Genomic DNA, 109,176 nt, shown 5'->3' with positions numbered 1-109,176 from the left:
ATCGGCGCCGACAGTTTCGTGGCGCTCACCGGGTCGGTGCTCAAGGCCTGGGCGCAGACGGCCGAGGGCGACCTCGAGGCCGCCTTCGCCACCCTCGATGGGGTGGCGCAGGGCGGGCTCGGCGATTTCCTCGTCTTCCACCGGGCGCTGATGGCCGATTATGCCGGGCAGAAGGATGAGGCCATCCGCCTTGCCGCCGAAGCCTATGAGCTCAATCCCGGCGTGCCGCGCATCGTCGAAGCCTATGCCCGCATGCTGGGCAATGACGGGCAGTTCGATGCGGCGCGCGAAGCCATCGACAAATATGTCGAGGGCGGCGGCAGCCACCCGCTGGTCGCGCTCGTGCTCGCCGATATCGAGGCCGGCCGTGCGCCGGGCCCCTTCGCCGCCACCGTCCCGGCCGGCGCCTCCGAGATGTTCCATGGCCTTGGTGCCGCGCTTGCAGGCGATCGCGCCAACCAGACGGCGGTGATCTTCCTGCGGCTCGGCCAGTTCCTCAATCCGCGCTCCGATACCATTCCGCTGCTGCTTGGGCAGATCTACGATCTGGCCGGCAATCACGAGGAAGCCAACCGCATCTATGATGCGGTTCCGGCCGCTTCGCCGATGAAGTCGGCGGCCGTGATCCGCATGGCCGACAATTACAGCGCCATGGACGATCTCGACGAGGCCTTGAGGCGCCTGCGCAACATCGTGGTGGCCGAGCCCGGCAACACCGATGCGCTGGCCGTTCTGGGCGATCTGGAGCGCACCAACGAGCTCTGGGCCGAGGCCGCCGCGACCTATTCCAAGCTCATCGATGCCATTCCGGGCGACCGGCAGGGCGACTGGCGCTATTACTATGTCCGCGGCATGGCCTATGAGCGCAACAAGGAATGGCCCAAGGCCGAGGCCGATTTCAAGCGCGCCCTCGAGCTCAATCCCGATCAGCCCCAGGTGCTCAACTACCTGGGCTATAGCTGGGTCGATCAGGGCATGAATCTCGAACCCGCCCTCGAAATGATCGAGCGTGCCGTCGCCGCCGCGCCCAATGACGGCTACATTATCGACAGCCTCGGCTGGGCCTTCTACCGGCTCGGTCGCTACGAGGATGCAGTGGTGGAGCTCGAGAAGGCCGTCCGCCTGCTGCCCAACGATCCCGAGATCAACGACCATCTCGGCGATGCCTACTGGAAGGCCGGACGCAAGCTGGAAGCGCGCTTCCAGTGGAGCATCGCCATCGATGTCGATGACAAGGGCACCGTGCGCGAACGGGCCATTCCCAAGCTGACCGATCCCGAGGGTCATGTGGGCGATGGCAGCGAGGAAGCCGAAGAGGCCGATGCGCCCGAGGCTGAAGTCGTTCCGGAAATCCGTGCCGATGCCGACACGGCTGCGCCCTCCGAGACCCCGAAGGCAAACTGAGTGCTCGATCCGGCCCCGATCGTCGAGGCGGCTCCGGCCAAGATCAACCTCGCCTTGCACGTCACCGGGCGCCGGCCCGATGGCTATCATGAGCTCGAAAGCCTCGTCGTTTTCGCCGAGGTGGGCGACGAGCTTGTGGCCGTGCCCTCGGAGCGGGATGGGCTCACCATCGAGGGCCCCTTCGCCGGAGCGCTGAGCGGCGGGGGCGACAACCTCGTCACGCGCGCGCTGTCGGCCTTCCGGGCCCGCTGGCCCGAAGCGGTGCCCGAGGCCTACCACTTCACCTTGCGCAAGAATCTGCCCGTGGCGGCGGGCCTGGGCGGCGGTTCGGCCGATGCGGCGGCCCTTTTGCGCTTCATGCAGTCGCGCTCGGCCACCCCCGTGCCGCTCCCCGAGCTGTCCGCGATCGCTGCCGCGCTGGGCGCCGATATTCCTGTCTGCCTGCTCTCGCGGCCCTCGGAGGTGCGCGGAGTGGGGGAGATCATCCATCCGCTTAAGGCGTTTCCGCCGCTCTTTGTGGTGCTGGTCAATCCCTTGATCGCCGTGCCAACCGCCGATGTCTTCCGCCGGCTCGAAAAGCGCGACAACCCGCCCATGCCGGCATTGCCCGATCCGCTGACCCGGCCGGCGCAACTGGCCATCTGGCTTGCCGGCACGCGCAACGACCTCGAGCCACCCGCTTTCGCTCTCGTACCCCGCGTGGCCGAGATGGTCGCGCGCATCGGCCGCACCGAGGGCTGTCTTCTTGCCCGCATGTCGGGATCAGGCGGCACGAGCTTCGGGCTTTACGGATCTGAAGCCCTCGCCCACCAGGCCGCCCACGACCTGCGCTCCGACTGGCCCCAATCCTGGGTCGCCGCCGCCCCCCTGGTCCAGCCCTGAGGGCCTGAGCCCTCGGCGATCCTCATCCAGAGCCGATGAGGGCCTCTCAATCACTCGACACATGGCAATGAGACCCTCATCCTGAGGTGCTTTGCGCAAGCAAAGCCTCGAAGGACGAGGGGCGGGCCCTGCGGCCAGATACCCTTAATACGCCCGCGCCACCGTGAAATCGGCAATGTCGGTGAGGAGCGCCTTCATCTCGCTTTCGCGCAGCCCGGAGATCGCCGCCTTGGCGGCATCGGCATGGTCCTGGGCCTGGGCCAGAGTGCGCGTCAGCGTGCCGTGCCGGTTGAAGATCGCCACGACCTGCGCCAGAACGCCATCGGGCGTTTCGGGATTGCCGAGCGCTGAAGCGACGATCTCGCGTTCGGCCGGGTTGCCCTCGGCCAAAGCGAGGATCACCGGCAGGGTCATCTTGCCCTCGCGCAGGTCATCGCCGATGTTCTTGCCCAAGGTGCCGCTCTCGCCGCGATAGTCGAGCACGTCGTCCACCAGCTGGAAGGCGCAGCCCAGTTCGCGGCCATAAAGCCGCAGCGCCTCGCGCCCCTCGGCATCGGCGCCGCCGGCCATGGCACCGACTTCGCAGGCCGCCTCAAAGAGCGTAGCGGTCTTGGCGCGGATCACCTGGGCATAATCATCGGGCGTGGCGCTGAGATCGCGCGCCTTGGCGAGCTGGAACACTTCGCCCTCGGCAATGATCGCGGCAGCCTTGGCCAGTACGCCCAGGGCCTCGATATCGCCGGTCTCGACCATCATCATGAAGGCCTGGCCCAAAAGAAAGTCGCCCACCAGCACGCTGGCCTGGTTGCCCCAGATCACGCGCGCTGCCGGCCGGCCGCGCCGCATGTCGCTTTCATCCACCACATCGTCATGCAAAAGCGTGGCGTTGTGCATGAATTCGACCGCCGCCGCGAAGCGGATCTGTGCGCCGTTCGGCGTCTCGAACAGCGCGGCAGCAGCCACCGTCAGCATCGGGCGCAGCCGCTTGCCGCCGGCCTCGATCAGGTAGCGGGCGAGCTCGGGAACCATCTCCACATGCGAATCGGCACGCTCGAGGATAAGCGCATTGACCTTGGCCATGTCGGCCGCCGTCTCCGAAAGCAGACGATCCAGCGCGCCGGTTGCGGCCGACTGGGTGGAAAGGGGTACTGCCGATGCCGCCATTGGATCCTCGTTTGCCGTCCGGCAAATCCGGTTGAGCGCCGCGTCCGCGGCCATATAGTGCCCGTCTCAGGCAAACCGGTCCACGCTGCGATGTCCCTAGACCACCCCGGCGCCGATGTAAAACCTCATTCGATAACGCGTGACGCGTTTTTGGGTGGGAGGTTGAATCTGTCGCAGCCCAGACACGGTTTCAGGGCGGGCCTCGACTCCGTGCTTTTGGGCACGAGTTTGAGCGAGAATCGACAGGATTTCATCGATATCGGCGCGGGCGTGGGCACGGCTGCGCTTGTTGCGCTCGCCCATGGTGCGCGCCACGCCACGCTCGTCGAGATTGATCCGGCAACAGCCGAGCTTGCGCGCGCCAATGTCGCCGCCAATGGCTTTGCCGAGCGGGCCGAGGTGGTTACGCTCGATATTCTCGCGGCAGGGGCCGCCCGCATCGCCGCCGGACTGGCCCCAGACCGGTATGACGCCGTCATCGCCAACCCGCCCTTCTTCGCCGAAGCCGAAGGCACCCTGGCACCGGCCAATTCCCGCCGCATCGCCCGCCACATGCCCGCCGAAGCGCTCGATCTCTGGGTCAAGGCAGCCGCCGGGCTGGCGGGGCCGGGGGCCGAAATCCTCTTCATCCTGCCCGCCGAACGCCTTGGCCCGCTTCTGGCGGGGTTCGAAAAGCGGTTTGGTGCCATAACCATACTACCCCTGTCCCCGCGGCTGGGGGAGAAGGCGAGCCGCATCCTCCTGCGCGGCATCAAGGGCTCCCGGGCCCCCCTGACGCTTCTGCCCAGCCGCGCCCTCCACGGACCGGATGGCGGTTTTGCGCCCGAATTCGAAGCGATCTTCCGCGGTCAGGACCGGCTCCACTGGTAAAGCCGGCCGCGCCGCCCTAGATAGAAAAGACGGGGATTTGACCGGCAAGGGCTTGAAATGGCTGAGCGCAGCGGCGGAATCATGGGCTGGATCAGGCGCCGGCTCGGCAAGGACGGTCCGGTCATTCCGGTGGTCCGCCTGCATGGCGTCATCGCCGCCGAAGCCCGGCCCGGCCGGCTCAACATCAACGGCGTCGCCCCGCTGCTCGACCGTGCCTTCGGCATGAAGGCGGCGCCGGCAGTCGTCATCGTCGTCAATTCCCCCGGCGGTTCACCCGTCCAGTCCCGGCTCATCGCCAAGCGCATCCGCGATCTCGCACGGGAAAAAGCCAAGCGCGTCATAGTGTTGGTGGAGGATGCCGCGGCGTCCGGTGGCTATTTCATCGCCGTGGCCGGGGATGAAATCATCGCTGATCCCTCCTCCATCGTGGGGTCGATCGGGGTGATTTTCGCCGGCTTCGGCTTTGTAGAGGCCATCGAAAAGCTTGGGATCACCCGTCGGGTCCATACGGCCGGCACGAACAAATCGACGCTCGATCCCTTCCTGCCGGAAAAGCCGGAGGATGTGGCCCGCATCAAGCAGGTCGAAACCGAAATCCATCAGGTCTTCATAGACTTCGTGAAGGAGCGCCGGGGCGGTAAGCTCACCGCGCCCGATGCCGAACTCTTCACCGGCGAATGGTGGACCGGGGTTTCAGGCCTGCGACTGGGCCTCGTCGATGCCTTGGGCGACCTCCACTCCGAAGTGCGTCGGCGCTTTGGCGAAGACGCCCGCATCAAGATCATCGAGCCCAAGCGCCCGCTCTTCGGGCTGCCGCGCATCGGGATCGGCGCCACGCTCGCGCAGGACATTGGAACCACGCTTGAAGACAAGGCCCTGTGGGCCCGGTTCGGCCTCTGATGAACGGCTCGATGTTCCGCGTCATCGTCATTATCCTCATACTGGGCCTCATCTATTTTGGGCTGAGGCGGATCTGGCGCGACTGGTCGGGTCGCTTCCGCGAACTCGACAAGGCCCAGCGCGATCAGGATCTGGCGAAGCGCCAACGTGACCTCGCCGAACGGCAGCGGCCCGACGTGATCGATCTCAAGCGCGACAAGGACGGCAAGTTCCGGCCCGGCGGACGGGACGACGCCGACCGCTCGTGATGGACTTTGCCGCCAGCCCTTGCTAGGCAGTCGCGGCCCTCGTTCTCACCGGTTCCGTCATGCCCGATCTTCTGCTCGAGTTGTTCTCCGAAGAGATTCCGGCCCGCTTCCAGCGCCGCGCCGCCGAAGATCTCAAGAAGGCCGTGACGAACGCGCTGGTCGATGCCGGTCTTCTCTATGAAGGCGCCCGTGCCTTTGCCACGCCGCGTCGGCTGGCGCTGACGGTTGCCGGCATCCCGGCCCGATCGCCCGACAGCAGCGAGGAGCGCAAGGGGCCGCGCGTCGGCGCCCCCGCCCAGGCGATCGAAGGCTTCCTGAAGGCCGCGGGGCTGTCCTCGATCGAGGACGCTGAGATCGTCTCTGATCCCAAGAAGGGCGAGTTCTATGTCGCGCGCATCGCAAAGACGGGTGCGCCGGCCGAGGTGATCTTGGCCGAGGCGTTGCCCCGCATCATCAACGAATTTCCCTGGCCGAAATCCATGCGCTGGGGCGCCGGCCGGATGAACTGGGTCCGGCCCCTGCGCGCCATCACCGCGACCTTCGGGCCCGAGACCGAGGAACCGGTCGTGGTGCGGTTTTCCGTCGATGGTCTTGCATCCGGCCAGACCACGTTCGGCCATCGCTTCCTATCGCCCGATGCCATCCGCGTCCGGCGCTTCGATGACTATTCGACCGCGCTCGAACGCGCCCATGTCGTGCTCGATGCCGATCGGCGCAAGGACATCATCCGATCGGAGGCCGACCATCTCGCCTTTGCGCGCGGGCTCAGCGTCATTCATGACGAGGGGCTGCTCGACGAGGTCGCCGGGCTCGTCGAATGGCCTGTCGTGATGATGGGGTCGTTCGACCCCGCCTTCCTCTCGGTGCCCGAAGAGGTGATCATCGCAACGATCCGCGCCAACCAGAAATGCTTCTGCCTGCGCGGCCCCGATGGCAAGCTGGCGCCCAATTTCATCATCATCGCCAATACTGTAGCCGAGGATGGCGGCGACGCGATCATCGCCGGCAATGCCCGCGTCATCCGCGCGCGGCTCTCGGATGCAAAGTTCTTCTACGAGCATGATCTGGCGACCCCCCTCGAGGCGGGCCTACCCAAGCTCGCGGATTCGGTGTTCCACGCCAGGCTCGGCAGCCAGATGGAGCGCGTCGACCGGATCGAGAAACTGGCGGTGGCGCTCGCCCCGCAGGTGGGTGCCGATCCCGAACGCGTTGCGCGTGCGGCGCGGCTCGCCAAGGCCGATCTGATGACCGGCATGGTGGGTGAATTCCCAGAATTGCAGGGGCTGATGGGCCGTTATTACGCCACGGCCCAGGGCGAGCATTCCTCCGTGGCCACGGCCGTCGAAGATCACTACAAGCCGCTGGGCCCCACCGATCGCGTGCCCACCGACAAGGTAGCCATCGCCGTGGCGCTGGCCGACAAGCTCGACCTCCTGACGGGCTTCTGGTCGATCAACGAAAAGCCGACCGGATCGCGCGATCCCTTCGCGCTGCGCCGCGCGGCGCTGGGCGTTATCCGCATCGTTTCCGAGAATGCCTTGCGGCTGCCGCTCGCCGTCGAGCCGGACCTGCTGGCCTTCTTCCACGATCGGCTCAAGGTCACGCTGCGCGATGCCGGGGCCCGGCACGACCTCGTCGATGCGGTGATCACCGCAGACAGCAACGACATCCTCGAAATCACCCGCCGCGTCGAAGCGCTGTCGGGCATGCTGGCCTCCGATGACGGCGCCAACCTCTTGGCCGGTTATCGCCGCGCCGCCAACATTCTCGCCGCCGAGGAAAAGAAGGATGGCAGGAGCTATCCGGGTCTGATCGAGCCGGCATTGCTACGCATGCCCGAGGAATCGGCGCTCGCCGACGCGGTGCATGCCGGCGCCGAGACGGTGTCGGATCGGGTTGCGGCCGATGATTATGCCGCCGCCGTTTCGGCACTCGCGACGCTGAGGCGCCCCGTCGATGCGTTCTTCGAGGCCGTGCTCGTCAACGATGCCGACCCGGCCGTGCGCGAGAACCGGCTCAACCTTCTGGCGCGGCTGCGCGATACCATGCGGATGGTCGCAGATTTTTCCAAGGTTGCCGGATAGATCGGGCAGCTGACGCGTTGCTGGGGTTCGCGCCGCCAATCCGGCGGAGCGCACCCCTTGATCATCTGGAGGCCTTACGGCCATGAGCGTTGGACTGCTCGCACTGCTCGACGACGTGGCCGGCCTCGCAAAGGTCGCGGCAGCATCCATAGACGATGTGGCGGGGCAGGCGGCCAAGGCCGGCATGAAGGCTGCCGGGGCCGTGATCGACGACGCCGCGGTCACCCCGCGCTATGTCGATGGCTTCGCCTCCGACCGGGAATTGCCCATCGTCTGGCGCATTGCGCGGGGCTCGCTGTTCAACAAGCTGGTGCTGCTGCTTCCCGCCGCGCTGCTGCTGAGCGTTTTCCTGCCCGGCATCATCACGCCGCTGCTGATGCTGGGTGGGCTTTATCTCTGTTACGAGGGTGCCGAAAAGGTCTTCCACGCCTTGAGGCCGCATGATGCCGAAGGGCACGAGGCCAAGCTCGAGCCCGTCGCGCTCGATCCCAAGACGGTGGAAGACACGCGTGTTGCTGGCGCCATCAAGACCGATTTCATCCTGTCAGCCGAGATCATGACGATCGCCCTTGCGGAAATTCCCGAGGGCGATCTCGTGATGCGCGCTGCCGTGCTGGCGATGGTGGCCGTGGCCATCACCTTTGCCGTCTATGGTGCCGTTGCGCTGATCCTCAAGGCCGATGATTTCGGGGTGTTGCTCGCCCGCAAGGGCCGCACCGGCTTCGGGCGCGGTTTCGGCAAATGGCTCGTCCGCGCCATGCCTGGCTTCATGACCGGCCTCGGCGTCGTCGGCACGGCCGCGATGATCTGGGTGGGCGGCGGCATCGTGCTGCACGGGCTCGCAGCGTTCGGCCTCTCCGGCCCCGAGCATCTCTTCGAGGACATCGCCCACGCCGTGTCGGCATCCGTGCCGGCCATCGAGGGGCTTTTGCACTGGCTGACGATGGCGGTGCTGTCTGGCGTCGTCGGTATCGCGCTCGGCGCGCTGCTGATCCCCATCGCCGAGCACGTCATCGCCCCGCTGCTGCGGGCAGCAAAGCATCTGCTCCCCAAGCGGAAGAAGACCACGTAAGCGAGGTCAGCTGCGCTTCTGCTTGAACGGCGCCATGCCTTCATTGGCCAGCTGATCGGCGCGCTCGTTCATCTCGTCACCATTGTGGCCCTTGACCCAGTGCCAGACGATCTCGTGGCGCGACACGGCCTCGTCAAGGGCCTGCCAGAGCTCGGCATTCTTGACCGGCTTCTTGTCGGCGGTGCGCCAGCCATTGCGCTTCCAGCCCTTGATCCAGGTGGTGAGCCCGTTCTTTACATACTGGCTGTCGGTGTGGAGGGCGACCTTGCAGGGGCGCTTGAGCGCGTTGAGCGCCTCGATGGCAGCGGTCAGCTCCATCCGGTTATTGGTGGTGTGAGCCTCGCCGCCCTTCAGTTCCTTGATGGTTTCGCCATGGGCGAGCACGGCGCCCCAGCCGCCCGGACCGGGATTGCCAGAGCAGGCGCCATCGGTATGGATGACGACCGTCATATCCGCGCATCCACGCGGGGCAGCCGGCCCGTATCGAGCAAACCCCTCATCGACCGGCTGAAACTTCCATGTCGCGCAAGACGCGGGGGATGTTGAAGGCGATCGTCTCGCGCGCTGTCACCTTGGTGCCCACGGTGATCTCATAGCGCTGGGCAAAGGCTTCGATCACCTCGTCCACGAGCTTTTCGGGCGCCGAAGCACCGGCGGTGACCCCGAGGCGCCGGATACCAGTGAACTGGCTCCAGTCGATCTGGTCGGCCCGGTCGACGAGAAAGGCGCGCGAGCAGCCGGCGCGGCGGGCCACTTCCACGAGCCGAACAGAGTTCGAGGAGGTCGGGGAACCCACAACCACCATCGCATCCACTTCAGGCGCCACGGCCTTCACCGCTTCCTGCCGGTTGGTGGTGGCGTAGCAGATGTCTTCCTTGTGCGGGCTCGTGATCGAGGGAAAGCGCCGCTGCAGGATGCCCACGATCTCGGCGGTATCATCCACCGAGAGGGTGGTCTGGGTCACGAAGGCGAGGTTTGCCGGGTCGCGCGGCATGAACGCCTCTGCGTCGGCCGCGTCCTCGATGAGGCTGATGGCGCCATCGGGCAGTTGCCCCATGGTGCCAATGACTTCGGGATGGCCGGCATGGCCGATGAGCACGATCTCGTGCCCCGCCTCGAAATGGCGCTGGGCTTCCACATGCACCTTCGAGACCAGCGGGCAGGTGGCATCGAGAAAGAACATCTCGCGCTGCCGCGCATCGGCGGGCACGCTCTTGGGCACGCCGTGCGCGGAAAACACCACCGGCTTGCCGGTATCGGGGATCTCGTCGAGTTCCTCGACGAACACGGCGCCCTTGGCCTTGAGGCCATCGACGACATATTTGTTGTGCACGATGGCGTGGCGCACATAGACCGGCGCGCCGTATTTCTCGAGCGCCAGCTCCACGATCTGGATGGCGCGATCCACCCCGGCGCAGAAGCCGCGCGGGGCACACAGCGTGATGTCAAGTTGCGGCCGTTTTTCCATACGAGATCAGATGCTTTCTCGGCCCTGCCGAGTCAAGTGCTGTTGCGGCGGCACGCCCCCGAAGGCAATATGGGCCCATCGCGCCCCGCGAGGACACGTCTTTGAGCCTGGCCCAGGAAATCTTCGCCGTCGCACCGGCTTATGGGCAGGCCGTGCTTTCGGCCCGACAGCGCGAACTGCTGGCCGGCAAGGCTCTGTGGCTGCGCATGGCGCTCGAGGCCGGTCTGCCTGTCGCCCCCACGATCTGTATTTCGCGCGCCGCATGGGAAGAACTCAAGGGCACCGGCAAGCTCGCCGAATCGCGGCTCCGGACCCATTGGGTTGCAACGCTCTTTCGCCTCGTGGGGCAGGATGGGCGTACGCCCGATCTCGTGGTGCGCACGTCGGCGCGTCGCCATGCCCCGGGCTTGATGCCGGCTGAAATCGGGCTGGCTGCACCGGCAAGGCCCCGCGCCGCCGTCGATCCGTCGCTGCCCTTCGGGCGCGCCATCGAGGAGGCCTTCGCCTCCTATGCGTCGCTCGCGCTGATGGGCGGGCCCGATGCCGAGGCTGAGCGGCAGATCGTCATCGTGCAGGCCTTCATCCCGGAAATGATCGGGCGGTTCCTCACGCGTCATGCGCAGACGGGGCGGATGGGTCCCGCGCCCGATGGTCGCAATCCGCTGCCCTCCCTGCCGGCGGACAGCGCTGTTCTGGCGCAGCGGCTCGATCGCGCCTTCGGCCGTCATATGGGGTGCCTCGTGGCCAGCGACGGCAGATCGGTCACCATCGTGTCGCTGCGACCGGTCGAGCCGGCCCCGGCTGCCGAACTCGAGGCGGCCGTCGATCGGGTGACGCGGGGCGACTGGACCGAGCGCCAGGCGGTCGAGGCCATCGATCCGGCGCGCCTCGCCCAATTGCTGCATCCCCGCATCGCCTCCGAGCAGGGGGGACTGGTCATTGCCTCCGGGCTCGGCGTCTCGCCGGGCGCAGCCAGCGGGGTCATCGTCTTCACCTCCGAGGATGCGGCGCGTCTGAGGGCCCGGGGGCGCCACTGCATCCTCGTCGTCACCGAAACCGGCCCCACCGACATTGACGGCATGAAGGCGGCTACCGGCATTCTGACCGCGCGCGGCGGCATGACCAGCCATGCTGCGGTGGTCGCACGCATCACCGGCAAGCCCTGCGTTGCCGGCGTGCGGACGCTGAGCGTCAATCTGGGCGAGATGTTGTGCCGGATCGGGGATCGCGAGTTCCGCCAGGGTGACATGCTCACCATCGATGGCAGCGACGGCCAGGTCTATCTGGGCAGCCTGCCGCTGAGCCAGCCCCATATCGGGGGCGCCATCGGCCGGCTCCTGGGCTGGTCCGATGCCGACCGGCGCATCGCAGTGCGCACGAATGTCGAGACGGTGGAATCGGCCCGCACCGCGCTCTCCTTCGGGGCCGAGGGCATCGGGCTAGCGCGGTCCGAGCACATGTTCTTTTCGCGCGATCGCATGGTGGCGCTGCGCCGCATGATCCTCTCGGAGGATGAATCGGACCGGGCCGAGGCGCTGACCGGTCTCGTCGATTTCCAGACCGGCGATTATGCGGCCATTTTTTCCACGATGGCCGGGCGGCCCGTCACCGTCCGCCTCTTCGATCCGCCGCTGCATGAATTCCTGCCCCGCACCGACGAGGATATCGAGGAGACGGCGCAGTCGCTCGGGCTTGGCGTGCGGGCCCTGCGCCTGCGGCTCGACCGCATCGCCGAGATCAACCCCATGCTGGGGCATCGCGGCGTGCGGCTGGCCATCACCTATCCCGAAATCCTCGAAATGCAGGTGCAGGCGCTGATGGCCGGCCTGCGCCAGGCGTCGGCCCGCCAGAGCGAACCGATTACGCTCGAGGTCATGGTGCCCTTCGTGTCGACGGCGCGTGAGGTGGTCTGGATCCGCGATCGCGTGATGGCCATCGTGGATGCTGCCAACCTGCCGCCAGAAGCGCGCCAGCGCTTCTCGTTCGGCACGATGATCGAATTGCCCCGCGCCGCGCTGCGTGCCGAGGCCATTGCCCCGTCGGTGGATTTCTTCTCGTTTGGCACCAACGACCTGACCCAGACCACCTTCGGCATCTCGAGGGACGATGCGCCGGCCTTTCTTGCCGCCTATCAGCGCAAGGGGCTTTACGACCGCGACCCGTTCGTCACCCTCGACCAGGCCGGGGTAGGGGAACTCATCGCCATGGCGATCGCACGCGGACGGGCGGGAAACCCGAACCTCAAGATCGGCATCTGCGGCGAGCATGCCGGCGATCCGGAATCGCTGCGCTTTTTCGCCGGGCTTGGCGTCGATTATGTCAGTTGCTCGCCCTACCGGATCCCGGTGGCCCGTTTGGCGCTGGCCCAGGCCGCTAAAGGCTGAGCCGGCTGTCGCGGCGCCCGGGGAGCGGGCAACGGCCTACCGCCTCGAAATCACGCCCTCTCTGCCCGCAATTAACCACAGCTGCACCCTTCGCCCGCCCGATTGCCGGTCTTTACCCAGTGCTAACCCTAATGTCCGATGATCCCGGTGTGCGGCATTTGAGTGACTGCCGCGCTGGTTGCGTTCGAGTGAGTTGTAAAGCGTAGATGGCTTTTGTGCAGAAGACCGCGCGGACCCGCCGCAAGGCCGTTGAGCAGATGATGCTCAATGGCGCTGCCGGCGCCGCTACCGCAGTGCTCGGCCTTCTGGCCCTCACATTCCCCGCCCAGGGGCCGGCCCATGGGGAAGCCGCCATTCCCGCGCTGGCGCAGAATTCGGCCCTCGCCAGCATCGACTTTTTGGGCTCCGCGCCCGTCATCACTGGTTCGGTCAACCATCTATTCGACACAGGCGGCTTTCGCGGCCCCAATCGCCTCGCCAAGACCGACCGGGCGCGCTACGTGCCCGATGTCATGGAAATGGCGAGCAGCTTTTCCGACATCCGCGAGCGCATCCTCGTCGCGAGGGCTGCGGCGATCGAGACCACCCGCGTCGCGGCGCTTCCTGGATCGGCGGCCAGGCCCGAGCCGATCACGCCCGCAGCCACGGCAGAGCGCGTCGCCATAGCCGCCGTTTCCCCGCGCGCCGTATCGCAAGCGCTCGATGCCATCGATGGCATCACCGGTTCCACGGCTCCGCTTCCGGTGGCTCCGCCCCAGCAGATCGCCTATGCGCGCGCCGAGGCCCCGGCCACGGAATTCGGCCTCAAGGACAAGGCCGGCACCGAAGTCTCGGACAAGGAACTCTGGTGCCTCGCCACCGCCATCTATTTCGAGGCCCGCGGCGAGGCTTATCGCGGCCAGATCGGGGTTGCACAGGTGGTGCTCAACCGCGTCAAGCACAGCCTCTACCCCTCCACCATCTGCTCGGTGGTCTTCCAGAACCAGCACATGCGCAATGCCTGCCAGTTCTCCTTTGCCTGCGACGGTATCCCGGAAAAGGTCACCGACCAGAAATCCTGGAAGCAGGCGGAAGAAATCGCCCGCGGCACGGTGAAGGGCGACCTCTATCTCGCCGAGGTCGGCGCAGCGACCCATTACCACGCCACCTATGTGAAGCCGCGCTGGGCCCCGCGCATGCAGAAGCTGACCCAGATCGGGCTGCACGTCTTTTATCAGTTCAAGCGCGGCTGGCGCTTCGGCTGACCAGCCTCAAAGATGCTCGGAGGCGGGCGGAAAGCCGATGCCCGCGTCGCGCCCCGTCTGCCCGCGATGGCGCAGGAAATGGTCGGCCAGCACCACGGCCATCATCGCTTCACCGATGGGCACGGCGCGGATGCCGACGCACGGGTCGTGCCGGCCCTTGGTGACGATTTCGGTATCGTGATTGTCGCGCGTCACCGTGTTGCGCGGGGTCAGGATCGATGAAGTCGGCTTGACGGCAAAGCGCACCACGACCGGGTCGCCATTCGATATGCCGCCAAGGATGCCGCCGGCCTTGTTCGAGGTGAAATAGGGCCCGGAATTGCCGGCCCGCATCTCGTCGGCATTCTCGATGCCCGTAAGGCTGGCCGCGTCGAGCCCGGCACCGATCTCGACCGCCTTGACGGCATTGATCGACATCATCGCCGAGGCAAGGTCCGAGGAGAGCTTGCCATAGATCGGCGCGCCCCAGCCCGGCGGCACGCCTTCAGCGACCACTTCGACGATCGCGCCCACCGAATTGCCCGACTTGCGGATCTCGTCGAGATAGTCGGCCCAGAGCGCGGCGGCCTTGGGATCGGCGCAAAAGAACGGATTGTTGTCGACTTCGGCCCAGTCGAAATTGGCATAGTCGATCTTGTGCGGCCCCATCTGCACGAGGCTGGCGCGGATGGTCACGCCCGGAATGACGAGCCGGGCGACAGCACCGGCCGCCACGCGCGCCGCGGTTTCGCGCGCCGAGGAGCGACCGCCGCCGCGATAGTCGCGGATGCCGTATTTCTGGTCATAGGTGTAGTCGGCGTGGCCCGGACGATATTTGTCGCGGATTTCGGAATAATCCTTGGAGCGCTGGTCGGTGTTTTCGATCAGCATGGAGATGGGCGTTCCCGTCGTGCGCAGCCCGTTGGTGCGCTCGTCCTCGAAGACGCCCGAAAGGATATGCACGAGGTCGTCCTCGCGCCGCTGCGTCGTATACCGCGACTGGCCGGGCTTGCGCCTGTCGAGGTCGCGCTGGATGATTTCGCTGCTGATCGCAAGGCCGGGCGGACAGCCATCGACGACGACGCCTATGCCGGGGCCATGGCTTTCGCCCCAGCTGGTGAAGCGGAAGAGGTGTCCGAAGCTGTTGAACGACATGGCGATCCCCGGGTCTTGCACCGGGTGTTTAGAGCATCCCGCTCAAGGCTGGAAAGCGCTTTTCGTCACGCAGGCTCAATCAAGCCAGTTCTCGACCCTGAGGCCGGGGATGCGCGCGAATTCGCGGACATTGTCGGAAATGAGCGTGAGATCGAGCGCAAGCGCGTGCGCGGCGATCAGCAGGTCGTTGCTGCCGATGGGGGTGCCACTCCGTGTAAGGAGTGCGCGGATTTCGCCGTAGTGTTCCCCTGCCGGCTCGGTAAACGGCATGGAATGGATAACGGTCAGTATGTCCGTGATCTCGTCATGGAGCCTTTTTGAGGCCTTCAGCTCTGCGCCATAGCGCAGTTCGGCGGCGCTGATGATGCTCATGCAAAGATTGGCTATGCCGTACCGCTCCGCGCGCTGCCATAATCGGCCTGGTCCCTGCCGCATAAGCTCTGACACGATATTGGTGTCGAGCATTGCGGTGGGGTTCACAGCTTGGGCTCGTCGAGAGGCAGGAGATCGCTGTCGTCGATATCCGGGAAATCGACGGGACCGTAGTGCTCGAGGATTTCCAGCAGCGTCCGCTTTGTCTCCGGCTTGGCCCGGATGATGAGGGTATCGCCGTCTTTTTCGATTTCCACTTCCTTGCCGGGCAATTCGAACTCGACGGGGATACGGACGGCCTGATTGCGGCCGTTGCGGAAGAGGCTGGCTGTGCGCGTGTCGCGCCGGACCGGTTTGATGGCATTCACGATCATGCCCTCCTCTGGCCTATGCCGGAAACATAGGCCTTTGGGCATGGGGCATCAAGCGGCGCGGATGAACTCCATCCGACCGGGCGTAAAATGCATCACCACATCCTGGGGCGGTCCCCAGTTGATGACATCGAGAATCGGCGCCTTCTCGATCAAGACCCGCAGCGTGCGGGCAATGCCGCCATGGGCGACGACCACGGATGGCCCGTTGAGCGTTGCGGCGAAGGCGTTGAGCCGCTCTTCCACATCCCGATAATTCTCGCCCTTCTCCGGGCGGAAATCCCAATAGCTCTCGTCGCGCATGCCGGGCGCGGTGGCCATGGTGGCGGGCAATTCGTCGTGGAGCAGGCCCTCGAGCACGCCAAAGGAAATTTCCACCAGCCGCACGTCGTACTTCACCGGGGGCAGGGGCGTGTCGAACGCCTCGCGGATGCGCTCCATCGTCTCTCGCGTGCGAGAGAGAGGCGAAGCATGCCAATCCATCGCGGACGGATCGAGCCCGCGCGCCGCCAGCGCTTCTTTCAGGATGACGCCATTGGCAACGGCCTGCCCGCGACCCTTGTCGTTGAGCGGGATGTCCCGCCGACCCTGATAGCGCCGTTCGGCATTCCACGGCGTTTCGCCATGGCGGATGAAGTAGATTTCCGGCCAGGTGGGGAGGGTCATCGGTCCGTCTCAGAACTTATTCGGCAGCAGGCTTGTCGTCCATCAGCTTCATGCCGACGACGTTGAAGCCGGCATCGACATAATGGATTTCGCCGGTGACGCCGCTCGACAGGTCCGACAGCAGATAGAGCGAGGCCTTGCCGACATCGTCGATCGAGACATTCTTGCGCAGGGCCGAATTGGCCTCCTGCCAGTGCAGCATGTCGCGCAGGCCCGAAATGCCAGAGGCGGCGAGCGTCTTGATGGCGCCGGCGGAAATGGCGTTAACGCGGATGCCCTTGGCGCCCATGTCCACCGCAAGATAGCGCACGGAGGCTTCGAGCGCCGCCTTGGCCACGCCCATCACATTGTAATTGGGCACATATTTGGCCGCGCCATAATAGGTGAGGGTGAGCAGCGAGCCGCCCTCGCTCATCATCGCTTCGGCGCGCTTGGCGACCGCCGTGAAGGAATAGACCGAGACGTTCATGGTCAGCGCGAAATTTTCGGCGCTCGTATTGATGTAGCGGCCCTCCAGCTCTTCCTTGTTGGAAAAGCCGATGGCGTGCACGAGGAAATCGAGCGTACCCCACTTTTCGGCGAGCGTGCGGAAAGTCTCGTCGATGGCAGCGTCGTTGGAGACGTCGCACTCCACCAGCGTCGTGACGCCCAGCTCGGCGGCCAGCGGCTCGACGCGCTTCTTGAGCGCTTCGCCCTGGTAGGAGAAAGCGATTTCGGCGCCTTGGGCGGCGAGCGCCTTGGCGATGCCCCAGGCGATCGAACGGTTGTTGGCGACACCCATGATCAGGCCCCGCTTGCCGGCCATAAGACCTTGTGACATCCACCGCTCCATCTATTGTCTTGCATGTCTTGCGTTGCGCCGCTTGTCGCACAGCCGGCTTTGAGCGGCAAGCAGGGCATGGACGGCCCCTGGGGAGATTTCATGACGACGCCCACCACTTCGCTTCACGCCGAGATCGCCACCCTGTTGGGTGAAGGGGCGGTCGTGCCGCCCGGCGCGGCCATGGCCCGCTTCATCGACGAGCCGCGTCGGCGCTTCCACACTGCCGCGCAGGCGGTGGCTTTGCCGAGTTCGGTCGAACAGGTGCAGGCGTTGGTGCGATGGGCCGCTGCCAAACGCATTCCGCTCATTCCCCAGGGCGGCAATACCGGGCTCGTGGGCGGGCAGGTGCCGCTTTCGGGCCAGGAGGTGATCGTCAGCCTCGAACGGCTCAACCGCATCCGCAGCATCGATGCGGCCACCGGCCACATGACGGCCGAAGCCGGGGTGATCCTCGAAAAGGCCCATGAGGCGGCCGAGGCGGAAGGCGCGATCTTCCCGCTCTGGATCGCCTCGCAGGGCTCTGCCCGGATCGGAGGCGTGCTCGCCTCCAATGCCGGGGGCGTGCAGGTGCTGGCCTATGGCAATGCCCGCGAATTGTGCCTCGGGGTCGAGGCCGTCACGGCCGATGGCCGGCTCTATGCGGGCCTCAACACCCTGCGCAAGGACAATACGGGCTATGATCTCAAGGATCTGCTGATCGGTTCGGAAGGCACCCTCGCCATCCTGACGGCGGCGACCCTCAAGCTCTTTCCCAGGCCGGCCGCCTATGAGACGGCGGTGGTGAACGTGGCCGGGCCTGAGCAGGCGCTGGCGCTCTTTTATCGCATGAAGGCCGCGGCGGGCGCGCGGCTCACCGCCTTCGAGCTCATGCCGCGCTTTGGCATCGACATGCTGCTGCGCCACGGCATGATGAGCTCCGATGCGACCGCCTCGATGTCGCCCTGGTATGTGCTGTTGGAATTCTCCTATGGCGAGGCCGACCGGCAGGGCGTTCTGGCCGAGGCGCTCGAGCCGGCCTTCGAGGCGGGCCTCACCGACGATGCCGTGCTCGCCGGTTCGCTCGCCCAGCGCCAGCAGCTCTGGGCCATGCGCGAGCAGATGTCGGAGGTACAATCGCGCGAGGGCGCCTCGATCAAGCACGATGTCTGCGTCGATATCGCCGATGTGCCGCAACTGATCGCCGAGGGCATGGAGGCGGCCGAGCGCGCCGTTCCCGGCATCCGGCCATGCCCCTTCGGCCATCTGGGCGATGGTAATATCCACTTCAACTTCAGCCAGCCGATCGGCGCCGATCCCAAGGCCTTCATGGCCGGCGCCGATGCGGTGCATGATGCGGTCTATGAGGTCGTGCTGCGCCTGGGCGGTTCGGTTTCGGCCGAACACGGCATCGGCCAGCTCAAGACGAAGGTGCTCGAAGAGGTGAAGGACCCCGTCGCGCTCGACATGATGCGGGCGATCAAGCAGGCGCTCGATCCGCATCGCATCCTCAATCCGGGCAAGGTGCTGGCCTGAGCCGGGTCGGTTACCTCCGCGTGCGTTCTTGATCGGCAGGGGCGGGGGGCCTATCTCCCGTCCATGCTTGATGACATCACATTTCTCGACGACGCCACCCGTCCCGCCCCGCCAGTGCTTGAAGGACTGACGCCATCGCAGCGCCAGCCCGGCCAGCATCTCAGGATGATCCACGATCATCTGCGCGATAACATGCACGTGCTCGGCCAGCTGATCGGCCGGGCCGCCGCCGGCAAGGCGACGCCCGCCGATGTTACGGCGGAAACCGCCGACCTGGTGATGGTCTCGAACTATCGCCGCTTCGGCACGCTCTGCGGACAATATTGCCAGTTCGTGCACGGCCATCACTCGATCGAGGACCGCATGCTGTTCCCGGCGCTCGCCGACAGGAGCCCGGTGATGAAGGCCATCGCCGAGCGGCTGGAGGCAGAGCATGTGGTGGTGCATCAGCTTCTTGAACGGCTGATCGATGCGCTGATCGCCCTCGCCGACGCTCCAGGACGCGAGCGGTTCGATGCTGCGGTCGAAGTCTTCCGCGCGCTCGAAAAGGTGCTGCTCTCCCATTTGGGCTATGAGGAGGAGGCAATAGGAGACGCGCTGGGCTATTACGATATCGGCGTCTGAACCCGCCTTCAGAACAGGTCCATCTGCCCACCCGATGCCGCCTTTTTGCGCGGCTTGGGCGCCGGTGCTTCCGGCTTTTCCGGGGTGACTTCAGCGATCAGCCCCGGATCGTCGTCGCGCGCCGAATTGACCCGGCGGGATACCGGGATGGCGCGCAGGATCCCCTGCCCAAGCGGCAGCGCCAGTTGTGCGGCTTCGGCGGCGCGCACAGTTCGCACGTCAAGCCAGGCCGCGATGTCGGAATCATCCATGAGAATGGCCGGCATCCGGTCGTGAATGACCGAAAGGTCGGCATTGGCCGCGACGGTGATCGTGGCGCAGCTGTCGATCTCCTCGCCATTCGGCCCGCTCCATGTGGCGTAAAGGCCGGCAAGCGCCAGCGGCTGCCCATCGGCGCGGGTGATGTAATAGGGCTGCTTGGTCTTGTCCGGCCCGGTATGCCATTCATAGTACCCGCTCGCCGGGATGATGCAGCGCCCATGCGCCAGCGCATCGCGAAAGGTCGGCTTTTCCGCCATCGTCTCGGCCCGGGCGTTGACGAGCAGCGGAAATTCCCGCGGGTCTTTCACCCAGCCTGGCACGAAGCCCCAGCGCATCAACTGGGCGCTGCGCCGTCCATGCTGTTCGGCAACCACCAGCACGGGCTGGGTCGGCGCCACATTGTAGCGCGGCGGATAAGGTGGCACCGAAGCGAGGCGGAACAGTTGCGCCATCATTTCGGGCGGCAGGGTGATGGCATAGCGGCCGCACATGGGCTTGCCTTTTTCAGCGAATAGAGACCATCACATAGGGCCGGATGGCCAAAGGAGCAAATCGTGACGCTGCCAGAGCCCAATGCCGCCAGCGTTGCCCTGCTGCGCGAGGGTCGCGTGCTGCTGATCCGTCGGGCCCGCTCGCCCTTTCTCGGCGATTGGACGTTGCCCGGAGGCCGCCGCGAGGCGGGCGAGGCGATCGAGACCTGCGCCATCCGTGAAGTGGCCGAAGAGATCGGCGTCAATATCCGCGATGTCGTGCCGGTGATGCGGATGCCGGTGGGGGAGGGCGGGCGCTACAGCCTGCAGGTCTTTGCCACGGAGACCTTTTCGGGCGAGATCGTCCTTTCCGACGAAGTGTCGGACTATGCCTGGCTCACCCGGCGGGAGATCGCGCCGCGCCCCATCACGCCGCGGCTGATGGAGGTGCTCGACCTCGCTTTCTCGGCCATTGAACCGGCGCATTCGGCGGGCTAGAGCAGGCCATGCGCAAGGGCTTCGGCATAATCCTCATCGTTGTCGCCCTGATGGCCGGGCCCCACCCCGCGCTCGCGGTCGATCCGCCCTATCAGGGCGAGATGGAGCGCCTGTCGGAAATCCTGGGCAGCCTCTATTTCCTCCAACCCCTGTGCCGGGCGGATCTTTCGACCGACTGGCGCGGGCAAATGGAGGATCTGATTGCCCGCGACGAGCCCGACGATGATCGTCGGCAAAGGCTCGCAGGCGCCTTCAACGCCGGCTACATGGCCTATTCGCGGCTCTATCGCACCTGCACCGATTCGGCGCTCCAGGCCTTCGGTCGGCTTCTGGTCGATGCCGAAAAGACGGCCCGCGACATTCATACCCGCTACGCCGAATAGGCTAAAACCGGCGGATCGCCTCAGTTTTCGCCCCTGCGTTAACCTTTTGCTTACATTGGTGCGGCGACGCAGCGCCGATCGTGTTAGCGCGTAGGGTTATGAAACTTGCAAGATCCCCGCTCCAGATGCCCTCCTTGGTCGCCGAGGCAGACCAGGCCGAGCGCGAGCTCGCCCTTGAAGTGCTCGCCGATGCCTGGAACGAGGCGGAGGATGACGGCATCACGCCCAATGCCCTGGCCCATGCCGCGCTGTTTGCCGCCCTTGCCACTTTCGTGCGCCAGCATGGCGAAGAAAGCGCGGCAAAGCTCGTCGAAAGCCTGCCGGACAAGCTCCGGTCGGGCGAATACAGCGTCGAGCGGCGCCTGCAATAGGCGCCGCCTTCAGGGCGTTCAGCCCGGGGGCAGGGCCTCGAGGAAGCGCATCGGCTGCCCCTGCGATGGCGTCACGAGCTCGCCTTCCCACATCACCTTCTGTCCGCGCACGATGGTGCCGACCGGCCAGCCGGTGACCGTCACGCCATCATAGGGCGTCCAGCCGGCCCGGCTCGCGATCCAGCCATTGGTGATGGTCTGGCGTCGCTTGAGGTCGACGATGGTGAGGTCTGCATCATAACCCACGGCGATGCGGCCCTTGTTGGCGATGCCGAACAGGCGGTTGGGGCCGGCGCTGGTCATGTCCACGAAGCGTTCGAGGCTCAGGCGCCCGGCATTCACATGATCGAGCATGGTGGGCACGAGCGTCTGCACCCCCGTCATGCCGGAATGAGAGTGAGGGTAGGGGTGGTCCTTTTCCTCGCGCGTGTGGGGCGCGTGATCGGAGCCTAGGATGTCGGCAACGCCATTGGCCACCCCGGCCCAGATCGCTGCGCGGTGAGCCGTGTCGCGCACCGGCGGGTTCATCTGCGCATAGGTGCCGAGCCGCTCGTAGGCGGTCTCGTCCAGCGTCAGGTGATGCGGGGTGACCTCGACGCTCGCGACATCCTTATGGTCGGCGAGGAAGGCCATCTCTTCGGCAGTCGAGATATGCAGCACATGGATGCGCTTGCCGGTCTTGCGGGCCAGCACCACCAGCCGCTGGGTGCAGTTGAGCGCGACTTCGGGCGACCGCCACACGGGGTGGCTCGAGGGATCGCCTTCGACGCGGAGGTGCTTGCGTGCCTCGAGCATGAACTCGTCTTCCGAATGGAAGGCGGCGCGGCGCGAGATGGCGCGCAGGATGGCCTCGACGCCATCATCGTCGGCCACCAGCAGCGAGCCAGTCGAGGAGCCCATGAACACCTTGACCCCGGCACAGCCGGGCAGGCGCTCGAGCTCGGAAAGCTCTGCGATATTGTCGTGCGTGCCCCCGATATAGAAGGCGAAATCGCAGTGCATGCGGCCGGTGCCGGCCGCGATCTTGGCGGCGAAGGTTTCGCGCGTCGTGGTCAGCGGATTGGTGTTGGGCATTTCGAAGACCCCGGTGACCCCGCCCATCACGGCGGCGCGCGAGCCGGTTTCCAGATCTTCCTTGTGCGTCAGGCCGGGCTCGCGAAAATGCACCTGGGTGTCTATGACGCCGGGTAGGATGTGCAGGCCCGTGCAGTCGATGGTTTCGGCCGCCGAGGCGCCCGACAGCGCGCCGATGGCGACGATGCGGCCGGCGCGCACCGCGAGGTCCACCTGGCTCCGGCCATCCTGATTGACCACCGTGCCGTTCTTGAAGATCGCGTCATACTGCGCCATGTCTAGCCCTGTCGTCCTGCCGTTCCGCTCTGCGGCGGGTGTAACGGAAGAGTTTCATGCCCACAATCCTCCGCCCCGACCGCGTGGCGTTCCGCTTCGCCGGCCCGGATGCCCAGCATCTCCTGTTCGATGTCATCACCGGTCGCATCCTCGCCGAACCGGGCCCGGCGCGATGGTGGGCGCTCCTCTCCCCACAGGGCAAGGTGCAGTGCGAGGGGCTCTGGAGCTGGCATGACGACGCCTTCTGGCTCGATGTGGATGCAACGAGCGCCGAGGCCTTTTTCAAGCGCATGCGGATGTACCGGCTCCGCGCCAAGGTCGAGATCGAGCCCCTAAGCGAGACCCATGCCGTCGGCTGGGCCGAGGCGCCGGTCGCGGGTGTGCTGAGCGACAGCGACGGCCGCGCCGAGGGCCTCGGCTATCGCATCATTGCCCCGCGCGAAGCTGCGATTGTCTGGAGCAATAACCCGGCGCTGGTGGCGGGGCCGCGGGTTGCCGCCGGTATTGCCGAGCAGGGGCCCGATTTCGCCCCCGACAGCCAGTTTCCGCATGATCTGGGCATGGATCTTCTGGGCGGGGTCGATTTCGCCAAGGGCTGCTATATCGGGCAGGAAGTGGTGAGCCGCATGCAGCATCGCGGCACGGCGCGCCGGCGGCCCGTCATCGTCTCCGGGCTCGCAGATGCCGTCGAAGCGGGCGCGCCTCTCATGGCAGATGGCCGCGAGGCGGGCGTGCTTGGGCGGCCGGTGGGGGGGCAGGCGGTGGCGATCCTCAGGCTTGATCGGATTACCGATCCCGCAGCGGCAACGGTCCATGGCGCGCCTGTGACGCTCAGCCTCCCGGCCTGGGCGACATATGGGTTTGGCGAATCTCCGGCTGCCGATTAGGCTTTGCCCGCGCTCCAAGGGCCGGGGCGCGCTGCCGCGAGATCTGTGAATGCCACCCGCCAAGAGCCGCGCCTGGCAGAGAATGCTGTCGGGCCGCCGGCTGGATATCCTCGATCCCTCTCCGCTCGATGTCGAACTCTCCGACATCGCGCACGGGCTGGCGCGCGTCGCCCGCTGGAACGGCCAGACCATCGGGGACTATCCCTTCTCCGTAGCCCAGCATTCGGTGCTGGTGCTCGAGATCGTGCGGCTGATGGACGAGAGCGTCGATGCGCGCGCCGAGCTTTACGCGGTGCTGCACGACGCCCCTGAATATGTGATGGGCGACATCATCTCGCCCTTCAAGGCAGCGATGGGCGGCAATTATCGCGAGGTGGAACAGCGCCTGCAGGGCGCCGTGCATGTGCGCTTCGGGCTCAATGCCCTGCCGCAGCCGGCGCTTCTGAAGCTGATCAAGAAGGCCGATCGCGAAGCCGCCTTCTTCGAGGCGGTGGAACTTGCCGGCTTCGGGCGCGACGAGGCACGCCGCCTGTTCGGGGCCCCGAGCATCGCAAGCTTCGATCTCGAACGGTTCGATCGCCTGATCCGGCCCTGGCCGACGCGCGAGGCCCATGACCGGTTCGTCGAGGCTGTCGAGACGATCGCCGGCCGGCTCGATCCCGCCACCGCCTGAAAAAGATCAGCCTGCGCCACGTCGAAACATAGCCACCGTCTCGCGATTGCCATCACCGCCGGTGATGGGCGAGGGGAGGGACTGGCGCAAGGCCCAGCCGGCTTCGGCCATGAAAGCGATGACGCTCTCATTGGCATTGGCGATGGCCGCCTCGTTGGTCACGAGCCCGCCCTTGCCGATATGCTCGGGCCCGACCTCGAATTGCGGCTTGATCAGGATGACAGCATCGGCGTCTCCTGTGCAGAGCGAGAGGGGCGCCGCAAGCACCTTGGTGACCGACACGAAGCTGACATCGCAGACGAGGAGGTCGATGGGATCCGGCACGAGTGCGCGGTCCAGCGCGCGGGCGTTTTGTGATTCGAGTGAAATCACTTGCGGCAGGCTGCGCAGCTTCTGGTGGAGCTGGTCCTGCCCGACATCCACCGCATAGATGCGGGCCGCGCCGCGTTCGACCAGAACCTGCGTGAACCCGCCCGTCGATGATCCGACATCGAGGCATGTGCGGCCTGCGACGGCGACATCGCCCGCATCGAGACCGGCGATGAGCTTGAGAGCGGCGCGCGACACATAGGCCGCCGCCGCGTCATCAAGGGTGATGATGTCGCTCTCGGCTATAGGCTGGTGCGGCTTGGTGGCGATGACGCCATTGACCTGCACGGTGCCGCGCAGGATCGCGTCTCGCGCCCGGGCGCGGCTCTGGATCAGGCCGCGCGCCTCGAGCGCCCGGTCAAGCCTTTGCCGCTCCATGGCTCAGGCGCCCACCAGCCGCCGGATCTTGCCGAGAGCCGTCTCCATCGCTTCGCCATAGGCGATGGTGCCCTTGAACTGCCCATCGGCGCCGATCAGGTAGACGCTGGCGGTGTGGTCGACGAGATAGAATTCGTCATCCGACGCCTTCTGCGAGAAGGCTCCGAACGCCTTCTTGGCCGCCTCGGTCTGGGCTTCGTCGCCCACAAGGCCCAGCACCGACGGATCGAAGCCCGAGAGATAGCTGGTCAGAACCTCCTGCGTGTCGCGCTCAGGATCGACCGTGATGAAGATCGTGCGCAACTCATTCTGCTCGAGGCCGAGTGCCTCTTTCCACGCGACGCTTTCCGCCAGCGTCGTGGGGCAGACATCTGGGCAGAAGGTGTAGCCGAAAAACACGAGGCTGGGCGTGCCGCGCAGGCTGGCCTCGGTAAAGGTGCCCCCTTGCGTGGAATTGAGCGCGAAGGGCGTGCCGGTGACGGCCAGTGGCCCGGTCGGCGGCCGCAGGAAGAACACGGCCGTCGCCGCGATGGCCGCAACGACGACCAGCGACCACAGGATCATGCGAAAGCGCTGAAGGCCACGCGAGCTTGGTTCGGACATGAGTGCATCCTCGTTTTGCCGCCCGTTCTAGCGGTCGATCGCCGATGCCGCGCGCGACATACCGGCGCAGCCCGGTCACGAGCCTGCTATCGGGTCAGCGTGTGTCCGGGTCGAGCGGCTCGGTGCCGACGGGCTGCCCGTCCTTGTCGAGCATGATCTTTTCGATCCGGGCCTCGGCCGCCTTGAGCTGGCTTTCGCAATGGGCCCGGAGAGCGGCGCCGCGTTCGTAGAGCGCGATGGATTCCTTGAGCGGTGCCTGTCCGCTTTCAAGACGCCCGACAATGGTCTCGAGTTCGGCCAATGCCGCCTCGAAGGACAGCGCGGCGATATCGGGAGGGGTGGTTTCGGCCATCAGGGGCTCCTCATGCGGTGCGTTTGGCGCCCATAAGGGCAGCGACATGCTCGGCCGCCCCCTCGGCCAGGCCGGAGAGGTCATAGCCGCCTTCAAGCAGCGACACCACCCGACCGGCGCATCGCCGCTGGGCAAAATCGAGCAGGCGCGTCGTGACCCAGCCGAAATCCTCCGGCTGCCATTCGACCTGCGCCAGCGGATCGCGATAATCGGCGTCAAAGCCGGCGGAAATGAGCAGGATGTCGGGCGAAAAGGCTTCGAGGCCCGGCAGGATCAGCGTCTCATAGGCCGCCCGCATCTCGGCCGTGCCACTGCCGGCGGACAAGGGGGCGTTGACGATGTTGCCGACCCCGGTCTCGCCGGGCGCGCCCGTGCCGGGGTAGAGCGGCATCTGGTGGCTCGAAGCGTAGAACACGCTGGCATCGTCGTAAAAGATGTCCTGCGTGCCATTGCCGTGATGCACGTCGAAATCGACGATGGCGACACGTTCGGCGCCATATTTGCGCTGCGCCTCACGCGCGACCACTGCCACCGTGTTGACGAGGCAAAAGCCCATCGGGGTGTCGGTTTCGGCATGATGTCCGGGGGGGCGGATGGCGCAAAAGGCATTGTCCGCCTCGCCCAGCAGAACCGCATCGAGCGCCGCGAGCCCGGCACCGATGGCCGTGGAGGCGACGTCGAGCGAGCGGGAGGAGACGAAGGTGTCCGCATCGATCTGCCCGATGCCCTCGGCCGGGCGGGCGCGGCGCAGGATATCGAGATAGCCAGGGCCATGGACCAGTTCGGCCAGCCCCAGATCGGCGCTCGGCGCATCGCGGCGCACCAGGGCGGCAAAGCGCTGGCCGGCCAGCGCCTCTTCTACGGCACGCAGCCTGTCGGGACGCTCGGGATGCCCTGCCGGGGTCACGTGACTTTCGAAATTGCGCTGGCTGACGAGAAGTGTGGTCAAGGGGGCTCGCGCCTCCGAATGAAAGGGGCGCTGGGGCCCGTGCAAGCGGCTTTCTTGACGTGGCGGCTCTGGCTTGTCAAACACGCGCCATGCAGAGCCAGCCTGACCTCATTGCATCGATCGGCCGTTTCGCCGCGCTTTTGCGCAGTGGCGAGGTCGTCGGCATGCCCACCGAGACCGTCTATGGGCTGGCCGCCGATGCTACCAATCCCGATGCCGTCCTCAAGATCTACGAGACCAAGGGCCGGCCGCGCTTCAATCCGCTCATCGTGCATTGCGCCGACCTCGCCATGGCTGAACGCTTCGCCTTGTTCGATGATCTGGCCCGTCGCCTCGCCGAGAGGTTCTGGCCGGGGCCTCTGACGCTGGTGCTGCCCCTCAAGGACGATGCCGGGCTCTCCGATCTCGTGACAGCCGGGCTCGATACGGTAGCACTGCGGGTGCCGGCCCATCCCATCGCCCAGGCGCTGATCCGAGCGGCCGACCGGCCGATCGCCGCACCCTCGGCCAATCCCTCGGGCCGCCTTTCACCCACGACGGCGCAACAGGTGATCGATGGCTTTGGCGGTGCCGTGCCGGTGCTCGATGGCGGACCCTGCGAGGCCGGGGTGGAATCGACCATCCTCGCCATCGCCGATGGCGCGGCGACACAGCTGCGTGCAGGGGCGCTGCCCCGTGACGTCATCGAAGCGGCGATCGGCACGCCGGTTGCCGTAGCGCGCGCCGATGCCGCGATTGCCGCGCCGGGGATGCTGCTCTCGCACTATGCGCCCCGCGCCCATCTCCGGCTCGATGCCGCGGTCCCCGAGCCCGGAGAAGCCTATCTGGCGTTCGGCAACGAGCCTCAATCGGCAACGTCAGGGTTGCGCAACCTCTCCGCGACGCGTGACCTGCGCGAGGCAGCCCGCAACCTATTTTCGATGCTGCATCAACTCGATGCCGAGGCTTCCGGAATCGCCGTGGCACCCATTCCCGAAACCGGGCTGGGCGAGGCGATCAATGACCGCCTCCGCCGCGCCGCCGCCCCGCGATCCTGACCCCGCTTACTGGTCGCGCACCTTGTAGGGCTTCTGGTCCCGCCAGAACCGCATCAGGCTTTCAAGGTCGGGATCGCCGCCTTCGGGCAAGACCACCCTGAGGCTGGCATAAAGATCGCCATCGCCATGCAGGCCCTTGCCCTTGAGGCGCAGCGCCTTCTGGGTGTTGACCCCGGGCGGCAGGTTGAGCTCGACCGAGCCGTCGAGCGTCGGCACGCGCACCTTTGCCCCGAGCACCGCCTCGTAAAGGGTGATCGGCACATCGACCCTGAGGTCGGCGCCCTCCCGCCGGAACCGCGGGTGATGGGCGAACTTGACCGTGACGATGGCATCGCCCGGCTCGCCGCCCATGGGATTGGCGGTACCCTGGCCGCGCAGGCGGATCTGCTGGCCATCCTCGACCTTGCGCGGCAGCTTGACGTTGAGGGTGCGCCCATTGGGCATATGGAGCGGCACGCTCGCGCCCGAATGCGCATCCTCGAGCGAGACGGCAGCGGTTACCGAGACATCATCGCCCTTGAAGCTCTGCTGGCGGGTCGATTGGCCGGCGCTGCCGGTGAACGGATCCCAGCCGGCCGCGCCCGAACCCGGGCCGCGCGCGCCACCGCGCGGGCTGCCCGAAAAGCCGCTCATGAACTCCTTGAGAATGTCTTCGGCCGAAAAACCGGAGGCCCCGGCCGCGCCGGATCGGCCCCCGCCGCCGCCCGGCGGAAAGCCGGCGAAGCGGGGATTGCCATCCGCATCGATCTCGCCCCGGTCATACTGGGCGCGCTTCTGCTTGTCGGACAGGAAGTCATAGGCCGAGGAGACCTCGGCGAATTTTTCCTGGGTCTTGGGGTCGTCCTTGTTCTGGTCGGGATGGAGCGCCTTGGCCAGCTTGCGGTAAGCTGCTTTCAGCTCTTTCTCGCCGACCGATCTGGGCACCCCGAGAACGGTGTACGGGTCACGCATGCTCTTGCTACCGAATGTCGCGGCGGTTGCAACACCGCCTGTTCGCCCCGTATATGGCGATGGCATCCGGGAATGTCCAGCAGCCCCCGGAGACAGGAATGTCATTGCAATGACCAGCCTTACAGATCAGCTCTTCGACGACGCCAGTACCGATCCGATCGACCCTTTCGCGCTGTTCGAGGACTGGTTCGCCGAGGCAAAAGCCAGCGAACCCAACGATCCGCACGCCATGGCGCTCGCAACGGTGGACGATGCCGGCGTACCCGATGTGCGGATGGTTCTGCTCAACGCACGCGATGGGCGCGGCTTCTGCTTTTTCACCAATTTCGAGAGCGCCAAGGGTAACCAGTTGCTCGCCCATCCCCATGCAGCCTTTGTGATGCACTGGAAATCGCTGCGCCGGCAGGTACGGGTGCGCGGCTCGGTCGAGCGCGTGTCGGATATGGAGGCGGACGCCTATTTCGCGACGCGAAACCGCGTGTCGCAGCTTGGCGCTCATGCCTCCGATCAGTCCCGGCCGCTCGCCGCGCGCAGCGTGCTGGTCGAGCGGGTGGATCGGCTGGCCAGCGATCTTGGCGAGGATCCGGTGCCCCGGCCCGGCCATTGGTCGGGCTTCCGCATCCGCCCGCAGGCCATCGAATTCTGGAAGGATGGCGCCCATCGCCTGCATGACCGGGTGCGGTTTACCCGGCCTGACGAAGCCTCACCCTGGTCGCGACAGCGCCTTTATCCCTGACCTCGGAGCCCTTGCCGCCGCGCCTAAGGCGTGAAATCGTGCGGCTATCGGGGGCCACATCATGACAGACAGGGGTGAAGACACGGATGTCGGCTCGGCCCGTTTCGTGGCCGGCCGCTGGCCTTTGTTCTGGCTTCTCCTGCGCGGCTACCTGCTGATGCTGCCGACGCTCGGCATCTACCGGTTCTGGCTGACGACGCAGACGCGCCGTTTCTACTGGACCAACACGCTGATCGGCGGCGAGCCGCTCGAATATACCGGCAATGCGCTGCAACTGCTTGTCGGCTTCTTCTTCGCAGTCGCCTTCTTCCTGCCCCTCTATATCGCCTTTTTCTACTTCGCGACCCAGGGCGGCGACGTGGCGGTCATCGGCTATGGCGTGGTTGGCCTGCTCTTCTGGTTCATGACCGGCTATGCTTTGTACCGGGCGCGCGATTTCCGCCTGTCCCGCACGCTCTGGCGCGGCATCCGTTTCGACCAGCGCGGCAGTGCCTGGGCCTATGCGGCAAGGCGGTTCCTGTGGTCGCTGGTGGTGCTCGCCACTCTGGGGCTCGCTTATCCCTTCATGGCGGCAAGCCTCTGGCGCTATCGCTGGACGCACTGCTTTTATGGCGACAGGCGCTTTGCCTTCTCCGGTTCGTGGCGAACCCTGGCCGGACCCTTCTACCGGCTCTATTTCGGCCTGCTGATCCTCGCGGTGATCGCGTTCATCATCGCCGTTACGCTTGAGGGACGCGCCTGGCCGTGGCTGGTGTTCGGCTCTCTTTTTCTGCTGTGTGCCTTTCTGGGCTGGTATCACTATCGCGCCCGCACGCTCTCGCGGCTCTATTCCTGCGTCACCCTGGGCGCAGCGCGGCTCGACCTGCGGGTCAGGGCCCGCATCCTGGTGGGTCAGGTGCTGGCCTATGGCGCACTCGCCCTGCTCTGGTCGATCCTGTGCTTTGTCGGGGGCATCATCGTCGTGATCCTCCTCTTGGGCGAGGGTGCGGTGGCGAGCGGCCTGCCTGATGCGGCCGATCTCGCTCGTCTCGCCCGCACCGGCTGGGCCGAGGTGGCGCTCGTCATCGGCAGCTATCTTGGCTTCGTGGGCGGGCTGGCACTCCTCGGTGAGGTCGTCTTCGGCTATGGATATTGGGCGTTGCTCGCGCGGGGTGCGCGGGTCTCGGGCCTCGAAAGTCTCGCAAGCGTGCGCGCCGCCGCCGAGGACCGCTCGGTCGTCGGCGAAGGCCTCGCCGATGCGCTCAATATCGGAGCCTATTGATGCAAGGCTTTGAAGCTCGCTTCCATGACGGGGTGACGGCGCGTGTCGAGCCCGTTCGCCTCGTGCCACCCCTGGGCGGGCAGGGGGCGATCGAAATCCTCGCGTCCGACGACGCATCGCGGGATCGCTGGCCGGTGGAAACGCTTTACACCGTACCCACCCGCAAGGGCACGCTGCGGCTCGGCAGCACGGCGCGGCCCGCGGGCGCCCGGCTCGAAGTTACCGGCAAGGCCGAGGTGCAGCGGCTCCTCGACCTTCTCCCCGGTATCGGACACAGGCGAACTGCCGACCGCAGGCGGCAACTGGGCGTCATCGGGCTCGCGACCGCAGCGCTGGGATCGCTCATCATCGCCTATGTCGTGGGCGTGCCGCTCCTTGCGCGCAACATCGTCGGGCTCGTGCCCGCCGCGTGGGAGGAAAGCCTGGGCGCCACCGTGGCGGTTCAGATCGAGCAGGCGCTCTCCCAGGGGGCGGGCTTTGCCGTCTGCGATCCGGACCCGCAGAGCCTTGCCAACCGCGCCATCGCGCGCTTCGCCCACTCGGTCGCGGCAGGGACCGGCACACCGTTTTCCCCGCGCATCTCGGTGATCCGCTCGGACATCCCCAATGCCTTCGCCCTGCCGGGTGGACAGGCTTATTATTTCTCCGCCCTCCTCGACAGGACGAGTTCGGCCGACGAATTCGCCGGCGTCCTGGCCCACGAGCTTGGTCATGTCGTCTACCGGCATGGCCTCGAGGGCCTTGTTTCCACATCGGCGACCGGGCTTCTTATCGGCTTCGTCCTCGGCGATCTCACGGGGCTTTCAATCGCCGGCGGGCTGGGCTCGGCGCTGATCGATACGCGTTTTTCGCGCGAGGCCGAACGCGAGGCGGATCGGTTCGCGCTCGATGCGGCGAGACGGCTCGGCTTCCGCCCCGCCGGACTGGCCGACCTGCTCGATCGCATCTCCGAGGATGATCGTATGAGCCGGGCGCTGGCGCTGCTCTCAACCCACCCGCTGAGCGAGGAGCGGCGCGCGGCGCTTGAGGACATGGATAGCGGGGGCGAAACCCTGTCGCCAGCCTTCACCCCTATCGAATGGCAGGCGATCAAGTCCATGTGTGCCGAAGCTGAAGGTCCCCGGTCGTCGGTTTCCATCGGTGAGCGGCCGGGATCGCAGAGCCGGCAGCGCGACCTCGTTCCGCTCGAGACCGCGCCTTAGGGGCTTTTCATTCTCGCCCGGTCATGCTCTGCCACTCTCATGCGCATCCTGATCCGCACCTCGCATTTTGCTATCTGGGCCCGTCGCTTCGGCGAGGTGGCGCTGCCGCTTGCGATCATCCCCGTGCTGCTGCATCGCGAGCGCCTCGTATCCACCGATGCGTTCCTGGCCGCGGAGGCCATTGCCATCGCAGCGGCGCTGGCCGCCATCGCCTGTGCGATGATCGCCTTCGTCAGGCTCTGGATCAGCGGCGACAAGGGCTGGTCACGCGCGACGGCGGGCCTGCTGCTCGGTGCCCTTTGCCTGCTGCCGCCGGCCTATCTGGGCTGGGAGATGGTGCGTTACCCCGATGTATCGGGATTTTCGACCGATCGCCTGATCCTGCCCACCCTGGTGGTCGCCCCGGTGCCGCGCCTCGGCTCGGATCGGGCCGCTGTCGAGGCGGCCTTTCCCAACGCCCGCAGCCGTCGGTACACGGTGGATGCCGCACGAATCTTTGCCCTGGCGCTCGAACAGGTCACCACCAGCGGCTGGGATGTGCGGCGAAGCGTTCCACCGGCCGGCACCTCGGCACCGGGGCAGATCAACGCCATTGCCACCCGCCTTCTGGGTTGGCAGGACGAGGTGTCGATCCGCATCGTTGAAGACCAGCGTGGCACCGAGGTCGACATGGCGAGCGCCGGCCTTCACCCGATCCACGACCTCGGGGAGAACGGCAAGCGCATCGAAGCCTTCCTCGCGGCGCTCGATGATGCGGTCACCCGCCTGATGCGGGAGACCCCGAGCGCGCCGGCCGAACCGGCGTCCGAAACAGCCCCCGCCCAGCCACCCGCGGTGGGTGAGTGATCGGCGCGCCGGGGTGCCCGGACCCTTGCCCCCATTGCGCCGATCGGCACGATTGCCTATGACTGCCAGCGATTTCCGCCTCACGCGAAAAGGACGGCCGATGAGCGATTCCCTCGTGACCAACTCCAGCCTCTACCGCACCCTCGCCGGCTCCTCGCGCGCCGCCTCCTTCGCTTCGGCCACGGTGATCGTGGTGCTCGGCAGCCTGCTGCTCGCCGTTGCCGCCCAGATCAAGGTGCCCGTCGTTCCGGTGCCCTTCACGCTCGCAACGCTTGCGGTGGCGATGATCGCCGGCACCTTCGGCGCGCGTATCGGTGTCGCGACGGTTGCGCTCTACATCGCCGAAGGCCTGGCCGGGCTGCCGGTGTTTTCCAATGGCGGCGGCCTTGCCTATCTCGCCAGCCCCACCTTCGGCTTCATCATCGGCTACCTCGCGCTGGCCATGGTGATCGGCTGGGCCGCCGATGCCGGGCTTTCGCGCCGGCCGCTGGCCTTCTTCGCCGCGATGATCGCGGGCAATATCGTGATGCTCGGCTTCGGCTTCGTCTGGCTCCTGAGCCTGGCTTCCGGCGCCGCCTGGATCGACCAGTCGAACGTCGTTGGCTCGGCCTTCGCGGTTGCCGTCCAACCCTTCCTCATCTGGGATGGCCTCAAGATGGCCTTCGCCGCCATCACCATCGCCGGGCTGTGGGCTGCATTCGGCAAGCGCGCTTGATCGCATTCAGCCGATGAGTTTGGGGGCGTCGGCACTGCCGGCGCCCTTTTTCATGGCGAGGCCGCAAAGGCCTCTGCAACGGCCCTGAGCCGCCCGACCTCGAGCCCCCGCACATTGCGCAGCGGCTGGTCGGCAAAGGCCCGGAGCAGCGTCGCCTGTTCGTCATCGGGGCGCGCGAAGCTCAGCAGCAACTGCGCGACCATTGAGCGCGAGGCCTCCATGTGCCCGTCATCGCATTTGATCGCATAGCCCCAGCCCAGGTCGCGGATGGCGCCGCACTGCACGCCCTCGGCCCCGCCCTTCTGCATCAGCCTGCCCCTGAACGCGCCCATCACGACAGTGTCGAGATGGCCCGTGCCCGCCACGAGGCGCGGATGGCGCGCTGCCGCATCAAAGACCCGCCGGGCTGCATCGGCGAGGCTCTCCGGCAGGTCGCGCCCGGTCGCCATGCGGGCAAAGCCGAGTGCGAGGCTCTCCAGCGGCACCGCCCAGGTCGGGATCGAGCAGCCATCGATGCCGCAGCGATCCTCGCTGAGCGGGGCGCCCAGCACATGCTCCATGGCACTCCGCACCGCCTTCTGGACCGGATGATCGCGCTCGACATAGCCATGGGTATCGACCCCCAGAGTGCGCGCCACCGAAAGCATGCCGGCATGCTTGCCCGAGCAGTTGTTGTGCAGGGCCGTCGGCGATCCGCCCGCGGCCCGCATCGCCTCGCGCGCCGCCGGATCGGTGGGTGCATGGGCGCCGCATTCGAGCGCGGTGGCATCGAGCCCGATCGTCTCGAGAAAGCGGGTGACGCCTGCGACGTGCACATCCTCGCCGTGATGGGATGCGCAGGCGAGGGCAAGCTTTTCGTCGTCGAGCGCGAACCGGCCGATGGCGCCGGTCTCGGCCATCGCCATCGCCTGGATCGACTTGACCGCCGAGCGTGGAAAGACCGGCCGCTGCACATCGCCGGCCGAAGCGATGATCCGGCCGTCGGCATCCATGACGATGAAGCTGCCGCGATGCCGGTTTTCGACGTAGCCGCCCCGCACCGCCTCGGCCAGCACCGGATTTGCCGTCATGTCCATCACTCCAGAAGAAAAAGCGCCCCGTGTCGATCCCGCGAGGGATAACAGGGGGCGCGTCAAGTGACTAGGAGGTCGAAAGGAAGGTGCATGGGATCGAAGGACCCGGTCAGGCGAAAGACCGGGCCCGGCAGGCGAAGCTCAGATGTCGTAGTCGGGAATGAGCGTGAGATAGCGGGCGTTGACCCAGCCGCTCTGCCACTGGTTTTCAACGAGGCACCAGTCGGCGCCGCCCTGCGGGGCGATGATGCAGCGCTCGATCCACACGGAGTCCTGCGGGTCGAGCTGGCCCACCTTCTGCGAGTAGGATGCGGGCCATTTGCGGATGTTGAGATGGTCCCAATGGGCAACGCCGGTCACGCGGGCGGGGGCCTGCACGTCATAGCCGGCGGCCATGGCGGGCTGTACGGCAAATCCGGCCGCGGCGGCGATCACGAGGCCGGCAAGGGCGGCAACCACCAGCTTTTCCTGAGACTTGGTCATTTCGGGCTCCTGGGCTCGAGTGCGTTTCAATGGAGACGACCCTAGTGCCGAGCCTTTGAACCCGTTGTGACCTCGCCGTTCAGTTGGCGTTCATGGCGAAATCAGCCGTCCAGCCCCAGCGGATCGGCGTCGAGCGGCCAGATCGGACGGGGCAGGCGCTTCCAGTCGAGCGCCGCCCAGTCGGGGTCGCTGGCCCCAGGCGAGGCGACGTACAACTGCCTGCGCACGAGCGGCGCGAACAGGTCGGTGTGCTTGTAGAGGTTCTTGATGGCGACGATCTGCTTGTCGCCCAAGCTGATGCCGTGCCGCTCGAACATCGAGAGCGAATAGACGTTGACGCGCTTGGTGGTGAGCAGGATCTCGATGCCTTCCATCCGCACCACGGCGATATCGCCGCAATGCAGCTCGCCGCCATTTTCCTGCTCCTGATAGGCATCGCGCTTGAGAAAGAGCACCTCGGCCTCCCCGTCGCAGGGCGGACCCGAATGCGGCTCGAACTTGCCCCCGATCCGCAGTCTGAGTTTTGCGCCGACGCCCACCTGCTGGCATATGCCCACCGCCAGAGGATCGAACAGCGGCACGATGGCGGCGTTGCGGATGCCGGAATCGATGAAGGCGCGCAGCATGTAGGTCGTATCGCCCGGCGCGCCGCTGCCGGCCTGATCTGAGGTGTCGGCGAGGAGCAGCGGCTTCTCGCCTGCGATCCGGGCCTCTGCGATGGCGTCCTCGAAGGAGGTGAAGGGCAGGCAGGCCGCCTTGCGATCGCGGTAAAAGCGCTTGCCGAAGGCTTCGGCCGTGCGCTCGGCCAGAGCCATCGAGCCATCCGCGATGGCCAGCATCTTGGCGCCCGCGATCGGCACGTCCGCCCACGGAAAGCCGTGATTGAGCGAGAGCGAGAGTATGCCGTCCTTGCCCTCGGCATCGAACATCGCCTCTGTGAACCCGATCATCGGCCCCTGCATGGTTGTCGGGAACAGCCCCATGGTCCTGCAGTCGAACAGCGCCATCTTCGGGTCGATCTCGCCGGCCAGCGTCCGCTCGACCAGCGTGAACACATCGTCGGCGCGCGCCGCCTGGTCGTTATGCGGGTACGCCTTGTAAAAGACGATGATATCGGCCGTTTCGACGAGCACGTGATCGATATGGGCGTGCAGGTCGAGCTCGAGCCCAATCGTCACATCCGGACCGACCAGCTGGCGCACCCGCGTAACGAAATCGCCTTCGCAATCGTCATACCCCTCGGCGACCATCGCGCCATGAAGGAACAGCAGCACCGCATCCACCGGCCCGGCCGCCGCAAGTTCGCCGAGAATGCGGTCGCGCAGATATTCATAGGTCGCCCGCGTGGTGATGCCGGCCGGCTCCGCGAAGGTATGGAGCCCCTCGACCACGTCCCAGCCCAGCGCGCGGGCACGCGCCAGCCAGGTGCGAGCCGGTGCGTTCCAGTGCGACGGCACCGCGCCCTCGGCGCCATGCTCAGCCCATGCGTGATGCTTGAAGTCGTCAAGGCCCGTCGGGAACGAGGCGAAGGTGCTGGTTTCCGTGCCGAAAGTGGCAATGAAGATGCGCATCGATGGGGTCCGTCGCCTGATGTCCGAGATCGACAGAGGCTAGGGCGGGCGCCGAGGGGGGGTCAACCAAGCCGCGTTCCGCGGGAAGAAATCCGTGGTCCCGACCTGCCGTTTAATGGAGCCCCGTCTTTGCGCCGCCCTGCGATTCCAGCTAAGTCATCCCGCACCAGCGCAGGATCGCTTCATGCTCGATGGCAAGACACTTCTGATTACCGGCGGCACCGGCTCGTTCGGCAATGCGGCCCTCAGCCGGTTTCTTGCCAGCAACGCCGCCGAGATCCGCATCTTCAGCCGCGATGAGAAAAAGCAGGACGACATGCGCCGCGCCCTGCGCGACCGCCGCGTCACCTTCCATATCGGGGATGTGCGCGAGCCATCGGCGGTCGACGACGTGATGCACGGGGTCGACTACGTCTTTCACGCTGCGGCTCTAAAGCAGGTGCCCTCCTGCGAATTCTACCCCATGGAGGCTATCCGCACCAATGTGCTGGGCGCCGAAAACGTCATGCGGGCCGCAATCGCCCATGGCGTTTCGCGCTGCGTGGTGCTGTCCACCGACAAGGCCGTCTACCCCATCAACGCCATGGGCATGTCCAAGGCGATGATGGAAAAGGTGATGGTGGCCAAGTCGCGCGTCGCGGCGCCCGGCGGCACTGTGCTCTGCGCCACGCGCTACGGCAATGTCATGGCCTCGCGCGGCTCGGTGATCCCGCTCTTTATCGAGCAGATCAAGGCGGGTCGGGCCCTGACCCTCACCGACCCGGGGATGACGCGCTTCCTCATGTCACTCGAGGAATCGGTCGATCTCATCCTCTTCGCCTTCGCCCATGCCCGGCCGGGCGATCTCTTCGTGCAGAAGGCGCCCGCCGCCACCGTCGGCGATCTGGCGCAGGCGCTGCGCGAACTCTTTTCCAGCGATGCGCCCATCGAGATCATCGGCACGCGCCATGGCGAGAAGCGCTATGAGACGCTGGTCTCACGCGAGGAGATGGCGCGGGCGCGGGATCTGGGGGCTTATTTCGCCGTGCCCGCCGATGCGCGCGACCTCAATTACGATCGCTATTTCGTCGAGGGCGAGCCCAGGCTGGGTGAGTTCGACGACTACACCTCGCACAACACACGGCGCCTCGGCGTGCCGGAAATCAAGCAGATCCTCCTCACGCTGCCCATGGTGCGGGAGGCGCTCGATGCTTAAGGTGATGACGATGGTGGGCACGCGGCCCGAAATCATCCGCCTTTCGCGCGTCATTGCGCGCCTCGACCAGCATGTCGAGCATCTGCTGGTCCATACCGGCCAGAACTATGATTACGAGCTCAACCAGGTCTTTTTCGAGGATCTCGGGTTGCGCCAGCCCGATCTCTATCTCGATGCCGCTCGCGCCTCGGCCGCCGAAACCATCGGCACCATCATCATCGCCGTGGACAAGGCGCTTGCTCAGCACCAGCCCGATGCGGTGCTGATCCTGGGCGATACCAACAGCGCGCTTGCCGCCATTCCGGCCAAGCGCCGCAAGATCCCCATCTTCCACATGGAAGCAGGCAATCGCTGCTTCGATATGCGCGTGCCCGAGGAGATCAACCGGCGCATCGTCGATCATACGGCCGATATCAACCTCACCTACAGCACCATCGCGCGTGATTATCTGCTGCGCGAGGGGCTGCCTCCCGATCAGGTGATCCGCACCGGTTCCCCGATGCGCGAGGTGCTGGAGCATCAGCGCGAAAAGATTGCCGCTTCCGGCGTGCTCGAGCGCCTCGGCCTTGTTTCCGAGGGCTATTTCGTCGTCAGTGCGCATCGCGAGGAAAGCGTCGATGATCCGGTGCAACTGGGCCGGCTCATGGATGTGCTCGATGCGGTCGCAAGCCGCTACGGATTGCCGCTCATCGTTTCGACCCATCCGCGCACCCGTAAGCGCCTCGATGCGCTCGGTAGGCCGGCCCATGAACGCGTCCGCTTCGAAAAGCCGTTCGGATTTTCCGATTATGTCGCCTTGCAGGTCAATGCGTGTGCCGTACTCTCTGATAGCGGCACCATCACCGAGGAAGCCTCGATCCTCAATTTCCCCGCGCTCAACCTGCGCAATGTGCATGAGCGGCCGGAGGGCTTCGAGGAAGGGGCGGTGATGATGGTTGGCCTCGATGCCGAACGCGTTCTGGACGGCCTCGATATCCTCGCAACCCAGCCGCGCGGCGAGGACCGCCTGCTGCGCATGGTCGAGGATTATGCGCCGCTCAACGTCTCGGACAAGGTGCTGCGCATCATCGTGAGCTATACCGGCTATGTTGCAAGGCGGGTGTGGGGGCAGGGGGCGTAGCGGCCTTGCCCGGTTCGATCACCTCGAACAGAACCTGCCGGGCCCGAGCCTCGTCGGCCGCTGCCAGAGCCTGTTGCAGGCGCATCATGTGCTCGCCCATGCCCCGGTCTCGTATGCTGAGGCCCGTGCGCATGATCTTGGGGTGGCTGGTGGTCGCTGCCGCGGCGGGATTGTAGAAAAGCTCTTCATAGAGCTTTTCGCCCGGACGCGTCCCGGTGATGCTGATGGCGATGTCGCCTTCCGGATTGGTCTCGTCGCGCACCGAAAAGCCAGCGAGCTTGATCATGTTCTCCGCCAGGTTGCGGATGAGGATCGGCTGGCCCATGTCGAGCAGGAAGAGGTCGCCGCTCTTTGAGAGGCTCCCGGCCTGCACGATGAGCTCGGCCGCTTCGTGGATCGACATGAAATAGCGCGTCATGGCCGGATCGGTCACGGTCACGGGTCCTCCGGCGGCGATCTGCTCCTTGAAGAGCGGGACCACCGAACCGTTTGAGCCCAGTACATTGCCGAAGCGCACCGCGCAAAAGCGCTGCCCCGTGCCCGCCGCCTGTGCCTCGAAGGCCTTCTGCTGAACGATGAACTCGGCCCAGCGCTTGGTGGCACCCATGACATTGGTCGGGCGCACGGCCTTGTCGGACGAGATCAGCACGAAATCACGCACGCCCTGCGCCTGGGCCGCGTCGGCGAGCACCTGTGTGCCCAGGACGTTGTTGCGGATGCCTTCGAGCACATTGGCCTCGACCAGCGGCACATGCTTGTAGGCGGCGGCATGGAAGACGACTTCGACGCCGTGCTGCCTGAGCACGCGCGACACCAGCTCCTTTTCCGTGATCGTGCCGAGGACAGGCACGATCACGCCGCCCGGTACTAAGAGACGACGCGCAAGCTCATAAAGGGCGAACTCGTTGGCTTCGAACAGCACGAGCTTGGCCGGCGACCATTTGGCGATGAGCCTGCACAATTCCGAGCCGATCGATCCGCCCGCACCGGTGACCATGATGGTGCGGCCTTCCACCATGGTGCGGATCAGGTTCGGATCGGGAGGAACCGAGGAGCGACCCAGAAGGTCGTCGATATCGATCTCGCGGATCTGGTTGACGAGATATTTGCCCGAAAGCACGTCGTTGATGGGCGGCAGCGTCCTGAGCCTGATGCCGCGTTCCGCCAGTTTCGCGAGCAGGTCCTGCCGGTCCTCTGCACCGATGACCGCGCCGCTGAGAATGACCTCGGCAGGCCGGTAGCGGGCCAAAATGTCGCCAAGCCGCTTCGGCGGATGGACCCGGATACCGGCGACATCGTGATTTTCGAGCGCCGCCGTCTCGTCGATGAAGGCCACCACGCGGCCCGAGCCCTGCTGGCGGATGGCGGTGGCCAGTTGCGCCCCGGCCGATCCGGCGCCGTAGATGACGATGCCCGGTTCGTCCCCACCCTTGACCGGGCCGCGCCGGCGCCACAGCACCTGCTTGGCCACATAGCGGCTGCCCCCGACAAGCAGGGTGCATAACAGCCAGAAGATCAGCGGTACCGATCGCGGCACGACGAAATAGTTGGTGAACTGGAACACGAAGACCAGCATCACCCAGATAAGCGTGGCGAGGGTGGTGGCCCGCACGATCGAAAAGACTGCATCTTCGGGCAGAAAGCGCAGCACGCTGCGATAGAGCCCCAGCATCGCGAAGGTCGGGATCGCGATCAGCGGCGCTGCGAGGATGATGAGAACCGCTTCAGGTGTCGGTGGGGCCCACCAGTCGCCATAGCGCAGCGCGAAGGCGCCCCAGATCGCGAAGCTGACCGTGATCAGATCGGCCGCCACCAGAATACTGCGCTTGCGCCCGCGCGGCAGATTGCGCAACGCATTGACCGCAGCTTCCGCAACCGGCCTCATCAAACTGCGGCCCAGCCCGAGCAAAAGCGCAGGGACCAGCAATGACCACGCTGTCTTTTGCTGTAACTTGTGTAAATTTGCTTGGAAGTGAACTGTCTGGCCCGCGCTGCCTGCTTGCAGCCGATTGCTATGATGAACACGCTATGCACCTACCGCCCCGCAGCCACCATTGCGCAGTTTCGGGCAAAGGGCAATGCGCAGGATCTACCCTCGATCGGTCGCCTGCATCGTTTCGAGGATCGCCCGCTCGGCGCCTTCGAGATGCAGGCGCGATGCGGTCCGCGCCCCCTCGGGGTCGCCCTGCTTTAAGGCCTCGATGATTTGCCGGTGTTCAGCCATGGCCTCGGCGGAGCGCCCGGGACGCGTGCCGTAAAAGCGAACCAGCCGGGCGCGGTCGATGAGCGTCGCATGCAACTCCGTCAGCACGGGATTGCCGGCCGCCTCGACGATCAGCCTGTGGAAAAGACTGTCGGTATCGGTGATGACCTGGCGGGGTGCGCGGGTGTGCAACGCGCCATGAAGGGTGATCATCGACTGCTCGAGCCCGGCAATCAACGCTTCGGGCGCAGGGCCCTGCGCCGCCACGATGGCAGCGGCAGCCGGCTCGACGATCTTGCGGGCCCCATAGACGTTGATCAGGTCTTCGGGCGAGAACGAACGCACCACCGTGCCGCTGCGCGGTCGGATATCCACGAGGCCCTCGCGCTCGAGCAGCTTGAGCGCTTCCTTGATCGGGGCGGCCGAGACATCGAGCTGATGGGCCAGGGCCTCGACGCTCAGCCGCGTGCCGCGCTCCAGCTCTCCGGTCAGGATGCGGCGCTTGATCTCGCCATAGGCCTGAATGGCCAGTGAGTCCCGGCTGTCGTCCATCGCGCCCGTCCCGAGGTCAACGGACGGGCATGGTGCCCGCCCGCGCCGGTGCATGCAACCCTGCCCGTGGCCGGCCTCAGCCGACAGCGGCCAGGGCCTGCTCCACATCGGCGATGATGTCGTCGATATGTTCGATGCCGACCGAAATGCGCACCAGATCCTCGGACACCCCGGCCTTTGCCAGTTCCTCGGGCGAAAGCTGGCGGTGCGTGGTCGAGGCCGGGTGGCAGGCCAGCGACTTGGCGTCCCCGATATTGACCAGCCGGTAGATCATCTTGAGCGCATCGATGAACTGCCCACCTGCCACGGCTCCGCCTTCGATGCCGAAGCTGATGATGCCCGAGGCCTTGCCCTTGGTGATCTTGCGGGCCGTTGCATTGTAGCGGCTGCCGGGCAGGGCGGCATAATTGACCCATTTGACCTTGGGGTGCTTGTCCAGCCACTGGGCGAGAGCCTCGGCATTCTGGCAATGCCGCTCCATGCGCAGCCCCAGGGTTTCGAGGCCCATGAGAAACAGGAAGGCACTGTGCGGGGCGAGCGCCGCGCCGGTATTGCGAAGGGGCACGACACGTGCGCGCCCGATGAAGGCGGCAGGCCCGAGCGCCTCGGTATAGACCACCCCATGGTAGGAGGGGTCGGGCTCGTTGAACACCGGGAACCGCTTGGCATTGGCCTTCCAGTCGAACTTGCCGCTGTCCACGATCATCCCGCCGATCGAGTTGCCGTGCCCGCCGATATATTTGGTCAAGGCATGCACCACGATATCGGCGCCGAAATCGATGGGACGGCAGAGGAAGGGCGTGGCCACGGTATTATCGACGATCAACGGCACGCCGTGGCGATGGGCAATCTCGGCCAGGGCCTGGATATCGACGACATTTCCGGCCGGATTGCCGATGGATTCGCAGAACACCGCCTTCGTCCGGTCATCGATCAGCGCCTCGATGCCGGCGAAATCGGCCTGGTCGGCGAGGCGCACCTCGATGCCCTGGCGCGGGAAGCTGTGCACGAAGAGATTGTAGGTGCCGCCATAGAGCTGGCTCACCGAAACGATGTTGTCGCCGACCCCGGCCAGCGTCTGGATCGCGTAGGTGATGGCCGCCATGCCCGATGCGAGGGCCAGCCCGGCAATGCCGCCTTCGAGTTCGGCAACGCGCGCCTCGAGCACCGCCGAGGTCGGGTTCATGATGCGGGTATAGATGTTGCCGGGCACGGCGAGGTTGAAGAGATCGGCGCCGTGCTGGGTGTCGTCGAAGGTGTAGCTGGTGGTCTGGTAGATCGGCACGGCGGCCGATTTGGTGGTGCCTTCGGGCGTATAGCCGTGATGGAGGGCGATCGATTCGGGCTTCATGAGGCTCCCTTCCGCATGATCAGGTACTCGCGCCCCACCGCCTAGCACTTCCGGCGCAAGATGGGCAGGGTTGCCGGGAGATTGCTATGCCTCCGGCCTGCGGGATCGGAGCAACCGCTACCTCCGCGCCAGTTCGGCGGGGGCCTGAGCCGGCGCCTCGGCTCGAAAGTCCAAGGCGGGCGATGATCGTCGACGCCGTCGCGGCAATGATCCTGCGTTGGCGCGCAGGACCTCGTAGCCAGCACCCTCCGCTTCTTGGTTCACGCCGACTATCTCTCACCCAACGCCACCGCCTGCGCGTTCCTCTACGGCAGTCGCATCGCTCCCAACTGCAAGCGCCAGACAGCGCGGAACGCCACCCCGTTGACATCCGTATACAGCTGAGTACAACTGCCTCCAACAAGCGGCCCGGTACGCTCTTGCGGAGGAAAAAGGCATGAATTGCTCGGAAGTCATGGTGCGCTATCTGGCCGCCGCGGGCACGAAATACGTGTTCGGCTACCCCGGCGATCCCAGCGTGCCCTTCCTCGAGGCCTGCCGCCGGCAAAACATGGAGTTCGTGCTCGCCACCCGCGAGGGCACGGCCGGGCTGATGGCGGAAGCCTATGGGCAGCTCACCGACATGCCGGGCGTGGCGCTTTCGACCCTCGGGCCGGGCTCGTCCAACCTCGTCAACGCGGTGGCCAATGCCTGGGCCGACCGGGTACCGATGATCGCCATTTCCGGGCAGATCGAGAGCCGGCGCGAGCCGTTCTTCACCCACCAGGTGATCGACCACAACCGGGTGTTCTCGCCCATCAGCAAGTACACCACCTCGATCCTGCCCACGACTGTGGGCACCATCATGCGTAAGGCGCTGCGCACCGCCATGGCCGATCGGCCGGGCCCGGTGCACATCTCGACCCCCGGCGACGTGGTGGGCGCCGAGGCGCAGGACGACGAGATCGTGCTGCCCCCGATGAACGCGCTGGCCCATGGGCTCGGCGTTTCTGGCGATCTCGGGGATCCGGTGAAGGTGATTACCGCGGCGCGGCGCCCGATCATCCTTGCCGGCATCTCGGCCGTGCGCGGCAAGGCCGGCGCGGCGATCACGGCGCTCGCCGAAGCGCTGGGCTGCCCGGTGGTGGTGGCGCCGATGGCCAAGGGCATCATCGATGAAACCCACCCCTACTATGCCGGCACGCTCGACATGGCGTGCAACGCCTTCGTCTGGGATTTCCTCAAATCCGCCGACCTCGTGCTCAATATCGGCTTTGATGCGGTCGAGCTGATCAAGCCCTGGACGGTGACGCGGCCGATCATCCATATCGACAGCGTTCCCAATACCGACCAGATCTATCAGGCCGGCATCGAGATCGTCGGGCAGATCGCCCCGGTCGTGGAGGCGATCACGAGCCATGTGGGCTCATCCTCCGCCCGCTGGAGCGAGGCCGAGGTTGCAAAGCACCGCGAGGCGCTGCGCGCGCTCTATCTCGCGGGGCGGACGAGCGGCAGGCTCAACCCCACCGACGTCGTCGACATCGCGCTTGCGGCCAGTGCGCCCGATACCATCGCCACGACCGATGTCGGTTCGCACAAGCTGCTGGTGGGCCAGGGTTGGGTGTCGCGCAGCCCCAAGACCATGCTGATGAGCAACGGGCTCTCGTCCATGGGCTATTCGCTGCCCGCCGCCATGGTCGCGAAAATGGTGCATCCCGAGCGCAATGTGGTGTGCTTCACCGGCGATGGCGGCCTCGCCATGGTCTTGGGCGAATTGCGCACCGTCTCGGCGCTGAAGCTAGGGATCACCATCGTGGTGTTCTGCGACAACTCGCTCAACCGCATCGAGCTCAAGCAGCACGCCCGGCAGTTCCCCGCCTTCGGCACCACCATTCCGGAATCGGATGTGCCCAAGCTGGCCGAGGCGATGGATTGCGATGCGGTGCGCGTCGACAGTGCCGCCGAGCTCGAGCGCGCCATGGCGCAGGGACCGGCGGCAGACCGTCCGCTGGTCATCGCCGCCCATATCGATCCCGCCCAGTACATGGCCCAGTTCTGATGCCGCTCTATCCCGAACACATCAACACGCGCCTCCTGATCGAAGGCGAATGGGTCGAGGGCTCGCGCAGCGAAACTGTGCTCGACAAGTTCTCGCGCACCCCCTGTGGAGAGGTTACGATCGCCGGGCCCGCCGAGATCGACCGGGCGCTGGCCGCCGCCATGTCGGCCCACAAGGCCGGCGCGCCCAACCCCAATGCGCGCGCCCAGGTGCTCGAACGCGCCATTCCCATGATTGCGGAACGACGCACCGATTTCCGCACGCTGATGGGTATCGAAGCGGGCTTTCCCCCGAGCGATGCCGATGGCGAGATCGACCGCTGCATGGAGACGCTGCGGCTTTCAGCCATCGCTGCCCGCGAGCTCAAGGGCGAGATGGTGCCGATGTCGGGCTCCCCGCACGGGCAGGGACGGCTGGGCTTTACCCGGCGGGTGCCGGTGGGGCCGGTGCTGGCCATCACCCCGTTCAATTCGCCGCTCAATACCGTCTGCCACAAGATCGCCCCGGCCTTCGCGGCCGGTAACCCGGTCGTGCTGAAGCCGTCATTGCACACCCCGTCGACCGCCGCGCTTCTGGCGCAGATCCTGCTTGAGGCGGGCGTTCCTCCGGCCTTCCTGCAGGTGCTGCATGGCGGGGCCGAGACGGCCGAAACCCTGATCGCCGACGAACGGGTCCGTTACATCACCTTCACCGGCTCGACGGCGGTGGGTCGGTCGATCCAGGCGCGGGCGGGGCTGAGGCGCACGCAGATGGAGCTGGGCTCCATCTCCTCTACCGTGCTCTGCGCCGATGCCGATCTCGACGCCGCCATACCCAAGATTGTGGCCGCCAGCTTCCGCAAGGCGGGGCAGGTGTGCAGCTCGATCCAGCTGCTGCATGTCGAGCGTTCGATCTATGAGAGCGTGCTCGAGCGCATCATTGCCGGCGCAGATGCGCTGAAGGTCGGAGACCCCGCCGCGCCCGGCATCCAGGTGGGTCCGCTGGTCTCGGACGCAGCTGCCGACCGGGTGCAGGCGTGGGTCGAAGAGGCCATCGCCATGGGCGCGACGGCTCACACCCGATGGTGGCGCGAAGGCGCCTCGATCCGCCCGGTGGTGCTGACCGATGTGTCGCCTGAGATGCGCGTCACATGTGCCGAAATCTTCGGGCCCGTGCTGAGCATCATCCCGTTCGACGATTTCGACGAGGTGATCGCGCGCGCCAATGCCTCGCCCTTCGGGCTGGCAGCGGGCGTGTTCACCAAGAACCTCGACACCATCGCCAAAGCCATCGAGGGCCTCGATGTGGGCGGGCTCCACTTCAACGAGACCAGTTCGAGCCGCATCGACCTGATGCCCTATGGCGGGGTCAAGGACAGCGGCTTCGGGCGGGAAGGCCCGGCTTTCGCCGTAGCCGAAATGACCGAGGAACGCCTCGTCACCATCCGCATGGCCTGAGCGGCTGTGCCGCCATGCCCAAGCCGCCCGAAAAAGAAGGCGGCACGAGCACCATCCAAGCCGGATCAATCGCGGCAAAGCGCCGCCTGGAGGAAACCAGAATGAAGACACTCACCGCCCTTCTCATCGCCGGCGTTGCCGGACTTGCCATCACGGCCGGCACCGCGCAGGCCCAGAGCTATCCCGAAGCGGGCCGCACCGTGACCATCATGGTCGGGTTCGGCGCCGGCGGCGGCACCGACATTGCCGGCCGGCTCCTGGCCGATGCGCTTGAGGCCAAGCTCGGCGGCAATTTCATCGTCGAGAACTATCCCGGCGGCGGCGGGCTCCAGGCCCTGCAGCGCGTCGTTCCGGCGGCTGCCGATGGCTATACGCTGGCCTTCGTGCCGATCCCGGCCACCAACATGCTCTATCTCGACCCCGATCGCGGCGGCACCTTCACCCTCGATGACCTGACCCCGATCGCCATGCATGATTTCGGCACGGTGGCCATCGCGGTGGCGGCCGACAGCCCCTACCAGACGCTGGGCGACCTGATCGAGGCCGCCAAGACCGACACCAGCATCACTGCCGCCTCCAATGGCGCGCTGGCCATCGGCCATCTGGGGCTGATGCAGCTCAACCAGAAAGCCGGCGTCAACATCAACTGGACCGCGATCACCGAGCCCGGACAGCTGATGAGCAACTTGATCGGCGGCAATATCGCGGTGGTCTCGGACACGTTCTCGGAGCTCTATCCGGCTGCCCAGAACGGCGATATCCGCTTCCTTGCAACGCTCGCGCGTGAAACCACCCCCGAGATCGAGGGCATCCCGACCGCCATCGACCAGGGCATCGACCTCGAGCTCCAGACCAGCCGCGTGCTCGTCGGCCCGGCCGGCCTGCCCGCCGAAGTGGTTTCGACCCTCGAGACGGCAATCGGCGAAATCACCGCCGACCCCGCCTATCGCGAGGCCGCATCCAAGGCCGCGGTGCAGATCAACTACCTCAATTCCGCCGACGTGACCGCGCTCTGGCGCTCGCTCGACGAGGCGTTCCTGCCGCAGGTCGAGACCTTCCGCGCGCAGTCGACGCGCTGACCAACAGGCGGCTGCGGGCCCATCGGGCTAACGCAGCCGTTACCTCGCGTTTCCGGGCGGCGAACCGGTATCCACTTCGCCTGGGAACGCTCTAACCGGCAGGAGGGACGCGATGAGGGAATGGCTTGGCGCTCTGGGCTTTCTGGCCTTCGCCGTCGGCGTCCTGGCTGTCGGGGCGAACCTTCAGGTGATGACGCGCTTCGGGCCGGGGCCCGGCTTCTTCCTGCGCGGGCTGGCCATCGTGCTGATCGGGCTCGTGCTGATCCATGCCTTGACGCTCGTGCTGGGGCGGCGGCGCGTGCAGGCGGCCGAGGCGACGCCCGACCATCCCGAAGCGGTGCTGTTTCGCGACGAGGATGACGAACCGCTGATCGCGCCTCCCGGCGCCGGCTGGCGCTTTGTCGCGCTTGCCGGGGCCATGATGGCCTATGCCCTGCTCATCGAGCGGCTGGGCTTTCTCGTCTCAACGACGCTGCTCTGCTTTGTGGCGATGACCGTGCTGGGCCGGCCATGGCTGCGAAGCGCCCTCGAGGCCCTGGTGGCGATCCTCGTGGCCTGGCTGGTGTTCGGCCGGCTCCTGGGGGTCAACCTGCCATCGGCCTCGCTGCCGCCCTTCTCGATGCTCGGACTTTAGGGGAGGGCGTTATGGACGGACTTTTGGGACTGCTGCAGGGCTTCGAGGTCGTCTTCACCTGGCAGAACCTGCTCTTTGCGCTCATCGGCTGCCTCACCGGCATGCTGGTCGGGGTGCTGCCGGGCGTGGGCCAGAGCGCCGGAATGGCGATGCTCATTCCCATCAGCTACCACCTCGAGCCGAGCGGGGCGATCATCATGCTCGCCTCGATCTTCTATGGGGCGGCCTATGGCGGCACCATCACCTCGGTTCTGATGAACGTGCCGGGGGAATCGGAATCCATCGTCACCACTTTTGATGGCTACCCCATGGCCCAGCAGGGCCGGGGCGGCATCGCCCTCTCGATCTCGGCGATCGGCTCGTTCATCGGGGGCACGGCGGCCACCATCGCGCTCGCCCTCGTGGCGATCCCGATCAGCCGGCTCGCAGTACGGCTCGGACCGCCCGAATATGCGACGCTGATGATCCTGGGACTGTGCCTCGCGGCAGGCCTTCTCGGCTCCTCGATCGTCAAGGGCCTGATCATGGTGGTGTTCGGGCTGCTGCTGAGCCAGATCGGCACCGATCCGGCGCTCGGCATACCGCGGCTGACGCTCGGGCAGGCGAGCCTGCTCGACGGCATTCCGATCCTTGCCATCATCATGGGCTTTTACGGACTGTCCGATGTGCTGCTGAGCCTCTTCAAACCGGCTGAAAAGCGCGGCGTGGCGGCGCCGATCACGCGCCTCCTGCCACGGGCGAGCGACCTGCGCGAGGCGGCGGGGCCGATCGCGCGCGGCACGCTGGTGGGCGCCACCATCGGCATCCTGCCCGGCATGGCTTCGGCGGTAAGCACCTTCTTTTCCTACGCGCTCGAACGCCGCGTCTCGAAGACGCCCGAAAAATTCGGCAAGGGCGCCCTGGCCGGTGTCGCGGGGCCGGAGACTGCCAACAATGCCTTCGCCAATGCCAGCTTCCTGCCGCTGATGACCCTCGGCATTCCCGGATCGGCCGCGCTCGCCATCCTCTTTGGGGCGCTGATGATCCAGGGCATCACGCCCGGCCCGCTGATGTTCCGCGACCATCCCGACGTCGCCTGGGGTCTGATCGCCTCGATGATCGTGGGCAATGGCATGCTGCTGGCGCTGAGCTTTCCGCTCATCGGCATCTGGGTCTCGATCCTCAAGCTTCCCTCGAACCTGATCGGCGCGATCATCATCGTGGTCTCAATGATCGGGGTCTACACGGTGAGTTCGAACCCCTTCGACCTCATGGCGCTGACCATCTTCACCGTCATCGGGGCGGGGCTCAAGGTGCTGAACTTCCCCCTCGCGCCGGCCATCCTCGCCTTCATCCTGGGGCGCCCGATCGAGAGCGCGCTGGGCCAGACGCTCAACATCGCGCAGGGCGATGCCACGGTGTTCCTCACCCGCCCGATCTCGGCGACCTTCATCGCGCTGTCGCTGCTCATCATCGTGTCCTCGGGCTGGCGCCTCTATCGCGACAGGCAGGCGACCCGATGAGTTCAGCCATGCACGGCCTGGCTCAGGAGATCGACGCGGCGGCGGCCGGCCGAGCGGATATGGTCGCGCGCCGCCGCTTCCGCATCGCCGGCATCGCGGCTGACGATGGCTTCGAGCACGGTGCGGTGCTCGGCATGGGCCTCGGCGGGTCGTCCGGGCAGATCGAGCATGGTGGGCAGGAGCGCGATGGTGGAGGCCATGTTCTCGAGGCTCTTGAGCAGATAGCGGTTGTGCGCCGACATGTAGATCATCGAGTGGAAGCGCCGGTTGAGGCGCGAGAGGGCGCGCGGCTCCTCGAACAATGTCGGCTCGAGCCCGTTGATTTCGGCCAGCGTGATGAGTTCGGCCTCCGAGGCGTGCTGGGCGGCGAGCCGTGCGGCCGTGCCCTCGAGGGCCTCGCGCATGGTGTAGAGCTCAACGATCATCTGATGGTCGGGCTGGGTGACGACGAGGCCGCGACGCGGCTCGTGGCTCAAGAGCCCCTCGGATTCGAGCCGGTAGATCGCTTCGCGGATCGGGGTGCGCGACATCTCGAAGCGTTCGGACAGGTCGGTTTCGGTAACCCGCGTGCCGGGCACGATGATGCCGTCCTCGATGGCGTCCTTGAGCTTGGAATAGGCCTCGAGGCCGAGATCGCGGCCGGGACCGTCGCGCAATGTGGTCTCGCGTTGAACCTGACTTGCCATTTCCATTGCCCCCATACCGTCACGCGCCAACAGGCGCCTCGCTGTTCTTCCGATCAATGGCGCAAGCCACCGCGGCTGTCCAGAAGACAGACAAATGCGGCTGTATACATTTGTACTAGGAGCTTTGAATGAAACTGGTCCTGCTTCCCGGCGATGGCATTGGGCCCGAGATCGCGGCTGCGACGCGCGTGGTCATCGAGGCGGCGGCGGCCCGGTTCGGGCTCACCCTCGAGATCGAAGAGGATCTGGCCGGCCATGCCAGCCTGAAAAAGCACGGCGCGACCGTGACCCCGGAGCTTCTCTCCCGGGTGCGGGCCGCCGATGGGCTGATCCTGGGCCCGACGGCGACCTTCGATTTCAAGGATGCGGCGCGCGGGGAGATCAACCCCTCGATGTATTTCCGCAAGAATCTCGACCTGTTCGCCAATATCAGGCCCTCGCGCACCTATGCCGGTGTGCCCAACAAGGTCGGCGATTTCGATCTCGTCATCGTTCGCGAGAACACCGAGGGCTTCTACACCGACCGCAACATGGCGCAGGGCGATGGCGAAATCCTCGTGACGCCCGATGTGTCGATCGCGCTGAGGCGCATCACCCGGCATTGCTGCGAGCGCATCGCCCGCAGCGCCTTCGAACTGGCGATGACACGGCGCCGGCGGCTGACCTTCGTGCACAAGGCCAATGTGCTCAAGATCAGCGACGGCATGTTCCTCGATATCTGCCGGGCGATGGCGGCGGACTATCCCGAAGTCGAGACCGATGACGTGCTGATCGATGCCATGATGGCGCATGTGGTGCGCAAGCCCTCGCGCTTCGACGTCATCGTCACCACCAACATGTATGGCGATATTCTCTCCGATCTTACGGCCGAGCTTTCGGGCAGCCTGGGGCTGGGCGGCTCGATCAATGCCGGCGCCGAGCATGCGATGGCACAGGCTTCGCACGGGTCGGCACCCGATATCGCCGGGCAGGACGTTGCCAACCCGATGTCGCTGATCCTCTCGACGGCGCAGCTCTTCGACTGGTTCGGATCGCGCTCGGGCGATGCGGCCTATGTCGCGGCCGCAGCAGGCATCGACAAGGCCATCGAGGCCTGCGTTGGGAGAGGTGAGGCGACGCGCGACGTGGGCGGCCGGCTGGGCACCGGGGCGACGGGAGCCGCCGTCGCAGCGGCGGTCGCCGGCCTCTGAGAGAGGCCGGCGATCGTTCAGGATCAGGCGGGCGGCAGCTTCTCGATCAGCTTGTCGAGCGTGATCGGATAGTCGCGCACCCGCACGCCGCAGGCATTGTAGATGGCGTTGGCGACGGCAGCGCCGGCGCCTGAGATGCCCAGCTCGCCGATGCCCTTTGCAAAGAGCGGGTTGGCCTTCTCGTCCCGCTCCTCGAGGAACCTGACCTTGAGGGCCGGGATATCGGCGTTGACGGGCACGTGGTACTCGGCGAGGTCATGATTGACGATGGCGCCGTTGCGCGGATCGTGCATCAGGTCCTCGGTGAGCGCCGCGCCGATGCCGAAGACCATGCCGCCCAAGCACTGAGAGGTTGCGGTCTTCTCGTTGAGGATGCGGCCGGCCGCGAAGGTCGACTCCATGCGCCGCACCCGTACTTCCCCGCTATGGGCGTTGACGCCCACTTCGCAGAAATGCGCGCCGAAACCGGCCTGCACGAATTTTTCTTCCATCTCGCCCGGCTCGATCGTGCCGATGGCCGTGAGGGGGCCCGAGAGGATCTCGTGCAGCGGCCGGGAGACATTGCCGTGCCGGGCCATACCCTCTGTGAGGACGAGGTCCTTGGGCGCGATCCCGAGCTTTTCGGCGATCTCCTGCCGCAGACTTTCGCAGGCGAGATAGACCGACGAGCCGGCGCTGGCCGCCCCGAAGCTGCCGCCCGAACCCGAGGAGGGGGGGAAATCGGTATCGCCCAGCCTCACCTCGACGCTGCTGACGGGCAGGCCGAGGAGTTCGGCAGTGATCTGGGCTAGAATGGTGTAGCTGCCGGTGCCGATATCGGTCAGGTCCGTTTCGACAACCGCCGTGCCGTCCGGCGCGAGCATCACCCGCGCGCTCGACTTGATCAGCATGTTGCTGCGCGCCGCCGCCGCCATGCCGACCCCGATCCACCAGTCGCCTTCGCGCCGCTGGGCGGGCCGGGGATCGCGGTCCGACCAGCCGAAATCCCTCGCGCCGATCTCGAGGCATTCGGCCAGCGAGCGGCTCGAAAAGGGCAGGCCATCCATGGGATGCCGGGCCGGAATGTTGCGCAGGCGCAGGGCAACGGGATCCATGCCGAGCGTTTCCGCCAGCTCGTCCATGGCGCATTCGAGCGCCAGCATGCCCACCGCTTCGCCCGGCGCCCGCATCGAGGCCGAGAGCAACTGGTCCATGCGCACGATGCTGTTGAGAAAAAGCCGCGCCTGTCCGCCATAGAGGAACTGCGTGGAGGCGCTGGCGGGCTCGGAGAAGCTGGACCTATCGAGGTTCGCGGTGATGGTCTCGTGGGCAACGGCGGTGAGGCGACCCTCGGCGTCGGCACCCAGCCTGATGCGCTGCTCGGTGTTGGAGCGGCGTACGGTGGCTTCCGTGACCTGCTGGCGCGTCATCACCACCCGCACCGGACGGTTGAGCCGCATCGCCGCGACGGCGGCAGCCACGCTTTCGGCGCTGATCCCAAGCTTGCCGCCAAACCCGCCGCCCACATAGCGCGCAACGATGCGCACCTGCTCGGGCTTGAGCCCAAGTGCATCGGCCAGTTGCAGGCGATCGGAGGCCAGCATCTGGTATGACCCATAAAGGGTCAGCTTGTTGTCTTCCCAGACCGCGATGCCGGCATGGGGCTCCATCGCGGCACTGGTCTGGGATGGGGTGGTCCAGATGGCATCGATGGTGGCATGGGCGGCCGCGAGTGCAGCGTCGAGATCACCCTGGGCCTTCCTGCTGCGCTTCTTGGGCTCGGCCATGTGCTTTCGTGCGGCAAAATCGAACCGCCCCTCGTCCGGCCGCATATCGAGAGCAATCCGCTGGGCGCCATGTCGGGCCGCCTCGAAGCTTTCGCCCACCACCAACGCCACGGGCTGGCCGAAATAGCTGACATCCCGCACGCCCTGCTCGGGCGCCTCTTCATCCTGCCCCTGGGCCGGGTTGCGCAGGAAGGTGTCATAATCGGTGATGACCGTGACGATGCCAGGCAGTTTCTCGATCGATCCGGCGTCGATCTTCAGGATCCGCCCCTTGCCCATGGGCGCGCTGACGAGCACGCCATGCAGGAGGCCCGGAAACTTGTATTCGGCGCTGTAGCGGGCAGTGCCCGAGACCTTTAGCGGCCCTTCGACCCGATCGACGGGCTGGGACACGATGTTCTGGTTGGTGGTGTCAAGAAGGCTCTCGGCCACCGGTTCATCCATCTTGAGGCTGACATCCATGTCAGATCTCCCGAACGCTGGCGTCCGAAAGGACGGAAGCAAGTGTCTTTCTGACGAGAACGCTCTTGAAGTCGTTCTCCCCGTAGCCTTTCGCCTCGGCAAGCAGGCGATCGGCCGCCTTGTTCCAGAGCGCGGAGGAGGGACTCTGCCCGATGAGGACGTCCTCCACCGCACGGTCGCGCCATGGCATCGGCGCAAGCCCGCCAAAGGCCAGCCGCGCCGCCCCGATGGTTGCGCCATCCATCTTAATCACCGCCGCCACCGAAACGAGCGCGAAGGCGTAGGAGGCCCGGTCGCGCACCTTGCGATAGATGTGGCGACCCTTGAGCGGAGCGGGCAGCAGCACCGCGGTGATGAGGTCGCCGGGGTTGAGAACGGTTTCGATATGCGGGGTATCGCCGGGCAGGCGATAGAGCTCTGCGAGCGGCAGGCGGCGGCCCTCGCCACCGGCGCTCATGACCTCCACTTCTGCCGAAAGCGCCATCATCGCCACCGCCATGTCGGAGGGATGGGTGGCGATGCACTGCGCGCTGCCGCCCAGGATGGCGTGGATGCGGTTGCGCCCGCCAATGGCACTGCAGCCGCTGCCGGGCTCGCGCTTGTTGCAGGGCAATGCGGGGTTGTAGAAATAATAGCAGCGGGTCCGCTGTAGCAGATTGCCCGCCGTCGTCGCCTTGTTGCGCAACTGGCCGGAGGCGCCGCTGAGAAGGGCCCGTGACAGTACCCCATGATCGCGCCTGACGCGCAGGTCAGCCGCCAGATCGGCATTGCTGACCAGCGCGCCGATGCGCAGGCCGCCGTCTTCGTTTTCCTCGATGGCATCGAGCGGCAGGCGCGAGATGTCGATGAGGCGCTCAGGCCGCTCGATATCCAGCTTCATGAGATCGAGCAGGTTTGTGCCCCCGGCAATGAAGCGGGCAGCACCCGAGGCGGCGTGGGTGGTGGCATCGGCGACGGAGCCGGCCCGGTGATACTCAAACGGCCTCATCGCGCGCCTCCGCAACTTCGGTGATTGCCGCAACGATATTGGTGTACGCCGAGCAGCGGCAAAGATTGCCGCTCATGCGCTCGGAAATCTCGGCGTCGCTGAGGTCGGGGGCGGCAAGCAGGTCCTCGCTGACATGGCTCGGCCAGCCCGCCCGCATTTCCTCGAGCATGCCGGTGGCCGAGCAGATCTGGCCGGGGGTGCAATAGCCGCACTGGAAGCCATCATGCGCAACGAACGCGGCCTGGAGCGGCGAGAGCGCCTCCGGCGTGCCCAGCCCCTCGATAGTGGTGATGGCATCGCCTTCATGCATCACCGCGAGGGTAAGGCAGGAATTGATGCGCCTACCGTTGACGAGCACGGTGCAGGCGCCGCATTGGCCGTGATCGCAGCCTTTCTTTGTGCCGATGAGGTCGAGATGGTCGCGCAGCGCGTCGAGCACCGAGGTTCGCGGGTCAAGATCGAGCTCATGATCCTTCCCGTTGATCGATAGCGTGATATGCACGGCGCGCCGCCTCCAGCTCTGGTGTTCGCGATGTGAATGCCCGGCGTCCCAAGGCGTTCCCGCGCATGACGACGCATTCGCTGTGCTCTTGCCGGCTCTGGCCACCCGAGCCGACATCGAAATCGCTCGAAACCGGTAGTCCGGGACGGTGCCGTCGACGTTAAGGAGCATAGGGCTGGCAAATGCCTGTCCGGCGGATAGGGTTGCTGACACCTCGTGTCTGTCAAGCCTGCTAATTGCGATAGAGCGGCAGGCAAGGATGGATCGAAGTGGAGCGCTTTGAATTCACCCTTCGCCGGCAGGCGAAAGCGTGTGGGCGGCCGCCTTGGGCTGGCGGAAAGCCCGCTGCGCCACCCCGCAGCCCGACCCGAATGCAAGCGTCAACGACCAGCGTCAATCAGGAGCCATCCATGCGTTTTGTCCCTCATCTCATTGGCGCTTTGGCCGGTGTGTCCCTTCTCGCAACCGCCGCATCGGCTCAGGTGGTGGTCTCCTCCAAGATCGACACCGAGGGCGCGCTGCTTGGCAACATCATCCTGCAGGTGCTTGAGGCCAACGACATCGCGGTGACCGACCGGGTCTCGCTGGGCGCTACCCCGATCGTGCGCGCCGCGATCACGGCGGGCGAGATCGACATCTATCCCGAATACACCTCCAATGTCGGCTTCACCTACAATGTGGCCGATGATCCGGCCTGGAAGGACGCCGACGCGGCCTTTGCGCTGGCCAAGCAGCTCGATTACGACAATGCCAAGATCGTCTGGCTCGAGCCGGCGCCCGCAAACAATACCTGGGCCGTGGCCGTGACCAGCGCCATCGCCCAAGCCAATGACATCGTGACCTTTTCCGATTTCGGCCGCTACGTGGCCGAGGGCGGGGCGGTCAAGCTCGTGGCCTCGGCGGAGTTCGTCAATTCGGCTTCGGCGCTGCCCGCATTCCAGGAGGCCTATGGCTTCACCCTCACCCCCGACCAGCTGATCGTGCTCTCGGGCGGGGATACGGCAGCCACGATCGCGGCGGCCGCCCAGGGCACCGACGGCGCCAATGCCGCGATGGTCTATGGCACCGATGGCGCGATCGCCGCGGCTGGCCTCGTCGTGCTCGAGGACGACAAGGGCGTGCAGCCGGTCTATGAGCCGGCCCCGATCATCCGCGAGGAGGTGCTGCTGGCCAATCCCGAGATCGAGACGCTGCTGGCCCCTGTGTTCCAGGAGCTCGACCTCGTGACGCTCCAGACGCTCAACGGCCGCATCCAGGTGGATGGGGAGGCCGCATCCGAGGTGGCGCGCGACTGGCTGACCGAGAACGGTTTCCTGAGCTGACGGCGGGCGGCAGGAGCCGCCCGGCATGGCCGCTAGAAGCCAAGATGCCATGGCAAGCCCGCCTCGGCGGACCGGCGGCGGGGTGGATTTTTCCGCCCTGCTTTCGCGGTTTGACCGGCTTGGGGTGATCGTCGCGCTTATCGTGGCGGCGGGCAGCCTCGCGCTGCCTTTCGTGACGTTCAAGGCCAATCGCATCGCGCCGGGCCAGCCTCTGGGCATAAGCGAGGCGCTGGCCTTTCCCGAAGGTCCGGTTTTCCAGGCGGTGATCCTTGCGGGTGCTCTCGTCGCCCTCATCCGCCTGCCCAGCAGCCTCCGACTTGCCGCCGGGCTCCTGCTGATCGCAGCGCTGGGGCTGATGCTGGGCGTGGCCGCCACGGGCCTTATGCCAGAGGGCAGTCGCGTGGCGCGTGTCTCGCCGGCCGCCGGCTTCTGGCTCCTCGTCTTCGCCTTTGCGCTGGTGGCGGCCGATGCGTTGGCGCGGATGCAGCTGGGCCCGATGACCCGGCTTGGGCTCCTCGCCCTCGTCGCGCTCGGACTGGGACTGATGCTATGGAGCGGGCTTTGGGACGACGTCTCGATCCTGAGGGAATACGCCAATCGCGGCGCGGCCTTCCGCTCCGAGGCGCAGACCCATTTCGCCCTGGCCTTCGGCTCGCTGGGCGCCGCGACACTGATCGGAGTGCCGCTGGGCATTCTCAGCTATCGCAACCGGGCCCTGCGCACCGGAGTGCTCAACAGTCTCAACGTGGTACAGACAATACCCTCCATCGCCCTTTTCGGCCTCCTGATCGCGCCCTTGTCCTGGGTGGCCGCCAATATTCCTGGTGCCTCGGCGCTCGGGGTCTCGGGCATCGGCTTTGCCCCGGCGATGCTGGCGCTGTTCGGCTATTCGCTGCTGCCCATCGTCGCCAACACGGTGGCCGGGCTCGAAGCGACGCCCGAGCCCGTGCGGCAGGCGGCGCGCGGCATGGGGATGACGCGTCGGCAGATCCTGACCAAGGTAGAGTTGCCCCTGGCCCTGCCGGTGATCATTGCCGGCATTCGCATCGTGCTCGTCCAGAACATCGGGCTTGCGACCATCGCCGCGCTGATCGGGGGCGGCGGGTTCGGGGTCTTCGTGTTCCAGGGCATCGGGCAGACGGCGATGGACCTGGTGCTTCTTGGCGCGGTGCCGACCGTGGCCCTCGCCATGGCTGCAGCAATCGTGCTCGATGCGGTGGTGGACTTGGCAAGCCCCGGACAGGCGAGGCCCCGATGATCGAAATTGATGCCCTGACAAGGGTTTATGGCACGACCGCAGTTGTCGATAACGTGTCCTTGACCGTGCCGCGTGGGGAAATCTGCGTGGTGGTCGGCACCTCCGGCTCGGGCAAGACGACGCTCCTGCGCATGATCAACCGGCTGGTCGAGCCCAGCAGCGGCAGCGTGCGCATCGGGGGAGAGGATACCCGCGGGTTCGTCGCCTATCAGCTTCGTCGTCGCATCGGCTATGTCATCCAGGGCAACGGGCTTTTTCCGCACCACACCGTGGGCCAGAACATTGCGACGGTGCCCAGCCTCCTCAACTGGGACAAGGCCCGGATCCGGGCACGGGTGGATGAGTTGCTGACCCTTTTCCAGCTCGATCCGGAGGACTATCGCGACCGCATGCCACGGCAATTGTCCGGCGGCCAGCAGCAGCGCATCGGCGTGGCCCGGGCACTGGCGGCCGAACCCGAAATTCTGCTGATGGATGAGCCCTTTGGCGCACTTGATCCCGTCATCCGCAGCAAGGCGCAGGCCGACCTCCTCGCCATCCAGCGCCGCTTCGGAACCACCATCATGCTGGTGACCCACGACATGACCGAGGCCATGGCACTGGGCACTCGCATCGCGGTGATGGATGCCGGCAAGCTCCTGCAATATGCCCCACCCGCCGAGATCATCTCGCGCCCGGCGACAGTCTTCGTCGACGCCCTGATCGGCAGTGGCGACCGGCCGTTCCGGATGCTGGCGCTGCAGAAGGTGCGCGACCATGTCGAGCCCGGCGCGGCGGCGGGCCTGCCCATCGACGAGGAGGCAAGCCTCCGGGAGGCGTATGCAGAGTGTCTCTGGTCGGGGCGGGATGCCGTGCCGGTGGTGCGCGATGGGGCGCTGGTCGGCCGGATCACGCTGGCCCGGCTGACGGCCCTGGCGGCGCGCCCGCAATGACGGCGGGGGCGGTGATGCGCACTGTCCTGCTGTTGGTGCTGGTGGCATTTCTCGTTACGCCACAAAGCTTTGCGCCGGTGTTCGAGCCCCTGACGCGATACGGCGCACCGGCGATCTATGCCCAGGGCAGCCTCGTCGACATCACCTTGAGCCATCTCGGGATCACGCTTGTGGCGACCCTGGCGGCAACGCTGGTGGCGGTGGGCCTTGCCATCGTCGTGACGCGGCCGTTCGGGGCGGAATTTTTGCCGCTCAGCCGCAGTATTTCTCATATCGGCCAGACGTTTCCGCCGGTTGCGGTGCTGGCGATGGCGGTGCCGGTGCTGGGGTTCGGGACCGAGCCGACCCTTGTTGCATTATTTCTCTATGGCCTTCTGCCCATTTTCGAAAATGCCATCGCCGGGCTTTCGGGCGTTTCGCGCGAGGTGCGGGAGGCGGCGCGCGGCATGGGGATGACAGGCTGGCAGCGGCTGGCGCGGGTGGAACTGCCACTGGCCCTGCCGGTGATGCTGACCGGCATCAGGGTGTCGGCGGTGATCGCGCTCTCCACCGCCACGATCGGATCCACTGTTGCCGCCAAGACCTTAGGTGAAGTTATCATCGCGGGGCTGACGACCAACAACACCGCTTTCGTGCTGCAGGGCGGGCTGATCGTGGGGGCCCTGGCCATCCTGATCAATGACGGATTGATGGCCCTCGAACGCCTCCTGCGCCGCCGCAACGGATTGGCTGACACCACCGCACGGTAATCAAATACCGCACGCAAGCCCGTGAAATTCTGTCGGAAAACCGTGCACTCACGTGCCATGACGATGAAATCATGCGCCATGCACCTGTTGATGAGAGCAAAACCGCGTTGCCGCTCGGCTTCCGGGTCGTAGCCCCCAAAATGAACGACGAAAACGCTCTTCACTTGGGGGACGCAGCGAGCCCCCTCAACGTGCGTCCGGGCTGATCCTCCACCGCCAGGCGTGCTGTTGCTTACCCCGGCAATCGCGATCGGGGATCGGTGCGTTAAGGTCGCAACCATGAGCACACTGCACAGCAGCCAGGCACCGGCCGGACGAAGACCCACCAATCCCCTGACGCGCTTCGGGGCGAAGCGGCTCGCGGCGGCCGTGCTCGCTATTGTGTGCGCGGCGTTCGTCCTCGAGGCCTCGTCCTATCCCTATATGGACTGGCTCGGGCCGGGCAGCGGATTTTTCCCCATGTGGGTGGGTTCGCTCTGTCTGCTTGCGGCGCTCGGCATGCTGATCTTCGGCAGCTCACCTGCGGGAAACCCTCCACTCCCGACGGATGGTGAAGCGGACCTCGCCGAAGACCGGACCCTGGCCCGCATGCGGATCGGCGGCACCATCGTCATCCTCGTGCTGACCGGCTTCGCTCTCCAGCCGATTGGCTTCAACATCGCGGCGGCCGCGATGATCACGGCGCTGCTGCTGCTTTACGGCACGCGACCGGTGATCGCCGTTCTCGCCGGGCTGGTGGGGGCGCCCGCGGTCTTCTTCCTCTTTGCTGCCCTGCATGTCCGCCTGCCGGTGGGCCCGTTGGGCTTTTAGGCCGCATCGGCACTTAGACCCGCACCAGGACGGGGCCTATAAGATCCGGGGAGAGACATGGACAGCACTTTTGGGCTCTGGGTACAGGGCATATCTGCGGCGCTCGAGCCCTCCAACCTGCTCTTTGCCTTTGTCGGCTGCATCATCGGGACGCTGGTGGGCGTGCTGCCCGGACTGGGTCCGGCGGCGGCGATGGCGATCCTCATCCCGTTCACCTACGATCTGGGCCCGGTGCCGGCCATCGTCATGCTCTCGGCGATCTATTTCGGCACCCAGTATGGCGGCACGATCACCTCGGTTCTGGTCAACGTGCCGGGGGAATCGACCTCCGTCGTCACCTGCCTCGACGGTCACCCGATGGCCAAGTCCGGCCGGGCCGGCGCCGCCCTCGGGATCGCGGCGATCGGCTCGCTGTTCGCAGGCCTGGTCGGGACTTTCCTCTTGATGGTGCTGGCGCTGCCGCTGTCGTCGCTGGCACTGCGCTTCGGCCCCGTCGAGATGTTCGCCCTCCTGGTGGTCGGCCTCAGTCTCGTGATGAGCTTCCGGGGCGGGTCGCTGCTGGCGGCGTTTGCGATGACCATGATCGGGCTCATGCTCGGGCTGGTTGGCCTCGACCCGGTGCAAGGCGCGCCGCGCTTCACGTTCGGCAATCACAATCTCTTCGATGGCGTGCAACTGGTGCCCGTCATCATGGGCCTTTTCGGCATCAGCGAATTGCTGGCAAGCTTGGAGGAGCGCTCGCCCCAGCCGATCACCCGCAAGATCACGTCTTTGCTGCCCTTCAAGGAGGAGCGCAAGGACGCGGCGCTCGCAATCACGCGGGGCACGGGGGTGGGTTTTGCACTGGGCATCATCCCCGGCATGGCGGGTATCGTGCCGACCTTCATGGCCTATGCGCTCGAAAAGCGCGTGTCCAAGCACCCCGAACGCTTTGGTCATGGTGCGATCGAGGGCGTCGCGAGCGCCGAGGCGTCCAACAATGCGCATGCCCAGGCCTCGATGGTGCCGCTGCTGACGCTCGGCATTCCCGGCACCGCCACCCTGGCGGTGATGATGGGCGCCTTCATGATCAATGGCATCACGCCGGGACCCTTCCTGTTCGTCGATCACCCCGAAATCGTCTGGACCGTGATCGGCAGCTTCATCGTCGGCAATGTCGTGCTGTTCATTCTCAATTTTCCACTCGTGCATGTGTGGGTGCAGATCCTGCGCATCCCCTCGCGCTACCTGCATGTCGCGATCCTGATCTTCTGCCTGCTGGGCGCCTTCACGCTGCGCAACAACACCTTCGACGTGATGGTGATGATTGCGTTCGGGGTGCTGGGCTACATCTTCAAGAAGCTCGACTGGCCCACCGTGCCCCTGGTCATCGCCATCATTCTGGGCCCGCTTCTCGAGCGCGCCCTGCGCCAGTCGCTCGAGCTTTCGGACGGCGATGCGTCCGTCTTCGTGACGACACCGGTCTCGGCGGGCCTGCTCGGGCTGGCCTTTCTGGTGGTCGCTGTTTCGGTGCTGTCCGGGCTGCGGCCCGTCAAGCGCCTCTCGTCCCGCTTTTCCAACCCCGCCGGCAAGGCGGACCAAAAACCCTGAGGGAGGAATTTCTATGCAGGCCCTGAAGACCTTACGCCTCATCGCGCCGCTGGCGGTCTCGCTGGCTGCCATGGCACTGGCGATTGTACCTGCCAGCGCACAGGCCGAGTATCCCAACCAGTCGATCCGCCTGATCGTGCCGTTTTCGGCCGGCGGCGGCACCGATCTGGGCGCCCGGCTCGTTGCCGAAGACCTCGAGCGCACGCTCGGCGTGTCGGTGGTGGTGGAGAACCTGCCGGGCGCCGGTTCGCAGCTCGGGCTTACCGAACTGGCCAATGCGCCGGCCGATGGCTACACCATCGGGGCCGTCAACCAGCCCGCGTTCGACACGATCATCCTCGTGCCGGAGCGGCAGGCGGCGTTCGATATCGACTCCTTTGACTATCTCATCAACCACGTTGCCGAGCCCCTCATCATCGCGGTGCTGCCCGAGAGCCCGTATCAGGACCTCGGACAGCTCGTCGCCGACGTTGCCGCCCGGCCGGGTGAACTGCGCGTTGCCACCTCGGGCCTGCTGACCCCCGAGCATCTGGCTCAGTTGCAGCTCGAGCGCGTCGCCGACAGCCGCCTGCGCATCGCCCATTTCAACGGCGCATCGGAAAGCATGACGCAGTTCCGGGGCGGGCGCACCGACATTGCCTTCACCACCAGTTCGTTCCTCGAAGGGCTCCGCCCGCTGGCCATTCTCTCGCCCGAACGGTCGCCGGCTCTGCCCGACATTCCGACGGCCGTCGAGCAGGGATATCCCGATCTGGTGATGGTCTCGACCCGCGGCTTTGCCGTGCCCGACGGGGTTCCGGCGCCCGTGCTCGAAAAGCTGCGCGCAGCCTTCGCCGAGGTCGCAAGCAGCCCAGAGCACCAGGCCCGGGCCGCCGCGAGCAATCTCAGCGTCGAAGTGATCGCAGGCGAGGACTACGACGCCTATGTGCGGGCCAACCATGAAGCGGCGCGTCCGCTGGTGGAACTGGCACAGCGCCCGCGCAACTGATCTCCATCGGGGCGGGGCAGGGTGCCCCGTCCCTCAATTCCGAACGAAGCCAAGGCCGCCGGGTCCGGGTCCGCAGAGACGCGGCCGCACACCCGGTGAGAAAGCAGGACGATGACAGCGCTCAAGGAACGCCGCTGGGAAATCATGGAAGTGGGCGAGACGTTCGGGCCCGTGATGGTCGATGTCGACAACGCCCTCCTTCGTGGGTTTGCCTATTCGGTGGATGACTTTTCACCCGGCCATCTGCTGCCCGGACCCGATGGCGTGCATCGCGCCCATCCCGTTCTGCTCTGCCGGGAGGCCCGGGACGTCATCGCGACGCATTACGACATCGCCAGCGGTGGGGCCGGCATGCATGTCAAGCACGAGTGCTTCTTTCATGGCTGCCCGGTCGTCGGATCGACCTATGTGATCACGGGACGGCACACGGAAAAATTCATCAAGCGCGACAAGCAGTACATCGTCCTCGAAGCGGATGTCAGCGACCGTGACGGTCGCCTGCTGATGCGGCAACGGTCGACCCATATCAGGGCGCTGAAGCCGGGGGTCGCAAAGTCCGTCGCTCCGGCCGACGCCGCTCCGCCACCCCGCGAAGGCCCGGTCGCGGCCCATGCGGACGAGGCTGTCGAGGGCGCCTTGCTCAAGCCGCTCGAGAAAAGACTGACGCAGGAACACCTGACGGTCTTTGCGGGTACGAGCTGGAACAACATTCACAATGACCCGGCGATCGCCCGGCAGGCAGGGCTGGCGGGCACGATCGCCTCGGGCCTGCAGACCCTGGCGGCGGTCTCCGAGCTCATGGGCGTCTATTTCGGTGCCGGCTGGACCGACCACGGCCACATCGCCGTCGCCTTCACCGCCCCGTTGCTCGTCGACCAGCCCTTTGCGGCCGGCGCCCGCATCCTATCGCGCACCGACACACGCGTCACCGCAGAGGTCTGGGCCGAGACCCCGGCCGGGCTGTGCGTCCTCGCCGGCCAGGCGAGCGCGGCGCATTCCATTCGTTCCTGACCGAAAGCAATCCTCATGCTCTCAGATTTCAAGACCATCACTTTCGAGCGCCGCGACCATATCGCCATCGTCACCCTCAATCGCCCCGAGGCGCGCAACGCCTATGACGACACCATGCAGGGCGAACTCAGCACCGCGTGGCGGGAAATCCGCGGCAATGACGACATCTGGTGCGCCGTGGTCACCGCGGCGGGCAAGGATGCGTTCTGCGCCGGCCGCGACGTCAAGGAGTTGAGCGCCTTCCAGCAGCAGGGCAAGCTGGTGCCCCGCTACGATCCGCGCCATCCCAGCTATGGCGATTTCGGCGCGCACCTGCACAAGTTCGGCATCAACAAGCCCATCGTGGGGGCCATCAACGGCTTTGCCGTCGGGGGCGGGCTCGGCCTGCTGCTCAGCTGCGATCTGCGCATCATGAGCGAAACGGCATGGATCGGCGATCTTCACGTCAATATCGGGCAGATCGGCGGGGCCGGCCGGATCCTGCGGCAATTGCCCTATGCGGTGGCTGCCGAGCTCATCCTGTCGGGCCAGCGCATCGGGGCCGAACGGGCGCGCGAGGTGGGTCTCGTCAACAGGGTGGTGGCGCCCGATGAGGTACTGCCCGAGGCCCTGCGCTGGGCCGAACAGCTCTGCCGCATGTCGCCCCTGGCGGTGCAGCGCAGCAAGGAAATCATGCAGACCCTGATGGCCCTGCCTACGGGCAGCACCGCGCTCGAGGAATATTATATGGCCCAGATGCGCCTGACCGAGGATGGGCGCGAGGGCCCGATGGCGTTCCGGGAAAAGCGGGCGCCGCGCTGGACGGGGAAGTGACATGACAGAGACCCGACCGCTCGAGGGCATCCGCGTGCTCGACCTGAGCCACGTGCTCGCCGGGCCCTACATGACCCTTTTCCTCGCGCAGAACGGCGCCGAGGTCATCAAGATCGAGAACCCGGCCGGTGGCGATATGGCGCGGCGCCTTGTCGCGCGATCGACCGACGGGCGCGACATCGATCACGTGGCTGCCTATCTCAATCGCGGCAAGAAGGGGCTTGCGCTCAACCTGCGCTCCGACGAGGGCAAGGCGATCTTTCGCGACCTCGTCGCCAAGAGCGACATCGTGGTCGAGAACTTCACGCCCGCAACGCTCAAGCGCCTCGGCTTTGGCTATGAGGAGCTCAAGGCCATCAATCCGGCCATCATCTACACCTCGCTCAGCGGCTTTGGCCATGACGACATCTATCCCAGCCCGATGATGCATCGGCCGGCCTTCAACCTGATCGCCCAGGCGATGGGCGGCATCATGGATATCACCGGAGAGGCCGATGGCCCGCCCATCCCGACGGGTGTGGCGCTCGGCGATCTGGTGGCCGGCATATTCGCTTTGTCGGGCACGCTGCTCGCCTTGCAGCATCGGGCAAGGACCGGCGTCGGCCAGCATGTCGACATCTCGATGTATGACTGTCTCGCCAGCTTCTCGCAGCGCGCCGTGCTGCGCACCTACCTGACCGGCGAGGTGCCGACCCGCGGGCGCGACAGTCGCGAGAACCCGCTCGGCAGCTTCAAGGTCAAGGATGGCTACGTGGTGATGACGTTGATGGGCGCGCCGATGTGGCAGCGCTTCTGCGCCATGATCGACCGGCAGGACCTGCTCGATCACCCCGACCTCAACCCCGATGCCGCGCGCGGCGCGCGGTTCGACACGGTGTTGAGGCCGATGCTGGAAGAGTGGGCCGAGGACAAGACGCGCGACGAGGTCGTCGCCCTCTTTTCCGCCGCCGACCTGCCGGCCGCCCCGGTGCAGGATGCGGCCGACCTGCTCGCCTGCGAGCAGTTACGCGCCCGCCGCATGATCGAGGACGTCGATGATCCCGTTCGCGGGCCGATGGTCTATACCGGCAATCCGATAAAACTCTCCAACATGCGCGAGAAGGTGCCCTCGCCAGCGCCCGCCCTCGGCCAGGACACGGCGTCGGTGCTGGAGGGGCTTCTCGGGCTCTCCCCCGATCGTATCGCCGCATTACGGCAGTCGGGCACACTCTGAGGGCGCGGGAGGGGAGGCTCGCCTGGAGGCTTTCGACCTATTGCGAGTTTCGGGGCGCGGTCGTCGGCGGTAGAGGGGGCTCGGGAGGACAGCCAATGGACAGGCCGCGATCGGATACCAGCGAGAGGCATGCGCGCCAGGGCGCAGGGCAGAAGGACGACTTCCCCTATCTGCTGCTCGGTCAGCATATCCGCAACTTCCGGTTGCAATTGCGTCAGGACTATCTGAACCGGCCGTGGTCGCAGGAAGACCTGGCGGTCGCCATCGGCACCGACAAGGGCCATATCAACCGCATCGAATGCGGCCGGCAATTGCCGACGCTGGATACGCTCACCCGCATCTGCGACGCGCTCGACCTCAACTGGCCGGGGCGTCGACGGCTCATCGGCCTTGCCGGCTTCCTGCAGGACCTGCCCGGTCCCCGGCAGGATGATCTCCAGGCCATCGAATCCACCGTTCTCAAGGTGCTGGGGCGGGCCGGACATCCGGCATGCCTCATCGACCAGGAAGACAGGATCTGGGACGCCAATACCGCGTTCGCGGTGGTGTTTCTGGGCTATGAGAGCCGCGACGCCGCGCTCGAGGACATCGCCGGAAAATTCCTGCTCGAACTCATGTGCGAAAGCCACGCGGCCCACGCCTATCTGCGCCGAAGCGTGAGCAATTTCGACCAGATGGCCATGCGGCTGATCGCACTGCTGCGGATTCGCCTCCAGAAAGCCCCTGCCAGCCCGCAATGGCAGGCCTTGCTCAACGACGTGCTGGCCGACGCGCGTCTCTGCTCGCTGTGGCTCAAGGCCAGCGCCCAGCTCAGCCGCAACGACCTGCCGGAATTCCTCGATCACCAGACCATTGAGGTCGGTCGCTCGCCGATCGGGCCCTATTCGGCAGATATTTGGCATGCGAGCCTCTGGGCCGATGAGCGGTTCCGGGTGCTGCACATCGTGCCGCATGGCGATGACGCGAAGCGCCGCTTCGCTGCGCATGGGCAACGGAAAGCGCCCTCGGGAAACCCCAAGCCCTCCTGCCCGCCGCATCCCGGTGAAGGCATCGCCGATCGCTATCCGCATCGCCCGATCCGGCTGCACGTGCCCTGGGCGAGCGGCGGGATCACCGATGTGGGTGCCCGCATTCTGGCGCCGCTGCTTCAGGAACAGCTCGGCCAGCCGGTCAGCGTGATCAATTGCGATGTGCTGCCAACGCCTGCGACGCTCGACCGCCTCTCAAACCTGCCCGCGGATGGCTACGAGCTCGTCTTCGTCAACGAAGCCGTGCTGGCGGACGAGGCGGCAGGGGTGCCCGAATGGCTGATGCGCGCGGCGAGGAACCCCGACATGTCGCGGTTTGACCCGCTGGCCTGCCACGCGATCGACCCTTTCGTTCTGTTCGTGCGGGCGGAGTGTCGCTACGGCTCGATGCGCGACCTCGTGCGCGACGCGGCGCTGAACCCCGGCGGCATCGTCGTGGGCACATCCGGACGCGGGACGCCGGCCCATCTCGGCGCGATGATCATCGAGGCCGCCGCGCGCGTGCGGTTCCAGTATCGCCACTACAGCGGCAGCCTGGAGCATATCGCGCGGTTCCTCTCCGGAGAAACCGACATTGCCTGCCTGGGATCCGGCATCAGCCTGCCGGCGGTGCGGGCCGGTGAGCTCCGCGCCCTTCTCAGCCTCACCCGGCAGAGATTTTCATTGATGCCGGATGTTCCGACCCTTGCCGAGACCGGCCATGCCGGCCCGGCTCTCGCCTCCATTCGGCACATCTGCCTGCCGCACGGGCTTGCGGAGCCGACAAGAGGCCCGCTCGAGCAGGCCATGAAATCCGTCTTCAAGGACATCCGCCACACCCAGGCCATGCGGCAGACCGGGCTGGAGCCCGGAACGATTTCGCGGCAATTCGCGCTGCCATAAGCGGAAAAGCCATCGCCCGTCGGCGGCGTGGCCTCACCCGAGCCGGCCCAGCGTCTGCAATCCGTATTCCACCGCGCCAGAGCACCAGTCGCTCAGCAGTCTGTTGGTCAGCTCGGGGTACTCCAAGGGCGCGCAGTGGCCGCAGTTTTCGATGATGATGAGACGCGAGCCGACAATGGCCTCGTGGATTTCGCGGGCGCATTCGGGCGGGGTGACGGTATCGCGGTCGCCGACCAGAACCAGTGTCGGGCAATCGACCAGTTTCAGCAGGGACCGTGAATCGGGGCGATTGATGATCGCCTTTTGCTGGCCGCGATAGGCGTCGACCCCGAGCTCCACCGCGGCGTCGCGCAGCCCTGCGCGGATGTCGGGATCGACGGCGTCGAAATCCACGCAGGCCTGGGTCATGGTCCGACGATTGGAGGCGGCCATGCCGTCGCGCTCGGCCAGCGCGAGGATCTCCATGCGGCGGGCGGTGCTCGCGGGGTCTTCGGGCCGGGCAGAGGTGGAGATGAGCGTGAGGCTCAGGAGGCGCCCGGTGAGCCGGGGCAGCAATTGCATGGCGACATAGCCGCCCATGGACCAGGCGACGAGATGGAAGCGCTCGGGTAGCTGCTCGTGCACGCGCGCGCACATGGCGGGGATGGTGTCGCACTGCTGATGGCGCTGGGGGACGATGACCTGTCGCGTCGGCTCGAAATGGCGGATCTGGTTGACCCAGGAGCGATGATCGGCCTGCAGCCCGGGCAGGAGAACGAGTGGCTCAGGCATGATCGACCTCGGGGTAAGTTTGCGGCGCAGGCAGGGTTTCGGCGTGATGACAGGCAATGCTGCGCCCCATGACGGGACGCAGCGTCGGAACCTGCTGGGCACAAAGGCTGGTGGCGTGGGCGCAGCGGGTGCGGAAATGGCAGCCCGAGGGCGGGTTGAGTGGGCTCGGCATCTCCCCTGCCGGAGCGCTGCGCCGCCCGCGTCGTGCAGGGCTGGGCGTGGGCACGGCACCCAGCAGGGTGCGCGTGTAGGGATGGCCGGGGCTGGCAAAGAGCGTTTCGGTGGCGCCCAGCTCGACGATGCGCCCCAGATACATGACGGCGACGCGGTCCGCGACATGGGCGATCACCGACATGTCGTGCGAGACGAAGATGAGGGTGAGCCTCATTTCGGCCTGAAGGCGGATGATGAGGTTGAGGATCTGCGCCTGAATGGAAACATCGAGCGCCGAGACCGCCTCGTCGGCGACGATGAGGCGGGGATTGAGCGCGATGGCGCGGGCAATGCCGACGCGCTGGCACTGGCCGCCGGAGAGTTCATGCGGGAAGCGGTCGAGCAGATGGGCGCCCAGCCCGACCTGGCGTGCCAGCTCGTCGACGCGCGCCGCGATGTCGGCCGTCGTGCCGGTGCGGTAATTGCGCAAAGCCTCGGCAATGATGGCGCGCGCCCTCATGCGGGGATTGAGCGAGGCATAGGGGTCCTGGAAGACCATCTGGAAATTGCGGCGCGCCGCCTTGAGGTCGGCCTTGCCCAACCCGGCAAGGTCGACGTCGTCAAGCGTGATCGCGCCGCGGCTCGGGGTTTCGAGCTGCATGATCAGCCGGGCAAGCGAGGATTTTCCGCAGCCGCTTTCGCCCACGAGGCCGAGTGTTTCGCCCTGATGGACATCGAGCGAGACGGCGTCGACGGCGCGCAGGACAGGGCGCGGCCTGAACGGGCTGCGGCGGGCAAGGTGGTAATCCTTGCCGACATTGCGCAGGGACAAAAAGGCGCTCATGCCCAGCTCCTCACGATGTCATTATCGGCCATGGCGCCAAAGACGGCCTCGTGGCGGATGCAGGCCGAGCGATGCCCGGCCTCGATCTGCCGGGGCGGGGGCAGGGCGGCTGTGCATGGGCCGGCCGCAAACGCGCAGCGGGGCGCGTAGACGCAGCCTTCGACCAGCTTGTCGAGCCTGGGCACGGTGCCCCCGATTTCGGCCAATAGGCCGCGTCGCTGCGCCCCATGGCCGGGCAGGGAGCGCAGGAGACCGGCAGTATAGCCATGCGAGGGGCGGGCGAAGACGCGTTCGACCGGACCTTCCTCGACGATGCGGCCGGCATACATGACCATCATGCGGTCGGCACTGGCAGCGACCACGCCGAGATCGTGGGTGATGAGCAGGACGCTCATGCCCAGCTCGGTCTTGAGCTCGCCGATCAGCTCGAGGATCTGCGCCTGCACGGTGACGTCGAGGGCGGTCGTGGGCTCGTCGGCGATGAGCAGTTCGGGGTCGCAGGCGAGCGCGATGGCGATCATGACGCGCTGCCTTTGACCGCCCGACAATTCGTGCGGATAGGCGAGAAGGCGGTTGGCGGCGTCGGGGATGCGGACCCGTTCGAGCATCTGCCGGGCGCGGGCCCAGGCGTCCTTCTTGCTCACATGCTTGTGCCGACGGACGGCCTCGGCGATCTGCATGCCGATGGTGTGGACGGGATTGAGCGAGGTCATGGGGTCCTGAAACACCATGCCGATGCGATTGCCGCGAATGGTCTGCATCTGCCGCTCGGAGAGGCCGATGAGATTTGTGCCATCGAGCCTTATGCTGCCCGACGTGACCCTGGCGCTGTTTTTGGGCAACAGCCCCATGATGGCCATGGCGGTGACGCTCTTGCCGCAGCCGGATTCCCCGACAAGGCTCAGTGTTTCGCCGCGGGCAAGGCTGAACGAGACCTTGTCCAGCGCATGCACGCACTGGCCGGAAGTGCGGAATTCGAGGCTGAGCATGTCGACCGAAAGTACCGGGTTCGATGTCACAGTCCGGACCTCCGGGCCTTGCGGGGATCGAGCGCATCGCTCAGCCGGTCGCCCAGAATGTTGACGGCCAGAACCAGCAACGACAGGAGCACTCCGGGGTAGAGCATCAGAACCGGATGGATGCGGAACTGCTGGCGCGCATCGGCCATCATGCCGCCCCAGCTGGGCACTTCGGGCGAAAGGCCGACGCCCAGAAAGCTCAAGACAGCCGAGGCGATGATGGCCGAGGCGCAGGCATAGGTGGCCTGCACCAGGACCGGCCCGAGCGTATTGGGCAGAATGTGGCGCCAGACGAGCGCAAGGCCCGATGTGCCGATCGAAATGGCAGCGGTGACATGAAGCTGCTGTCGCACGCCGAGAACCACCGAGCGCACGAGCCGCACCATGCGAGGGATCTCGGGAATGGTGATGGCAATGATGACCGTGAGGAGGCCGGCATTCATCAGCGACGCAAAGGCAATGGCCAGCAGCACGGCGGGAATGGCCATCAGGGCGTCGGCCAGGCGCATGACGATGGCCCCGCCAATCGTGCTGAGGCCGGCATAGATGCCGATTGCTACGCCCAGGACGGTGACCAGAATGGCAACGGAGAACCCGACCAGCATCGATACGCGGGTGCCATAGATGGCGCGGGCAAAGACATCGCGCCCCAGATGGTCGCGGCCCCAGATGGCGCTGTCGCTGGGTGGCCTCAGGCGCTGGGCCGGATCGATCTTGAGCGGATCACCGGCCAGAAGCGGCGCGAACAGGGCGATCAGCAGGAAGATGACCAGCACGCCGGCGCAGAAAACCGTTGCCGGATTGCTGCGGGCATAGCCGAGCCAGCGCGAGAGGGTGGAAGGGGTGGTGCGCGTCGTGCCGGTGAAGCTCATGGCTCAGCCCTTCACGCGCGGGTCGAAGAGGGCATAGCTCATGTCGACCAGGATGTTGATGGCGATGAGCAGGGTGGCAAAGAAGAGGATGACGCCCTGCACGATGGGATAATCGCGGCGGGTGATGGCATCGACGGTGAGCCGCCCGATGCCGGGAATGTTGAAGACGGACTCGGTGACGACGACGCCGCCGACAAGCGTGGTGAGGCCGATGCCGATGACGGTGACGACCGGCACGCCGGCATTCTTGAGCGCATGGACGATGAGGATGCGCGGCACCGGCAGGCCCTTGGCACGGGCGGTGCGGATGTGATTTTCGTTGAGCACCTCGAGCATGGCGGCGCGGGTGACGCGGGCGATCAGCGCGGCAAAGACCAGCGCCAGCGCAATGGCGGGCAGGGTGACGCTGCGCAGGGTTTCGAACACGCCATCGGCGAGCGGGCTGTAGCCCTGGACGGGAAACCATTTGAGCGTGACCGAGAACACATAGGCCAGAAGATAGCCGATGACGAAGACCGGCACCGAAAAGCCGAGCACGGCAAAGCCCATGATGAGGCGATCGATGAGGGTGTTGGCCTTCCAGGCCGCGATGACGCCGAGCGGTACGGCGATGAGCACCGTGATCACCAGCGTCACCGCCGCCAGCACGAAGGTGGGCTCGATGCGCTGTGCGATCAGCCGCGTGACCGGCTGGCCGGAATAGATCGAGACCCCCAGATCGAGCTGGAGCGCATTGCCGGCCCAGATGGCGAAACGGGTGTGAAGGGGCTCGTCGAGATGCAGGCGCTCACGGATCTGCTCGACCTGCGCGGGCGTGGCGTTGTCGCCGGCGAGCAGAAGGGCGGGATCCCCCGGGGTGAGGTTGACGAGAGAAAAGATGAAGACCGCGACCAGCAGCAGAATGGGAATGGCCGAGACGATACGGCCCACAAGATAGGCAAACACGAGCGACCTCCCCTCGAAACACCCGCCCGGGCGGACCCGGGCGGGGCGACACAGCAGACTACTGCTTGCGCTTCACATTCCAGAAGAAAGGCACCGGGCTTTCGATGAAGCCTTCGAGATTGGAGGCGACGCCCTGGGCGAGGGCCGCCTGGCCGAGCGGCACGAAGGGCACGAGATCATAGGCGACCGACTGCATCGTCTCGGCAAGCGCCTTCTGTTCGGCAGGGTCGGAGGTTTCGGCAAAGCGGGCGCGCAGGTCGCGCAGTTCGGCCGAATCCGCCCAGCCGAACCAGCCATCGAGCCCGGCGCCCGCGACATAGACATTGGTCATCGGGTTGGACTGGTCGACATAGCCCCAGCCGGTGAAAAACAGGTTCCAGCCGCCATTGGCCACCGGCTCCCTGCTGGCGCGCCGGGTGGAGACGGAGGCCCAGTCGGTCATCTGCTCGTCGACGACGAAGCCGGCCTCTTCGAGCATCGGCTTCAGCACCGAATAGGCATGGTCGTGAAAGGGAATGTCGGTGACGTGGGGCAGCAGCACCGGCGTGCCCTCATAACCGGCCTCGGCCAGCAGGGCCTTGGCCTTTTCGACATCGCGGGTGAGGATACGGTCGGTGTTGACCGTGCTTTCAAACGGCGAGCCGCAAAAGAAGATGGCGGCGCAGATCTGGTAGAGCTGGGTCTGATCCCCGAAGATCGCCTGCATGAACGGGGTCGGCTCGAGCGCCCATTGCAGGGCCTCGCGCACCTTTGGGTTATCGAAGGGCGGGTTGAGGTGATTCACCACCAGCTGGAGGCTGTTGCCGCCCTGCGGGTTGGCGAAGATATAGGCCGTGTCCGAGCCTTCGAACAGCGGGATCATGTCCGCCGCGACATCCTCGATCCAATCGATTTCGCCATTGAGCAGGGCATCCACGGCCTGCGATGAATCCGGGATGTAGCGGATTTCGATCCGGTCGAAATTGGCGATTTTGCCACCGGCGGCCATGCTGGCCGGCTCGGAGCGGGGCACATACTCCTCGAACTTTTCATAGACGGCGACGCTGCCGGGCACCCATTCCTCGGCGATCATGCGGAAGGGGCCCGAGCCGATGGCTTCGGTGACCGGCACGGTCGGCTCGTTGGCGGCAAGGCGTGCCGGCATGATGAAGGGCACGTTGGACGAAATCTTGCCAAGCGCCGGCAGCACCTGACCCCAGGGCTCCTTCATCTGGAGAACGAGCGTCCTGTCATCCGTGGCCGTCAAGGATTCGGCCTTTGAAAACAGGATCTTGCCCAGCCCGTCGACCTTGCCCCAGCGCTGGAGTGAAGCCACGGCATCGGCGGCGGTGACCGGTGCCCCATCATGGAATGTAAGGCCCTCGCGCAGGGTGATGGTGTAGGTGAGATTGTCATCGGACAGCGTCACGCCCTCAGCCATCTGCGGCTGCACCTGGAAATCGGCATCGAGCGAAAACAGCGTGTCGTAGATGAGGTAGGCGCTGTTGCGGATGGTGAAATTTGTGGTGGCGATCGGATCGACCGAGTTGATGTCGCCATTCATGCGAAGGCGCAGAACGTCCTGGGCTGCGGCGCTGAACGTGCAGCCGAGCATGAGGGAGGCGGCAAGAGCCGCCGAGGCTAGTGATTTCAGTGTCATAAGCTTCCTCCCAACCGCCCCCTGGCGGCACAAAACGTTACGCGTCTTGCCGAATTTACCTGCGTTGCGGCCACGAAGAACGCTGATTTTTAACGCGTAACGTTTCGTGTTTACCGTGGATTTTTGGTCGCGGCAAGCCCTTCTTGCCAGGCCTTCGACCTGCATTCGGCGCCAAAGATAGGCGGAAAGGGCTTGGCCAAAGCCGCTTGCGACGTTGACGAAACGTTTTGTGTGAGGTTGAAACGGTCAGTCTGGAGCGCACCATGTCGACCATTCGTGACGTCGCACGCATCGCCAGGGTGTCGATCACCACGGTTTCGGCCACGCTGAACGGCACGGCACCGGTGAGCGAGGAATTGCGCGCCCGCGTCTGGGCGGCCGTCGAGGAGGCCGGCTATCACCCCGATCCGGTGGCGCGCAACCTGCGCAAGGGGGTGTCGAACACCATCGGGCTCATCGTCCCCGATATCGCCACGCCATGGGCCGCGCATCTGGCCAAGGCCATGCAGTCAGCCCTGTCGAACCGGGGCTATAACATGCTGTTTGCCAGCAATGAGGATGATCCGGAGCGCGAATTCCGCGAGATCGAGCTGTTTTCCGCCCATCGGGTGGCAGGGTTGATCATTGCTCCCACGAGCCACGGCCAGGACTATCCGGCGCGGCTGGCCTCGACGATCCGCACCCCCGCCGTGCTGGTCGACCGCGTGATTCCCGGCAGCCGGTTCGATGCGGTGGTCGATGACAATTATCTTGGCGCGCAGTTGGTGACGCGGCATCTGCTGACGCTGGGCCATCGCGACATCGCCTTTCTCGCGGGCCGGCCCGGCATATCGCCCTCCGACGAACGGCTGAGCGGCTTCTGCCAGACCATGGCAGAGGCGGGGTTTGTGGTGCGGGAGGACATTATCCGCCGCTCCTGCCATCGTTTCGAGCACGCGTTCACCGCCGTTCAGCAGCTGATGAACATGGGCAACCCGCCCACGGCGATCGCCTGCATCAACATCGCGCAATTGCTCGGCACCATGGCCGGCCTCAAGAATATCGGGCTCAAGGTGCCCAGTGATGTGTCCGTCATCAGCTTCGATGGCTTCCACCCCGCCGAGGGTTGGGCGCCGAGCATCACATCGCTGCATCAGGATATCGCAACCATCAGCGCCAATGCCTCGGAACTGCTTCTGGCCCGCATCACTGGCGATGGCGCCCCGCCGCAAACCTTGCGTGTTGCGCCGCGACTGCACATCCGCGAGTCGTGCAGGGCGATCTAGCCGGCGCGTCGCCATCGCGGCTGCGGGTCATCGAGGTTGAATGGCTCTGGCCCGAGCTGAGGGGCATCTCGCCCAAAAGGCTCGAAGCGCCTGGAGGAGAAACCTCATCCTTCGGACAGCCTAAGAGGCACTGGCTGGGGCGCTAGGATTCGAACCTAGGAATGGCGGTACCAAAAACCGCTGCCTTACCACTTGGCGACGCCCCAACGGGGCCGTCTAGTACCGGTTTTGAGGAGCGTGCGCAACTGACCTCAAAGCTGCGATCTGCGCTTGAACCGCATCGCGAGCGCGGCTATATAGCCGGCACCGACGTGCCACGGCGCGCCGACCTGACGGAGTATAGCGCAGCCTGGTAGCGCACCTGCTTCGGGAGCAGGGGGTCGAGTGTTCGAATCACTCTACTCCGACCAACACAACCCGGCGCCTCGCGGCGTCGGGTTTTTTCTTGCCGACAGGGTTACCGACACAGTTGGTCCCCCGACAGCGTCACCGACGCGGCTTGCCCATCGTGTCAGCCGCCGCGCGGATGCCCGGCGCACGGTGACTGAAGGCGATATTGCGACATGCGCTGGTCGCTTTCTGTAGCGCGCCAAATCGGTTGGCATAAAACGTCAGAACGGTTGGCAGCAGTTTAATACCCGTTCAATAGGTGCTCCCAAAGGCTTCAACCTCGTCCGGCGTTGGCTCGTGGGGAATGATCAGGTCGACCCGCGCCGCCCATACGACCGCGACATCCAGCTCCTGCTCCCCGGTGCCGGTCAGCAGGTCCCAAGCGCCTCCCTTCCTGCCCTTCCGCATCACCCGACACAGCACGCGGTGATCGGCCGTCTTGAGCACGCAGAGCTGCTCGACCAGCGCATCGGTGGGAGGACTCTCGGTGTGCTCATAGACCAGCAGCCACCCGTCGCGCAGCAAGCCCATGCGGTGGCCTCTGAGGAACAGGGCGGCCGTGGCAGGGGTCTGACGAGGGAAGGTCACATGCAGGATCGGCTTCATGGTCACCTGATCGCTCCATCGCTTGGTGAGCTGGGCCAGCTCCGGCCGATGGCCACTCTCAGCAGGGGATAGATGGGCTGGAGCTGGTTGCCCTGCCGGCAGGGCCCTTTAGGCTGACGAGCGCACCGAGGTGTTCCACCACCCCGGCGCGCTCTGACCACACCGAACGGAGAGGTTCGCCATGGCTGCCGCTGTTTCAGCACTATTCCCGCACGCCCGCAATGCCGCCCCCACCTTCGCGCTGGCCGCGAAGAGCTACCTCGATCATGGAGGCGAGGAGCGCTACATCCCGCCCATCATTGGCCACTTCGGCAGCGACCGGCTCCTGACCGAGATCGCTCCCTTCGACATCAAGCAGATGGCCATGGTGCTCTACCCCGACCATTGCGCGGCCACACGGAACCGCCAGGCGCTGACGCCGGCTCGGTCGGTGATGCTGCACGGCTACGAGCGCGGCTGGTGCCCGCTCATCCGCCTGACCCGCTTCAAACAGGAGCCCCCCAAGCGGAAGAGCCCAGCGTCGGCCGCCTGGCTTCACCTGTTCACCCGTCAATGCGACCTGGACGGACTGCCTCACGTAGCGGCCCTCGTGCTGTTCATGGCCCAGACGGCCGCCCGCGTCTCGGAGGCTGTACGGCTCGAATGGAAGGACGTTGACCTGGTCGGCCGACGTGCCCTGCTGCTGCGCACCAAGACCGATCGCAACTCCGTGCGCCACCTGACCGACGAGCTGTGTGGCCGGCTCCGCGTCCTCGCTGCCGATCGGGGGCCAGGGGACCGGGTGTTCAGGTATGCCTCCCGGTACTCGGTCAACGAGCGCCTCGAGGCCGTCTGCCAGCGCGCCGGCATCTCGTACAAGCCCTCGCACTCTTGCGGCAGGCACTCCTTTGCCACCAACGCGATGGCCATGGGTGCCGACGTGAAGACGGCGATGGAGGCTGGTGGCTGGAAGTCGTCCGCCGTGTTCATCGAGACCTATGTCCATTCGCCCAACGCCGGCAGGCTAGTGGCCGACCGCTTCAATGCCCTTGATTTCGGTGGTCTCTAGGCTGGCCTGATGATCAGCTCGCGCGCCGGCGAGCCTTTCCCGCCACTGACCGAATAGAGCAGCTCGGCTTCGGTGAGCTCGAAGCGGCCGAACAGGTCGCGGATCTCAGGCACGTCGTTGATCGAGAGGATGAAGCTGCCCTTCAGCGCGGCCAGGCGCTCGGCCATCCGGGCGAACTGGTCGCGCCCGAAGAGCGCCTTGCCGTAGTCACCCTCGCTGCCCCAGTACGGAGGGTCGAGGTAGAACAGGGCATCCGGCCGGTCGTAGCGATCGAGGAAGGTTTGCCAGGGGAGGTTTTCGATCACCACCCCGGCCAGGCGCTCGTGGATGTCCTCGAGCACCGGCCCGAGGCGGTTGAGGTTGAAGCGCGCCGGCCCGCCGATGTTGACCCCGAAGGTCCGGCCGGCGACTTTGCCGCCGAAGGACAGGCGCTGGAGGTAGATGAAGCGGGCCGCCCGCTCGAGGTCGGTGAGGGTCGTCGGATCGGTCGCCTTGAGCCGCTCGAACTCCCGCCGGCTAGTGACCTGGAACTTCAGCATGTCCATGAACCGCGGATAGTGCCGCTGCAGGATGCGGAAGAGGTTCGCCACGTCGCCCGACCAGTCGTTGATGACCTCGCTCCTGGGCTGACGATCGCGCTTGAAGAACACCCCGCCCATGCCGACGAAGGCCTCGGCATATGTGGTGTGCGGGGTAGCGTTGATGAGGTCTACGAGGCGCTTTGAAAGGCGCTTCTTGCCCCCGATATAGGCGGCCGGCGGATGGGTTGGGTCGATCGGCCGGGGATAGTCGTCAAATACCATTATGGGTTCCAGTGGGACTCGTTCCACGTTGAGCCGCCCTCGCGCGAGGAGCGGCGGGTGGAGCACTGGCAGTGGTGCTTTGGGGGCTATGGTTGGCGCCTGTCCCCCAGTTGCGGCGTTCATCCGCCGCGGCCGCCCGTCATCCCTGCCGAGCGGCCGATACTGATTGCGTCCAGCATTCGCCACGAATCGCGCCGACGCCTTGCGGCCATGCGACCGACCCGAACCATTGCCAAGCTCATCGCCGACGAGATGTCGTTGACCGTCCACTGCAACGCCTGCCGGCACTAGGCCGCTATCGACCTTGAGGTGCTCGCGGCCAGACTGGGGCCAGAGCATGGGTCGATGGCCTGGGACCTGGCGCCGCACATGGTCTGTTCCCAGTGCGGCGGCAAGAGCGTGAGCTTCACGTTCAACAGCCTGGGCGTGCCGACGGCGCGCCGGCCTTGAAGGTATAAGGTACCCCCGACCTCACAGGGGCTGTTCGAGGTGAAAGCTGAGCGCAATTCTCAATGGAACGTTGAGCTTCGCGTCCGTGTTCTCGGCCTGCCTGCATAGCTCTCACAGGCTGGCGGCGCCGGTTAGTAAAGCCCCCGCCCTACGCACCGGCGCCGCTATTCTCCTAGCGAATGCGTACCCCCCAACCGATGCGAGGGCGAGGGGTGTGGACTCTATCTAAACGGCGTGCGTGACTGGCCCCCGGCACAGGGAGGGCAATCATGGCGCCGAAGGGACCAATCGAAATTAGAGTTGATCTGGTGATGCCTGCGATGATCGAGGGCTCCGCCCAGGTCATAGTCAGCGAGGGCGGCACGCGGAACGTGATGCTCAAACTCAATCCAGAAACGGCGAGCGACCTTGCGACAGCCGCTTTGCAATCCCTGACAATAAACCCATATCCTCGCGCCGAAGGATCAGACCCGGAGACGGGTGAAATAGACCGACAGCTTCGAGTTGCGGCGACAGGCTGGGTAACACCCGGAACAGTGCCCATCCAGCCGGGCCATAGTGTTCTAGTGCTGCAAGTAGGCGGCGCTCTACTTCAGTTTTCGGCGCCCACCGAGGCTTGGCACGACGCCTTGGAGAAACTGATTGCTGCGGGTTCAGTTCGTGGCTCATTGAATTAGCCTAGGGTGTGAGTGCGAGGGGTTAGACCTCCGGCGCAAAGATCGTCTCTGTCTCCAGCGAGCACCATGGCAAAGTCAGAAGAAGCGCGATCATGCCCGGCGCGTAAGTCATATATTCCGGGTCATCCACAATGCGCTTGGGCGCAACGTAGGCCCCGGTCAGCGTCACTGCTTCGCCAGGATCAAAATCGGCGGCGTTGTCATTGAGATTGAGCCCGACGCCGGGAGACGAGTTGTCCACGGCGCGCGGGTTGATGGCAACATCCTCGCCATTGAACGCCATTGCGGCGATACGCTGAGCGGGAGTGAGGACAAAGAAATTCTGCATGGACATCAGACTGCTCCAACGGCGGTAAGATAGGTTTCGACGGCGTTTTTTAGGTCCGAGTGCAAGGCCCCGAGCGCTCTTCCGACGTACCCCATGCAAATCTGGTCCGCTGTGACGTTCACAGCCCCCGAGCCGGTCTTCCTGGCTAGCAGCGCAAAGGAGTTACTCGGCAATGCAACGCTGGCAATTGATAGGTTGGCCAGCAGCGATCCGTCACGATAAACTTGCACATTGGCAGCGCTGTCTCTCTGAGCAGAGAGCAGGCCGGACGTTTGCGTGTTCGCGGCGCCCCCGCCGCCGGATCCGGTGTCATTGACGGTCGGATAAAGGCGATCATCGGTAAAGCGGGGGTTGATGATGCTAAATGGGGACGAGTTTACACCCGATGACGATCCCATCGGGTTGGACGAATTGCCGGCCCGTGATGTAAGAGACCAGTACCCGAAGGATGCATCGTTCAGGGCATAAAGGCCGCCGAAGGTCGATGGGACGAGCCCAGTATCGAGATAGCTGCTGGACCCATTGCCGGTATATCCGCGGTCCGCAGCAAATGCCGGGCTATTGACCGCAGTGAGGTTGTAGGCGTTTTGTATCCAGTTTCGCCGGCCGGCTTGAGCGTCGGCGGCTGCGAGCAGCCAGAGGCCATCAAGCTTGGCCCACACGCCGGCATCGATCAGGGAGCCGACCAGCGTGTTGATCAGCACCTTGCGCTCGGGCGTCGGTGGCGTGGTGAAACGCGCCACCAGAGCCTCAGTCTCAGGCAGGTACGCTACCCCCCCGCCCTTCGCTGGGGCGAGCCCTAGCCCCATTACCAGGTTCGTCATCCGTCCACCGTCACCACGGTCGCCGTGGTCCCGGTCGCAAGCACCCGGCGCACCCGGTGGGGCGGCATATAGCCGACCGGGGCGGAGGTGACGGTGATGTTGTCGCCGTCGGCATTGCCGACCGGCAGATAGACCAGGTTGCCGGCGGCCACGACCTGGATGGCCTTGGCATAAGGGTTGAGGTCGTTGGTGTTGTGGGGGGTCACGACCCGACCAGATTTGCCGAAGCCGAGCAAAGCCGGCGCGGCGAGAGCGAAGGGGTCTTTAGATGCATCATAGGGCATTGTTGGGCCTTTCTTAGCGGAGAGAATGATCCTTGCGCGTTTACCAACTGCTCAGCGCTACACGGCGCCAGGTGTTGTTGGCGACGCAGGCGTAGAAGTAGTTCGCGTCGACTGCCCATTCGCCGGTGCTGCCCGAAGAGGTCGCCGTAGCCGGCGGACTCACTCGTGTTCCATTGCTCCCACGAAACAAGAAGGTGATGACGCAGTCGGCGCCGTTTGCAGGCAAACTGCCGGACAGTTGACTAACTGCGAGATGCGACCACCCGGACCCGCCCGTATCCAGAAAAATGATCTCCGCCAGATAGAACACCGATCCGGAAGGGTCAGAAGATTGGACGATGATGATGCCGACAGGGTCATTATCTACAAAGGCATACCCGTTGAGCAGCGCGTCAATGCTGCCGCCTCCGGCAGGCGTATTGGAGATCACAAAGCCAGCGTTTCCGCTGCTCGTGATGCGGAATTTGCCAGTGCCGGGGTTGGATACACCAGTGGAGGAATCGAAGGTGTAGCGCAGGCCGGCCCGGATGCCGGCAGGACCGGCTGGCCCGGCTGGCACGAGCAGATCCCAGTCGCTGCCGGGCGGCTCCTGGCTCGTCGCCGTGTTGGCGACATAGGAAGCGGTTCCCTTTGAAACCGCGTCGAACTGGGCATAGGCGCCGGCGCTCCACGGTCCCTGCCAGTTGAGCCCTTGCGGGCCCGGGATGCCCCGCGGCAGGGAAAAGTCGAGGACCGCAGCGCCGGGTGCGCCGCTGTCGGTCACGGCGGCCGGCTCGTCGTGATCGACCGTCGTGACGTCGCCGATCTCGATGGTACCGGCCGCGCCCCTCGGGATGCCGAAGTTGAGGACCGCCGCGCCTGAGGTGCCGCCATTGGTGACGGTGGCGGGATCGTCCGGATCAAGGGTGGTCACGGTGCCGATCGAAAGGGTGGCCGCCTGTCCCTGCGGTCCGCCTAGGGCCGAGCGCGCTTCAGTGATGACGGCAACGGCGTTGATGAGGTCGGCCGTCGTGAAATAGCCGCCGCCCTCCGACAGCCCGCCCTGACCATCGGTGCCGTTGGTCGACTGCACGCGGGTGACGAACTTGTAGGTCTTGGATGTTGCCGGCGTCACCCGGCCGCGGCCGGTCATCATGCCGGTGTGGTTGGTGGTGACGGTGCGGCTGCCCACTCCGAAAAAGGTTGTAACGAGCGCGTTGTCGGTGACGTTCCAGAGCCGGAGATCAGCCACGCCGACGCCTTCGACGACGGCGGTGAAGTCGATATCCCACGCGCCTGCCGGCAGCGTGAACTCGGGCAGCGTGCCCGAGATGCCGATGGTGTCCACCGGCTTGGTGTTGATCGAGAAGGTCTGGTCGGAGCCCGAGGTCAGCCCGCCGCCCGAGGCATTGGTGCGCTTGTTGATGAGGACGGCCGTCTTGGTGGCCGCACCGCTGACCGCTAGCCCGGCTATAGCGCGCGCCTTGCCATCGGAATGGATGCGGGCTCGCAGCGGACGGCCGCCGCGCACCTGGCCGGCAGTCAGGGCGTTGCCGTCCTCGGAGACGAGCGCGATCGCCGACAGCCCGTCGACCGCCAGCGTCATGGCGCCGGTGTTGGTGTTGGGCGGCACGAAATCGAGCGTCATGCCTTCGGTCAGCGTGGCGATCGGCACAGACCCCGCCGGCGTCGTGGCGGTCAGGGCATTGGTGCCGGTAACGGTCAGCGGCCTCGTCGCGCGGCGGTAGAGCTCCTCGAGCTCGGTGGCGACCCGCGTGCCGTACGCGTCACCCGCGATGCCTGCAGGATCTGAGGTGGTTGTCGGGCCGGAGCCCAAGGGATCGGGCATCATGCAAACACCTCGGGGGCTTCGGGGACGACGGTGACGGTGAAGAGGGGGCCGGAGGGCACGATGGATTCGACGAGGGCGCGACGGCCCAGCCGCTGACGGCGGCCCACGGTCACCATCTGGCCAGGTACGATTCGCTCGGAATGGGGCACGCTGGCGGGGGTCACCACGACGCTGTCGGTAACGCCGGCCTCGGCTGCATCGAGATCGAGGCTGACCACGACGCCGGCGTCCGGATCGGCAGGATGGGCCCGGCCCACCGCGATCGCCGCGACGTACGGATTGCCGATCGTCAGGATATTGCCCGTCTCCCAGAGGTCGGCCACATCCCAGAGCGAGCCCGTTGAAGGCTCGACATAGACCGGCTGCTCGAGCGCGATCGCCGTCACCTGGCCGGCGAGATTGCGCGTGACGCTCCGGACATAGGCCGACTGGTTGATGGCGCGCTCGTTGACGCCATGGGTCTCGTCGATCTCCGCCAGCATGTCCCAGACGGCCAGCACCAGGTCGCCCTTGCGCACAGCCTCGCCGGCGTGGTCGGTTTCGAAACGCTGGCGGGTGGCCCTGTACCGCATCAGCGCCAGGTCGTACCGGGCCCGGGCGATGGCTAGCGCTTCCGTCGGGATCTCGGGATAGCGCACGTCCTCGAGACCGCGGGCCGACGCTGCCGTCACGCCCTGGGCATAAACGAGAGTGGAGCGCTCCTGATAGTCCTCGGCCTCGTCGCGCCAGGTGATGCGGAGCGCGTCGGTGGGCAGCGGCGCCCAGGCCCGCGACAGCCCGAGATAGCGGGCGTTCATCGGCGAGAAGACGAAGACCGCATCCTCGGCCGACCGGTCCCGATCGAAATACGGTCGCCAGGAGCCGGCCATCGCAAAGCCGCCCCGGGCCGCCGATGCCAGCATCTTCTGGACGTCGTCCCAGCCGGCGCCCGCGCTCTCAAAGCTCGTGCGATACCCCTTGGCGACGCACTCGGCCGCCCAGGCGTCATAGGCGGCGGTGTCGATGGTTGCCGACAGCGGCCGGTTGGTCGACTGCCCACGCGCCAGGGCCTCCGAAAGCTTGGCGGGATTGTCGGTGGCGAGCCAGTCCTCGCTCTGCCGGTCGTGGATCACCGAGGTCGCGATCGCGGTGACCTCGCCGACCTGGACGTTGCGCCCGCGCACCGCGATCAGGGCGCAATCGGACCGGCTGAGGCCGATGGTTGGCGGCTGCCGGCGGATGACGGCCAGCTCGTTGACCGCGACCAGCCCGACATTGTTCTGCATATCGCGCGGGGCATATTTGGCGGCATGCCCCGGATGCTCGCCATAGCCGAACATGTCGGTGCAGTTCCAGCCGCCCCAGCTCCAGTGCGGCTGGGCGTAGCGCGTGAAGTTGAAGTTGGTGGAGAGGGTCACGGCGCCGGCGATCAGCCCCAGCTCGAGCGGCACGTCGTCGACCAGCCCATCGAGCCAGATGATGACGCCCTCGTCGCAAAGCTGCACGTTCTGATCGGCGAGGACAGGGATGTGCCCGTTGCCGGCCGGCATGGACGAGATGAAGTGGCTCGCGGCTACCCAGTCAGGCCGGGTCGGCGCGAGGTCGACGCCCTGGAACGGCGCCGGGGATGCCGAAGGCGTCCGGCTGAAACTGCCGGCCGAATAGGTCAGGTCATAGTCGGTGTTGGCGAGAAGCGTGCCCGAGATGGAGATCGGCGCCAGCCCATCGATCGCGATCGTGGTTGCTGCACCGCCATTGTCCTGGAGCGCACGCATGCGCCAGACGCTGCCATTGGCCGGGGCGCTCGTCAGCGTCGGGCAACCGCGCGCGACGATCGCTGTGCCCGATCCGCCCTCGACATGGAGATAGCCGGCATAATCCGAGCTGCCGGTGCCATTCGAGATGCCGTTGCCGACAAGCCCATAGCGGCCCTGGCCCGGGGTGCGGGCAAAGGCGCGGATGGCGGTCTGCGCCGCGTCGCGGATGGTCGGCGCCGGGCCCGGCGTGCCGCGCCGCAGGATGATGTCCTTGCGGTAGGCTTCGCCGGTCGCGTTGTTGGAAAACCAGATCTCGGGGAGGTTGAGCCAGCTGGTCGCCCCACGCGGCCGGATGCGCAGGCGCAGCGGCTGGTAGACCGTTGCGGCATTGTCGTTCTTCTTGGCGAGCCCCTCGGTCCATGCGAGGCGGATGCGGGCCTCGTCAAGGGCTGGCAGCGAGACCATGTCCCAGGCCGGTGAGGAGCGCTCGGGCAGGTTCTGGTCGAAGAGATCGTCGCCGGCGTTCTTGTTGATGACATACCAGGCGAGCGGCCGGCCGACGGCCTTCATGGCCCCATACTGCTGCAGCAGGGTCTGGGTCTCGAGCGGCGAGGTCCAGTCGACGGTCTGGACCGTGACGCCCTCGACCTCGGAGGCCGGAACGCCGCCGATGCGGATGTCCTCGAGCACGGTGCGTCCGGCCACGGCATAGAGCGCCTCGACCACCTCGTCGCGCCCCTGCAGGTAGCGGATCGGCTTGGTGACCTGGGGCGGCCAAAGCTTGGTGCGGCCAAAGGGCCGCGGCAGGTAGTCGCCTGCTGCCAGGACGTTCTGGCGGACGCCGGCCGAGCCCAGCGTCGTGCCGGATTGCTGAGATTGTCCCTGCACGGCCGACGGAAAGAGCGCATTGAGCCCGGCCTGGCCGAGACCCAGCACGGCAGCGGCTGCCAGGGAGGCCTCGAAGGAGCCGGCAGCGAAGAGCGTGAGCCCGCCGGCGCCGCCCAGGGCGAAGGCCGCTGCACCGCTAGTCAAGGCGATTGCGCCGGCGACGAGGAGCACGGTCAGCACCGTCCGGAGCACGCCGCCGCCGCCGGCGCCGTCACCGGCCGGCATCATGGCCACGCGCATGACCCGGATGCCGATCGGCTTGGGCCGCACCCGGGCCCAGAGGTCGCGCGGGATGGGATGCTCGTCGATGGTGACGGCCATCCGTCCCCATTCGAGCGGAGAGAAGCCGGCGGCTCTGACCAGGTCGGCGACCGACTGGCGACCGTCGCAGGCCAGCTCGAGGGAGACCGGCGCCAGGCGATCGGCAATGATCAGCTCAGCCATTGCGGGCCTCCACAGGCGACCAGGCGCTGATAATGCGCCCGCGCAGCTCGGCGAGCGGGGTGCGATGTGAGCCCGTGCGGATGCGGGAGTGCAGCACCATGGCGCCGGCGATGATGCCGACATGGTCGGGCCGGCTGCCGGCCATGGCCATCTCGACGATATCGAGATCCTCAGCCTCCCACGGCGCCACGGACCGGAAGAGCCCGTCGCCCAGGACGAGCTGGCGCGTGCCGGCATAGTGCCGGGCGATCTCGGCCGCAGCGGCCGAGGCGATCTCGGCGGGATGGGCAAGCAGGATGCCGAGCTCGCGCTCGTAGACGAGGCGCACCAGCCCCCAGCAGTCGCAGCCCGAAAAGGAGCCGCCATTGGCGACCCAGGGGATGCCGAGATAAGGCGCGTAACCGTGCTTGAAGACCCGTTCAAAAGCCATATTCGAGCCCCGGAAAGTGCTGGGCGGTTGCGCGGATGCCCGAGACCGGCTCGTCCACAGGCACGTCCTGGACGAGGCTGAAGCGGGCCGCCACCAGCGGCACCTCGGCCGAGCGGATGACGAGGCCGGGATAGGCGGCAAAGACCGTGTCCGGAGCCGAGGCCCAGACCAGCTCGAGATCGATCGGCACCGTTCGGTCCATGATCTCGACGAGGTTGGCGATGCGATTGCCGACATTGGCGATTTCGATCGCGCACTCTGCCGGCTTGCCATCGTCCTGGGGCCGGCTGATCACCAGCCCGGGCAGGTAGCTCTGCCCGCGCGAAGTGACGGCCTCCCGCTGATCGCATGCATAGGCCTTGCCGTCCGGCAGGCGGATGGTGGCGAGGAGGATCGGGTAGTCGTCGAGGATGCGGCTGCTGGCCTTGGTCGCGTCGAGCGTCATCTCAAAGCTCCCGCAGAGTGAGCTGGACCCGCCAGAGCTCGGGCGCGAGCCGCTCCTCGACCGGCGCGCCAATGACCTGGGCGGAAAAGCTATTGGCGGTCACCGGGTCCGTGAAGGTGATCGGGCGGATGCCGCCACCGAGATCGTCCTGCCAGAAGGTCTCCCAGATCTCGTACTGGGCTCGGCTCATGTCGAAGGCCCAGCGACGGGCATTCGGCTGGCTTTCGGCCTTACGGCGGGCGCGGGTAAAGCCGGAATCGGGTTCGAAGAGATGGGCGTTGAGACCGCGATCGGTACCGTAGCCGCGCCCATTGGGGCGCGCCGGCAGGCTCGCATGCCAGGCGACGGGCGCGCTCATCGGGATTTCACCGGGCGGCGGAGCCCGTTGGCCCGGAACTCATCCTTGGCGATGCCCTGCTGCACGGTGCCGATGATGACGCGCTGATAGACCTGTCCGTCATCCCCGCTGGTCTGCTCGGTGCGCACGGGCTCGCTCGAGCGGTTCTCGATGGTTTGGTTGAAGGTGAAGCCGGTACCTGCCTGGCCGGCGCCCGCCACGCGCACCCCCAGCGCGCCGTCCGGACCGCGCTGAAGCGGCAGGATGGCCTCAGGGCCGGCCTCGCCCATAAGACCGGCGCCCCGGGCGAACGGGAAAAGGGTTGGCCGATCGACGATCTGGCCGGAGTAGGCCGAGATGCCGGCGCCGGCATAGACGCCGCCCTTGGCGTTCGCGAAGATGGCCGAGCCCCAAAGACCCTTGCCCATGGTGCCACCGGTGGCGCCACCGGTCAGGCTGCCGGCAACGAGCCCCAGGAGCGCGTCGAAGATGCCATCGGCGGCGACGCCGAGGATGCGGTCGGTGATCCTGTCGAGCGCGTTGTTGGCCGCGTTGGCAAGCGCCTCCCAGGCATTCTCGCCCCGGGCGGTGCCGCCGACCAGGTCCGACAGAAAGCCCGAAAAGGCGCTGCGATAGCTGTCGAGGTCTTCGGTGGCGCGGCGCTGAGCTTCGGTGGCGAATTCAAAGCCCTGGGCAGCCAGCGCCTGGGCATCGGCGATCCCGGCGATCGTGCCGGCTAGTTCTTGGTCGACCGCGATGCCGGCGCGCTTTGCTGCGGTCAGCAGTTCGAATTCGACGCGGGCCCGTTCGGTCTCGTATGTCGACAGCCCGAGCGCGTCTGTCTGCATGCGGATGAGGTCGGTCTGCTCCCGGGTCGTTTCGAGCTGGCGCCGGAAGCCCTCGGCGGCGGATTGTGCCTGAGCAGCTGATCGGCGTTGCTCCGCCAGGCGCTCCTGGGCCGCCTGAGCCGCCAGTGCCGCATCCCGAAGCCGCTCCAATTCCTCAACGGCTGGGCCGGTGGCGACGCCCGTCCCAATAGCCTCGTCGAAGGCTGCCTGGATCCGCTCACCCGCAGACCGCACGTCCGGGGTGAGGGAGACGAGCCGATCACGCGCGGCCGTAAACTTCTCGACGCCGGCATCGAGGCGAAACTGGAGGTCGGTGTCTTGGCCAAGTGCGGCAAGAGCATGGGAAAGGCCGACGAGGCCCTGCTCGAACATAGCGACCTGGCGGGCGCCATCCTGAAGCGGCTCGATCAGTTGCGACCGGATCGCCCAGCCTAAGATCCCAAGATCGCTGCGGTTGAGCCGCACCAGCCCCGTGTAAAGCTCATCCGCTCCGATCACGCCCTGATTGAAGGCGACCAGAAGCTGCCCGACCTGCCGGTCGACCGGTGCTACCATGCCGGCCAGCACGGGCCCCTCGAGAGCCGCCTTTTCCCGAAACGCGTCCGCTTTTTTCCCGAGCTCGTCGAGATTGGCTGACAGGTCGACGATGACTGAATCGCGCGGCAGTCTCCCAGCTGCCGAAAAGAAGTCATCAGCGGCTTTGCCCGCAGCGTCGTAGCCCTGCAACAAGTCCTCGAGGGCCGCAGATTGCCGGCCCAGCACCTCATTGGCGCTCTCGGCCTGCGGGATCAGTCCTCCTAGCCACTGGATCGCCAACCCGCCGAGGCCGATGATCGCAATCGTGGCCAGCGAAACAGGATTGATCAGGGACGTAAAGGCGGCGCCAACGGCTCCAACAGCGCCGGCCACGCCGCGATTGCCGAGCACCTGGTTGATCTGGGTGCCTTGCTGGATTGCCACCAGGAACGGCGAGGTGCCGCCGGCGAGCTGGACACCGATGTCGTTCAGCTGAGCGGCGAGGTTGCCGGTTTCCAGCCCGGTGTTGCGTACCGATTGGGCCGCGCGATCGGCCGCAGGCGAAATGGTGTCCAGCGCGCCGCCGGCGCTGGCGGCCTCCTGCTTGAAGCGCCGGACATCATTGGCGGCCTCGCCGAGTGCGCGCTTGGCGCCGGAGGCATCGCCTGAAAGGACGAGCGCGACATTGAGCGTCATGGCCTGCCCCCGTTGAGCGCATTGCGCGCGCCCATGGCAATCGTCGCCATGGCCGACCAGTCGCTCGCGCTCATCTCGAACTCCATCCCATCGAGCAGAGCTTTCGCCCCGCCATAGTCGAGGCTGTGCCACACCGTGCGGGACTGGCCACCCCGGACCTCCACCCCGATCCGCCACTGATCGGCGATGACGCAGAAGGCGGTTGCCGCATGCACATGCTGCGGCCAGAGCCCGTCCTCGGCCTCGCGACCGGTCAGCTTGCGCGTGAGGGCTGCAAGCTGCGCCTCCGAGGCGCCAAAGCGACGTGCGTCGGCGACAGCCTCCGGCTCGCTCTGGGCATCATCGACAAACAGGCCACCCGTCGCCCAGGCACGGCCGGCCCAGATCAGTTTCCCCGCGCGGCCTTGGGCAGTGCCCGGAAATAGGCCTCGGCCAGTGCCAGCCGGCACCAGGAGCGATCGAGCAGCAGCTCGCGGGCGTCCTCGAAGCTGATGGGCTCACCGTCGTTCTTCACGTCGTAGAAGCCGATGACGACCTTGCGCAGGAAGTCCTTGCTGCCAGCGGCCGTGGAGAGGTCGAACTCGGCGACCTCGCCGTCAGGCAGCGCCAGGAAGGTGACGTCGCAGCTCTGGTCGCCAATGGCGACCGTCTCGTAAAAGTGCGCAATCGCCGCCACGTTGAACATGATTTAAAGCCCTTTTGTTCGCTTGGTTGGAGAGCCGCCCCGCCGCTGCAGCCGCCCCTCTTGTTCGTGCCTGTCGGCGGGCGCGTGCGGGTATCAGGTGAGGGTGAGCGCCCACTGGTCGTTGCCACTTGCGGGCAACGGCACGAAGGTCAGCGGCCACTCAGCCACATTCTGCTCGTTGGCGAGCCCTGCCGGCCGCTGCACCTGCGCCTCGTCGATCTCGAGGGTGACGATGCGGCCGGCCACCGTGCCATGTGCCACGACGATCGGCACGCGCTCCTGGTCAGCAGCCTTGGCGAACGGGTTCCAGGTCGAGAGCGGGACGGCCTCGACCTGAGTGGAAAAGAGCTCGTTGCGGTCAGGGATGATGATGCTTTCCGAACCCACGAGGAATCGGGTCTGCACGTCGTTGCGCAGGTCGAGCGAGAAGCGCCGCATCACGAGGCTCACCCCGTCGATCGTGAAGGTCGGGGTGTTGATGTCGGTCACAAGGTCGGGCTTGAGGAAGGCGTCGAAATCGGGCGACGGCCGCGAGACTTCGCTGGGCTGGCTGAACAGCCCGGTCAGGGTGACGTCAACGACGGGCACGCCCTGGGCTTCTCCGGAGATCACGGCAGTTCCTCGGCTGCCCTTCATCACGAAGCGGGTGCCGCCGATCCAGAAGTGGATGGTCACCGACTCGTGCCCCGTGGTGATGGGCGCATAGGTGACGGACGTGTCGGCGACGACCGTCTGGGCCACGCCACAGGCCCTGAGGATCGGGCCCCATGCCGGCGCCACGCCAGCATCGCCCGAGGGCACAAGCTCGACGCGAAACTGCAGGCGGGTGAAGAGCCCGGCCGGGATGGTGGCGTGCGCCGCAAGATAGGGCAGCTCGAGCTCGCGCGAAACGTCCTGGCCCTCCATCGGGGTCAGCTGGACGTTGATCGCGAGGATGGCGTTATCGCCGCCAGTCGGCGCGGAATCGGTCCCGTAGGTGCCTTCGATCTTGGCGAGCAGGATCTTCGACTTCCAGAAGATGGGCATGGCTTACTCCTTGTCCGCAGGCTTCGGGGGAGGCGCGTCGGCCCGGGTGTGGGTGCCGGTGGCCGGGTCATAGATCCAGCTGCCCCCCTCGGGGGGCGGCGGCGGACGCGACGGGCGAGCGGCGCGCTTGGGAGCGGGTTGGGGCTTTCTGGCCATCAGGATCTCCGGAACTGGCGCTGCAGGGCAAAGTCGAGCTGGTAGATGGCAAGGCCGGCCTCGGCCGAGACGATCTGGCCGCGCACGAGACGGAAGACGCCGGGATAGTCCGGGCCGGGGTCGGCGCCATTGACGGCGGCCAGCACGGCTTCGACGAGACCGTCGAGGCGTGGGCGCGCCTTGGCGCCGGTGACGTCGCCGGCCGAACGCACCACGAGGAGCACGGCCACCTGCTCGTCGAGCATCTGGGTAAAGACGCCGGCGCCGGCGTCGCCGGAGCTGGTCGGCACAAGTCCGAGGGGCACGATGAATGCGTGCTGCGGGCCCTGTGGCAGGGCGCCCTGGCGCACGAGCTCGGCGAGGACGAGCGCATCGGAAACGCGACCCTCCAGCCCGTCCACCGTCTCAACGAGGGCCTTGAGCTGTTCAAACACCAGCGGTCTCCTGGAGCGATGTCAGCACGAACTGCACGGCGATCTGCGCGATCATGGTCTGGTCATCCTGGTCGAGCCCGAGGAAGGCGCGGCGCGGGATGGTCACCGACTTGCGCGTGACCCAGCCGATGCCGGGAATCCGGAAGCGCAGAGCAGCCGCTCGCACCGGTCGAATGACGGCGCCGAACTGGTGGACGGCCGCATAGATCACATTGGTGCCGACGGCGACGCGATCCGACGCCGGCTCCCAGGTGATCGAGTTGCGCAGGCGCGCGCTGTCGGTGAGGGTCTTGCCGCCCGAGACCAGGGCGCGGATGGAGCTCGGCCACGGGCTGCCGTCAGGCGCGCGTTCGGTTGCGAAGCGCTGCTGGGTCGATACGGTCAGGCTGCGGCCGATCTCGTCGTAAAGCGGGCGGGCATCCTCGAGCCGTGCAGCGGCCCGGCGCAGTGCCGCGCTCGCGGCGTCGGCGGCGGGGACGGTGATCTCGATCCGGGCCATCAGATGTAGCCCTTCATGGTGTCCGACGTCATCGGCCGATGCGGCTCGTTGACCAGCAGGCCTTCGCCTGGCGATGAAGCGGGCTCGATGCCGGCGACGTTGAGCTTGACGGTGCCAGACGAGATCTCGCGCAGGAGCTTCAGGGCATCGTCGTAATCCTTGCGGATCTTCTCGGGCGCCACGCTCCCATGCGCGAAATAGATGGTCACCCGCAGGGCGACGTCGGCGAGGAGAGCCGGCACCTCGGCAAGGGGCAGCTGGTACCGGCCGAACAAATAGCCGTCGATCAGCGCGGCTGCGTCGGCGATCGCGCGCGCGAACAGGTCGCTATCGGGCTCTTCGGGCGCGGTGTCGCCACGGTCGGACAGCTGGATCAGCATGCCCTGACCGTAGCGATCGATCAGCTGCTGGAGTGTGCAATAGGCCATCGTCCCGGCTCAGGAGACGGTGAGGGCTGCGTCGGACCTGAGCGTGAGGAGCTGCTCGGCGGTAACGCGAACCTTGCGGGGATCGGCGCCGAATTGAAGACCCGCGCGCCACCGACCTGCGGCCGGACCAGTTACCGTTACGAGGAGAAGCTCGCCGGACCCTTGCACAGCATTGTCAGGCACCCCGATCCCTAGGCCGAGGTCGATGGAGGCGATAGCTTCGCCATAGCGCTGATCTGCTTCCTGCATGAAGGCCAACGCCGCCTGGAGCGTCACGCGCTGCGCGATCAGGTCATCGCGGATCGAAGCGGCATTGGCGCCGCTCGCGATGGCCTCGCGCGCGTCATCCAGTTCCTCCTCGAGCGCCTGGCGCAGCAGGTCGATTTCGTCGGCATGCGGCAGGCTGCCAGCGACGGGATTGAGTGCAGTTTCCATCACGAACGGCTTGAGCGGCTCGGTTTCCGCTGCTGCGATCTGGCCGTGTTCGGGCTGGGCTTGGGCGTGATTGTCCGGGACCGGCGCAGCCGGGGCTTGGGCCGGAGTATCGAAGGGGCCAGGCGTGGCCACACGCGCCCGGGCCGACATCACCCAGTGATGGTAGTCGGGGCTGCCCCGCAGGCCGCCGGCGGCATCGATCTTTTCCATCAGCGCCTGCGGCTCAAGGGCAGCGAGCTGGGCGAAGGTCGTGATGCCGATCGCGGCGAGCGCCCTCTCGGCCACGGGGCCAATGCCGTCGATGTCGGTAAGCTTGTCCATCAGGGTCTCCGGGTCTTGCGGCAGGGCTCGGCGATGAGCCCTCTCGGAAGACCCGCTGGCACCAAGGCCAGCGGGCAAGTCAGGTGAAAGGCAAAGGCGGGTTAGTCGGGCCCGCGCGGAGGGGGTTCGGCGCAGCGGGCGTGAAGCTGCACCACGGCGTGGGCGATGGCCTGGACGGGCACGGCGATAAAGCAGTGCCCAGTCTCGGCGAGGCGCTGAGGATGGCAGGCGACGGCGCCGGGGTTTTCGAACAGCACCGGGGTCATCGGGTCGATCGCGCGCAGGCACTGATCCACCGGATCGACCTGGGCAACGAATGTCGAGAGATCGTCGAGCCGCTCGGCTGACGGGCTCGGCGCCGCGATAGCCGCCGGCGTGATGAAGGCGAGAGAGGCGATGACTGCGATGGACAGAATACGACGAAGCATCGGGGTCCTTTCGGGTCTCGAGGAAGCGGCCGGAGACCGTGATTGGCCGGCCGCTTCCCGGAAACCCGCCGCCCTTGAGGGCGACGGATCGGTCCATAGATGGATCAGGCGAGCCAGGGCACGACGAGCAGCTCGGCGGTGCCCTTCCATTCGTTGGTCTCGCCACCCGAGCCGAGCTCGGAGTTGAGCAGCTTGCGCCCGGCGCTTTCGAGTGCGGGCGGTACGACAAGGAGGTTGGGCATCAGGCCCAGCGGCCGGCCATAATCGCCCTTCATGCCGCTGAGCGCGGCGCGCGCCGTGGCATAGTTGGTGGCGTTAAGGGTCTGCTTGGAGCCCCAGCAGAACTGCCAGAAGCCGAAGCCGACATTGGCCCGAGCGTCGGCGCCGTACTGGAACTCGCGGTTCGAGAACACCGTGTCGTCGGTGATCCGATCCTTGGCGACGAACTCGAAATCCTTGCGCTTCTGCAGGATGATCGGCTTCAGCGCACGGCTGGCGTCCATGAGGAACCAGGACGTGCCCGAGCCGCCGTCCGTGTTGGCGACCGTGGTGACAGCGCCGGAGGCATCGAGCACGGGATGGTCGGTGTCGAAATAATACTGGCCGTCATAGCAGTTTGTCGCGAAGCCAGCCTTGAGCAGGGCGAAGCAGAGCTCATCCCACTTGGCGCCCGTCGACTGGCCCATCTCCTGGAACATGGGGGTGTAGATGCCGAGATTGTCGGTCTCGATGTCGTCGCGATCGACACCAATGGTCAGCTCCCACGGCTTCTCGGTGATCGAGTAGTCGTGCTGGGCGAGGTTCTGGACGGCGCGCGCCCCGATCCACTCGCGGACGGAGGGCATCTTGCCCAGCCAGCCATATTTGGCGGTCTTGGTTGACGCCGGCACCGGCGTGGCGATGCGGGTGTACATGGTCGAGGCCATGCCCAGCCCGTTCTGGAACGTGGTCTTGAACCCGGCGCGGAGTGAATCGAGATTGGCGGCGTTGACGAGCATCGATGATGTCCTGGATTAGGCCGGGCTGGCGAGGCCGGCGAGATGGGAGACGAGCATGGCCTCGTCAAAGCGGACCCAGACGCCCTGCGCATCGACGCTGTCGATGAAGCCGGCGGCGGAGCGGGTGCCGCCGCCATCCGTCTTGGCGACGGTCTGGTCGTCGACCACGAAGCAGACGTCGCCGATCTCGGCGATGGTGATCGCGTCGCTCGAGGCCGAGTTTCCGAAACGGTAGGTGCCCGGCCGGTACTTCAACGGCTCGTCACCAGCGCTTGCGCCGCCGGTCTTGCGCTCTTCGGCCCGGCCAACCCCGACAAGGCCGGTCGCGGCCTGACCCTTGGTGAGGAAGCCGGAGGCGTTGCGCATGACGATGGCGCCGGCATAAACGAGGACGGTGGCGGCAAGTCCGCCCTGGCGGATATCGCCCTCGGCGCGGGGCGTGTTGCGGTCAGCAGATAGGGCGGCCATTGCGGCGGGCTCCTGGTGTTGCGGTTAAAGGTGCGCTTCAGCCGCTTCCCGCTCCTTGCGGAGGGTCTCGGCATAGGCTTTGGGGTCGACGCCCAGAAGGCGCGCGGCCGTGAGCTGGGAGGCGTTGAGCGAGATTTCGCCGTCACGCGGAGGCGGCGTGGTTACGGTGTCGGAGGGCCCGAGCGTCGGCATGGCGCCGATCAGCTCCTCGGTGCCCTTGGGGTCGGCCATGTGCATGGTGATGTAGCGCTCGCGCATCGGCTTGATCCCGACACGACGGGCGAGGATCGCGGCGTCCACATAGGCCTCGGCCTTTTCGCGCGCGGTGTTGCCCTGCAGCTGCTGGAGCTGGGTCGCGACATCGCGCAGCTCGGACTGCAGAGCCGTGATCGTCTCACTGTCAGACCCAGCGGACAGGCGCTGCACCGCGCCGATGATCGTCTCGACGGTGTGCTGGCCCGCCGGCAGCCCCGCCGCCTGGGCAATCGGCGAAAGCTGCGCATGCAGCGCCACCTGCTGCCCCTGATGGAGGCTGATGACGGCCGTGACGATGGCGTCCTCGGAGGTCGTGTCGGCGAGCTCGAGGGCGGCGCGAAGGCGCGCAAGCAGATCCATGCTGGTCTCCTGATGCAGGGCGGTCAGCCCCTTGATGTTTGGTCGGTTGACGAGGCTGGCGCGGCGGATGGCGATCACGCGGCCGGTGCGATCGTGCTCGACAGCTGGCGAGATGCCGCGATAGGCGCGGCCGGCGACAAGCACCCGGCCGGCATCGGTCCATTCGACCTGGCCCCAGATGCCGTCGGCCCGCGCCTGCAGGCTGGTGACCCAGCCCATGGCGGGAGCAGGCAGGCCCTGGGGCGCGGCAAGATCGGTGGAGTGATTTTCGTCGATGACGAGGCGATCGCCGGCGGTCAGCGATGCTGCAATGACCGCCCCGGCATCGGCGACGCGATAAGGCCCGCGGCCGTCACCGGTGCGGATATCGCCGGCCGGAAGCAGGTGCACCCAGTCCGGCGCATCGCCGGCCACCATGTCGAGCGCGGCGCACAGTGCCAGGCTCGTGCCCGGCTGGGCGGCATGGAGGGAAAGCATAAGTTCGGGGCTTGCGGGGCGTGTCGTCATGGGCGACAACATCCCCGATCGCCCAACGCGAATAACCCCCGAAAGCTTTCGGGGGGAATGAGGCCTCTGGGCCGAGCGTCACGGGGCTCGGCCCACCTCCTCAGCCATCGGTGTTAAACGGGGTTTAAAGGGGGCAGCAGCCCCAAGGCGGCCCGGTCGGGCACTTGCCCCCGCAAACACTATCAGCCCGCTCCTGACGCATCTGTGCGATCATGCGCGCTCCATCAGGTTGAGCCCGGTGATCCCGACATTGCCACTCCAGCCCGCATCGGGCGGAATGAGGAGGCGGGGGTCGTCGTTGGGCGTGACCGTCCAGCCGTAGCGCCTGAGATCGATGTCGCGCACCAGCATGACATGGCAGCGGCAGTTGAAGCCGTTGAGCGGCCAGTGGGTGCGCCAGAAGGGGTGGTCGATCGGCAGGACGATACCGTGCCATTGCCGGTGCGTCTCCCGGACCCGGTTGTCTTCGGCGGTGACATAGCGCCCATAGAGCTGCCAGTTGGGTGCCGCTGCCTGCAGGCGCTGCGCCTGCTCCCAACGGCCCGCCGAATAGGCGCTCTGGGTGTGCAGGCGGAAGACCAGCTGACTGTGCCAGCCCGGGTCGCCAGGCGTCGACCATCCGGCTTCCGACAGGATGCGGCGATACTCGCGCCGGAAATCCTCGAGCGTGCCGCCGCTCTCGATGATCTGGAGGACTGCGGCCAGGAGGTCGCGCATGACCGCTTCGGCCATCTTGTCGGTGGCGGCCTTGGCGGCGATGCCCGAGCCGCCCCAGATCGCCCGCCACTCATCCGAGGTGATCGAAAGACGCCGGCGCAGGAACTCGATGGCTTCGGCAAACCGGACAGTGCCGGCAACCGGCTCAGGACCCAAAACCATCGATCAGATCTGAGCGGCCGGAGAGCTGAGCGAGTGTCATGGCTTGCCTCAGGGCCATGGACAGCGAGCGCGACGAGATATCGGGCGCAAGCGCGATGAGACGGCTCCGCAGATCCTCAAGGTCACGCAGCTCGGGGTCGGCCATGATCTCGCCGACGAAGCCCAGCATCCACTCCAGCGCGTCGGCGCCGGCGGCGTCCGCATCTTTCACGATCGCATCGATGCGCTCCAGGGCGCGGCGGGCATCGGCCTCATAGGGCGGGAGCTCGGAATGCAGTGTCTCACTCAGCGGCCGGTCGGGACGAGGCTGCTGGCGGGCGTTCCCGGGCGGCAGAGTTGGCGGACCAGGCGCTCTCCGTCTGCCGTCCTGGTCGTTGGGGTCTGGGCTGTCAGGCGAGCTGGTATCATCATGCGGGTCCGGCTGGGCGCTCTCCCAGGTAATGACTTCGTCGCCGGCCTCGGGCTGGGCCACGCCCAGCAGCCCATACATGTCGGCTTTTTTTACCGGCAGCTTCATGGCCCTGACATTGCGGACGATGGAATCGACGTCTTTCTGCTCGGGCCGGCCGATGCGAAGGCGCGGATAGGCAGCCTGGGGACCGAACTCCAGGTCAATCCACACCTTGACCAGGTCGCGATTGAGGTGGGCCGCAAGCTGCCGGCAGTCGGAGCGCTCGATGTCCTCCTGGACGAGGCGATGCTCCTGCGAGACCGCATGCCCCCCCGAGACCGCGTCCGTGGTCGTCGTCTGCCCGAGCACCGCCTTGGAAGCCTCGAGGTTGAGGTGGACGACGCGCTTCTCGTAGAGGTCGGAGCTGGCCGAGACATTGCCCGTCTCGACGAATTCGATCTTCATCGATTCCGGGATGATGGCCGCCATGTCGCCGGCGACGTTGGCGACGGCACGAAAGAGAGCGCTCTTGTCGGTCGCGCTGGCGCCCTGGCCGTAGCGGCCGACGCGGATCGGCTGGCCATAAGTCTGGGAGAAGATCGCCCAGTCGCGGTTTGAAAAGGCCTTGAACATCCACACCCAGGACAAAACCCTGGCCAGCCCCGAGCGGGTCGGAATGCCGGACTTGGCCGCCATGGGCGCATAGATGAACTTGCCGCCCGGCAGGGGCAGGCGCTGGCCGCCTTCTGTCATCATCTGCGGCGTGCGCAGATCCTCGAGCGCGAAGTCGAACCAGCGCGGGTCGCGCCATTCAAGGCGCCCCGGAACCCACTGGCCCTCGCTGGTGTCCCAGATGATCTCGGTGAAGCTGTAGCCCTTGTGGATGGCATCGAGCAGGTCGAAGAGCTCGGAGGCCAGCTCATCGCGCTTCAGCCATTCGCGCACGAGCTCCGCGTGCATCTTGTGGGCCGGGTCTGAAGATGCGTCCTCGACGGTGATCTCGAGCTGGCTCACCGAGCGCTTGCGGGTGCCCAGCACGCCAACGATGTGCGGGTCGCGCTCCTCGACCGTTTCGGCCAGCTCGAGGAACCGGATCGGGTTGCCGGTGTCGGCCTCGCGCAGGATCGCAGCAACGCGCTGGGGATTGAGCCCGTCGCCCGGGTAACCGGTGATGGGCGAGCGGACGCCCGATATCGACGCCGCAGCGGTCTCCTCGAGCAGGGCGCGCTTCTCGATCGGCCGGCCGCGCGCATCGACCAGGCCCTTGTAGACGTCAGCCATCAGATGCTCCCTCTCAGGGATGCGCCAAGCGGGCTCTCCCACCAATTGCGTTCGAGATCTTCGAGTTCTTCCTCGGCCGTCATCTTGAGCGCGGACCCATGACGGGCGCGCGGGTCTCCGACCGGCTGGTAGGCATATTCGGTCCAAGCCTGACGGCTGGCATAGTCGGCAAGCGCGAGGGCGATCGCATAGTCGCCGTGGCGCTTCTTGCCCTGCTCGCCCTCCCGGACGTCGGGCACCCTGGGGATACCCCGGATGACTTTGACCAGGCGCAGATCGGAGAGGTGGTCGGCATCCTTGCCAAGCGCGATCGCCGCGTCCTCGAACTTGGTCTTGAGCGGCGGCATCTCCAGCCGGTACCAGTCCTGGCTGAACTTGATCGCCCGGACGACGCCGGCCTCATTGTGGGTGGCGTCCCAGAGCCCGAAATGGCGCCCCATGTCCTCCGCAACGGTCCAACCCATGCCGGTGGCGTCGAAGGCTGCGCCGACCAGGCGGGGCGCGGCGGACAACACTTCGCGGGTGATCGCCTTCTGCTCATCGCCCGGCACGTTGCGCAGCTCGAAGCTCAAGGCCTCGCGCCGGCGCAGCGCCTTCTCGATCGCCAGGAGCGAGCCCACCGAAAGGTCAGCGACGCGCGCAAAGTCGAAGCCGAAGGCGTGCATCTCGTCCGGATCGAGCCGCTGCAGCGCCTCCGCCAGCTCATCCATGAAGGGCCGGATGAGGCTGCGCCGCTCGAGCTCGGGCAGGTGCAGATAGTTACCGGGCAGCTCGAGGCGCAGCACAGGCGCCTGCTCGGGCGTGAGCGTCATGCGCGCTTCGATCAACGGCGTTGAAAGCCAGGCGCCAGAGCCCTGGCTCGGGACGCAGAACAGCTCTTCATCGGCGCCGTCGCCATAAAAGCTGATGATGTCCTGGCGCCATTCCGCCTCTGCCTCCGGCGACCATGGCTTGCCGCGCACGAGGCAGATGCGCTCGTAAAGTCCCTGCTGCAGCGCCTCATCGAGATCGATGCGCATGTGCCGATAGGGCAGTCGTTTCCCGAGGACGTCCTGGACGAGCTCGTTGAACGGGTTCTCGGCCCCGTCATGGGTCGAGCAGACGACGACCTGGCCACCCCACATGAGGAAGGCGAGAGCGGCCTTGAGCAGCTCCTTGAGATTGTCGACGAAGGCGGCCTCGTCGATGATGACGACACCCTGCTTGCCGCGCAGGCCGCGCGGCGCCGAGGACAGCGCCAGGATCTCGAAGCCAGAGGCCAGCTGGATGCGGAAGGCCTTGATGGAGCGCGTTCCTTCCGGATCGGTCTCCTCGAAGAGGAACTCTTCGGCTTCCAGGGCGGCAAGATTGAAGGCCTTGAGCCACATGGCGCAGGCGTCGATGAACTCGCGCGTCATCTCCTGCGAATAGGAAATATACATGACGTCCATGCCGCCAGCTGACTTCTGCTTGGCAGCGCGCAGGGCAGCATAGGCCGCGAGCCCCCAGGTCAGTCCGATGCGGCGCGACTTCTCGACGACCAGCACCGAGACCCCGGCCATCAGCTCCCTGACGGCCTCGGCCTGGTAGGTGAGCAGCACCTTGGGCAGGCGGTCGACCGTCACCAGCCCGCCGCCCTCGACATGGGTCATCGAGGCGCGACGGATCTCGGCCCATTGCTCTTTGGAAAACGGCGCGCTCATGCCGCCCGCCGGACGCCACGCCGCGAGACCGCTTCGGCGAGTACCAGCTCCCAGGCGCGGGCCAGGGCGACGATCTCGGCGATGTCGGCATTGCGCCGGAGGGCGGCACGGGACCGCCGTAGCTCTCCGCGATAATGGCGCCCAACAAGCCGCAGGCACTGCCGGCACATTCCTTCAGGTGGCACGAAGAGCCCGGCGCGTGTCTTGAGCGCCGCGATGCGGATCGGGTGATGGCAGCAGGCGCATCGGCTCATCGCTCAACCCCGAGGATCTGCGAAAGGATCGCCTGTTCGGTTTCGGTGGTGAGGCCCTTGACCTTTGCCACCTTGGAGACCGCATCGGCCGCCTTGGCCGCGAAGTCGGCCTCGACCTTCTGCCGGCGCGCCGTCGACAGGCCCTGGGCCGCAACGGCATGGCGCAGCGCGTTGGCGAGCGCGGCGGCTCCCTTGGGATCGATGCTGGCTTCGCCTGCGGCCGACAGAACCTCCCAGACCAGCGTCTTGATGGCCTCGGCCGCCATGATGGTGAGATCATCGCTGGCGCCAGCATCGAAACGCCGGGCAATCGATCCGGCGATCTCTCGCACTTCCTCTAGACGCCGCGTCATCGTCGCAAGGCGGATTGAATAGCGGTTGAAGGCCGATTTTGAGGGGATCGCGAAGTCGAGCTCGCCACGATGCTCGGCCTGGAGCCGCTGCAGCTTGTCGAAGAACTCCTGGTAGATCTCAAGCTGGGTCTTGTTGCGATCGCGCAGCTCGTCGGCGGCCCAGGCAATGATGGGGTCCGCTTCGGGTGGCAGCTGCTCGATCGCGGACACCCGGCCGCGGCCCTGGCGTATCGACATCACTGTCTCCTAGCGCAGGGAGGGGCGCTTGACCCCCTGCAGCACCCGCCGATGTTCGACATGGTCGAGGCCATCCTGAGTGAGCGTGGCGATGATCGTCGAGCCGGCCGGCCGGGTCTTGACCGCTCCGACTTCGGCCTCCAGCCAGGTGATCTGGTTGCGGACATAGTCGCGCGTCTTGGAATGCCCGAACGTTTCGAGCACCGCCTGCAGCAGCGAGTCGTTGAGCGAGCGATTGGTCTCGTCTGCCAACGCCTTGAGGATGATGAGGCGCACGTCGTGGTCGACGAATTCGGCGTAGCTGGTCACTTCCTGCCCTGTCCGAGATCATGTTTTTGCGTGATCAGAAATTCTTCCACCCTGCGGGCGGTCCTTTCGGTGGCCTCCGATGAGGCGGCCATCGACTTGATCGTGCCGTTCATGTCGGAGATGGCGAGCTCCAGCCGGTGCACGCTCTCCTTGTCGGGCAGGTGCTTCCAGTCGCCCTCCATCTTGGCCGTACGGCGCTCGAGCTCGTCCTGGCGCTCGTCGAGCCGCTTGAAGTCGGTCCCGGCCGCCTTGCGCAGCTCGGCCAGGTCTTCGGCATTCTTCTTTGCCGGGCTCTGCAACAGCGCCCAGACCGTGCCAGAGAGCGAGAGCAGCGCGATGCCCAGCCCCACCCATTCGCGCAGGAACTCCATCAGTTCGCGCCTCCGTCCTTAGCCGGAAAAACGCCGCCCCACTTGCCGCGCATCAGCTCGAGGACCGTGTGCCCGCCCATGTGCAGACCCATGTAGAGGCCCGTCAGCGTCATGAGGGTCGCGAGGTCCGGCGCCGGCAGTAGCGCCTCGGCAGACGTTCCGACAAAGACGCGCAGCGCCGCATTGGCCACGTGCACGCCAAGCAGCGCCCAGCCCCAGATGCCCATCAGCACCCATTGCCAGACATAGAGCCACGCCCAGGTCCAGGCTGGCTTCTCGTTCTGCGTGGCAAGCAGCAGCTCGTTGGTGAGCCTATGCTGCTCGTTGCCGGCGCGCATCTTCTCGGCTTCGGCCAGCAGCAGCTCCGGCATCCGTTCTTCGGCCGCGCGCACCTTGGCTACGCTGGTCGTCTGGTTGGGCTTGATTGCCGCTTCGACGGCCTCGCGCGTTGGCGCCACCCCGAATTGTTCGGCGAGCACGTCGAGCGCCAGCTGCGCGATGTCTTGCGCACCGGCGCCGAAGCGCTGGCCGATGAGCTTGGCGAGCATCGGCGCGCCGAGCTCGAACAGAACCTTTTCCAGCCCGCTCATGAGGCGTCTCCGATCAGAATGGCAGCCTTCTTGAGATCGCGAGATTTCCGCCAATGGCCGAAAGCCTTCCAGCCAAGGAAGACCATCAGCACGAAAAACGCAGCGCCCAGGCCAAGCGTCACAAGGTCCGCGACGCGCTCCGCGTTGGAGACCAGGATCACCTCGCCACCGGCGCCCGAGACGGCCCCCGTCCCGTTGCGAATGGCCCGATCGTTGGCGGCCTTGGCCTCGTCCTCGAGGATGGCGACTTTCGTTTCGGGCGGCACCGGCTCCGGGCGCAGGCGGACAGCGGCCTTTTCTGCGATGCGGGCCCAGTTCTGCCGGCTGGGATAGTGCTTGATGCCGGCGCGCAGAAAGCTCTTCTCGAAGGCGACCACCTTCTCCTCGAGCCCGCTGGCAGCGACAGTCGCGCCGATCGCCCGCTTCTCGGTGGAGTTGAGCTCGATGAACAGCCAGGAATAGTTTGCCTGGTCTGACGACGGGTCGAGCTTGTTGCGCTTGCAATAGGCCTCGAATTCGCGCCGGCGCGGCCCAGTCCACTGCATCCAGCCCCAGCCGCCCCGGCTGCCCTTGACCACCGGGGTGATCTCCTGGAGCGCGGTGAAGCCCAGCGACTCGTGACCGGCATTGCCGACGATGGCAAAGGCATCGTCCGGCCGTATCGGGAAATCGCCGAGAAGCCGGTCGCAAATCCCGGGCGCTTTACGGGTGAAAGTCTCGGTGGGGGTCATGGGCCTTGCCAAAGTCGAAGAGATAGGCTCGACTGTGGCTCCCCTCGCGATCCCGATAACCCCCGAAAGATTTCGGGGGCAGACGCTAAAACAAGGTGCCCTGGCCGCCGTTCTTGCCGCGGGCCCGGCGGCGCCAGTTGGTCACCGTGCGCTCATGCACACCCATCGCCCTGGCCGTCTCCGTCAGGGACATGTCGCTCCTCAGCGCCTCGGTCCATCGTTCGGACTTCATAGCCGCCGCGGCAAGCGGAATCGTCAACCGGCTCTGGTGATTAGTGCGATAATGACGGCAGATCTTGTCGGCGGCCTCCTGGCCGACGATCTCGGTTAGCCAGTGTCGGTGGCCGGCCCGGCGCGGCAGGAAGACCGTGGTGCCGCCCTTTGCGCGCGCCAGCGCCCAGGCCGCGTCGACGCCGGCAACGGCGGCAATCTCGGCGAGGACGGGAGGCAGCGGGGGCGGACGATCGCTCATTTGGGCGCCGGGATGCCCCTGATGGTGTAGGTCATTTCGGTCAGGCCCTCTTCGTCCGCCCGATGCCCCTTTCGGTAAACGAGACGCGCGGTAATGGTGCCGTTCGGTACCAGCCAGAAGCCGGATGCCTTGGCGAGCTCGTAACCCTCGGCCATGCGCTTTCCGAAGTGCTCGTCGAGCTTGGCGGCAAGCTCCCTGACGGTCGGAGCCTCTACCGGAAGCTTACGGGGGCCGCGCACCCGAGACCGCTTCTTCACCTTTGAAACCATTTCAGCTCCTCGCCCTCATCGGGCTCGATCGGGCGGACCGCCTCCTGCTCGAGGAGACGGCGGGTCAGGTCAGCCAGGCGCAGCTCCTGGACCATGCGGCGGATCGAGCGGGGCGGCATTCCGGCGATGCGCGAGACCAGCTGCGCCCGCTCCTGGCGCATCCGGGTCAACTCGCTCTCGCCAACCCACCGCGCCCGCTTCATGGTTCAGTTCATCTGGCAGGCCTGAAGGTCTGCCTCGACGGCGTAGTGATCGCCGATGTCCTCGAGGCAGTCCTTCATCAGGGCCTTTACCAGGTCCTCCGCGCTGGGCCGGTCGCTCGCGATCGACACCGCCAGGCCACCAATGAGTGCCACGACCGCGACGATGACCGCGTCCTGCGGCTCGCCATTGACCACAGCGATCAGGTCGGTCGCCAGTTCTTCGGCCCTGTCCGTCAGCTCGGCAGATAGCCCGCTCATCGCGCGGCCCTGATGTTCTGCCCGAGCAGGTTCATCGCCCGCTGCTTGCTGGCCCGATCCAGCGACCCGGCGCGCCAGGCGTCATAGGCCTGGAGGCAGACATTGCTCGGGTCCGGATCAGCGGTTTTGAGCCCAAGGATGCGCACCTGCGCCTCGATCACGCAGTCCTGCACGTCGCGGCCCTTGCCCTTGCGCCAGACGACGCCGGCCTCCCGCGCGATCCATGCCTCGAGCGCGCCGATGGCAGCCTCGGCCTTGTCGGCCTCCAACAAAAACCGGGTGTGATCGACCCCGCTCTGGCGCTTCACGAAGGCCAGCAGCGCCTTGTCCTCACGGTTCTGGACGATGCCGAGGTTCCACCCGGCGATCCAGAGCGCCTGCAGCTTCTTGGCGTACGGGCCGGCAAGCGCGGTGGTGCGGCTGTTGTCCTGTCCCGCCGCCCGCTTCATGGCAACGACGAGCTGGTGTTGCTGGCTGGGTGACATGGCGCGCAGCGATCGCTGGCCCACCTCCCGCTCCGAGAAGGCGCGACGGGTTTCCTCGTCCATGCCGAGCTGGCGGGCGAGCGCATGGATAGCTTTGAGTGCGGTCATGATTGGGCTCCATCATCAAGAATTGCGTCGACCAGCTCGCTCTCGAGAGCCGTCACGATGAGCAGTCGAATAATGTCGTGGGGCGCCATCTTGCGTGCACGCGCGGCGGGCACGAGGTCGGCGATCGTCGCCCTGGGGATCAGGACATGCACCGCGTCGGCTCCCGGGCGGATACGCCGATAACCGCGCTTGCGGGCCTTGTGGTAGTAGAGCGACGCGGCCGAGGGCGTGATGCCCAGGCGCGCTGCGGTCTCGGCATTGCCGAGCCCCGAGGTGCGGAGCGCAACGACGGCCGCCGTCTTGCTCGGATACTGGGCGAGAAGCTCACTCATCTGTCCCTCCTGGACTGCTGGAAGAGCGCGAGGCGCAGCTGTTCGAGCCGAGCCTGTTCGGCGTCCGGCAGATGGCCGGACGGGGCACGCGTGGCGCAGAGCGCGGCCAGCCGAGTGTCGAGATAGCTGGCGCCTAAGTCGAAGCCTGAGGCGGTGCAGGCGGCAGCGATCTCACGGGCGCATTCGAGCACTACGGCATCGGAGAGGCGCAGCAGCAGCTCGGCGCGGGCATGGTGGCCGCCGGCCGCCAGGACGCGATCGCTGATGGGCGAGAGACTGCTCATTTAAAGATCCTCGCGAAGCTCTCGTCCCGAGGCGACCAGGCCGGCTCGAAGACCGGCTTGCATTCGGCGGCCAACGGGAAGGCCTTGAGCGCCGCTTCCAGCTTCGCCTCCGGCGCAAAATACGAGCCGGCCTTGTCGGTCACCCAGTCCATGCCATCCATGCGCAGCCAGCGGCCGTCCGGGTGGCGCAGGCGCACCCACTGCTTTTTCACCGGAGCGGCGACAACCTTGCGTCGCGGGGCCGGCACATTGGCGCGCGCGGCGGCAACCGGAGCCGGCACCTTGACGGCTGGGGGAATGGGCGCAGACAGCTCAGCCGGCACCGGCTCGGCCTTCGCCGTAGGGCTGCGATGTGCCGTCGACTGCTTGGGATGCAGACGGATCTTGAGCCTATTGCACTTGCCGAGGACACTGTTGCGGGTGACGCCGAACGCCTCCGCCATCTCCGTACTCGAGCGGCCGTCTCGAGCCATCTCGCGCAGCTGCTCGATGCGCTCTTCGGTCCAGACCGGCTCATCGGCGGCTTTGGCCGTGCCGGGGTCTGTCAGATCGGAAGGCTCAGGCTTTGGCGCCGGTGCGTCGCCGGGTTTCCAGCCGCGCGGCATGGGTAGCACCGAGATGTCGTACTTCCTCGCCAGCTTCTGGATGGTCTCGTTGGTGACTCCCGCTTCGTGGGCGATCTCGCCCACGTGCCGACCTTGGGCAGCCAGTGTCCGGATCTGTTCGCCACGCTTCTGGTCCCTGGGACGGCCTGTGCCGACCCTGCCGACCGGCAGCGCAATGCCCTGCTTTTGCCCTCCGTCGCCGGGCTTGCCGGCCCCGGAGGGCTGGGGTTGAGCGTCCTCCTGGGGGACTTCAGTAGGCGCTCTCCCGCCCTTTAGCGCCATCGCTGGCAGGTCGATGACGGGCTCCCGTAACTCGTCGATGTCGACATCGACATAAGCCGCCTCGACCAGCTCGGGCGCGGGCAGAGCGACCGGTGCCGTAACTGGGGCAGGCAGCGCCGTATCTGCGAATCCGGCATCGCGGCCGATCGGCGGCACACTGCCGTTGATGGCGTAGGTCAGAAGCTCATTGGCGGGTACGTTGAGCTCGGCCGGGACCCCGATCATTGCCTGCCCGAAACGCTTGCGCGCCTCGGCGAGCTTGGCCGACGTCCAGCCCGGCCGCTTGGCAGAGGCGCTGCGGGTAGCTTTCTTGCTCGGCCGGACCCCGCGATCTTCAGAGGCTTGCTCTGTCATCGCCGGTTCGGCAGGGTTGGCCAGCGCCGCCCGCAGGCGCATCACTTCGCCCTCGAGCCGGTCGATGCGGCGGAGCAACTGCGCCCCGATCGAGCGGCGGGGACCGAAGTACGGCATCATGTGGGGGCGGGCGTGGCGCATCAGATCAGCGCCGCCGTCGCGACAAAGCCCAGCACCAGGCCGAGCAGCAGACCCCAGAGGAACAGGCTGGTGGTGTTGGCAGGTTCAGGCGGGCGCCCGCCGAAGGGATGAGCGCTCATGCAGCCCTCCCGATGACGTGGTCGAGGTGCCAGCAGCCCCCTGCGCCGACGACGTATACGACGGGCGAGTGGCCGCCCAGAATAGACGCGCCATAGCTCGACACTGTCCGCACCACTGTTTCGGGCTGGCCTGCGACCGTGCGGATGAGAATGCGAGTTCCGGCAGGAAAGCGGAGGTTGAACTCGTCGCATAGCGCCTGAAGGGTCACGGGATCAGGCAGGGAAACACCCCCCCCCGATTCCGCCTCATCGATAGCGGTCACGGCGTAACGGAGCACGCCGCCAGTCTTCGGCAGCGGCGGGGCGAAGTAGCGCAGTCGGCCACCCACTGAGATACTGGCGGGGTCGACTGAGACGTTCCCGGCCGCCCAGATCCCTGCCTGGAACGGGCCGCAGCCGACGACGCGACCCGTCTCCATGTCGATTTCCCACCAGAGAAAGTCCTGGCCGCGATCCTCGAAGGTGATGCGCTGGATCATGGCGATACCGCCACGCCCAGTTCGGCGACCGCTTGGAGTGCCATCCGGCCGGCCATGGTGAATCGCACGTGGCTGTCGCGAAGGCGCTCGAAGCCGCAGCGGCCATCCGAGCGAGCCATAAATCCGGACTTTATCGCCTTTTCAATCAGTGGGCTGCGCGCGTCCTGCGGCTCCCATGCCGCGTCGCCCATCCGGCTGTACACCTTGCGAAGCGCGTTCAGTTCAGAGCTCGAAAGATCCATCTCCGCCCCCTATGCCTGCGCCAGGTCGATGGCGATCGCGTGCCAGGGCGAGCGGGTATCCTTGCGCCGGTAGAACCGGACATATTCCCGGCTGCCGATCACGCGGATGGCTTCGCCGAGCGCGATCATGGCCGAGCGCCAGTTCTCGTCGTCGATCTCCAGCCGCCGCAGCTGGAACAGTGCCGCGCGATTGATGCGCCCCTCCTTGTCGACCTGGAAGGCATGCTCGACGAGCGCGCGGATCTCGTCGCCGGCCCCCGCCGACCAGGCGGTGATGCACTCGTCGACGAGGTTCTTGGCGATCTGCAGCTCGGGCCCGAAGCTGAGCTGGTCCTGCACCTGCACGGTCACCTTGAGGGTGCCGTCATAGCTGGTGATGGTGACGTTGCCCTTCTTGCCGCCCCGCTTGCCGCCATACCTCTCGGCCAGCAGGTCGACGAAGGAATTGACGTCGTCGAAGGTGTGGCCCCGGAAGCGGCTGATCCGCCCGTTGAGCTCGAGCGCATGCCCGATGATCGTGCGCACGGTCTGGTCCTCGAGTTTGTGCTCGGGCTTGACCAGGTCGGTCGGCACCAAACGCCCGCCGGCGTCCTGCATGAAGCTCCGGTCACCCATGGTCACGGTCGCTGGGGTGAGTTCGGGGTGGGTCGGCGCAACGCCGGTCTCAATGCTGTCCAGCATCGGAAGTCTCCTGTTCAAGGGGTGTTGAAAGGGTGGCGGCCGCGACAGCCGCAGCGAGAGCGTCGAGGGCGCCGGTGAGCGCCAACTCAGCCTCCATGCGATCCATGCCGGAGGTTTCCGCCCAGTTCTCGCGCAGCTCGCTGATCGTCGCGTGAGCGTTGAGCACGCGCTGCAGCTCGGTCTTGACAGCGTCTGCGGACGGCATGGCTTCGGCCGCCATCTGCTGTTCGATGAACATCGCCATTGCAGTAATGCCGAGCGAGGAGATCGACATCGGGCCGCGATCGAGGGTCCGCCGCGCCTGCTCAGCCGCGTCGATGGCGATAAGGACGGTCCGGCTCATGATGCCAGCCTCCCCTCGCGGGCGACCACGCGGATGGTCAGCGGAGCCAGGCGCTCCATGTGGGCCACCACCGGCACCACGCTCCAGCCCTCGGTGCGGCGCTCTTCCCAGAGGATGCGCTGCACTGGCTGGCTCTGGTCCCAGAGCGCGCTGATCGCCTTGGCAGCCGTCTCCCGGTAGCTGTAGCCGAGGATGGTGCCGCCTGGCGTGCAGAGGGCAAAGCCTTGGGTCTTAAAGGTGCTTCCGGTCATGCTGCACCGCCAGGGCCGACATCGGCCTGGCGCGCATGGGCGCGGGGGCGACGTGCCGCCAAATGGAAGACGTTGGACGGCCAGCGCTCGCCGATCGGCGCCGGCGTCGGTACCGCCATGTCCTCGAGGAATTCAGTCGGCGGGTCGGGCTGGTAGACGC

At 66.2% G+C, this 109,176-nt stretch carries 120 protein-coding genes and 2 tRNA genes (2 of these 122 running past the window's edge); 45 read left to right on the top strand and 77 right to left on the bottom strand.

The window, feature by feature from the left end; genetic code table 11:
* Together BT183_RS16110 and BT183_RS16105 are read left to right on the top strand one after the other, a co-directional pair.
* A protein-coding gene (locus BT183_RS16110) for a tetratricopeptide repeat protein (RefSeq protein ID WP_072345426.1) crosses the window boundary here: on the top strand, positions 1-1,404 show its 3' portion. It extends 393 nt beyond the left edge of the window; the window shows 1,404 of its 1,797 coding nt (coding positions 394-1,797); its start codon lies beyond the left edge, outside the window; the stop codon is at positions 1,402-1,404.
* Positions 1,405-2,286, top strand: coding sequence for a 4-(cytidine 5'-diphospho)-2-C-methyl-D-erythritol kinase (locus BT183_RS16105; protein WP_210185493.1), 882 nt, complete (start codon positions 1,405-1,407; stop codon positions 2,284-2,286).
* Positions 2,287-2,430: 144 nt separating this feature from the next.
* On the opposite strand, the gene BT183_RS16100 is transcribed toward BT183_RS16105, so the two are convergent.
* Positions 2,431-3,450 carry a polyprenyl synthetase family protein gene (locus BT183_RS16100; protein ID WP_072345424.1) on the bottom strand — a complete coding sequence of 340 codons (1,020 nt, stop codon included), beginning with the start codon at positions 3,448-3,450 and terminating at the stop codon, positions 2,431-2,433.
* Between the two features lie 90 nt (positions 3,451-3,540).
* On the opposite strand from BT183_RS16100, the gene BT183_RS20830 reads away from it, so the two are divergent.
* The 5 genes from BT183_RS20830 (at position 3,541) to BT183_RS16075 (ending at position 8,624) form a co-directional block, all read left to right on the top strand.
* The gene (locus BT183_RS20830) at positions 3,541-4,320 is read left to right on the top strand and encodes a tRNA1(Val) (adenine(37)-N6)-methyltransferase (RefSeq protein WP_072345421.1); all 780 of its coding nucleotides are present in this window, start codon (positions 3,541-3,543) and stop codon (positions 4,318-4,320) included.
* Positions 4,321-4,398: 78 nt separating this feature from the next.
* The gene (locus BT183_RS16090) at positions 4,399-5,220 is read left to right on the top strand and encodes a S49 family peptidase (protein WP_177282622.1); all 822 of its coding nucleotides are present in this window, start codon (positions 4,399-4,401) and stop codon (positions 5,218-5,220) included.
* On the top strand, positions 5,220-5,468 hold the full coding sequence (locus BT183_RS16085) for a hypothetical protein (protein WP_072345417.1): 249 nt from the start codon (positions 5,220-5,222) through the stop codon (positions 5,466-5,468). The genes BT183_RS16090 and BT183_RS16085 overlap by 1 nt, the downstream gene beginning before the upstream one ends.
* A 59-nt stretch (positions 5,469-5,527) precedes the next feature.
* The gene (gene glyS / locus BT183_RS16080) at positions 5,528-7,552 is read left to right on the top strand and encodes a glycine--tRNA ligase subunit beta (RefSeq protein ID WP_072345415.1); all 2,025 of its coding nucleotides are present in this window, start codon (positions 5,528-5,530) and stop codon (positions 7,550-7,552) included.
* An 82-nt stretch (positions 7,553-7,634) separates the two neighbouring features.
* Positions 7,635-8,624 (top strand): DUF808 domain-containing protein, encoded by a 990-nt coding sequence (locus tag BT183_RS16075; protein WP_072345412.1) that lies wholly within the window; start codon positions 7,635-7,637, stop codon positions 8,622-8,624.
* 6 nt (positions 8,625-8,630) lie between these two features.
* On the opposite strand, the gene rnhA is transcribed toward BT183_RS16075, so the two are convergent.
* Together rnhA and ispH are read right to left on the bottom strand one after the other, a co-directional pair.
* Complete coding sequence (rnhA, locus tag BT183_RS16070; RefSeq protein ID WP_072345411.1) at positions 8,631-9,074, bottom strand: ribonuclease HI; 444 nt, start codon at positions 9,072-9,074, stop codon at positions 8,631-8,633.
* Positions 9,075-9,120: 46 nt separating this feature from the next.
* Positions 9,121-10,092 (bottom strand): 4-hydroxy-3-methylbut-2-enyl diphosphate reductase, encoded by a 972-nt coding sequence (gene ispH / locus BT183_RS16065; RefSeq protein ID WP_072345409.1) that lies wholly within the window; start codon positions 10,090-10,092, stop codon positions 9,121-9,123.
* Positions 10,093-10,193: 101 nt separating this feature from the next.
* Between ispH and BT183_RS16060 the strand changes: the two genes are divergently transcribed.
* Both BT183_RS16060 and BT183_RS16055 read left to right on the top strand, forming a co-directional pair.
* On the top strand, positions 10,194-12,476 hold the full coding sequence (locus tag BT183_RS16060) for a putative PEP-binding protein (RefSeq protein WP_072345407.1): 2,283 nt from the start codon (positions 10,194-10,196) through the stop codon (positions 12,474-12,476).
* 206 nt (positions 12,477-12,682) lie between these two features.
* Entirely contained in the window at positions 12,683-13,720 is a 1,038-nt protein-coding gene (locus BT183_RS16055) for a cell wall hydrolase (protein ID WP_072345405.1), read from the top strand.
* 6 nt (positions 13,721-13,726) lie between these two features.
* On the opposite strand, the gene aroC is transcribed toward BT183_RS16055, so the two are convergent.
* From aroC to fabI, 5 genes are all read right to left on the bottom strand, one after another.
* Complete coding sequence (gene aroC / locus BT183_RS16050; protein WP_072345403.1) at positions 13,727-14,854, bottom strand: chorismate synthase; 1,128 nt, start codon at positions 14,852-14,854, stop codon at positions 13,727-13,729.
* Between the two features lie 75 nt (positions 14,855-14,929).
* Complete coding sequence (locus BT183_RS16045) at positions 14,930-15,319, bottom strand: PIN domain-containing protein (protein ID WP_072346276.1); 390 nt, start codon at positions 15,317-15,319, stop codon at positions 14,930-14,932.
* A gap of 11 nt (positions 15,320-15,330) precedes the next feature.
* A complete protein-coding gene (locus tag BT183_RS16040; RefSeq protein WP_072345402.1) occupies positions 15,331-15,600 on the bottom strand; it encodes an antitoxin in 270 nt (89 codons plus the stop codon).
* A gap of 48 nt (positions 15,601-15,648) precedes the next feature.
* The gene (locus BT183_RS16035) at positions 15,649-16,263 is read right to left on the bottom strand and encodes a histidine phosphatase family protein (protein WP_072345400.1); all 615 of its coding nucleotides are present in this window, start codon (positions 16,261-16,263) and stop codon (positions 15,649-15,651) included.
* Positions 16,264-16,279: 16 nt separating this feature from the next.
* Positions 16,280-17,083: an enoyl-ACP reductase FabI gene (gene fabI, locus BT183_RS16030; RefSeq protein ID WP_072345398.1), complete on the bottom strand. Its 804-nt coding sequence runs from the start codon at positions 17,081-17,083 to the stop codon at positions 16,280-16,282.
* Positions 17,084-17,185: 102 nt separating this feature from the next.
* Between fabI and BT183_RS16025 the strand changes: the two genes are divergently transcribed.
* Together BT183_RS16025 and BT183_RS16020 are read left to right on the top strand one after the other, a co-directional pair.
* Positions 17,186-18,598 (top strand): FAD-binding oxidoreductase, encoded by a 1,413-nt coding sequence (locus BT183_RS16025; protein WP_072346274.1) that lies wholly within the window; start codon positions 17,186-17,188, stop codon positions 18,596-18,598.
* Between the two features lie 63 nt (positions 18,599-18,661).
* The gene (locus BT183_RS16020; RefSeq protein ID WP_072345396.1) at positions 18,662-19,222 is read left to right on the top strand and encodes a hemerythrin domain-containing protein; all 561 of its coding nucleotides are present in this window, start codon (positions 18,662-18,664) and stop codon (positions 19,220-19,222) included.
* 8 nt (positions 19,223-19,230) lie between these two features.
* Here BT183_RS16020 and BT183_RS16015 read toward each other — a convergent pair whose 3' ends face one another.
* Positions 19,231-19,974, bottom strand: a complete 744-nt coding sequence (locus BT183_RS16015; protein ID WP_072345394.1) for an SOS response-associated peptidase — start codon at positions 19,972-19,974, stop codon at positions 19,231-19,233.
* Between the two features lie 63 nt (positions 19,975-20,037).
* Between BT183_RS16015 and BT183_RS16010 the strand changes: the two genes are divergently transcribed.
* The 3 genes from BT183_RS16010 (at position 20,038) to BT183_RS16000 (ending at position 21,205) form a co-directional block, all read left to right on the top strand.
* On the top strand, positions 20,038-20,451 hold the full coding sequence (locus BT183_RS16010; protein ID WP_177282590.1) for an NUDIX domain-containing protein: 414 nt from the start codon (positions 20,038-20,040) through the stop codon (positions 20,449-20,451).
* A gap of 8 nt (positions 20,452-20,459) precedes the next feature.
* Positions 20,460-20,834, top strand: coding sequence for a TIGR02301 family protein (locus tag BT183_RS16005; RefSeq protein WP_072345390.1), 375 nt, complete (start codon positions 20,460-20,462; stop codon positions 20,832-20,834).
* 125 nt (positions 20,835-20,959) lie between these two features.
* Entirely contained in the window at positions 20,960-21,205 is a 246-nt protein-coding gene (locus BT183_RS16000; protein ID WP_084603612.1) for a hypothetical protein, read from the top strand.
* Positions 21,206-21,223: 18 nt separating this feature from the next.
* Here the strand turns inward: BT183_RS16000 and BT183_RS15995 are convergent, their stop codons facing one another.
* Entirely contained in the window at positions 21,224-22,555 is a 1,332-nt protein-coding gene (locus BT183_RS15995) for a dihydroorotase (RefSeq protein ID WP_072345386.1), read from the bottom strand.
* 56 nt (positions 22,556-22,611) lie between these two features.
* Here BT183_RS15995 and ygfZ point away from each other — a divergent pair, with 56 nt between their 5' ends.
* Together ygfZ and BT183_RS15985 are read left to right on the top strand one after the other, a co-directional pair.
* Positions 22,612-23,442, top strand: coding sequence for a CAF17-like 4Fe-4S cluster assembly/insertion protein YgfZ (ygfZ, locus tag BT183_RS15990; RefSeq protein WP_072345384.1), 831 nt, complete (start codon positions 22,612-22,614; stop codon positions 23,440-23,442).
* 49 nt (positions 23,443-23,491) lie between these two features.
* Positions 23,492-24,115: an HD domain-containing protein gene (locus BT183_RS15985; RefSeq protein WP_072345382.1), complete on the top strand. Its 624-nt coding sequence runs from the start codon at positions 23,492-23,494 to the stop codon at positions 24,113-24,115.
* 6 nt (positions 24,116-24,121) lie between these two features.
* Here the strand turns inward: BT183_RS15985 and BT183_RS15980 are convergent, their stop codons facing one another.
* The 4 genes from BT183_RS15980 to BT183_RS15965 form a co-directional block, all read right to left on the bottom strand.
* Complete coding sequence (locus BT183_RS15980) at positions 24,122-24,862, bottom strand: TlyA family RNA methyltransferase (protein ID WP_072345380.1); 741 nt, start codon at positions 24,860-24,862, stop codon at positions 24,122-24,124.
* A 3-nt stretch (positions 24,863-24,865) separates the two neighbouring features.
* Entirely contained in the window at positions 24,866-25,465 is a 600-nt protein-coding gene (locus BT183_RS15975; protein WP_072345378.1) for an SCO family protein, read from the bottom strand.
* A gap of 94 nt (positions 25,466-25,559) precedes the next feature.
* Entirely contained in the window at positions 25,560-25,817 is a 258-nt protein-coding gene (locus BT183_RS15970; RefSeq protein WP_425290579.1) for an exodeoxyribonuclease VII small subunit, read from the bottom strand.
* 10 nt (positions 25,818-25,827) lie between these two features.
* The gene (locus BT183_RS15965) at positions 25,828-26,766 is read right to left on the bottom strand and encodes a histone deacetylase family protein (RefSeq protein WP_072345376.1); all 939 of its coding nucleotides are present in this window, start codon (positions 26,764-26,766) and stop codon (positions 25,828-25,830) included.
* 89 nt (positions 26,767-26,855) lie between these two features.
* Here BT183_RS15965 and BT183_RS15960 point away from each other — a divergent pair, with 89 nt between their 5' ends.
* Entirely contained in the window at positions 26,856-27,803 is a 948-nt protein-coding gene (locus BT183_RS15960) for an L-threonylcarbamoyladenylate synthase (protein ID WP_072345374.1), read from the top strand.
* 6 nt (positions 27,804-27,809) lie between these two features.
* Here the strand turns inward: BT183_RS15960 and BT183_RS15955 are convergent, their stop codons facing one another.
* The gene (locus BT183_RS15955) at positions 27,810-28,754 is read right to left on the bottom strand and encodes a DnaJ C-terminal domain-containing protein (RefSeq protein WP_072345372.1); all 945 of its coding nucleotides are present in this window, start codon (positions 28,752-28,754) and stop codon (positions 27,810-27,812) included.
* A 109-nt stretch (positions 28,755-28,863) separates the two neighbouring features.
* Here BT183_RS15955 and pdxH point away from each other — a divergent pair, with 109 nt between their 5' ends.
* From pdxH to BT183_RS15930, 5 genes are all read left to right on the top strand, one after another.
* Positions 28,864-29,490 (top strand): pyridoxamine 5'-phosphate oxidase, encoded by a 627-nt coding sequence (gene pdxH, locus BT183_RS15950; protein ID WP_072345370.1) that lies wholly within the window; start codon positions 28,864-28,866, stop codon positions 29,488-29,490.
* Positions 29,491-29,551: 61 nt separating this feature from the next.
* Positions 29,552-30,751, top strand: coding sequence for a DUF898 family protein (locus BT183_RS15945; protein WP_072345368.1), 1,200 nt, complete (start codon positions 29,552-29,554; stop codon positions 30,749-30,751).
* Positions 30,751-31,953, top strand: coding sequence for a M48 family metallopeptidase (locus BT183_RS15940; RefSeq protein WP_072345365.1), 1,203 nt, complete (start codon positions 30,751-30,753; stop codon positions 31,951-31,953). The genes BT183_RS15945 and BT183_RS15940 overlap by 1 nt, the downstream gene beginning before the upstream one ends.
* 39 nt (positions 31,954-31,992) lie before the next feature.
* Positions 31,993-32,799 (top strand): DUF1499 domain-containing protein, encoded by an 807-nt coding sequence (locus BT183_RS15935; protein WP_072345363.1) that lies wholly within the window; start codon positions 31,993-31,995, stop codon positions 32,797-32,799.
* A gap of 100 nt (positions 32,800-32,899) precedes the next feature.
* Positions 32,900-33,514: a biotin transporter BioY gene (locus BT183_RS15930; RefSeq protein WP_072345361.1), complete on the top strand. Its 615-nt coding sequence runs from the start codon at positions 32,900-32,902 to the stop codon at positions 33,512-33,514.
* Positions 33,515-33,564: 50 nt separating this feature from the next.
* Here the strand turns inward: BT183_RS15930 and BT183_RS15925 are convergent, their stop codons facing one another.
* From BT183_RS15925 to BT183_RS15915, 3 genes are all read right to left on the bottom strand, one after another.
* Positions 33,565-34,584 carry an asparaginase gene (locus tag BT183_RS15925; protein ID WP_143145854.1) on the bottom strand — a complete coding sequence of 340 codons (1,020 nt, stop codon included), beginning with the start codon at positions 34,582-34,584 and terminating at the stop codon, positions 33,565-33,567.
* Positions 34,585-34,728: 144 nt separating this feature from the next.
* Positions 34,729-35,070: an SH3 domain-containing protein gene (locus BT183_RS15920; protein ID WP_072345357.1), complete on the bottom strand. Its 342-nt coding sequence runs from the start codon at positions 35,068-35,070 to the stop codon at positions 34,729-34,731.
* Positions 35,071-35,171: 101 nt separating this feature from the next.
* On the bottom strand, positions 35,172-36,641 hold the full coding sequence (locus BT183_RS15915; protein WP_072345355.1) for a M81 family metallopeptidase: 1,470 nt from the start codon (positions 36,639-36,641) through the stop codon (positions 35,172-35,174).
* Between the two features lie 184 nt (positions 36,642-36,825).
* Between BT183_RS15915 and BT183_RS15910 the strand changes: the two genes are divergently transcribed.
* On the top strand, positions 36,826-37,836 hold the full coding sequence (locus tag BT183_RS15910; RefSeq protein WP_072345353.1) for a polysaccharide biosynthesis protein: 1,011 nt from the start codon (positions 36,826-36,828) through the stop codon (positions 37,834-37,836).
* The gene (gene wecB / locus BT183_RS15905; protein ID WP_072345352.1) at positions 37,829-38,956 is read left to right on the top strand and encodes a non-hydrolyzing UDP-N-acetylglucosamine 2-epimerase; all 1,128 of its coding nucleotides are present in this window, start codon (positions 37,829-37,831) and stop codon (positions 38,954-38,956) included. The genes BT183_RS15910 and wecB overlap by 8 nt, the downstream gene beginning before the upstream one ends.
* Here the strand turns inward: wecB and BT183_RS15900 are convergent.
* From BT183_RS15900 to BT183_RS15890, 3 genes are all read right to left on the bottom strand, one after another.
* Entirely contained in the window at positions 38,901-40,841 is a 1,941-nt protein-coding gene (locus BT183_RS15900; RefSeq protein ID WP_072345350.1) for a polysaccharide biosynthesis protein, read from the bottom strand. The genes wecB and BT183_RS15900 overlap by 56 nt on opposite strands.
* Positions 40,842-41,045: 204 nt before the next feature.
* A complete protein-coding gene (locus BT183_RS15895) occupies positions 41,046-41,711 on the bottom strand; it encodes a GntR family transcriptional regulator (RefSeq protein WP_072345349.1) in 666 nt (221 codons plus the stop codon).
* Between the two features lie 76 nt (positions 41,712-41,787).
* Complete coding sequence (locus tag BT183_RS15890; protein WP_072345347.1) at positions 41,788-43,062, bottom strand: O-acetylhomoserine aminocarboxypropyltransferase/cysteine synthase family protein; 1,275 nt, start codon at positions 43,060-43,062, stop codon at positions 41,788-41,790.
* 436 nt (positions 43,063-43,498) lie between these two features.
* On the opposite strand from BT183_RS15890, the gene BT183_RS15885 reads away from it, so the two are divergent.
* The 5 genes from BT183_RS15885 (at position 43,499) to BT183_RS15865 (ending at position 49,751) form a co-directional block, all read left to right on the top strand.
* On the top strand, positions 43,499-45,100 hold the full coding sequence (locus tag BT183_RS15885; protein ID WP_072345345.1) for a thiamine pyrophosphate-binding protein: 1,602 nt from the start codon (positions 43,499-43,501) through the stop codon (positions 45,098-45,100).
* A complete protein-coding gene (locus tag BT183_RS15880) occupies positions 45,100-46,536 on the top strand; it encodes an aldehyde dehydrogenase family protein (RefSeq protein ID WP_072345344.1) in 1,437 nt (478 codons plus the stop codon). The genes BT183_RS15885 and BT183_RS15880 overlap by 1 nt, the downstream gene beginning before the upstream one ends.
* Before the next feature lie 101 nt (positions 46,537-46,637).
* Entirely contained in the window at positions 46,638-47,615 is a 978-nt protein-coding gene (locus BT183_RS15875) for a Bug family tripartite tricarboxylate transporter substrate binding protein (protein ID WP_177282588.1), read from the top strand.
* Positions 47,616-47,727: 112 nt separating this feature from the next.
* Positions 47,728-48,249: a tripartite tricarboxylate transporter TctB family protein gene (locus BT183_RS15870; protein WP_072345340.1), complete on the top strand. Its 522-nt coding sequence runs from the start codon at positions 47,728-47,730 to the stop codon at positions 48,247-48,249.
* A gap of 11 nt (positions 48,250-48,260) precedes the next feature.
* Positions 48,261-49,751: a tripartite tricarboxylate transporter permease gene (locus BT183_RS15865; RefSeq protein WP_072345338.1), complete on the top strand. Its 1,491-nt coding sequence runs from the start codon at positions 48,261-48,263 to the stop codon at positions 49,749-49,751.
* A gap of 2 nt (positions 49,752-49,753) precedes the next feature.
* On the opposite strand, the gene BT183_RS15860 is transcribed toward BT183_RS15865, so the two are convergent.
* On the bottom strand, positions 49,754-50,437 hold the full coding sequence (locus BT183_RS15860; RefSeq protein WP_072346270.1) for a GntR family transcriptional regulator: 684 nt from the start codon (positions 50,435-50,437) through the stop codon (positions 49,754-49,756).
* Between the two features lie 128 nt (positions 50,438-50,565).
* Here BT183_RS15860 and BT183_RS15855 point away from each other — a divergent pair, with 128 nt between their 5' ends.
* On the top strand, positions 50,566-51,627 hold the full coding sequence (locus BT183_RS15855) for an isocitrate/isopropylmalate dehydrogenase family protein (RefSeq protein WP_072345336.1): 1,062 nt from the start codon (positions 50,566-50,568) through the stop codon (positions 51,625-51,627).
* 23 nt (positions 51,628-51,650) lie between these two features.
* On the opposite strand, the gene BT183_RS15850 is transcribed toward BT183_RS15855, so the two are convergent.
* The 3 genes from BT183_RS15850 to BT183_RS15840 are packed head-to-tail and all read right to left on the bottom strand — an operon-like array spanning position 51,651 to position 55,516.
* Positions 51,651-53,855 carry a xanthine dehydrogenase family protein molybdopterin-binding subunit gene (locus BT183_RS15850; RefSeq protein ID WP_072345334.1) on the bottom strand — a complete coding sequence of 735 codons (2,205 nt, stop codon included), beginning with the start codon at positions 53,853-53,855 and terminating at the stop codon, positions 51,651-51,653.
* A 1-nt stretch (position 53,856) separates the two neighbouring features.
* Positions 53,857-54,843 (bottom strand): FAD binding domain-containing protein, encoded by a 987-nt coding sequence (locus BT183_RS15845; RefSeq protein ID WP_072345332.1) that lies wholly within the window; start codon positions 54,841-54,843, stop codon positions 53,857-53,859.
* Complete coding sequence (locus tag BT183_RS15840) at positions 54,830-55,516, bottom strand: 2Fe-2S iron-sulfur cluster-binding protein (protein ID WP_425290578.1); 687 nt, start codon at positions 55,514-55,516, stop codon at positions 54,830-54,832. Before BT183_RS15840 ends, BT183_RS15845 begins: the two co-directional genes overlap by 14 nt.
* A 239-nt stretch (positions 55,517-55,755) precedes the next feature.
* On the opposite strand from BT183_RS15840, the gene osmF reads away from it, so the two are divergent.
* The 11 genes from osmF to BT183_RS15785 all read left to right on the top strand — a co-directional run bounded on the left by osmF (position 55,756) and on the right by BT183_RS15785 (position 67,941).
* Positions 55,756-56,667, top strand: a complete 912-nt coding sequence (osmF, locus tag BT183_RS15835) for a glycine betaine ABC transporter substrate-binding protein OsmF (protein ID WP_072345327.1) — start codon at positions 55,756-55,758, stop codon at positions 56,665-56,667.
* A gap of 49 nt (positions 56,668-56,716) precedes the next feature.
* A complete protein-coding gene (locus tag BT183_RS15830; protein ID WP_072345325.1) occupies positions 56,717-57,925 on the top strand; it encodes an ABC transporter permease in 1,209 nt (402 codons plus the stop codon).
* Positions 57,922-58,857, top strand: a complete 936-nt coding sequence (locus tag BT183_RS15825) for an ABC transporter ATP-binding protein (protein ID WP_072345323.1) — start codon at positions 57,922-57,924, stop codon at positions 58,855-58,857. The genes BT183_RS15830 and BT183_RS15825 overlap by 4 nt, the downstream gene beginning before the upstream one ends.
* A 14-nt stretch (positions 58,858-58,871) precedes the next feature.
* Complete coding sequence (locus BT183_RS15820; RefSeq protein WP_425290577.1) at positions 58,872-59,606, top strand: ABC transporter permease; 735 nt, start codon at positions 58,872-58,874, stop codon at positions 59,604-59,606.
* A 279-nt stretch (positions 59,607-59,885) separates the two neighbouring features.
* Positions 59,886-60,416, top strand: coding sequence for a tripartite tricarboxylate transporter TctB family protein (locus BT183_RS15815; protein ID WP_072345319.1), 531 nt, complete (start codon positions 59,886-59,888; stop codon positions 60,414-60,416).
* 57 nt (positions 60,417-60,473) lie between these two features.
* Positions 60,474-62,006, top strand: coding sequence for a tripartite tricarboxylate transporter permease (locus BT183_RS15810; protein ID WP_072345316.1), 1,533 nt, complete (start codon positions 60,474-60,476; stop codon positions 62,004-62,006).
* Between the two features lie 13 nt (positions 62,007-62,019).
* Positions 62,020-62,994, top strand: a complete 975-nt coding sequence (locus BT183_RS15805; RefSeq protein WP_072345313.1) for a Bug family tripartite tricarboxylate transporter substrate binding protein — start codon at positions 62,020-62,022, stop codon at positions 62,992-62,994.
* Between the two features lie 111 nt (positions 62,995-63,105).
* Complete coding sequence (locus BT183_RS15800) at positions 63,106-64,005, top strand: MaoC/PaaZ C-terminal domain-containing protein (protein WP_072345311.1); 900 nt, start codon at positions 63,106-63,108, stop codon at positions 64,003-64,005.
* A 15-nt stretch (positions 64,006-64,020) separates the two neighbouring features.
* A complete protein-coding gene (locus BT183_RS15795; protein ID WP_072345309.1) occupies positions 64,021-64,818 on the top strand; it encodes an enoyl-CoA hydratase-related protein in 798 nt (265 codons plus the stop codon).
* Position 64,819: 1 nt separating this feature from the next.
* Positions 64,820-66,031, top strand: a complete 1,212-nt coding sequence (locus tag BT183_RS15790; protein ID WP_072345307.1) for a CaiB/BaiF CoA transferase family protein — start codon at positions 64,820-64,822, stop codon at positions 66,029-66,031.
* A 95-nt stretch (positions 66,032-66,126) separates the two neighbouring features.
* Entirely contained in the window at positions 66,127-67,941 is a 1,815-nt protein-coding gene (locus BT183_RS15785) for a tripartite tricarboxylate transporter substrate-binding protein (RefSeq protein ID WP_072345305.1), read from the top strand.
* Between the two features lie 33 nt (positions 67,942-67,974).
* Here the strand turns inward: BT183_RS15785 and BT183_RS15780 are convergent, their stop codons facing one another.
* Genes BT183_RS15780 through BT183_RS15755 form a run of 6 tightly spaced genes read right to left on the bottom strand, consistent with a single transcriptional unit; the run spans position 67,975 to position 74,184 of the window.
* Positions 67,975-68,712, bottom strand: a complete 738-nt coding sequence (locus BT183_RS15780; RefSeq protein WP_072345303.1) for an alpha/beta fold hydrolase — start codon at positions 68,710-68,712, stop codon at positions 67,975-67,977.
* Positions 68,705-69,709 carry an ABC transporter ATP-binding protein gene (locus BT183_RS15775; RefSeq protein ID WP_072345301.1) on the bottom strand — a complete coding sequence of 335 codons (1,005 nt, stop codon included), beginning with the start codon at positions 69,707-69,709 and terminating at the stop codon, positions 68,705-68,707. Before BT183_RS15775 ends, BT183_RS15780 begins: the two co-directional genes overlap by 8 nt.
* The gene (locus BT183_RS15770) at positions 69,706-70,728 is read right to left on the bottom strand and encodes an ABC transporter ATP-binding protein (protein WP_244545359.1); all 1,023 of its coding nucleotides are present in this window, start codon (positions 70,726-70,728) and stop codon (positions 69,706-69,708) included. Before BT183_RS15770 ends, BT183_RS15775 begins: the two co-directional genes overlap by 4 nt.
* On the bottom strand, positions 70,725-71,600 hold the full coding sequence (locus BT183_RS15765; RefSeq protein WP_072345299.1) for an ABC transporter permease: 876 nt from the start codon (positions 71,598-71,600) through the stop codon (positions 70,725-70,727). The genes BT183_RS15770 and BT183_RS15765 overlap by 4 nt, the downstream gene beginning before the upstream one ends.
* Positions 71,601-71,603: 3 nt before the next feature.
* A complete protein-coding gene (locus BT183_RS15760) occupies positions 71,604-72,545 on the bottom strand; it encodes an ABC transporter permease (protein ID WP_072345297.1) in 942 nt (313 codons plus the stop codon).
* Positions 72,546-72,603: 58 nt separating this feature from the next.
* Positions 72,604-74,184, bottom strand: coding sequence for an ABC transporter substrate-binding protein (locus BT183_RS15755; RefSeq protein WP_072345295.1), 1,581 nt, complete (start codon positions 74,182-74,184; stop codon positions 72,604-72,606).
* Positions 74,185-74,447: 263 nt separating this feature from the next.
* Here BT183_RS15755 and BT183_RS15750 point away from each other — a divergent pair, with 263 nt between their 5' ends.
* Positions 74,448-75,449: a LacI family DNA-binding transcriptional regulator gene (locus BT183_RS15750; RefSeq protein WP_072345293.1), complete on the top strand. Its 1,002-nt coding sequence runs from the start codon at positions 74,448-74,450 to the stop codon at positions 75,447-75,449.
* A 131-nt stretch (positions 75,450-75,580) separates the two neighbouring features.
* Here the strand turns inward: BT183_RS15750 and BT183_RS15745 are convergent.
* Positions 75,581-75,655: transfer RNA gene (locus tag BT183_RS15745), tRNA-Gln, on the bottom strand.
* A 127-nt stretch (positions 75,656-75,782) separates the two neighbouring features.
* On the opposite strand from BT183_RS15745, the gene BT183_RS15740 reads away from it, so the two are divergent.
* Positions 75,783-75,859: transfer RNA gene (locus BT183_RS15740), tRNA-Pro, on the top strand.
* A gap of 232 nt (positions 75,860-76,091) precedes the next feature.
* On the opposite strand, the gene BT183_RS15735 is transcribed toward BT183_RS15740, so the two are convergent.
* On the bottom strand, positions 76,092-76,451 hold the full coding sequence (locus BT183_RS15735) for a hypothetical protein (protein ID WP_143145853.1): 360 nt from the start codon (positions 76,449-76,451) through the stop codon (positions 76,092-76,094).
* Between the two features lie 175 nt (positions 76,452-76,626).
* Here BT183_RS15735 and BT183_RS15730 point away from each other — a divergent pair, with 175 nt between their 5' ends.
* The gene (locus BT183_RS15730) at positions 76,627-77,493 is read left to right on the top strand and encodes a tyrosine-type recombinase/integrase (RefSeq protein WP_072345289.1); all 867 of its coding nucleotides are present in this window, start codon (positions 76,627-76,629) and stop codon (positions 77,491-77,493) included.
* On the opposite strand, the gene BT183_RS15725 is transcribed toward BT183_RS15730, so the two are convergent.
* Positions 77,490-78,296: a DNA adenine methylase gene (locus tag BT183_RS15725; RefSeq protein WP_072345287.1), complete on the bottom strand. Its 807-nt coding sequence runs from the start codon at positions 78,294-78,296 to the stop codon at positions 77,490-77,492. The genes BT183_RS15730 and BT183_RS15725 overlap by 4 nt on opposite strands.
* A gap of 719 nt (positions 78,297-79,015) precedes the next feature.
* On the opposite strand from BT183_RS15725, the gene BT183_RS20550 reads away from it, so the two are divergent.
* The gene (locus BT183_RS20550; RefSeq protein WP_143145852.1) at positions 79,016-79,423 is read left to right on the top strand and encodes a hypothetical protein; all 408 of its coding nucleotides are present in this window, start codon (positions 79,016-79,018) and stop codon (positions 79,421-79,423) included.
* 22 nt (positions 79,424-79,445) lie between these two features.
* Here BT183_RS20550 and BT183_RS15720 read toward each other — a convergent pair whose 3' ends face one another.
* The 43 genes from BT183_RS15720 to BT183_RS15515 all read right to left on the bottom strand — a co-directional run.
* Positions 79,446-79,757 carry a hypothetical protein gene (locus tag BT183_RS15720; protein ID WP_072345285.1) on the bottom strand — a complete coding sequence of 104 codons (312 nt, stop codon included), beginning with the start codon at positions 79,755-79,757 and terminating at the stop codon, positions 79,446-79,448.
* The gene (locus tag BT183_RS15715; RefSeq protein ID WP_143145851.1) at positions 79,757-80,494 is read right to left on the bottom strand and encodes a hypothetical protein; all 738 of its coding nucleotides are present in this window, start codon (positions 80,492-80,494) and stop codon (positions 79,757-79,759) included. Before BT183_RS15715 ends, BT183_RS15720 begins: the two co-directional genes overlap by 1 nt.
* Before the next feature lie 77 nt (positions 80,495-80,571).
* On the bottom strand, positions 80,572-80,859 hold the full coding sequence (locus BT183_RS15710) for a spike base protein, RCAP_Rcc01079 family (RefSeq protein ID WP_072345281.1): 288 nt from the start codon (positions 80,857-80,859) through the stop codon (positions 80,572-80,574).
* Positions 80,860-80,899: 40 nt separating this feature from the next.
* The gene (locus BT183_RS15705; RefSeq protein ID WP_143145850.1) at positions 80,900-82,690 is read right to left on the bottom strand and encodes a hypothetical protein; all 1,791 of its coding nucleotides are present in this window, start codon (positions 82,688-82,690) and stop codon (positions 80,900-80,902) included.
* Positions 82,687-85,758: a phage tail protein gene (locus tag BT183_RS15700; protein ID WP_072345276.1), complete on the bottom strand. Its 3,072-nt coding sequence runs from the start codon at positions 85,756-85,758 to the stop codon at positions 82,687-82,689. The genes BT183_RS15705 and BT183_RS15700 overlap by 4 nt, the downstream gene beginning before the upstream one ends.
* Positions 85,751-86,188 (bottom strand): NlpC/P60 family protein, encoded by a 438-nt coding sequence (locus tag BT183_RS20825; protein WP_072345274.1) that lies wholly within the window; start codon positions 86,186-86,188, stop codon positions 85,751-85,753. The genes BT183_RS15700 and BT183_RS20825 overlap by 8 nt, the downstream gene beginning before the upstream one ends.
* Positions 86,178-86,633, bottom strand: a complete 456-nt coding sequence (locus tag BT183_RS20820; protein WP_072345272.1) for a hypothetical protein — start codon at positions 86,631-86,633, stop codon at positions 86,178-86,180. The genes BT183_RS20825 and BT183_RS20820 overlap by 11 nt, the downstream gene beginning before the upstream one ends.
* Position 86,634: 1 nt before the next feature.
* Positions 86,635-86,991, bottom strand: a complete 357-nt coding sequence (locus BT183_RS15685; protein ID WP_072345270.1) for a hypothetical protein — start codon at positions 86,989-86,991, stop codon at positions 86,635-86,637.
* Positions 86,988-89,030, bottom strand: a complete 2,043-nt coding sequence (locus BT183_RS15680) for a phage tail length tape measure family protein (RefSeq protein WP_072345268.1) — start codon at positions 89,028-89,030, stop codon at positions 86,988-86,990. The genes BT183_RS15685 and BT183_RS15680 overlap by 4 nt, the downstream gene beginning before the upstream one ends.
* A complete protein-coding gene (locus BT183_RS20295; protein WP_177282587.1) occupies positions 89,027-89,479 on the bottom strand; it encodes a DUF1799 domain-containing protein in 453 nt (150 codons plus the stop codon). The genes BT183_RS15680 and BT183_RS20295 overlap by 4 nt, the downstream gene beginning before the upstream one ends.
* A complete protein-coding gene (locus BT183_RS15670; RefSeq protein ID WP_072345266.1) occupies positions 89,416-89,715 on the bottom strand; it encodes a hypothetical protein in 300 nt (99 codons plus the stop codon). Before BT183_RS15670 ends, BT183_RS20295 begins: the two co-directional genes overlap by 64 nt.
* Positions 89,716-89,808: 93 nt before the next feature.
* Positions 89,809-90,741, bottom strand: coding sequence for a hypothetical protein (locus BT183_RS15665; RefSeq protein WP_072345264.1), 933 nt, complete (start codon positions 90,739-90,741; stop codon positions 89,809-89,811).
* A 155-nt stretch (positions 90,742-90,896) separates the two neighbouring features.
* On the bottom strand, positions 90,897-91,331 hold the full coding sequence (locus BT183_RS15660) for a phage tail terminator protein (protein WP_084603604.1): 435 nt from the start codon (positions 91,329-91,331) through the stop codon (positions 90,897-90,899).
* Positions 91,324-91,830, bottom strand: a complete 507-nt coding sequence (locus BT183_RS15655; protein ID WP_072345260.1) for a phage virion morphogenesis protein — start codon at positions 91,828-91,830, stop codon at positions 91,324-91,326. Before BT183_RS15655 ends, BT183_RS15660 begins: the two co-directional genes overlap by 8 nt.
* The gene (locus BT183_RS15650) at positions 91,830-92,258 is read right to left on the bottom strand and encodes a gp436 family protein (RefSeq protein WP_072345258.1); all 429 of its coding nucleotides are present in this window, start codon (positions 92,256-92,258) and stop codon (positions 91,830-91,832) included. Before BT183_RS15650 ends, BT183_RS15655 begins: the two co-directional genes overlap by 1 nt.
* Positions 92,259-92,267: 9 nt before the next feature.
* Positions 92,268-93,014 (bottom strand): helix-hairpin-helix domain-containing protein, encoded by a 747-nt coding sequence (locus BT183_RS15645; RefSeq protein ID WP_072345256.1) that lies wholly within the window; start codon positions 93,012-93,014, stop codon positions 92,268-92,270.
* Positions 93,015-93,115: 101 nt separating this feature from the next.
* A complete protein-coding gene (locus tag BT183_RS15640) occupies positions 93,116-93,442 on the bottom strand; it encodes a hypothetical protein (protein ID WP_072345254.1) in 327 nt (108 codons plus the stop codon).
* Between the two features lie 104 nt (positions 93,443-93,546).
* Entirely contained in the window at positions 93,547-94,440 is an 894-nt protein-coding gene (locus BT183_RS15635) for a Mu-like prophage major head subunit gpT family protein (RefSeq protein ID WP_072345252.1), read from the bottom strand.
* A gap of 15 nt (positions 94,441-94,455) precedes the next feature.
* Entirely contained in the window at positions 94,456-94,908 is a 453-nt protein-coding gene (locus tag BT183_RS15630; protein ID WP_072345250.1) for a hypothetical protein, read from the bottom strand.
* A 24-nt stretch (positions 94,909-94,932) separates the two neighbouring features.
* Positions 94,933-96,030 carry a phage protease gene (locus BT183_RS15625; RefSeq protein ID WP_084603668.1) on the bottom strand — a complete coding sequence of 366 codons (1,098 nt, stop codon included), beginning with the start codon at positions 96,028-96,030 and terminating at the stop codon, positions 94,933-94,935.
* 210 nt (positions 96,031-96,240) lie between these two features.
* Positions 96,241-96,909, bottom strand: a complete 669-nt coding sequence (locus BT183_RS15620) for a phage head morphogenesis protein (protein ID WP_072345246.1) — start codon at positions 96,907-96,909, stop codon at positions 96,241-96,243.
* The gene (locus BT183_RS15615) at positions 96,893-98,581 is read right to left on the bottom strand and encodes a DUF935 domain-containing protein (protein ID WP_072345244.1); all 1,689 of its coding nucleotides are present in this window, start codon (positions 98,579-98,581) and stop codon (positions 96,893-96,895) included. Before BT183_RS15615 ends, BT183_RS15620 begins: the two co-directional genes overlap by 17 nt.
* The gene (locus BT183_RS15610) at positions 98,581-100,263 is read right to left on the bottom strand and encodes a terminase large subunit domain-containing protein (RefSeq protein WP_072345242.1); all 1,683 of its coding nucleotides are present in this window, start codon (positions 100,261-100,263) and stop codon (positions 98,581-98,583) included. The genes BT183_RS15615 and BT183_RS15610 overlap by 1 nt, the downstream gene beginning before the upstream one ends.
* Positions 100,260-100,517, bottom strand: coding sequence for a hypothetical protein (locus BT183_RS20540; protein ID WP_143145847.1), 258 nt, complete (start codon positions 100,515-100,517; stop codon positions 100,260-100,262). Before BT183_RS20540 ends, BT183_RS15610 begins: the two co-directional genes overlap by 4 nt.
* Complete coding sequence (locus tag BT183_RS15605; protein ID WP_072345240.1) at positions 100,514-101,107, bottom strand: DUF3486 family protein; 594 nt, start codon at positions 101,105-101,107, stop codon at positions 100,514-100,516. Before BT183_RS15605 ends, BT183_RS20540 begins: the two co-directional genes overlap by 4 nt.
* Positions 101,108-101,116: 9 nt before the next feature.
* Entirely contained in the window at positions 101,117-101,416 is a 300-nt protein-coding gene (locus BT183_RS15600) for a VpaChn25_0724 family phage protein (protein ID WP_072345238.1), read from the bottom strand.
* On the bottom strand, positions 101,413-101,787 hold the full coding sequence (locus tag BT183_RS15595) for a DUF2730 family protein (protein ID WP_072345236.1): 375 nt from the start codon (positions 101,785-101,787) through the stop codon (positions 101,413-101,415). The genes BT183_RS15600 and BT183_RS15595 overlap by 4 nt, the downstream gene beginning before the upstream one ends.
* A complete protein-coding gene (locus BT183_RS15590) occupies positions 101,787-102,377 on the bottom strand; it encodes a hypothetical protein (RefSeq protein ID WP_072345234.1) in 591 nt (196 codons plus the stop codon). The genes BT183_RS15595 and BT183_RS15590 overlap by 1 nt, the downstream gene beginning before the upstream one ends.
* Positions 102,374-103,108: a phage tail tip lysozyme gene (locus BT183_RS15585; protein WP_072345232.1), complete on the bottom strand. Its 735-nt coding sequence runs from the start codon at positions 103,106-103,108 to the stop codon at positions 102,374-102,376. The genes BT183_RS15590 and BT183_RS15585 overlap by 4 nt, the downstream gene beginning before the upstream one ends.
* 85 nt (positions 103,109-103,193) lie before the next feature.
* A complete protein-coding gene (locus BT183_RS15580) occupies positions 103,194-103,580 on the bottom strand; it encodes a helix-turn-helix domain-containing protein (protein WP_072345230.1) in 387 nt (128 codons plus the stop codon).
* Positions 103,577-103,849 (bottom strand): hypothetical protein, encoded by a 273-nt coding sequence (locus BT183_RS15575; protein ID WP_143145846.1) that lies wholly within the window; start codon positions 103,847-103,849, stop codon positions 103,577-103,579. Before BT183_RS15575 ends, BT183_RS15580 begins: the two co-directional genes overlap by 4 nt.
* Positions 103,834-104,052: a hypothetical protein gene (locus tag BT183_RS15570; RefSeq protein WP_072345226.1), complete on the bottom strand. Its 219-nt coding sequence runs from the start codon at positions 104,050-104,052 to the stop codon at positions 103,834-103,836. Before BT183_RS15570 ends, BT183_RS15575 begins: the two co-directional genes overlap by 16 nt.
* A gap of 3 nt (positions 104,053-104,055) precedes the next feature.
* Positions 104,056-104,310, bottom strand: a complete 255-nt coding sequence (locus BT183_RS15565; RefSeq protein ID WP_072345224.1) for a hypothetical protein — start codon at positions 104,308-104,310, stop codon at positions 104,056-104,058.
* The gene (locus tag BT183_RS15560) at positions 104,307-104,903 is read right to left on the bottom strand and encodes a regulatory protein GemA (protein ID WP_072345222.1); all 597 of its coding nucleotides are present in this window, start codon (positions 104,901-104,903) and stop codon (positions 104,307-104,309) included. Before BT183_RS15560 ends, BT183_RS15565 begins: the two co-directional genes overlap by 4 nt.
* The gene (locus BT183_RS15555) at positions 104,900-105,235 is read right to left on the bottom strand and encodes a sigma factor-like helix-turn-helix DNA-binding protein (RefSeq protein WP_072345220.1); all 336 of its coding nucleotides are present in this window, start codon (positions 105,233-105,235) and stop codon (positions 104,900-104,902) included. Before BT183_RS15555 ends, BT183_RS15560 begins: the two co-directional genes overlap by 4 nt.
* Positions 105,232-105,519, bottom strand: a complete 288-nt coding sequence (locus BT183_RS15550) for a hypothetical protein (RefSeq protein ID WP_072345218.1) — start codon at positions 105,517-105,519, stop codon at positions 105,232-105,234. Before BT183_RS15550 ends, BT183_RS15555 begins: the two co-directional genes overlap by 4 nt.
* Entirely contained in the window at positions 105,516-106,901 is a 1,386-nt protein-coding gene (locus tag BT183_RS15545; protein ID WP_072345216.1) for a GcrA family cell cycle regulator, read from the bottom strand. Before BT183_RS15545 ends, BT183_RS15550 begins: the two co-directional genes overlap by 4 nt.
* A 115-nt stretch (positions 106,902-107,016) precedes the next feature.
* Positions 107,017-107,499, bottom strand: a complete 483-nt coding sequence (locus tag BT183_RS20290; RefSeq protein ID WP_084603603.1) for a hypothetical protein — start codon at positions 107,497-107,499, stop codon at positions 107,017-107,019.
* Positions 107,496-107,741: a hypothetical protein gene (locus BT183_RS15535; protein ID WP_072345214.1), complete on the bottom strand. Its 246-nt coding sequence runs from the start codon at positions 107,739-107,741 to the stop codon at positions 107,496-107,498. The genes BT183_RS20290 and BT183_RS15535 overlap by 4 nt, the downstream gene beginning before the upstream one ends.
* Positions 107,742-107,750: 9 nt before the next feature.
* Entirely contained in the window at positions 107,751-108,422 is a 672-nt protein-coding gene (locus tag BT183_RS15530) for a DUF3164 family protein (RefSeq protein WP_143145845.1), read from the bottom strand.
* Entirely contained in the window at positions 108,406-108,765 is a 360-nt protein-coding gene (locus BT183_RS15525; protein WP_072345213.1) for a hypothetical protein, read from the bottom strand. The genes BT183_RS15530 and BT183_RS15525 overlap by 17 nt, the downstream gene beginning before the upstream one ends.
* The gene (locus BT183_RS15520; RefSeq protein WP_072345211.1) at positions 108,762-109,016 is read right to left on the bottom strand and encodes a hypothetical protein; all 255 of its coding nucleotides are present in this window, start codon (positions 109,014-109,016) and stop codon (positions 108,762-108,764) included. Before BT183_RS15520 ends, BT183_RS15525 begins: the two co-directional genes overlap by 4 nt.
* Positions 109,013-109,176: the final stretch of a hypothetical protein gene (locus tag BT183_RS15515; protein ID WP_072345209.1), read on the bottom strand. It continues 442 nt past the right edge of the window; only the last 164 of its 606 coding nucleotides appear in the window; its start codon lies off the right edge, out of view — the gene reads right to left on this strand; it ends in the stop codon at positions 109,013-109,015. The genes BT183_RS15520 and BT183_RS15515 overlap by 4 nt, the downstream gene beginning before the upstream one ends.

The organism is Devosia enhydra (assembly GCF_900119845.1).
Lineage (GTDB): Bacteria > Pseudomonadota > Alphaproteobacteria > Rhizobiales > Devosiaceae > FPKU01.
This window is presented reverse-complemented; position numbering and strand designations above follow the sequence as displayed.

What these genes read in the sequence shown, in the direction of transcription:
- BT183_RS16100 (WP_072345424.1), bottom strand. Translation starts at nt 3,450, where the DNA reads ATGGCGGCATCGGCAGTACCCCTTTCCACCCAGTCGGCCGCAACCGGC.
- BT183_RS20830 (WP_072345421.1), top strand. Translation starts at nt 3,541, where the DNA reads ATGTCCCTAGACCACCCCGGCGCCGATGTAAAACCTCATTCGATAACG.
- BT183_RS16085 (WP_072345417.1), top strand. Translation starts at nt 5,220, where the DNA reads ATGAACGGCTCGATGTTCCGCGTCATCGTCATTATCCTCATACTGGGC.
- glyS (WP_072345415.1), top strand. Translation starts at nt 5,528, where the DNA reads ATGCCCGATCTTCTGCTCGAGTTGTTCTCCGAAGAGATTCCGGCCCGC.
- BT183_RS16075 (WP_072345412.1), top strand. Translation starts at nt 7,635, where the DNA reads ATGAGCGTTGGACTGCTCGCACTGCTCGACGACGTGGCCGGCCTCGCA.
- rnhA (WP_072345411.1), bottom strand. Translation starts at nt 9,074, where the DNA reads ATGACGGTCGTCATCCATACCGATGGCGCCTGCTCTGGCAATCCCGGT.
- ispH (WP_072345409.1), bottom strand. Translation starts at nt 10,092, where the DNA reads ATGGAAAAACGGCCGCAACTTGACATCACGCTGTGTGCCCCGCGCGGC.
- BT183_RS16055 (WP_072345405.1), top strand. Translation starts at nt 12,683, where the DNA reads ATGGCTTTTGTGCAGAAGACCGCGCGGACCCGCCGCAAGGCCGTTGAG.
- aroC (WP_072345403.1), bottom strand. Translation starts at nt 14,854, where the DNA reads ATGTCGTTCAACAGCTTCGGACACCTCTTCCGCTTCACCAGCTGGGGC.
- BT183_RS16045 (WP_072346276.1), bottom strand. Translation starts at nt 15,319, where the DNA reads ATGCTCGACACCAATATCGTGTCAGAGCTTATGCGGCAGGGACCAGGC.
- BT183_RS16040 (WP_072345402.1), bottom strand. Translation starts at nt 15,600, where the DNA reads ATGATCGTGAATGCCATCAAACCGGTCCGGCGCGACACGCGCACAGCC.
- BT183_RS16035 (WP_072345400.1), bottom strand. Translation starts at nt 16,263, where the DNA reads ATGACCCTCCCCACCTGGCCGGAAATCTACTTCATCCGCCATGGCGAA.
- fabI (WP_072345398.1), bottom strand. Translation starts at nt 17,083, where the DNA reads ATGTCACAAGGTCTTATGGCCGGCAAGCGGGGCCTGATCATGGGTGTC.
- BT183_RS16025 (WP_072346274.1), top strand. Translation starts at nt 17,186, where the DNA reads ATGACGACGCCCACCACTTCGCTTCACGCCGAGATCGCCACCCTGTTG.
- BT183_RS16020 (WP_072345396.1), top strand. Translation starts at nt 18,662, where the DNA reads ATGCTTGATGACATCACATTTCTCGACGACGCCACCCGTCCCGCCCCG.
- BT183_RS16015 (WP_072345394.1), bottom strand. Translation starts at nt 19,974, where the DNA reads ATGTGCGGCCGCTATGCCATCACCCTGCCGCCCGAAATGATGGCGCAA.
- BT183_RS16005 (WP_072345390.1), top strand. Translation starts at nt 20,460, where the DNA reads ATGCGCAAGGGCTTCGGCATAATCCTCATCGTTGTCGCCCTGATGGCC.
- BT183_RS16000 (WP_084603612.1), top strand. Translation starts at nt 20,960, where the DNA reads ATGCCCTCCTTGGTCGCCGAGGCAGACCAGGCCGAGCGCGAGCTCGCC.
- BT183_RS15995 (WP_072345386.1), bottom strand. Translation starts at nt 22,555, where the DNA reads ATGGCGCAGTATGACGCGATCTTCAAGAACGGCACGGTGGTCAATCAG.
- ygfZ (WP_072345384.1), top strand. Translation starts at nt 22,612, where the DNA reads ATGCCCACAATCCTCCGCCCCGACCGCGTGGCGTTCCGCTTCGCCGGC.
- BT183_RS15985 (WP_072345382.1), top strand. Translation starts at nt 23,492, where the DNA reads ATGCCACCCGCCAAGAGCCGCGCCTGGCAGAGAATGCTGTCGGGCCGC.
- BT183_RS15980 (WP_072345380.1), bottom strand. Translation starts at nt 24,862, where the DNA reads ATGGAGCGGCAAAGGCTTGACCGGGCGCTCGAGGCGCGCGGCCTGATC.
- BT183_RS15975 (WP_072345378.1), bottom strand. Translation starts at nt 25,465, where the DNA reads ATGTCCGAACCAAGCTCGCGTGGCCTTCAGCGCTTTCGCATGATCCTG.
- BT183_RS15970 (WP_425290579.1), bottom strand. Translation starts at nt 25,817, where the DNA reads ATGGCCGAAACCACCCCTCCCGATATCGCCGCGCTGTCCTTCGAGGCG.
- BT183_RS15960 (WP_072345374.1), top strand. Translation starts at nt 26,856, where the DNA reads ATGCAGAGCCAGCCTGACCTCATTGCATCGATCGGCCGTTTCGCCGCG.
- BT183_RS15955 (WP_072345372.1), bottom strand. Translation starts at nt 28,754, where the DNA reads ATGCGTGACCCGTACACCGTTCTCGGGGTGCCCAGATCGGTCGGCGAG.
- pdxH (WP_072345370.1), top strand. Translation starts at nt 28,864, where the DNA reads ATGACCAGCCTTACAGATCAGCTCTTCGACGACGCCAGTACCGATCCG.
- BT183_RS15945 (WP_072345368.1), top strand. Translation starts at nt 29,552, where the DNA reads ATGACAGACAGGGGTGAAGACACGGATGTCGGCTCGGCCCGTTTCGTG.
- BT183_RS15940 (WP_072345365.1), top strand. Translation starts at nt 30,751, where the DNA reads ATGCAAGGCTTTGAAGCTCGCTTCCATGACGGGGTGACGGCGCGTGTC.
- BT183_RS15935 (WP_072345363.1), top strand. Translation starts at nt 31,993, where the DNA reads ATGCGCATCCTGATCCGCACCTCGCATTTTGCTATCTGGGCCCGTCGC.
- BT183_RS15930 (WP_072345361.1), top strand. Translation starts at nt 32,900, where the DNA reads ATGAGCGATTCCCTCGTGACCAACTCCAGCCTCTACCGCACCCTCGCC.
- BT183_RS15925 (WP_143145854.1), bottom strand. Translation starts at nt 34,584, where the DNA reads ATGACGGCAAATCCGGTGCTGGCCGAGGCGGTGCGGGGCGGCTACGTC.
- BT183_RS15920 (WP_072345357.1), bottom strand. Translation starts at nt 35,070, where the DNA reads ATGACCAAGTCTCAGGAAAAGCTGGTGGTTGCCGCCCTTGCCGGCCTC.
- BT183_RS15915 (WP_072345355.1), bottom strand. Translation starts at nt 36,641, where the DNA reads ATGCGCATCTTCATTGCCACTTTCGGCACGGAAACCAGCACCTTCGCC.
- BT183_RS15910 (WP_072345353.1), top strand. Translation starts at nt 36,826, where the DNA reads ATGCTCGATGGCAAGACACTTCTGATTACCGGCGGCACCGGCTCGTTC.
- wecB (WP_072345352.1), top strand. Translation starts at nt 37,829, where the DNA reads ATGCTTAAGGTGATGACGATGGTGGGCACGCGGCCCGAAATCATCCGC.
- BT183_RS15900 (WP_072345350.1), bottom strand. Translation starts at nt 40,841, where the DNA reads ATGAGGCCGGTTGCGGAAGCTGCGGTCAATGCGTTGCGCAATCTGCCG.
- BT183_RS15895 (WP_072345349.1), bottom strand. Translation starts at nt 41,711, where the DNA reads ATGGACGACAGCCGGGACTCACTGGCCATTCAGGCCTATGGCGAGATC.
- BT183_RS15890 (WP_072345347.1), bottom strand. Translation starts at nt 43,062, where the DNA reads ATGAAGCCCGAATCGATCGCCCTCCATCACGGCTATACGCCCGAAGGC.
- BT183_RS15885 (WP_072345345.1), top strand. Translation starts at nt 43,499, where the DNA reads ATGAATTGCTCGGAAGTCATGGTGCGCTATCTGGCCGCCGCGGGCACG.
- BT183_RS15880 (WP_072345344.1), top strand. Translation starts at nt 45,100, where the DNA reads ATGCCGCTCTATCCCGAACACATCAACACGCGCCTCCTGATCGAAGGC.
- BT183_RS15875 (WP_177282588.1), top strand. Translation starts at nt 46,638, where the DNA reads ATGAAGACACTCACCGCCCTTCTCATCGCCGGCGTTGCCGGACTTGCC.
- BT183_RS15870 (WP_072345340.1), top strand. Translation starts at nt 47,728, where the DNA reads ATGAGGGAATGGCTTGGCGCTCTGGGCTTTCTGGCCTTCGCCGTCGGC.
- BT183_RS15865 (WP_072345338.1), top strand. Translation starts at nt 48,261, where the DNA reads ATGGACGGACTTTTGGGACTGCTGCAGGGCTTCGAGGTCGTCTTCACC.
- BT183_RS15860 (WP_072346270.1), bottom strand. Translation starts at nt 50,437, where the DNA reads ATGGCAAGTCAGGTTCAACGCGAGACCACATTGCGCGACGGTCCCGGC.
- BT183_RS15855 (WP_072345336.1), top strand. Translation starts at nt 50,566, where the DNA reads ATGAAACTGGTCCTGCTTCCCGGCGATGGCATTGGGCCCGAGATCGCG.
- BT183_RS15850 (WP_072345334.1), bottom strand. Translation starts at nt 53,855, where the DNA reads ATGGATGTCAGCCTCAAGATGGATGAACCGGTGGCCGAGAGCCTTCTT.
- BT183_RS15845 (WP_072345332.1), bottom strand. Translation starts at nt 54,843, where the DNA reads ATGAGGCCGTTTGAGTATCACCGGGCCGGCTCCGTCGCCGATGCCACC.
- BT183_RS15840 (WP_425290578.1), bottom strand. Translation starts at nt 55,516, where the DNA reads ATGCTCCTTAACGTCGACGGCACCGTCCCGGACTACCGGTTTCGAGCG.
- osmF (WP_072345327.1), top strand. Translation starts at nt 55,756, where the DNA reads ATGCGTTTTGTCCCTCATCTCATTGGCGCTTTGGCCGGTGTGTCCCTT.
- BT183_RS15830 (WP_072345325.1), top strand. Translation starts at nt 56,717, where the DNA reads ATGGCAAGCCCGCCTCGGCGGACCGGCGGCGGGGTGGATTTTTCCGCC.
- BT183_RS15825 (WP_072345323.1), top strand. Translation starts at nt 57,922, where the DNA reads ATGATCGAAATTGATGCCCTGACAAGGGTTTATGGCACGACCGCAGTT.
- BT183_RS15820 (WP_425290577.1), top strand. Translation starts at nt 58,872, where the DNA reads ATGCGCACTGTCCTGCTGTTGGTGCTGGTGGCATTTCTCGTTACGCCA.
- BT183_RS15815 (WP_072345319.1), top strand. Translation starts at nt 59,886, where the DNA reads ATGAGCACACTGCACAGCAGCCAGGCACCGGCCGGACGAAGACCCACC.
- BT183_RS15810 (WP_072345316.1), top strand. Translation starts at nt 60,474, where the DNA reads ATGGACAGCACTTTTGGGCTCTGGGTACAGGGCATATCTGCGGCGCTC.
- BT183_RS15805 (WP_072345313.1), top strand. Translation starts at nt 62,020, where the DNA reads ATGCAGGCCCTGAAGACCTTACGCCTCATCGCGCCGCTGGCGGTCTCG.
- BT183_RS15800 (WP_072345311.1), top strand. Translation starts at nt 63,106, where the DNA reads ATGACAGCGCTCAAGGAACGCCGCTGGGAAATCATGGAAGTGGGCGAG.
- BT183_RS15795 (WP_072345309.1), top strand. Translation starts at nt 64,021, where the DNA reads ATGCTCTCAGATTTCAAGACCATCACTTTCGAGCGCCGCGACCATATC.
- BT183_RS15790 (WP_072345307.1), top strand. Translation starts at nt 64,820, where the DNA reads ATGACAGAGACCCGACCGCTCGAGGGCATCCGCGTGCTCGACCTGAGC.
- BT183_RS15785 (WP_072345305.1), top strand. Translation starts at nt 66,127, where the DNA reads ATGGACAGGCCGCGATCGGATACCAGCGAGAGGCATGCGCGCCAGGGC.
- BT183_RS15780 (WP_072345303.1), bottom strand. Translation starts at nt 68,712, where the DNA reads ATGCCTGAGCCACTCGTTCTCCTGCCCGGGCTGCAGGCCGATCATCGC.
- BT183_RS15775 (WP_072345301.1), bottom strand. Translation starts at nt 69,709, where the DNA reads ATGAGCGCCTTTTTGTCCCTGCGCAATGTCGGCAAGGATTACCACCTT.
- BT183_RS15765 (WP_072345299.1), bottom strand. Translation starts at nt 71,600, where the DNA reads ATGAGCTTCACCGGCACGACGCGCACCACCCCTTCCACCCTCTCGCGC.
- BT183_RS15755 (WP_072345295.1), bottom strand. Translation starts at nt 74,184, where the DNA reads ATGACACTGAAATCACTAGCCTCGGCGGCTCTTGCCGCCTCCCTCATG.
- BT183_RS15750 (WP_072345293.1), top strand. Translation starts at nt 74,448, where the DNA reads ATGTCGACCATTCGTGACGTCGCACGCATCGCCAGGGTGTCGATCACC.
- BT183_RS15730 (WP_072345289.1), top strand. Translation starts at nt 76,627, where the DNA reads ATGGCTGCCGCTGTTTCAGCACTATTCCCGCACGCCCGCAATGCCGCC.
- BT183_RS15725 (WP_072345287.1), bottom strand. Translation starts at nt 78,296, where the DNA reads ATGGTATTTGACGACTATCCCCGGCCGATCGACCCAACCCATCCGCCG.
- BT183_RS20550 (WP_143145852.1), top strand. Translation starts at nt 79,016, where the DNA reads ATGGCGCCGAAGGGACCAATCGAAATTAGAGTTGATCTGGTGATGCCT.
- BT183_RS15720 (WP_072345285.1), bottom strand. Translation starts at nt 79,757, where the DNA reads ATGTCCATGCAGAATTTCTTTGTCCTCACTCCCGCTCAGCGTATCGCC.
- BT183_RS15710 (WP_072345281.1), bottom strand. Translation starts at nt 80,859, where the DNA reads ATGCCCTATGATGCATCTAAAGACCCCTTCGCTCTCGCCGCGCCGGCT.
- BT183_RS15705 (WP_143145850.1), bottom strand. Translation starts at nt 82,690, where the DNA reads ATGATGCCCGATCCCTTGGGCTCCGGCCCGACAACCACCTCAGATCCT.
- BT183_RS15700 (WP_072345276.1), bottom strand. Translation starts at nt 85,758, where the DNA reads ATGGCTGAGCTGATCATTGCCGATCGCCTGGCGCCGGTCTCCCTCGAG.
- BT183_RS20825 (WP_072345274.1), bottom strand. Translation starts at nt 86,188, where the DNA reads ATGGCTTTTGAACGGGTCTTCAAGCACGGTTACGCGCCTTATCTCGGC.
- BT183_RS20820 (WP_072345272.1), bottom strand. Translation starts at nt 86,633, where the DNA reads ATGACGCTCGACGCGACCAAGGCCAGCAGCCGCATCCTCGACGACTAC.
- BT183_RS15685 (WP_072345270.1), bottom strand. Translation starts at nt 86,991, where the DNA reads ATGAGCGCGCCCGTCGCCTGGCATGCGAGCCTGCCGGCGCGCCCCAAT.
- BT183_RS15680 (WP_072345268.1), bottom strand. Translation starts at nt 89,030, where the DNA reads ATGACGCTCAATGTCGCGCTCGTCCTTTCAGGCGATGCCTCCGGCGCC.
- BT183_RS15670 (WP_072345266.1), bottom strand. Translation starts at nt 89,715, where the DNA reads ATGTTCAACGTGGCGGCGATTGCGCACTTTTACGAGACGGTCGCCATT.
- BT183_RS15665 (WP_072345264.1), bottom strand. Translation starts at nt 90,741, where the DNA reads ATGCCCATCTTCTGGAAGTCGAAGATCCTGCTCGCCAAGATCGAAGGC.
- BT183_RS15655 (WP_072345260.1), bottom strand. Translation starts at nt 91,830, where the DNA reads ATGGCCCGGATCGAGATCACCGTCCCCGCCGCCGACGCCGCGAGCGCG.
- BT183_RS15650 (WP_072345258.1), bottom strand. Translation starts at nt 92,258, where the DNA reads ATGGCCTATTGCACACTCCAGCAGCTGATCGATCGCTACGGTCAGGGC.
- BT183_RS15645 (WP_072345256.1), bottom strand. Translation starts at nt 93,014, where the DNA reads ATGGACAAGCTTACCGACATCGACGGCATTGGCCCCGTGGCCGAGAGG.
- BT183_RS15640 (WP_072345254.1), bottom strand. Translation starts at nt 93,442, where the DNA reads ATGCTTCGTCGTATTCTGTCCATCGCAGTCATCGCCTCTCTCGCCTTC.
- BT183_RS15635 (WP_072345252.1), bottom strand. Translation starts at nt 94,440, where the DNA reads ATGCTCGTCAACGCCGCCAATCTCGATTCACTCCGCGCCGGGTTCAAG.
- BT183_RS15630 (WP_072345250.1), bottom strand. Translation starts at nt 94,908, where the DNA reads ATGGCCGCCCTATCTGCTGACCGCAACACGCCCCGCGCCGAGGGCGAT.
- BT183_RS15625 (WP_084603668.1), bottom strand. Translation starts at nt 96,030, where the DNA reads ATGACGACACGCCCCGCAAGCCCCGAACTTATGCTTTCCCTCCATGCC.
- BT183_RS15620 (WP_072345246.1), bottom strand. Translation starts at nt 96,909, where the DNA reads ATGGTTTTGGGTCCTGAGCCGGTTGCCGGCACTGTCCGGTTTGCCGAA.
- BT183_RS15615 (WP_072345244.1), bottom strand. Translation starts at nt 98,581, where the DNA reads ATGGCTGACGTCTACAAGGGCCTGGTCGATGCGCGCGGCCGGCCGATC.
- BT183_RS15610 (WP_072345242.1), bottom strand. Translation starts at nt 100,263, where the DNA reads ATGAGCGCGCCGTTTTCCAAAGAGCAATGGGCCGAGATCCGTCGCGCC.
- BT183_RS20540 (WP_143145847.1), bottom strand. Translation starts at nt 100,517, where the DNA reads ATGAGCCGATGCGCCTGCTGCCATCACCCGATCCGCATCGCGGCGCTC.
- BT183_RS15605 (WP_072345240.1), bottom strand. Translation starts at nt 101,107, where the DNA reads ATGTCGATACGCCAGGGCCGCGGCCGGGTGTCCGCGATCGAGCAGCTG.
- BT183_RS15595 (WP_072345236.1), bottom strand. Translation starts at nt 101,787, where the DNA reads ATGGAGTTCCTGCGCGAATGGGTGGGGCTGGGCATCGCGCTGCTCTCG.
- BT183_RS15590 (WP_072345234.1), bottom strand. Translation starts at nt 102,377, where the DNA reads ATGAGCGGGCTGGAAAAGGTTCTGTTCGAGCTCGGCGCGCCGATGCTC.
- BT183_RS15585 (WP_072345232.1), bottom strand. Translation starts at nt 103,108, where the DNA reads ATGACCCCCACCGAGACTTTCACCCGTAAAGCGCCCGGGATTTGCGAC.
- BT183_RS15580 (WP_072345230.1), bottom strand. Translation starts at nt 103,580, where the DNA reads ATGAGCGATCGTCCGCCCCCGCTGCCTCCCGTCCTCGCCGAGATTGCC.
- BT183_RS15575 (WP_143145846.1), bottom strand. Translation starts at nt 103,849, where the DNA reads ATGGTTTCAAAGGTGAAGAAGCGGTCTCGGGTGCGCGGCCCCCGTAAG.
- BT183_RS15570 (WP_072345226.1), bottom strand. Translation starts at nt 104,052, where the DNA reads ATGAAGCGGGCGCGGTGGGTTGGCGAGAGCGAGTTGACCCGGATGCGC.
- BT183_RS15565 (WP_072345224.1), bottom strand. Translation starts at nt 104,310, where the DNA reads ATGAGCGGGCTATCTGCCGAGCTGACGGACAGGGCCGAAGAACTGGCG.
- BT183_RS15560 (WP_072345222.1), bottom strand. Translation starts at nt 104,903, where the DNA reads ATGACCGCACTCAAAGCTATCCATGCGCTCGCCCGCCAGCTCGGCATG.
- BT183_RS15555 (WP_072345220.1), bottom strand. Translation starts at nt 105,235, where the DNA reads ATGAGTGAGCTTCTCGCCCAGTATCCGAGCAAGACGGCGGCCGTCGTT.
- BT183_RS15550 (WP_072345218.1), bottom strand. Translation starts at nt 105,519, where the DNA reads ATGAGCAGTCTCTCGCCCATCAGCGATCGCGTCCTGGCGGCCGGCGGC.
- BT183_RS15545 (WP_072345216.1), bottom strand. Translation starts at nt 106,901, where the DNA reads ATGCGCCACGCCCGCCCCCACATGATGCCGTACTTCGGTCCCCGCCGC.
- BT183_RS20290 (WP_084603603.1), bottom strand. Translation starts at nt 107,499, where the DNA reads ATGATCCAGCGCATCACCTTCGAGGATCGCGGCCAGGACTTTCTCTGG.
- BT183_RS15535 (WP_072345214.1), bottom strand. Translation starts at nt 107,741, where the DNA reads ATGGATCTTTCGAGCTCTGAACTGAACGCGCTTCGCAAGGTGTACAGC.
- BT183_RS15530 (WP_143145845.1), bottom strand. Translation starts at nt 108,422, where the DNA reads ATGCTGGACAGCATTGAGACCGGCGTTGCGCCGACCCACCCCGAACTC.
- BT183_RS15525 (WP_072345213.1), bottom strand. Translation starts at nt 108,765, where the DNA reads ATGAGCCGGACCGTCCTTATCGCCATCGACGCGGCTGAGCAGGCGCGG.
- BT183_RS15520 (WP_072345211.1), bottom strand. Translation starts at nt 109,016, where the DNA reads ATGACCGGAAGCACCTTTAAGACCCAAGGCTTTGCCCTCTGCACGCCA.